This window comes from Nostoc sp. DedQUE05 (genome assembly GCF_034530955.1).
Taxonomy (GTDB): domain Bacteria; phylum Cyanobacteriota; class Cyanobacteriia; order Cyanobacteriales; family Nostocaceae; genus Nostoc.
Genome location: NZ_JAVRCB010000039.1, coordinates 1 through 84,137 on the forward strand (window position 1 = coordinate 1; position 84,137 = coordinate 84,137).

At 41.1% G+C, this 84,137-nt stretch carries 70 protein-coding genes, 1 tRNA gene and 4 pseudogenes; 38 read left to right on the forward strand and 37 right to left on the reverse strand.

The features are described from left to right. A pseudogene (locus RMZ42_RS25060) lies at nucleotides 1-250 on the forward strand (hypothetical protein); the annotation flags it as partial. A gap of 263 nt (nucleotides 251-513) precedes the next feature. On the opposite strand, the gene RMZ42_RS25065 reads toward RMZ42_RS25060, so the two are convergent. Next, nucleotides 514-2,064, reverse strand: coding sequence for an ATP-dependent DNA helicase (locus RMZ42_RS25065; RefSeq protein ID WP_322673962.1), 1,551 nt, complete (start codon nucleotides 2,062-2,064; stop codon nucleotides 514-516). Between the two features lie 167 nt (nucleotides 2,065-2,231). Here RMZ42_RS25065 and RMZ42_RS25070 point away from each other — a divergent pair, with 167 nt between their 5' ends. Further along, nucleotides 2,232-3,194: a M48 family metallopeptidase gene (locus RMZ42_RS25070; protein WP_322673963.1), complete on the forward strand. Its 963-nt coding sequence runs from the start codon at nucleotides 2,232-2,234 to the stop codon at nucleotides 3,192-3,194. A 129-nt stretch (nucleotides 3,195-3,323) separates the two neighbouring features. On the opposite strand, the gene RMZ42_RS25075 is transcribed toward RMZ42_RS25070, so the two are convergent. Continuing rightward, entirely contained in the window at nucleotides 3,324-4,199 is an 876-nt protein-coding gene (locus RMZ42_RS25075; protein ID WP_322673964.1) for a type II CAAX endopeptidase family protein, read from the reverse strand. A 148-nt stretch (nucleotides 4,200-4,347) separates the two neighbouring features. Next, nucleotides 4,348-4,785: an AbrB family transcriptional regulator gene (locus RMZ42_RS25080; protein ID WP_094350106.1), complete on the reverse strand. Its 438-nt coding sequence runs from the start codon at nucleotides 4,783-4,785 to the stop codon at nucleotides 4,348-4,350. 1,473 nt (nucleotides 4,786-6,258) lie between these two features. Here RMZ42_RS25080 and RMZ42_RS25085 point away from each other — a divergent pair. Then, nucleotides 6,259-7,263 (forward strand): succinate dehydrogenase/fumarate reductase iron-sulfur subunit, encoded by a 1,005-nt coding sequence (locus tag RMZ42_RS25085; protein WP_322674023.1) that lies wholly within the window; start codon nucleotides 6,259-6,261, stop codon nucleotides 7,261-7,263. A gap of 198 nt (nucleotides 7,264-7,461) precedes the next feature. Here RMZ42_RS25085 and RMZ42_RS25090 read toward each other — a convergent pair whose 3' ends face one another. The 4 genes from RMZ42_RS25090 to psbX form a co-directional block, all read right to left on the reverse strand. Then, nucleotides 7,462-7,986, reverse strand: a complete 525-nt coding sequence (locus tag RMZ42_RS25090; protein WP_322673965.1) for a Tol biopolymer transporter periplasmic protein — start codon at nucleotides 7,984-7,986, stop codon at nucleotides 7,462-7,464. Nucleotides 7,987-8,084: 98 nt separating this feature from the next. After that, entirely contained in the window at nucleotides 8,085-8,645 is a 561-nt protein-coding gene (locus RMZ42_RS25095; RefSeq protein WP_322673966.1) for a hypothetical protein, read from the reverse strand. A 47-nt stretch (nucleotides 8,646-8,692) separates the two neighbouring features. Continuing rightward, nucleotides 8,693-9,610, reverse strand: coding sequence for a Ycf66 family protein (locus RMZ42_RS25100; protein ID WP_322673967.1), 918 nt, complete (start codon nucleotides 9,608-9,610; stop codon nucleotides 8,693-8,695). A 248-nt stretch (nucleotides 9,611-9,858) separates the two neighbouring features. Further along, nucleotides 9,859-9,978 (reverse strand): photosystem II reaction center X protein, encoded by a 120-nt coding sequence (gene psbX, locus RMZ42_RS25105; RefSeq protein ID WP_174709687.1) that lies wholly within the window; start codon nucleotides 9,976-9,978, stop codon nucleotides 9,859-9,861. Between the two features lie 288 nt (nucleotides 9,979-10,266). Here psbX and RMZ42_RS25110 point away from each other — a divergent pair, with 288 nt between their 5' ends. After that, nucleotides 10,267-10,560 (forward strand): YggT family protein, encoded by a 294-nt coding sequence (locus tag RMZ42_RS25110; protein ID WP_094350101.1) that lies wholly within the window; start codon nucleotides 10,267-10,269, stop codon nucleotides 10,558-10,560. A 64-nt stretch (nucleotides 10,561-10,624) separates the two neighbouring features. Here RMZ42_RS25110 and accC read toward each other — a convergent pair whose 3' ends face one another. Further along, nucleotides 10,625-11,968 (reverse strand): acetyl-CoA carboxylase biotin carboxylase subunit, encoded by a 1,344-nt coding sequence (accC, locus tag RMZ42_RS25115; RefSeq protein WP_322673968.1) that lies wholly within the window; start codon nucleotides 11,966-11,968, stop codon nucleotides 10,625-10,627. Between the two features lie 476 nt (nucleotides 11,969-12,444). Here accC and RMZ42_RS25120 point away from each other — a divergent pair. The 9 genes and pseudogenes from RMZ42_RS25120 to RMZ42_RS25160 all read left to right on the forward strand — a co-directional run bounded on the left by RMZ42_RS25120 (nucleotide 12,445) and on the right by RMZ42_RS25160 (nucleotide 19,301). Then, nucleotides 12,445-12,525 (forward strand) — tRNA-Leu (locus RMZ42_RS25120). A 182-nt stretch (nucleotides 12,526-12,707) separates the two neighbouring features. After that, nucleotides 12,708-13,331, forward strand: a complete 624-nt coding sequence (locus tag RMZ42_RS25125; protein WP_322673969.1) for a chorismate lyase — start codon at nucleotides 12,708-12,710, stop codon at nucleotides 13,329-13,331. Nucleotides 13,332-13,534: 203 nt separating this feature from the next. Further along, entirely contained in the window at nucleotides 13,535-13,687 is a 153-nt protein-coding gene (locus RMZ42_RS25130; protein ID WP_322673970.1) for a hypothetical protein, read from the forward strand. A 42-nt stretch (nucleotides 13,688-13,729) separates the two neighbouring features. Beyond that, nucleotides 13,730-14,293 (forward strand): Uma2 family endonuclease, encoded by a 564-nt coding sequence (locus tag RMZ42_RS25135; protein ID WP_322673971.1) that lies wholly within the window; start codon nucleotides 13,730-13,732, stop codon nucleotides 14,291-14,293. Nucleotides 14,294-14,386: 93 nt separating this feature from the next. After that, entirely contained in the window at nucleotides 14,387-14,950 is a 564-nt protein-coding gene (locus RMZ42_RS25140; RefSeq protein ID WP_322673972.1) for a Uma2 family endonuclease, read from the forward strand. A 59-nt stretch (nucleotides 14,951-15,009) separates the two neighbouring features. After that, nucleotides 15,010-15,117: pseudogene (locus tag RMZ42_RS25145) on the forward strand (IS5/IS1182 family transposase); the annotation flags it as partial. A 434-nt stretch (nucleotides 15,118-15,551) separates the two neighbouring features. Then, the gene (locus RMZ42_RS25150) at nucleotides 15,552-17,321 is read left to right on the forward strand and encodes a DUF3352 domain-containing protein (RefSeq protein ID WP_322673973.1); all 1,770 of its coding nucleotides are present in this window, start codon (nucleotides 15,552-15,554) and stop codon (nucleotides 17,319-17,321) included. A gap of 234 nt (nucleotides 17,322-17,555) precedes the next feature. Further along, complete coding sequence (gene ccsB, locus RMZ42_RS25155) at nucleotides 17,556-18,617, forward strand: c-type cytochrome biogenesis protein CcsB (protein ID WP_322673974.1); 1,062 nt, start codon at nucleotides 17,556-17,558, stop codon at nucleotides 18,615-18,617. Nucleotides 18,618-18,992: 375 nt separating this feature from the next. Continuing rightward, a complete protein-coding gene (locus RMZ42_RS25160; RefSeq protein ID WP_322673975.1) occupies nucleotides 18,993-19,301 on the forward strand; it encodes a KGK domain-containing protein in 309 nt (102 codons plus the stop codon). Between the two features lie 85 nt (nucleotides 19,302-19,386). On the opposite strand, the gene RMZ42_RS25165 is transcribed toward RMZ42_RS25160, so the two are convergent. The 5 genes from RMZ42_RS25165 to RMZ42_RS25185 form a co-directional block, all read right to left on the reverse strand. Beyond that, nucleotides 19,387-20,727: a TMEM143 family protein gene (locus RMZ42_RS25165; protein WP_322673976.1), complete on the reverse strand. Its 1,341-nt coding sequence runs from the start codon at nucleotides 20,725-20,727 to the stop codon at nucleotides 19,387-19,389. Nucleotides 20,728-20,769: 42 nt separating this feature from the next. Next, on the reverse strand, nucleotides 20,770-20,970 hold the full coding sequence (locus RMZ42_RS25170; RefSeq protein ID WP_322673977.1) for a hypothetical protein: 201 nt from the start codon (nucleotides 20,968-20,970) through the stop codon (nucleotides 20,770-20,772). 352 nt (nucleotides 20,971-21,322) lie between these two features. Then, complete coding sequence (locus RMZ42_RS25175) at nucleotides 21,323-22,822, reverse strand: tetratricopeptide repeat protein (RefSeq protein ID WP_322673978.1); 1,500 nt, start codon at nucleotides 22,820-22,822, stop codon at nucleotides 21,323-21,325. Then, nucleotides 22,779-23,159, reverse strand: a complete 381-nt coding sequence (locus tag RMZ42_RS25180; RefSeq protein WP_322673979.1) for a hypothetical protein — start codon at nucleotides 23,157-23,159, stop codon at nucleotides 22,779-22,781. Before RMZ42_RS25180 ends, RMZ42_RS25175 begins: the two co-directional genes overlap by 44 nt. 144 nt (nucleotides 23,160-23,303) lie before the next feature. Then, the gene (locus tag RMZ42_RS25185) at nucleotides 23,304-23,486 is read right to left on the reverse strand and encodes a hypothetical protein (RefSeq protein ID WP_322673980.1); all 183 of its coding nucleotides are present in this window, start codon (nucleotides 23,484-23,486) and stop codon (nucleotides 23,304-23,306) included. 234 nt (nucleotides 23,487-23,720) lie between these two features. On the opposite strand from RMZ42_RS25185, the gene RMZ42_RS25190 reads away from it, so the two are divergent. Next, a complete protein-coding gene (locus tag RMZ42_RS25190; protein ID WP_322673981.1) occupies nucleotides 23,721-24,305 on the forward strand; it encodes an Npun_F5749 family FMN-dependent PPOX-type flavoprotein in 585 nt (194 codons plus the stop codon). 163 nt (nucleotides 24,306-24,468) lie between these two features. Here the strand turns inward: RMZ42_RS25190 and cysE are convergent, their stop codons facing one another. The 3 genes from cysE to RMZ42_RS25205 form a co-directional block, all read right to left on the reverse strand. Further along, the gene (gene cysE / locus RMZ42_RS25195; protein ID WP_322673982.1) at nucleotides 24,469-25,233 is read right to left on the reverse strand and encodes a serine O-acetyltransferase; all 765 of its coding nucleotides are present in this window, start codon (nucleotides 25,231-25,233) and stop codon (nucleotides 24,469-24,471) included. Nucleotides 25,234-25,387: 154 nt separating this feature from the next. After that, entirely contained in the window at nucleotides 25,388-25,879 is a 492-nt protein-coding gene (locus tag RMZ42_RS25200; RefSeq protein ID WP_322673983.1) for a hypothetical protein, read from the reverse strand. A 317-nt stretch (nucleotides 25,880-26,196) separates the two neighbouring features. Next, nucleotides 26,197-27,858, reverse strand: coding sequence for a DUF3352 domain-containing protein (locus tag RMZ42_RS25205; RefSeq protein ID WP_322673984.1), 1,662 nt, complete (start codon nucleotides 27,856-27,858; stop codon nucleotides 26,197-26,199). A gap of 158 nt (nucleotides 27,859-28,016) precedes the next feature. On the opposite strand from RMZ42_RS25205, the gene RMZ42_RS25210 reads away from it, so the two are divergent. From RMZ42_RS25210 to RMZ42_RS25240, 7 genes are all read left to right on the forward strand, one after another. Next, nucleotides 28,017-28,349: a rhodanese-like domain-containing protein gene (locus tag RMZ42_RS25210; RefSeq protein WP_322673985.1), complete on the forward strand. Its 333-nt coding sequence runs from the start codon at nucleotides 28,017-28,019 to the stop codon at nucleotides 28,347-28,349. Between the two features lie 465 nt (nucleotides 28,350-28,814). After that, nucleotides 28,815-29,966, forward strand: coding sequence for a heat-inducible transcriptional repressor HrcA (locus RMZ42_RS25215; RefSeq protein ID WP_322673986.1), 1,152 nt, complete (start codon nucleotides 28,815-28,817; stop codon nucleotides 29,964-29,966). A 121-nt stretch (nucleotides 29,967-30,087) separates the two neighbouring features. Beyond that, nucleotides 30,088-30,765, forward strand: a complete 678-nt coding sequence (locus RMZ42_RS25220; protein ID WP_322673987.1) for a DUF2834 domain-containing protein — start codon at nucleotides 30,088-30,090, stop codon at nucleotides 30,763-30,765. Nucleotides 30,766-30,956: 191 nt separating this feature from the next. Beyond that, complete coding sequence (locus RMZ42_RS25225) at nucleotides 30,957-31,628, forward strand: hypothetical protein (RefSeq protein ID WP_322674024.1); 672 nt, start codon at nucleotides 30,957-30,959, stop codon at nucleotides 31,626-31,628. Between the two features lie 255 nt (nucleotides 31,629-31,883). Beyond that, complete coding sequence (gene psbA, locus RMZ42_RS25230; RefSeq protein ID WP_322674025.1) at nucleotides 31,884-32,966, forward strand: photosystem II q(b) protein; 1,083 nt, start codon at nucleotides 31,884-31,886, stop codon at nucleotides 32,964-32,966. Between the two features lie 283 nt (nucleotides 32,967-33,249). Next, nucleotides 33,250-33,759: a hypothetical protein gene (locus tag RMZ42_RS25235; RefSeq protein ID WP_322673988.1), complete on the forward strand. Its 510-nt coding sequence runs from the start codon at nucleotides 33,250-33,252 to the stop codon at nucleotides 33,757-33,759. Nucleotides 33,760-33,807: 48 nt separating this feature from the next. Beyond that, the gene (locus tag RMZ42_RS25240) at nucleotides 33,808-34,695 is read left to right on the forward strand and encodes a hypothetical protein (protein ID WP_322673989.1); all 888 of its coding nucleotides are present in this window, start codon (nucleotides 33,808-33,810) and stop codon (nucleotides 34,693-34,695) included. Nucleotides 34,696-34,765: 70 nt separating this feature from the next. Here the strand turns inward: RMZ42_RS25240 and RMZ42_RS25245 are convergent, their stop codons facing one another. The 5 genes from RMZ42_RS25245 to RMZ42_RS25265 form a co-directional block, all read right to left on the reverse strand. Continuing rightward, nucleotides 34,766-35,488 carry a hypothetical protein gene (locus RMZ42_RS25245; protein WP_322673990.1) on the reverse strand — a complete coding sequence of 241 codons (723 nt, stop codon included), beginning with the start codon at nucleotides 35,486-35,488 and terminating at the stop codon, nucleotides 34,766-34,768. 214 nt (nucleotides 35,489-35,702) lie between these two features. After that, nucleotides 35,703-36,041, reverse strand: a complete 339-nt coding sequence (locus RMZ42_RS25250; protein ID WP_094347761.1) for a hypothetical protein — start codon at nucleotides 36,039-36,041, stop codon at nucleotides 35,703-35,705. A gap of 449 nt (nucleotides 36,042-36,490) precedes the next feature. Next, complete coding sequence (locus RMZ42_RS25255) at nucleotides 36,491-37,849, reverse strand: Rieske 2Fe-2S domain-containing protein (RefSeq protein WP_322673991.1); 1,359 nt, start codon at nucleotides 37,847-37,849, stop codon at nucleotides 36,491-36,493. Nucleotides 37,850-38,421: 572 nt separating this feature from the next. Then, the gene (locus RMZ42_RS25260) at nucleotides 38,422-38,787 is read right to left on the reverse strand and encodes a Lin0512 family protein (RefSeq protein WP_099101269.1); all 366 of its coding nucleotides are present in this window, start codon (nucleotides 38,785-38,787) and stop codon (nucleotides 38,422-38,424) included. Nucleotides 38,788-38,891: 104 nt separating this feature from the next. Further along, complete coding sequence (locus RMZ42_RS25265) at nucleotides 38,892-39,260, reverse strand: cyclic nucleotide-binding domain-containing protein (RefSeq protein WP_322673992.1); 369 nt, start codon at nucleotides 39,258-39,260, stop codon at nucleotides 38,892-38,894. A 434-nt stretch (nucleotides 39,261-39,694) separates the two neighbouring features. On the opposite strand from RMZ42_RS25265, the gene ileS reads away from it, so the two are divergent. Together ileS and RMZ42_RS25275 are read left to right on the forward strand one after the other, a co-directional pair. Further along, nucleotides 39,695-42,625, forward strand: a complete 2,931-nt coding sequence (gene ileS / locus RMZ42_RS25270) for an isoleucine--tRNA ligase (protein ID WP_322673993.1) — start codon at nucleotides 39,695-39,697, stop codon at nucleotides 42,623-42,625. A gap of 784 nt (nucleotides 42,626-43,409) precedes the next feature. After that, nucleotides 43,410-44,561: a histidine decarboxylase gene (locus RMZ42_RS25275; protein WP_322673994.1), complete on the forward strand. Its 1,152-nt coding sequence runs from the start codon at nucleotides 43,410-43,412 to the stop codon at nucleotides 44,559-44,561. A 74-nt stretch (nucleotides 44,562-44,635) separates the two neighbouring features. On the opposite strand, the gene RMZ42_RS25280 is transcribed toward RMZ42_RS25275, so the two are convergent. Both RMZ42_RS25280 and RMZ42_RS25285 read right to left on the reverse strand, forming a co-directional pair. Then, complete coding sequence (locus tag RMZ42_RS25280; protein WP_322673995.1) at nucleotides 44,636-48,019, reverse strand: amino acid permease; 3,384 nt, start codon at nucleotides 48,017-48,019, stop codon at nucleotides 44,636-44,638. Nucleotides 48,020-48,440: 421 nt separating this feature from the next. Beyond that, on the reverse strand, nucleotides 48,441-49,325 hold the full coding sequence (locus tag RMZ42_RS25285; protein WP_322673996.1) for a ParA family protein: 885 nt from the start codon (nucleotides 49,323-49,325) through the stop codon (nucleotides 48,441-48,443). A gap of 538 nt (nucleotides 49,326-49,863) precedes the next feature. Between RMZ42_RS25285 and RMZ42_RS25290 the strand changes: the two genes are divergently transcribed. The 3 genes from RMZ42_RS25290 to RMZ42_RS25300 all read left to right on the forward strand — a co-directional run bounded on the left by RMZ42_RS25290 (nucleotide 49,864) and on the right by RMZ42_RS25300 (nucleotide 51,541). Then, nucleotides 49,864-50,274, forward strand: a complete 411-nt coding sequence (locus RMZ42_RS25290) for a 2TM domain-containing protein (RefSeq protein WP_322673997.1) — start codon at nucleotides 49,864-49,866, stop codon at nucleotides 50,272-50,274. Between the two features lie 340 nt (nucleotides 50,275-50,614). Continuing rightward, on the forward strand, nucleotides 50,615-50,941 hold the full coding sequence (locus tag RMZ42_RS25295; RefSeq protein WP_190941652.1) for a phasin family protein: 327 nt from the start codon (nucleotides 50,615-50,617) through the stop codon (nucleotides 50,939-50,941). Between the two features lie 78 nt (nucleotides 50,942-51,019). Next, nucleotides 51,020-51,541 (forward strand): FKBP-type peptidyl-prolyl cis-trans isomerase, encoded by a 522-nt coding sequence (locus RMZ42_RS25300; RefSeq protein WP_322673998.1) that lies wholly within the window; start codon nucleotides 51,020-51,022, stop codon nucleotides 51,539-51,541. Between the two features lie 156 nt (nucleotides 51,542-51,697). Here RMZ42_RS25300 and dnaB read toward each other — a convergent pair. From dnaB to gloB, 3 genes and pseudogenes are all read right to left on the reverse strand, one after another. Next, a pseudogene (dnaB, locus tag RMZ42_RS25305) lies at nucleotides 51,698-53,095 on the reverse strand (replicative DNA helicase); the annotation flags it as partial. A 144-nt stretch (nucleotides 53,096-53,239) separates the two neighbouring features. Next, nucleotides 53,240-53,698, reverse strand: a complete 459-nt coding sequence (rplI, locus tag RMZ42_RS25310) for a 50S ribosomal protein L9 (RefSeq protein WP_322674026.1) — start codon at nucleotides 53,696-53,698, stop codon at nucleotides 53,240-53,242. Between the two features lie 417 nt (nucleotides 53,699-54,115). Next, nucleotides 54,116-54,889 (reverse strand): hydroxyacylglutathione hydrolase, encoded by a 774-nt coding sequence (gene gloB / locus RMZ42_RS25315; RefSeq protein WP_322674000.1) that lies wholly within the window; start codon nucleotides 54,887-54,889, stop codon nucleotides 54,116-54,118. A 432-nt stretch (nucleotides 54,890-55,321) separates the two neighbouring features. On the opposite strand from gloB, the gene RMZ42_RS25320 reads away from it, so the two are divergent. The 8 genes from RMZ42_RS25320 (at nucleotide 55,322) to RMZ42_RS25355 (ending at nucleotide 65,460) form a co-directional block, all read left to right on the forward strand. Continuing rightward, nucleotides 55,322-56,686: a glycosyltransferase gene (locus RMZ42_RS25320; protein ID WP_322674001.1), complete on the forward strand. Its 1,365-nt coding sequence runs from the start codon at nucleotides 55,322-55,324 to the stop codon at nucleotides 56,684-56,686. 122 nt (nucleotides 56,687-56,808) lie between these two features. Continuing rightward, nucleotides 56,809-57,972 (forward strand): glycosyltransferase family 4 protein, encoded by a 1,164-nt coding sequence (locus RMZ42_RS25325; RefSeq protein ID WP_322674002.1) that lies wholly within the window; start codon nucleotides 56,809-56,811, stop codon nucleotides 57,970-57,972. Nucleotides 57,973-58,013: 41 nt separating this feature from the next. Further along, nucleotides 58,014-60,254, forward strand: a complete 2,241-nt coding sequence (locus RMZ42_RS25330) for an ATP-binding cassette domain-containing protein (protein ID WP_322674003.1) — start codon at nucleotides 58,014-58,016, stop codon at nucleotides 60,252-60,254. A 68-nt stretch (nucleotides 60,255-60,322) separates the two neighbouring features. Beyond that, nucleotides 60,323-61,540, forward strand: coding sequence for a glycosyltransferase (locus tag RMZ42_RS25335; protein WP_322674004.1), 1,218 nt, complete (start codon nucleotides 60,323-60,325; stop codon nucleotides 61,538-61,540). Nucleotides 61,541-61,571: 31 nt separating this feature from the next. Next, on the forward strand, nucleotides 61,572-62,531 hold the full coding sequence (locus tag RMZ42_RS25340; RefSeq protein ID WP_322674005.1) for a glycosyltransferase family 10 domain-containing protein: 960 nt from the start codon (nucleotides 61,572-61,574) through the stop codon (nucleotides 62,529-62,531). 3 nt (nucleotides 62,532-62,534) lie between these two features. Then, a complete protein-coding gene (locus RMZ42_RS25345) occupies nucleotides 62,535-63,515 on the forward strand; it encodes an Npun_R2821/Npun_R2822 family protein (protein ID WP_322674006.1) in 981 nt (326 codons plus the stop codon). Nucleotides 63,516-63,518: 3 nt separating this feature from the next. After that, nucleotides 63,519-64,409, forward strand: coding sequence for an Npun_R2821/Npun_R2822 family protein (locus RMZ42_RS25350; RefSeq protein WP_322674007.1), 891 nt, complete (start codon nucleotides 63,519-63,521; stop codon nucleotides 64,407-64,409). Between the two features lie 16 nt (nucleotides 64,410-64,425). Next, on the forward strand, nucleotides 64,426-65,460 hold the full coding sequence (locus RMZ42_RS25355) for an Npun_R2821/Npun_R2822 family protein (protein ID WP_322674008.1): 1,035 nt from the start codon (nucleotides 64,426-64,428) through the stop codon (nucleotides 65,458-65,460). Between the two features lie 224 nt (nucleotides 65,461-65,684). On the opposite strand, the gene RMZ42_RS25360 is transcribed toward RMZ42_RS25355, so the two are convergent. From RMZ42_RS25360 to RMZ42_RS25370, 3 genes are all read right to left on the reverse strand, one after another. Next, nucleotides 65,685-66,059, reverse strand: a complete 375-nt coding sequence (locus RMZ42_RS25360) for a hypothetical protein (protein WP_322674009.1) — start codon at nucleotides 66,057-66,059, stop codon at nucleotides 65,685-65,687. Between the two features lie 29 nt (nucleotides 66,060-66,088). Continuing rightward, a complete protein-coding gene (locus RMZ42_RS25365; RefSeq protein WP_322674010.1) occupies nucleotides 66,089-67,813 on the reverse strand; it encodes an AarF/ABC1/UbiB kinase family protein in 1,725 nt (574 codons plus the stop codon). A gap of 476 nt (nucleotides 67,814-68,289) precedes the next feature. Then, nucleotides 68,290-70,932 (reverse strand): M1 family metallopeptidase, encoded by a 2,643-nt coding sequence (locus tag RMZ42_RS25370; protein ID WP_322674011.1) that lies wholly within the window; start codon nucleotides 70,930-70,932, stop codon nucleotides 68,290-68,292. 1,084 nt (nucleotides 70,933-72,016) lie between these two features. Between RMZ42_RS25370 and RMZ42_RS25375 the strand changes: the two genes are divergently transcribed. Next, nucleotides 72,017-73,693, forward strand: coding sequence for a DUF3352 domain-containing protein (locus RMZ42_RS25375; RefSeq protein WP_322674012.1), 1,677 nt, complete (start codon nucleotides 72,017-72,019; stop codon nucleotides 73,691-73,693). 107 nt (nucleotides 73,694-73,800) lie between these two features. Here RMZ42_RS25375 and mscL read toward each other — a convergent pair whose 3' ends face one another. Beyond that, on the reverse strand, nucleotides 73,801-74,232 hold the full coding sequence (gene mscL / locus RMZ42_RS25380) for a large conductance mechanosensitive channel protein MscL (protein ID WP_322674013.1): 432 nt from the start codon (nucleotides 74,230-74,232) through the stop codon (nucleotides 73,801-73,803). A 327-nt stretch (nucleotides 74,233-74,559) separates the two neighbouring features. Between mscL and RMZ42_RS25385 the strand changes: the two genes are divergently transcribed. The 3 genes from RMZ42_RS25385 to RMZ42_RS25395 are packed head-to-tail and all read left to right on the forward strand — an operon-like array spanning nucleotide 74,560 to nucleotide 77,034. Continuing rightward, nucleotides 74,560-75,483, forward strand: coding sequence for a class I SAM-dependent methyltransferase (locus tag RMZ42_RS25385; RefSeq protein WP_322674014.1), 924 nt, complete (start codon nucleotides 74,560-74,562; stop codon nucleotides 75,481-75,483). After that, nucleotides 75,476-76,444 carry a PrsW family intramembrane metalloprotease gene (locus tag RMZ42_RS25390; RefSeq protein WP_322674015.1) on the forward strand — a complete coding sequence of 323 codons (969 nt, stop codon included), beginning with the start codon at nucleotides 75,476-75,478 and terminating at the stop codon, nucleotides 76,442-76,444. Before RMZ42_RS25385 ends, RMZ42_RS25390 begins: the two co-directional genes overlap by 8 nt. A gap of 32 nt (nucleotides 76,445-76,476) precedes the next feature. After that, nucleotides 76,477-77,034 carry a Uma2 family endonuclease gene (locus tag RMZ42_RS25395; RefSeq protein ID WP_322674016.1) on the forward strand — a complete coding sequence of 186 codons (558 nt, stop codon included), beginning with the start codon at nucleotides 76,477-76,479 and terminating at the stop codon, nucleotides 77,032-77,034. Nucleotides 77,035-77,138: 104 nt separating this feature from the next. Here the strand turns inward: RMZ42_RS25395 and RMZ42_RS25400 are convergent, their stop codons facing one another. The 7 genes and pseudogenes from RMZ42_RS25400 to RMZ42_RS25430 all read right to left on the reverse strand — a co-directional run. Continuing rightward, nucleotides 77,139-78,011, reverse strand: a complete 873-nt coding sequence (locus tag RMZ42_RS25400) for a 6-carboxytetrahydropterin synthase (protein ID WP_322674017.1) — start codon at nucleotides 78,009-78,011, stop codon at nucleotides 77,139-77,141. A 163-nt stretch (nucleotides 78,012-78,174) separates the two neighbouring features. Beyond that, entirely contained in the window at nucleotides 78,175-78,876 is a 702-nt protein-coding gene (locus tag RMZ42_RS25405) for a J domain-containing protein (protein ID WP_322674018.1), read from the reverse strand. Nucleotides 78,877-78,891: 15 nt separating this feature from the next. Further along, entirely contained in the window at nucleotides 78,892-79,854 is a 963-nt protein-coding gene (cysK, locus tag RMZ42_RS25410; RefSeq protein ID WP_322674019.1) for a cysteine synthase A, read from the reverse strand. A gap of 84 nt (nucleotides 79,855-79,938) precedes the next feature. Next, nucleotides 79,939-80,376, reverse strand: a complete 438-nt coding sequence (locus tag RMZ42_RS25415; protein ID WP_322674020.1) for an Rrf2 family transcriptional regulator — start codon at nucleotides 80,374-80,376, stop codon at nucleotides 79,939-79,941. 397 nt (nucleotides 80,377-80,773) lie between these two features. Then, nucleotides 80,774-82,504 carry an iron uptake porin gene (locus tag RMZ42_RS25420; RefSeq protein ID WP_322674021.1) on the reverse strand — a complete coding sequence of 577 codons (1,731 nt, stop codon included), beginning with the start codon at nucleotides 82,502-82,504 and terminating at the stop codon, nucleotides 80,774-80,776. 488 nt (nucleotides 82,505-82,992) lie between these two features. Further along, a complete protein-coding gene (locus RMZ42_RS25425; protein WP_322674022.1) occupies nucleotides 82,993-83,274 on the reverse strand; it encodes a 4a-hydroxytetrahydrobiopterin dehydratase in 282 nt (93 codons plus the stop codon). Between the two features lie 777 nt (nucleotides 83,275-84,051). Further along, a pseudogene (locus RMZ42_RS25430) lies at nucleotides 84,052-84,137 on the reverse strand (photosystem II protein D2); the annotation flags it as partial.

The following is an 84,137-nucleotide window of genomic DNA, read 5'->3' on the forward strand; positions in this document are numbered from 1 at the left end:
CTGGTTTAGTTATGTACGGACTGATTACCGTGATTCACTAAACAACGAATCGCACACGACGTTTTGCTTCACCCATAATCAGCAACTCAAATTCTACTTAGGTTCTAAATTTATTTTGCCAGGAATTATGCTTACTCGAAAGGCGATGAATTGCATCACCTTGTATAAGCTGATAATAATGCTTGCTTTTAGGCGATCGCGCTTTGCTTCGTCAAAATTTAAATTGGGCATTGGGGAGCCACTGCGGTAGGCAGCCCTGTCTTCTCCCAAGGGGAGACGCGAAGCGCGATGGCGGTTTCCGTCGTTAGTGCTAGCGGTAGCGGTAGCGAGGAACGAGCGTCTGGGAGACTGCCGAACCCGAAGGGTCTTGGGGTCTCCCCAAGTGGAGAAGGCAGTGCGGTCTTGGGGTCTCCCCCTTCGGGTTCGCGAGTTCCTCTTTGTTGAAACAACAAGACCGGACTCGCTCACCAAGTGGAGCAACTGCCGTCAAGTGGCGTCACTGGTAACTGAATTTTAAGCAGAATTTTCCTCATCGGTATTGGAAAACAGGCTGGGATCGAGATAGTTAATGCGTGCCAGAGGACTTAAAGCTGTGAGAATTTGAGCGCCGTAGCTGCGGTTAACTACACGACTATCAAGCAAAGCCACAATCCCTTGACTTTCTCGTACTGGAGCGATCGCCCGTTGTAATTCATTTAAAGCTGCTGGCAACAAGTATAAACGGAACCAATCTTGATGCGATCGCTTATAAAGAGCTACCCTACCAGCTACCAAGGGATTTTCCAAAGATGGTAGGGGCAACGTAGCAATGATTAACAGATGGGGTGCTGGCAAAACTCGTTGATGTTCTCGCCAAAATTCCCAACCGCTAATCAAAATACCATTTTCATCTAAACAAGTTTTTTCTACTTGCACCCGCGAACCAAACTCTGAAGCCAGAATTGCCGCTACTTGAGCCTTTAGTGGTACATCCCCCACCAAGACAACAGTTAATCCTGGCGCTGTCGCACTTAGACAAACCAGTGTGCGGACTTTGTGAATAAATGCCGCTTGAAATTCTGGCGTGTTGGGTAAGGGCAACTTATAGGGTACATACAGTTGAATTGCTTCTGCTTGACTCTCCGAAGAGAACTTCAAGCAAGTTAAATCTTCCAAACCCAGGCGCTGGCGAAAAAGGGGAGCCTCAGTTTCCGGTTCGATAGCGCTGCCAATTAAAACTACTGGTTGTCGCTGCCAAATCGGCGAGAGTATTTCCCCTAATTCCATTGGGGCGTAGTGCAAAGAAAATAAACCTTGCCGATGGGCAATAGTCGCCCAGAAGAGAGCAGGGGAGGAAAGATTTTCGTTGAGGGTTTGAAATTGTTGCCAGAATTGTTTCCAAGGTTCTGGCAGTGCTTGTACTGACTCTAAAGCAGAATAGAGACGGCTTAAAATTTCTATTTCTGGCTGGGAAATTAGATAGCACTGATATGGATTAGCAGGATGCTGAAAAAGTTCGTGTGTTAGTTGTATCCGTGCTTCACGAATTGCCTCAGCTTGGTTGGGACAAGCTAGCATGAGTTGATCCCAATCATCGGGTTGAATATCTTGGGTAAGTTGATGACGCACCCAATCTTCAAGATCGTCTACCCCATCAATAATTGTGGGAATGCCTTGGGGAAAGCGTGAGCCACCAGTTAACTGTCCTTTTAACCAAGCTTCTGGGGAGGTCAGCAGTAGCCCTTGGAACTGGGCATCAGGCCAAGCATCACCTGTCCTAATCGATTTATTGGTTGGTAGCCACTGCTGTAGACGGGGAATTTCAACCCGTAGCAGAAGTTGCTGCACTGTTTCTTGAGCAACAATAATTACAGGGCCATGCCACATCAGGGCTGATGCTACAAAACTAGTACGATACCGCCCTTGATAGCCACAAACCGCCCCGACTTGAATTAGGGCGCTACGTCCCAGGCGCAAGGCGCGTGCTACCAACCGTGCCATCGTCAAATGATGGGGCCAGGAAGGGAACCCCGCTTGCGATCGCAAAAAGTTATGTAGTGACAAATGAACTTCTGCCTCAATCACACGCTTTCAATTCCATACAAAGTGATTTTTACTTCCAATTGCCCCATTTCTATTATCTTGTCATTTGTCATTTGTCATTTGTCCTTTGTCCTTTGTCCTTTGCTAATGACCAATGACCAATGACCAATGACTAATGACCAATGACCAATCATCCAATACCCTAAATTATGCCAACTTACACAGGAATTTCCAGCGAAGCCTTCAGGCATCCACTAGATCGCCAAGCGGAGCAAGCTTTACGAAATTTGCCAGGATTTGATTTAATCGCTCGTAAATTTGTGGAATTTATCTACGAACGCCCTCAATTAGTCTATCTAATGGGTAACAGCATCCAAGTTGGGCCGCGTCAATATTCCACTATTTACCAGATGTTTCGGGAATGCGTCCGAGATTTGGACATTTACCCAGAACCAACACTGTTTGTCTCGCAAAATCCCCAAGTAAATAGCTATGCCTTGGGGCAAGAAAATCCTTACATAGTCATAAATACAGGGATACTAGACTTACTAGACGAAGCCGAGATTCGGACGGTGCTAGCCCATGAACTGGGGCATATTAAATGTGGTCATACTATTTTAATTCAAATGGCGATGTGGGCGATGAGTGCTGCTTCGGCATTGGGAGAATTGACCTTCGGCATCGGTAATATTGTTACCCAAGGCTTGATTTACGCCTTTTTTGAATGGCGGCGCAAAGCCGAGTTATCGTCAGATCGCGCTGCACTACTAGTAATGGATGACTTGAATCCTGTGATGTCAACGATGATGAAACTTTCTGGCGGTAGTAACAAATATGCCAATGAATGTAGTTTACAAGAGTTTATCAAGCAGTCAGAAAATTATCAGGCATTGGACGAGGATGGACTGAATCAGATATATAAGTTTTTAATCTACAATGGCGCTCAGGGTATGATGTTGAGTCATCCTTTCCCTGTTGAACGCTTGCATTACTTACGGTCGTGGGCTGTATCCGAAGAATATCAGCAAATTCGCCGAGGAAATTATCAGCGATCGCCTGCTTCCGGAACGGTAAATGTTTCAGCAGAATCTTCCGAAAATCAAACAGAAATTTTACGCCGCCAAATTGAAGAATTACAACGAGAAATTGACAGAATCCGAAGGTCTGAGTAGTTTTGAGCACTAAATAAAGATTAGTAGGGTGGAATAGTGCCTACTAAATCGTTGGATTTAGATCCCCGATTTTTTGGAGAAGTCGGGGATCTGCGTTAACGTACATCTCTCTATGGGAAATTACAATACTTAAGAGTTGAACCAAATAATTACTCCAGTTCCCAATACACAAATAATTCCCGCCAAGCCAGCTAGGGGTTTTTTATTTTTACCTGTGAACCAGTCAGAGGCTTTACCAGTGTAAGTAATTAGTTGTGCTGTATCTATGGTAGCGATCGCCCATACCCATCCTGCGTGCAATCCCCAAGCTAAACCCAAATTACCTCTAGAGGCAAAGCGTGCTAACACCAGCACCATTCCCATCAGCCATAATCCAGGAAGTTGGGGTGCAGTTTCGCATTGCTCCCAAACCAAGTGTAACAAGGCAAAAATCAAGCTAGAAATTGCTGCTGCTAACCAAACTGGGTAATCCTGTGCTAATTCTGTGAACAGGAAACCGCGAAAAACTAATTCTTCTATCCCACCGACTAATAACGCTATCAAGAAAATCGGTAGCAATATGGGTAGTAGTAATTTGAAATTAGACTTTTCAAAAGAACACCAACCTAACCCGAATTGCCCACTAAATACAATAGCTAGACTCAGCACTCCCAAACCAAAACCTAGCGCTAAAAAACTAAGAGTTGAAAAATTGGCAACAAAGCCGTAATCTGAAAAAGATTTATTACTCAACCAAACAACTCCCCAGAGGATCGGGGGAGCTAACAGGTAAAGTGACACCAATAAAGGCATTTTTTGCTCTGGCTGTAAAGGTTTAGAAGGTTGCCAATTAAGCAATATTGCTGATACTGTTGCTACTGGCAACCAGCAAACTATCCAGCAAACAAAAAATGCCGTCACTATAACTAGTGGCGGTGCATTTTCTCTAAACGCCAGTAAGGCGTTGACCGAAGACTCAAAGAAATTTATCAAAATAAACAAAAAAACACGATAGACTTCTTGCATTATAGATTTCTTGCTGATTAATCAAGACTCTACTAAATTTGGTGAATTCTGCAAGGGGTCTAATCGTATTTTTTACCTGGCTACCAATTTGCTGTCGAGGTAAGGACAAGTTATCATCACCTGAAACTTATCCTTACCATCAGCAAATTTACTCTTCGTCTTCTAAATCTTCGTCTGATTCGTCAGAATCTATATCTTGTGAGGTTAGTTTTTTATCGCTTTCACCTAGTTGAATCAGGTGAATATGTTTGTATCCCAGCCTAATTTCAAACTCATCTCCAGCCTTCAAGCCCATTGCTTTGGTATATGTAGCACCAATTACAATCTGACCATTTTGATGGACACTAACCCGATATGTCGGTTCGCGACCACGACCATCTTTAGGTGCTTCTGGACTTAGAGGAATTCCCCTAGCAGATAGCAAAGCGTCATAAAAATCGGTGAGATTAACACGAACTTGGTTATTCTTAGTAACAGTGTAATAGCCGCACTGTTTAGCTCTTTCTCGGCGTGGTAATGTGGAAAGTTCTTTTACTTTAGCAAGTAGTGCTTTTCCAGTTAATGGCGCGGTTGCAGTTTCAGTCATTATGCTCAAATTTTCCTTACTCTCTCCAAACTGATAAACTATGTAGTCTCATGCCAGCATTTAATTTTTTAGCATTTGCATAGAGCTACTGAAGACCCTAGTGTAACGGGTGAATTCCTGCCGATAGGAGCCAAAAGCACTTCTATATATGGTTGTCTACAACCAACTAGAGGCCATAGTTGCCACAGACATTAATTTTGGTGATGTTACGGCACTTTTAACCATTATTCGCCATCAGAAAGAAAACTATTTTCTTCTTTAGCGCTACTGTAGCGGTGTAACTTTCAGCCACCATTACAAATGGGGTTAGGTTCTACTGCAAATAAGTCGTAGACCCAAAAAATTGCAGGTTTTTCACTTTCAGTGCTTGCCTTTCTTGCCAATGAGCAAGTAGAGTTTTCTCCACTCGTCCTCTCAAGGTTAGGACAGCATAGTATTTCAATAGAGTCCTACGGGCATACACCCTTTTGTCCTACCAATAGAGACGCGAATTTTCTTGTCTCTACATTACGAATCAACAAAGCAGTAGTAACCGCGCTGATACGGCTATTGATTCTGGTTTTGCTACTTCGTAATTTTATATTAAATACTAGCATGGACTAATAATAGCAAAATAGTTGTTTAATTTTGAATTAAAGTTGCTGGTAAATTTTTATTTAAATTCCTGGACTTGAAAGTTGAAAAAAGCAGTGACGATTTTCTTAACCCTTTATTATTGCAAGCGCGAGCATTGCTATCTGGCTTTTATAAAAATTTATATATTGAGACGAGCAATTTTGACCAATGAGTTCAATCGCATATTTTGTTGATTGAGAGCAAGCCAAAAAGTGAAAAGTCATGCACCTCCGGGTTTCGCGCTACTCTAACTTTTATTTGAAAGTGGTGAGGATTTTTCCTCGGTTTATTATCTTCAGGTCAAAAGCGGCCAGAGGATTTTGCACGTCTGTCTATGGGATGAACAAATCTCTTAACATCTGCTTAGTGCTTGATTGCCACTACTATATATTAAACATGGGCTTTCAGACTTCTATATAATCAAAAAATTCTGTCAAGTGGTGGCGAAGGTGGAATTTTACTGTCAGGACTGCTTGACTAAAGTTGACATCAAGACATGTTGCTAACTTCAGATGCATTTCATTTGGATAGGATCGCTAGATCAAAGATCAACTGAAGTTACTTTTGAAGCAAACTCTCTTTCCTTTACATTGCCAAACAGATAAATTCAATGCAAAGCTGCGATGACATTTTTGGCGTTTTAACTTAGAATTTGACAAAAATCTTGCCTACAGCGCTAGTACAAGTAAAATTTTAATGGTTATCCTTAAACTAGAATCAGTCGCGCTTTAATCGTCAGCCTATTAACACCAGGGTTTGAATTAGGGGCAAAAAGTATAACTCACTTTTCGCAACTAGCTGCTTTGACTCATGATTGTTGAGGCTGGTGAAGTAATTTTAAAATTTTGGTTAGTATTTATGGAAGTTATTTTTAAGGTCATTCGACAGCAACAAAATTCCTCCCCTGTTGTGCAAACCTACATTGTAGAGGCCGAACCAGGTAATACAATCTTGGATTGCCTCAATCATATTAAGTGGGAGCAAGATGGAACTTTGGCATTTCGCAAAAATTGCCGCAATACTATTTGTGGTAGCTGTGCTATGCGAATTAATGGGCGTTCGGCTTTAGCTTGTAAAGAAAATGTTGGGAGCGAACTTGCCAGATTACAACAAATACCATCATCTCAAAGTAAAGTAAATGCTATTGCTGAAATCACGATCGCGCCTCTTGGCAATATGCCCGTGATTAAAGATTTGGTTGTAGATATGAGCAGCTTTTGGAATAATCTAGAGGCAGTTGCCCCTTATGTGAGTACGGCAGCACGACAAGTACCAGAAAGAGAGTTTTTGCAAACACCACAAGAGCGATCGCGCCTCGATCAAACTGGTAACTGTATTATGTGCGGTGCTTGTTACTCTGAATGCAACGCTCGTGAAGTTAATCCAGACTTTGTAGGTCCCCATGCCCTTGCCAAAGCTTACCGAATGGTAGCAGACTCCCGCGATAGCGATACCGAAAATCGTTTAGCAAGCTATAACGAAGGTACTAAAGGCGTATGGGGTTGCACCCGTTGTTTGTACTGTGATTCTGTTTGTCCAATGGAAGTTGCACCATTAGAACAAATCACCAAAGTTAAACAAGAAATTCTCACCCAAAAACAAGTCAGCGATAGTCGTTCAATTCGTCACCGGAAAGTATTGATAGATTTAGTTAAAGAAGGTGGTTGGATTGATGAACGCCAATTTGGTTTACAAGTAGTTGGTAATTATTTTCAGGATTTAAAAGGATTACTCAGTCTTGCACCCCTCGGTTTGCGGATGATCCTCCGGGGTAAGTTTCCTTTATCATTTGAATCTTCTGAGGGTACGGAACAAGTGCGATCGCTCATTGAATCTGTTCAACAAGTAGAAAACAAAAGTTAAAGGTGAGGAAGGAGGAGTAAGGGACTTCCAGAAAATAAATTATCCCATTTCACCCCTATCAACACGACTTTCTTTCCCCCTGCCCCCTGCCCCCTGCTCCCCTGCCTTCTAAGCAATGGAATATTTTTTTAATTGGAAGTCCCTAAGGAGTTAGGAGTGAGGAATTTTAACTCCTAACTCCTAACCCCTAACTATAGTTCAACGCGGTTCTTGAGGTATATTCAACGGCTGTCCATAACGGTCATATACTAAAACATCCCACTGACCATTGTTACTAGACTCAAAAGCAATCCTGCTACCATCAGCACTAATTGTAGGGTTGCGGACTTCGGCTTGCAGGTTGTTGGTCAAATTCCGTGATTGGCGTGTTTCTCGGTCGTAGAGAAAAATAGCCGATCGCCCCTGGCGGCTAGCAGCAAATACAATATAACGACCATCTTGTGAAACGCTAGGATGATTTGCGATCGCATCAAAGGAATTTAAACCTGGCAAATCAACCAAATCACGAGTTACCGTATCAAACATATAAACATCTTGGCTACCGCGTCGGTCAGTAATAAAAACAATGTATCTCCCAGAAATTTGGGGGTTTAATTCCGACGCTAAACTATTAAGACTTCGACCCCCTGGATCAAAGGGATAACTCAAAATCCGAGGGTAGCCAAAACACCCAGTCAATAAACTTAAACAGAAAAATATAGGTATAAAAAAAACACGTTTCATATAATTTAGTCATTAGTCATTAGTCAATAGTCTCACAACTCCTAACTCCTAACTTTTAACTCCTGTACAGACGCGATTAATCGCGTCTCTCCTAACTCCTACGGAGGTGAACCTACGGTTGCACCATTGGGAATATCTAACTCAATATTTGGCCCCCGGTCTAGGACTTCAATATCCCACTGACCACGAGTAGCAGTTTCAAAGACAACATAACGTCCATCTGGACTAATATTTGGTTTTCTGACCCAGCCGCGATAAATTGGTGTGACAATTTGCGACTGTTGCGTAGCGCGATCGTAAAGCGCTACCACTGGTCTTCCCTGGTCACTAGTAAGATAAGAAATATAACGCCCGGTGTAGCTCAAACTAGGACTTTCGGCAATTGTCTCCTGTCGGTTTATTCCCGGTGTACTAATAAACAGTTGCCTCTCCAAATCGTACATTAGTAGCTGCTGATTACCATTCCGATTAGATACAAACGCTAAAAAGCGTCCATTTCCACTCAAAGCAGGTTGCTCCTCGGTGTAGCGACTGTTAAGAGAAGTAGGCCCTATGGGAATATCGTTAGAACCACAAGATACAAGCAAACTTGTTAAACCAAAAACCAGGCTCCAATGAATTGGTCTTTGGAGCCAAAATGCAGGCGTAAATTTTTCCACCTCAACTGTTTTCCGTCGCCTTTAAACCTACTTGCACGCCAACTGTTTTAAACATCGTCATCAAAGTCACTTAGATTATCTGGCCCCTCATTTGGTTTTTCAATTGGGTTGTATGGCACATAATCGGTTGGGATCGCATCATCATCTTCGCGCGGTCTTCGAGAAGTTGAGTCAGTGGGCGGACGACGCCTTCTCGGTCTAGGAGAAACATCATCTTCACGACTTTCGGGACGCTGTGACCCGTTATTACTACGGCGAGAAGGTTTTCTAACTTCCCCACCCGAATTTTCCCAATCATCAACTTGCCTAGATGAAGAACCCCAGTTCTCTTCTTCAAAGCTTTCAGAAGGGCGATTTACAGGACGCCCAGAAGTCCGCCGGCGCGTTCTATCAGATGGAGCCTGTCTTTCACTAGTGCTGCTGTTGCGGCGTTCTGTACGACGGGGAGGTTGTTCCTGATAGTAGTCATCACGAGTTGAAATCTCATCCCTGCTACCGCGAATCCGGGGACGCACTGGGCGTTCTTCCTCGTCTTCATAAGGCAATGGATCTAAGTCTGCCTCCATTTCAGCTTGATAGTTTCTGCGATTATTGTACGAATAGCGATCGCTAACCGGTCGGTCTTCGTCCACAATCGGAGTGTTGCGCTTTGCTTGCTGAGTAGCTATACTTCGCAGACGAATACTTTCAACTGCAAAAAACACAGTTGTGCCAACTAAAAGCAGTTGACCAAATTGTAGAATCGGGTCTAGTCGCCATCCTTGAAAGACGAGAATGAAGCCGCAAAGTAAGCCGACTGCAGCAAAAAAGATATCTTGATCCCGTGACAATTCCGGACGCACAGTGCGGAGAAAATACAGTGCTGCCCCAGCCACAGCCAGGAAAATTCCTAGAATACTGGCTGAGTTTGCCCCAAAATTTACCTGAGCCAGAAAACTGGCTGAGTTCAGCCCAAAATTTATCATTGCTGTTTTCCCAATATCAAATCTATGTTAGCGAGTCACAATTAAAATCACTACTGTAATTAGGCACGATATATTGAAGCTTCAAAGCCTCTGGCAAAGAAGCTCTGAAGCTATTCACCGAAAAGTAAAAACGTCTATGTCTGTCAGCTACAACTGCCACCAGTCGCAGTTTATGCTGCTTTTAGTGCAATTTAAGTAAATAGCTGACAGACAATCGATTACGAGAGCTAATTTAACTCTCATAAGCATTATGAACGCTGTATTTTATCTTTTTGGCTAATGAAAATTAGACCAACAGTAGCGGGTATTACAACAATTGCTGTACCCCATAGCAGGCTCCAAAGAAAATTTGCTAAAGAAGGCGTCATACTTCTCAACCTTTTTTTACACACTTCATCCTAATTTTAATAGTGAATTACTTTCTTGAGAAGCCTCTAACTCTGAACTGCCAAACTTGGTAACTTCTTTCACCAGTTATTGAGTTAACCACATGGGCGAGTTCGCTTTTCTATTTCAGAAAGAAGTGACAGCATTTAGTTAAAATAACGATCGGAGTGCTTTACAAAGCTTAAAATTTTGTAGCTATGTCTATGCAAAGCGCAACTTGCCTGTGCCTAAGTTTTTCTTTTTTTACAGATAGATAGTACCTAAAACCGATGACTGGTGTTAACCTGACTGCTTGGATTCTTGGCCCTGTGTTAGGGGTTATGACATTCTTATTTATATTTCGTATCATTCTCACTTGGTATCCGCAAGTGGATTTGAATCGTTTGCCCTTTAATTTAATAGCTTGGCCAACTGAGCCATTTTTAATACCTTTGCGAAAGCTGGTGCAACCTATAGGTGGGGTAGATATTACACCTATTATTTGGGTTGGTATCTTCAGCCTGCTGCGAGAAATCCTGTTAGGTCAACAAGGATTGTTGACTATGCTATCTCGTGTTAATTAGGGTACAGGTTACAGGTTATAACCTTGTCGCCTGTAACCTATAACCTTTTTCCTTCCCTACTTTCCTACCCGTTCATTTCCTGCACAAAATTTGTATAGACATTACCCTGTAAAAACTGCGGAGTTTCCATAATTTTTTGATGAAACCCAATGGTGGTAGGTAATCCAGTAATGGCACATTCCCGCAGCGCGCGTTTCATCCGGTTAATAGCAGTGGGTCGGTCTGGCGCCCAAACGATTAACTTGCCGATTAAAGAATCGTAGTAAGGTGGGATTTGGTAATCTGTGTAAACGTGGGAATCAATCCGCACACCAGGGCCTCCGGGAGGCAGATAGCTACTAATCCGTCCAGGAGAAGGGCGAAAGTCACGATCGGGATCTTCGGCGTTGATTCGGCATTCGATCGCATGACCTCGTAATACTACTTGGTCTTGGGTAAGCTTGAGTCTTTCACCTTGAGCAACGCGGATTTGTTCGGCAACTAAGTCTATCCCAGTAATCATTTCTGTTACAGGATGTTCTACCTGAATCCGGGTGTTCATTTCCATAAAGTAGAATTTACCGGATCTATCCAAGAGAAACTCAATAGTACCCGCCCCACTGTAGTTAATGAATTGGGCAGCTTTGATCGCAGCTTGTCCCATTTTTTCACGTAGGTCTTGGTCGAGAGCCGGACTAGGAGCTTCTTCTAACAGCTTTTGATTCCGGCGCTGAATTGAGCAATCCCGTTCGCCTAAGTGGATGACATTACCATAGTTATCCGCCAAAATTTGAAATTCGATGTGGCGGGGACGTTCAATAAATTTTTCTATGTAAACGCCAGAATTCCCAAAAGCTGCTCCTGCTTCGCCTTGGGCTGCGAGAAAAAGTTTGACAAATTCGTCTTCAGAACGAACTAGGCGCATACCCCGTCCACCGCCACCTGCTGTAGCTTTGATCATCACTGGATAGCCGATATCCTTGGCGAATCCTAATCCTTCTTGCTCGGATTCTACCAATCCCTCACTACCTGGTACCGTCGGTACTCCAGCTTTTTGCATGGTTTCTTTGGCAGTGGATTTATCGCCCATCCGTCTCATAGCATCTGGAGTTGGGCCGATAAAAGCAATATGATGGTCGGCACAGATTTCCGCAAACCGAGCATTTTCTGCCAAAAAACCATAACCTGGATGAATAGCAGTAGCATTGCGCGTCAGTGCAGCAGCAATAATATTGGGAATATTCAAATAACTTTTACCACTAGCAGGTTCGCCAATGCAAACTGCTTCATCAGCAAGTTGGACGTGGAGAGCATTACGGTCAACGGTGGAGTGAACCGCAACTGTGGCAATTCCCATTTCTTCACAGGCGCGGAGAATGCGAAGGGCGATTTCTCCCCGATTGGCAATTAATATTTTGTCAAACTTCATTTTTTAGTTTCGATATCATTACCAGTAGATTGACATTTTCTCCGATCCAACTTGAAACAATGCTTCCACATTATTTCAAATTATTGCAGGAGATTCGCCACCCTGATTCTAAGTAAGCTTGCACATTGCAGGCTTGCTGCCTCTACAGGTCTTACTACACTAACAACATTGCTGCTGTAAGTCTTGGCTAGACTACCAAGCTGGGCTTTTGCGAAGCCGATAGCGAGTCAGATGCTCTTACGTCGCTATCGAGCGTCATAGCCTGTCGTCGACACCACCTACCGCAGACGGATACGCGATCGCACCCTGCCGAACACAGTAGCTCTACCCTTTTCAATCAATATCACTTGTACAGCTGCTAAATTTCTGTCAGTCTGATACCGCCTTGAGAAAATTTATTTTTTGAGCAACTGAATTTAGATATCACCTTACTATAATTATTTTCTTATGCTATAGTCTATTTTTAGAGAAACCATGCGGATGTGGCGGAATTGGTATACGCGCACGCTTGAGGTGCGTGTGGCTTTGCCTTGGGAGTTCGAGTCTCCCCATCCGCATTTTTGCTTGTTTAAGCATAGGGTCAATAGTCACAGGTCAAAAAACCTTAGACTGTTGACCCTTAAATATTAAGTTTGCTTCCGAAGCACTTCAGTGCTTACTAGATATTAAGTAAAGTTGCCTTGTCAAAGTACTAGTCCTTTATGCTTTTATAGAAATAGGTGAAGTTTTGTAAAAAGCATTGACTATTTCTTTTCCGCCAACAAACAACTTAACACTGCCACCAGCTTGGCATCGCCTCACTCCGATTTGGCAAGGAGGGGAGGAAATAATTCAACAAAGTTTACCTCACACTCAGCTAGCACCTGCATGGCAGCTAATGCTTTTGGGTGACGGCTCTCCAACACGTCACTTAGAATTGCTCACAGGTGAGCCTGTAGAAGTAGATGTTATTGATATGTCATTGATTGGCATGGACTTGGATGCTGCTCCTGAGTTAATCCAAGCTGTCCCAGAACCGCGATTACGACGACAAGTATGGCTGCGTACTGCTTCTGGTCAAAGATTAGCCTATGCTACTTCGTGGTGGGAAGCCAGTCATGTCGATGAGTATTTACAAAACCGTTCATTACCAATTTGGGCAAGTTTAGCTCGTCTTCGCACAGAATTGTATCGAGATGTTCGAGGAATTTACTACGGAGACTCATTGGCACTAGAATCAGGTTTTGGTGTAACTGGGCCTTTTTGGGGTCGCCACTACTTGTTTTGGCATCATGGGCAGCCACTGACATTAATTTATGAAGTTTTTTCGCCTTATTTAACCAAATATTTGGGGCCTATGCAATTAAATTCCAAAAATCAGTAAGAAGCCATGATGTAGGCCGCTCGCTATCGAGTAAAACTAAGTAGCTGAAATCATCCAATGAAATTATCAAAGGAACGTTGAATTATTGTTGCAGCGATCGCTTCTGCTAATAGTACCGTTAAACTAATGAGTTTTCGGTGATAGTTTGCCGTTGTTTAGCGATCGCATCCTCTTTAAAATAGAGTCATTCCTCAAGATCAACTATGATTCAACTCAAAACCCAACTCACCCTCAAAGAATTTATCGCACTTCCCGAAGGTGATATCACCAAACCAAACGCGGTACTGATAGTTGAGAAGATTCATTATTTCAAGGGCTGCAAATTACACCTCAACAAATCTTCCAACAAGCAATAATTTCCTACTGATGTTAGCAAGAAAGATGCGAGGAAAGGTTTAATGAATACTGTTGTGCTAAATCTAGAACCGATTGTTCATTTAACAGATGAGCAATTTTATCAATTGTGTATTGCCAATCGTGATGTCAGCCTGGAAATGAACGCATCTGGAGAATTAATAATTGTGCCACCAGTCGGAGGAGAAAGCGGAAATCAAGAAGCAGATTTAATTACAGACTTAAATAATTGGAATCGTCAAGCTAAATTAGGGAAAGTTTTTAGTTCTTCAACTATCTTTATACTTCCCAACGGTGCAAAACGTTCTCCTGATGCTGCTTGGGTAAAATTAGAGCGGTGGGAAGCTTTAACACCAGAACAACGAAAAAAATTTCCGCCACTTGTACCCGACTTTGTGATTGAACTGCGTTCGGAGACAGATCGCCTTGCACCGATTCAAGAGAAAATGCAGGAATACATTAAAAATGGTCTGCGTTTGGGTTGGCTGATTAATCCTCAAGATCGCCAGGTTGAAATTTACAGACTTTTAAAACCTGTAGAAGTTGTGCAAATGCCAGCGATTGTTTCTGGAGAAGATATACTACCTGGATTTGAGTTGCAAGTATAAGTATAGGAGGGTTTCAAATTACACTTCAATAAATCTTCCAACAAGCAATAATTTCCTACTGATGTTAGCAATAAAGACGCGAGGAAAGGTTTAATGAATACTGTTGTGCTAAATCTAGAACCGATTGCTCATTTAACCGATGAGCAATTTTATCAATTATGTATTGCCAATCGTGATCTAAGCCTGGAAATGAACGCATCTGGAAAATTAATAATTGTGCCACCAGTAGGAGGAGAAAGCGGAAATCAGGAAGCTGGACTGATTGCTGATTTAGAAATTTGGAATCGTCAAGCTAAATTAGGGAAAGTTTTTAGTTCTTCAACTATCTTTATACTTCCCAACGGTGCAAAACGTTCTCCTGATGCTGCTTGGGTAAAATTAGAGCGGTGGGAAGCTTTAACACCAGAACAACGAAAAAAATTTCCGCCACTTGTACCCGACTTTGTGATTGAACTGCGTTCGGAGACAGATCGCCTTGCACCGATTCAAGAGAAAATGCAGGAATACATTAAAAATGGTCTGCGTTTGGGTTGGCTGATTAATCCTCAAGATCGCCAGGTTGAAATTTACAGACTTTTAAAACCTGTAGAAGTTGTGCAAATGCCAGCGATTGTTTCTGGAGAAGATATACTACCTGGATTTGAGTTGCAAGTATAAGTAGGCGATCGCTACCATGCCAAAACGTTGAGTAGTAGAGAGAACATGATTGCTGGTAAAACCTGTACCGTCGTCTCAGTAAGGATTATGAACGTCTCCCTGAAATGAGTGAAGCTGCCATCTATGCTGTTATGACTCGTCTCATGCTGCGTCGTCTTGTCGTCTAAAGATTTACTTTATAAATGGTCTCTAAAAATAGAGTTCTTAGGGCGGGGTAATACTTTAAGGAGAATTGAGAGAAATCCCTAAAACCATTACAATACCTAGAGTTTTCTGATTATATATAATTTCTGTAACTCCGAAAAAAATGTTATATTCTCGCTTATTGCTTGGAATAACAGATTTACTTGTGGAAACTTTCCGACTGAGGATTAATCTCAGGGAAACGTCCTACGAAATTCAACAAAGCATGTTAAAAATGGTAACTGAGCCAAAAACATAGCTTTTAAAAGACTACGGAAAGTTGATTATCGAAGTACCATCAACCATCTAGGGTAGAAAAATTGAATATAATTAACTGCCCTAAAGAATGGGTAATACTGTTGGTGTACTTGACTAATCAAGCAAGTAATAAGTTTGCAAGTATAAGGTACAGGTTTCAATGGCACCGCCTCTTGTGTCTGTTCAGATGAAGAAAAATAAGAAACCGTCTCTGGTGCTGACGCTCTCGGCTGCTGGGTTATTGATTGGTGCGGGGAGTGTGGGCTACTGGTTGTTAGCCCAGAGACAAATATCTTCTAGCGATTTGCTAGTAGGTGCAAATATTATTCCTGGTGATGCCCTGTTTGCGGTTTCCTTAACAACAGATCCCCAGCAGTGGCAGAAATTGCGGCAGTTTGGGACAAAAGAAACCCAAACAGAACTGGACAAAAATTTAGTCCAGTTACGCGATCGCTTTCTGACGAATAATGGTTACGACTTCCAGAAAGATATCGCTCCTTGGGTAGGCGATGACGTGGCGATCGCAATTCTTGCCCCAACTACAGGAAATAAACCTGCACCCAAACCAGTTACCACTAATGAAAATGCCGCTAGCGATCAGCAGTCGATGGTAATGGTATTGCCAGTAAAAAATTCAGAAATCGCCAAAACTATTTTGGCACAACCCAAAATTCTTAAACAAGGCAAATGGAGCGATCGCACTTATCAAGGGATCGCCATTAAACAAAGTGAGGGACAAGCAGGGCAAAACTTCTCGGTTGCATTATTAGATGGGCGTTTTTTAGTCATAACTGATAGTCCTAAAGCCACAGAACGAGCGATCGATGCTTACAAAAATAAAACATCCCTAGCTACAACAGGCGGCTTTGCTGAGAATTTCCCAAAAATTGCCAATTACCAACCCTTTGGACAGTTTTATATCAATGTGCCAACAGCAGCGAAAATAGCCGCGGCTTCTCCAAACCGCCCTTTACCTGCTCAAGTTTTGGCTCAACTGCAAAATAACCAAGGTTTAGCAGGGACAATAACTTTAGAGTCAGAAGGAATCCGCTTTAAGGGTGTTTCTTGGTTAAACCCTAATAGTCAACGCGTGCTGACAGTGGAAAACAAAGCTGGGAAAATGCAAAGCCGCATACCAGCCGAAACCTTAATGATGCTTACTGGCGGTAACTTACAGAGGTTGTGGAGAGACTATGTTTTAACATCTCAGGGAAATCCTTTATCACCGATCGCACCAGAACAGATTAGAGGTGGGATAAAATCTCTTACCGATCTCGATTTAGAGAAGGATTTGCTTAGTTGGATGAAAGGGGAGTTTTCCTTATCAGTAATTCCTGCTACTCCAAAAGAAGGTTCACCAAATGATTTTCGTGCGGGTTTGCTGTTCATGGTACAGACAAGCGATGACTACGGCGGGCAAAGCCTACGCAAATCAGCTGAAGCATCCATCAGTAAGCTGGATGAAGTGATGAAAAATCAATACCAGTTCCAAGTGCAACCGGGGAAAGTTGCAGGTCAACCCGTTGTTAACTGGGTATCACCTTATGGTACGTTAACTGCTACCCACGGTTGGTTAGATGGAGATGTCGCTTTCTTGGTAGTGGGCGCTCCCATCACCGATAAAATTGTTCCCAAACCTAACTACACACTAGCTGGCACTCTTCCCTTCCAACAAACAGTTCCTACAGAACCCAATCCGACAAACGGTCAATTTTTTCTGGATGTGGAACGAACTGTGAAAAATTTCCCTTTACCAACTCTAATTCCCAATCAAGAAACTTTGCTAGATGCAACGCGCACAATTGGGATGACATCTGCTGTCAGCGACAATCGCAGTAACCGTTACGATATTTTTATCGAACTGAAAAAAGTTACTAACACTACTACATTGCCTAGTCCAGAAAATAGTAAGAGTAACTCTGTTAGATAGAGGAGAGAGGAAAGCAGGGGAGCAGGGAGCAGGGGGGCAGAGGAGCGGGGAAATGAGGGAGTGAGGGGACAAGGAGATAAACAAAACTCCTAACTCCTAACTCCTAACTCCTAACTCCCAATGCCCAATGCCCAATCCCCAATCCCCAATCCCCCATTCCCGATTCCTCTCTTAACATATAGGATCAAAACAGTCAGAATCGATATTTTAAATTATTCACGGAGAGAAGACTTTATGAATTTGGTTGTACTCCAGAACTGGCTGGACAATGCGTCCTTTGCCATATTATTCCTGACAATGCTGGTGTATTGGGGAGGAGCGGCTTTTCCAAATCTGCCTTATCTAGCCGCTTTGGGGACAGCTGGGATGGCGATCGCAAATTTGTGTATAGCTACTCTACTAGGGGCACGATGGATCGAAGCTGGTTACTTTCCCTTAAGTAATCTCTATGAATCTCTGTTTTTCTTAGCTTGGGGAATTACCGCCGTCCATCTGATTGCCGAAAATAGTAGCCGTAGCCGCTTAGTAGGAGTTGCGACATCTCCGGTAGCAATGGCTATTACTGCTTTTGCTACTATGACACTACCATCCCAGATGCAAGCGTCAGAACCCTTAGTACCTGCCTTGAAGTCAAATTGGCTGATGATGCATGTCAGCGTTATGATGCTGAGTTATTCTGCTTTGATGGTGGGTTCGTTATTAGCGATCGCTTTCTTAATTGTCACTCGCGGTCAAAATATTCAACTACAAGGTAGTTCTGTTGGTACTGGTGGCTATCGCAGCAACGGCTACCGCTTGCACAAAACCACTGAACTAATTTCTCAACCACCAACCCCTGCTGTCGAAAATAACGGCTTTGCTCGTTTTGAAACTAGTAGCAATGGCAACGGTAACAGTAATACGGCTGTTTTGAATTTAGTAACTACTCCTGAATCTCCAGCCGTTGCATCTGCTGAACCTCTTTCACCCCAGCGCCTTAGCCTTGCCGAAACCCTCGACAACATTAGTTATCGCATCATCGGACTAGGATTTCCCCTGCTGACAATTGGCATTATTGCCGGTGGCGTTTGGGCTAACGAAGCCTGGGGTTCCTACTGGAGTTGGGACCCGAAAGAAACTTGGGCATTAATCACCTGGTTAGTGTTTGCTGCCTACCTTCACGCCAGAATTACTCGCGGTTGGCAAGGGCGCCGTCCGGCAATTTTAGCCTCTGCTGGCTTGCTTGTTGTTTGGGTTTGCTATCTCGGTGTGAATCTTTTGGGTAAAGGTTTGCATTCTTACGGTTGGTTTTTCTAAGAACCGTTTAAATAAAACTACCTCACCCGCGCTACCGCGCACCCTCCCCTTGGTAAAGCTACGGTGTATACACAACAAGTCCTTTTCACCCCTTCTAACTCCCCCGATGCATTGGGGGAGAACCGGATATTTCCCCCCTTTGCAAGGGGGGATTAAGGGGGGTAAACCCAGGGTTTGCGCTTCATTAGCAAGATGTGTGTACACCGTAGCCGATGTTTTGGGGAGGGGTAAGGTGAGAATTATAGGCTAATTTACCAGACATCAAATTATTACTAAATTTTTATTTGACCAGCACTAAATCTATAAAATCATCATTTTATTTCGGATGAACTGTTATATCTCTGGAAAATATAAATTGATTGACAGGAGATTTTTATGGAAGATGGATTCGAGATCCTAAATCATGATGAAGTTGTGTCTATACAACCGGACACTTTTAATAAGTTAAATATTGCTAAAACTTTTAAAGTCCGCGATTTGATTACAGCAATTAAGGAATATGTTGGAGCAGAAGAAACAGATGAAGTAAATTTGTATACTCAAGGGTTAAATTGTGAAGTTTTACAATTTAGTACTTTGGGATGGAAAAAAGGAAAAGTGAGACTTGCTTTAGAATTTTGTCCTGATGAATCTGAGTCACCACTTGATGAAATTTTTCAAAAACTCAAACAAGTGGAAAATTAATACTCAATAAGCAAAATATCCCCAACTTCTTCAAGAATTCGGGGATATGAGCCTCTTGATGTTTACAAATAACCGAGAGACTAAACTACAAAATTATCCCGTTATATCGAAAAGCATTATCCCAAACATAATCAATCACTGCTTTCGCTTCATCTAAGGGTAAAACGTGACATGCTCCTTGGCGATCGTAGGCTAGTAAAGGGATTTCTGGTACTTTGTCTGTTGTTTTGCTATTTTGAATTACTTGGCCGCGAATATCTTCTAGATTGCTTAGAGGCCCTTGAATATCAAAGTTAATCTTTGTGCCTAATTTATTGTCCATCCAAGTTTCAATGCGAGAATCTAATTGTTGAGGAGTTAATGGTGTGGGGCTAGTCAGTAAGTGATAATATGCCAGAATAATTTCTTTACATTCTTCTTCTGCTAATTCCAGAAACATTTGAAAAACGCTATTATTGCTAGCTAAATTCTTGAAGAATAACGTATCAGTGACAATTTTTTGAAATTTAATTTTTTTATTTTTGTAATTAGTGTATTGCGTAAAGGCAAATCCACCCAAAGCGATCGCTAATGATAAAGCTGCCACCAAGACGGGCATAAAATTTCTCACCTTATCCAACTCTACATTTAATGATTCAACCCAAAAAGTAACGTTTAGTACTAGTAAAATTGCAGCAACTATTAATAATAAATTCGGCAATGTTCTTAATATTAAAGGAATTGCCGCGCCAATCGCCGGAATTCCAAATAGTAACCGATCTTTCCAGGTCATACTTGTTTTTACATTGGGAAAGATTAAGTCAACATCTAGTTTAGGAATATTTTTGTAGAAGTAAACATACATCTTACCGGGAATGAATTTTAATTCTTGGATCTTGTCTTTCTTCGCACGAAAGTAAGCTGCTTCTTTGAACTTGACTAATAAAACAATCCGTTCAAAAATATCAATCATCTTTTCTTCTTGCCAAAAGAAGAATTTTTTTACCGAAATTTTCTTAGAACTATCACCCCGGTAATAACAGATCAAGCGGTCAAAATCCTCAAAATTTACTTGAGTTTTCAATTCAATGAGAGATTTGGTTGCCAGCGCTCGTTTGAGAATCGATTCAGGCAAAAGAATATAATTAGCTCTTTCAACAATATGCCCAAAGGCTTCAACTACTTTCAACTCCATGTCATCATATTGCTCGAATGTTGGTGGAGTTATTGGTTGAATCTCTGCATTAGGGTTAAAAGGTACGTAGTTATCTTTGATAACTTCTAAGGTTTGGTGGAAGCGAAAGTGATAGTATGCAATGAGGATTTGGCAGAAATCTTGAAATTTTTTGACATCAGCTTTATCTAGCTGACCGTCTTGTAAGCAAAGTTTGATAATATCACTGCGAGTGTAGGGAATAAATGCTTCTCTATTTTCGGAAACAGCCATATTCAACAGATGAATCAGAATCTAACTAGGGTTTGCCACATCTCACGAAAACGGCGGCGATGAGACATTATGTTTTAATTGGTAATTAAATTCTAGTATCTTGGGTAGTAAATCTCGCAGTTTTTTCCTGAGCCAAGGGAAAAAGTGAGTAGAGATATTTGCTTTGCCTTGCACATCTCCAATGCGTTCTGTTATTTTCAAAGACTGATTGAAAAGTGCGTAGGCGTTGCCCGTCGTAGACATCGCTCGGCATAGATTCTGATTCTCTCATTTAAATTACTATCAAGATTCATTAACGAAATAAACCAGAACGATTGCGATCGCTCGGCGTAGATCCAGATTCTCTCACTTGAAAAAGGAAGTAGGGAAGAAATATTTTTCATGGTTCGTTGTGGATTTTTGCAGTACTGTATTGAATTGGTGTAAAAACTCATTAAAGGGGTTCAAAGACTCATTAATGAGTATCAAAGCCTCATTAATGGGGTTCAAAGCCTCATTACAGCAATTTTCATTCACTTAAATCACACTCTCGCATTCTTCTGTGCGCCTCTGCATGAGATAAAAAACCTTCGCTCCTGTAATTACGAATTACGAATTACGAATTACGCATTACCCTATCAAGACTTGCACTCACACTTTCAGAATCCGGTGACTTCAATCGCTGCAAAATCTCTAAAGCTGGTTGCAAATAGGATATCGCTTTAGTGTATTCACCCTGCTGTTCTGCCAAATCTCCTAACCTCCGCAGAGTCATTGCTTGAGTTCGGACATTACCAATGCGTTCATTTATTTCCAAAGACTGATTGAAAAGTGCGATCGCTTCATCTACTTCCCCTTTGTTAGCGTAAAGAATTCCCAGATTGCTCAACGTCACCGCTTTGCCTTGGACATTTCCAATGCGTTGTGTTATTTCCAAAGACTGATTGTAGAGTGCGATCGCTTTATCCACTTCCCCTTTGTTAGCGTAAAGAATTCCCAGATTGCTCAACATCGCGGCTTTGCTTTGGACATCACCAAGGCGTTCAGTTATTTCCAAAGTCCATTTGTAGAGTGCGATCGCTTCATCCACATCCCCTTTATTGGCGTAGATACCTGCTAATTCGTGCAATGTCACCGCTTTGGTTTGGACATCACCAATGCGTTCAGTTATTTCCAAAGACTGATTGTAGAGTGCGATCGCTTTATCCACATCCCCTTTGTTGGTGTAGATACCTGCTAGTTCGTGCAATGTCACCGCTTTATCCCATTCTCCTAAATCATGATAAGTGTCACCCAGTTCGTGGAGAACGCTGGCTTTGATTCCTGCTAAATTTTCATCTTCTTCAGTCAACTTCAAAGCTTTTAGCAAAAAATATTCTGCTTTTTCTACCTCAGCAATACTCTTATAAGCTGCCCCTAACTCCTGCAAAATAGTAATGCGGGTGCGTACATCAGTTGATTCTTCCATTAGCAAGCGCTCAAGTAAATCAATTCGCCCTTGCCTTTCTGCTAAATCTAAACTTCCTAATATTCTCTCCGACTGAATAGTTTTTTCAATAGCCAACTCTTGAGTAGACTGGACTGTTTGAAAATAAAATACTCCTTTTCTCCATGCCCAAAAATCTGGGGCATATTTTGCTAAACGTGTTAGAGCATGATCTGGCAGAAATATCAGTATAGGGTGAGGAACACTACTAGTAAAAGCGTCTCGCACAAAGTTCAAATCTTGCAGTACAGGGGGATATTCTCCAGATAAACCAATAGATTTTTCTGAACCGATAATAATTAAAACTAATTTTTTATCTGGTTCTAAATGAATTCCTTTTAAATCACGAATAATCTCATCCCTTAAAAAACGCAAATTAGGGTCGCCAAAATTGAGAAGTTCAAACTGAATATCATGACATTGAGGATGGTTATTGAGAATTTCAATTAAAGTATTTCTATCTTCTGCAAAATTAACAGCAACGAACCCAATCGTTAACTGAGTATCAGCAAAGTCAATAAAGGTTAATAATTCCGCTAATGACTGCTGATTTATTTGCACAAAAGTTTCTTTTTCTAAATTTAACTCAGGGGTTACTTGTGGTTGATTTGACTGCTTCTTGGAAAGCATGGATTTGCCTCACAACTGGATTAACATAATTCCAGCGATTTTTGCCGTTATATTCAAAAACCCAAAGATTGAACAGCATCAATCTGCCGATTTCATCTTTAGAAACATCTTTATTGACATATACCGCACCCAAAGCAGAATAGTATTCTGTTGATATACTGCGCTCAAAATTAAACTGCTCTTGCTTAATCGCATAAGTGATATCATCAGCTGTAACTTTGTCATGCTCACGAGTTGCTGCTGTAATAAATGCTTTTGATGCTATTTGCATCAATTGACGGATGTGACCGCCGCTTGCTTTTGCTAAATCTACTAATAGTTTACGCGATTCAAACACTGCGTCTACTTCAACTCTTTGTTCAATTAAACTCGTAATTGCTGTTATTCCCTCATCGTTATAATCTAACTCGTTTTTGTCTTGTTCAAACTCTATATCTAGTTCAGCGTCGGCTTCTATATAAATAACTTTATATTGAGATTCTCATTCTTGCTGAATCTTCCTTAATTCTGTACTTTTACCGCATCCCCGATGTCCAGTAAATAAAAGGCTGCAAAATTCGGCGGGTTCCAGAAAACTTAAGCGAGTTTTAATAGTATTAATTGCCTCTGTCTTGCGAACTTTCGATAAATTAACATAATAACGTTCAATGTCTTTATTACTCACTAGAGGAGCTACATCACAAACACGAAAAGCAGCTTTGAGCGTATTAGCACGATTAGCAGGTAAGGAACTTATTAGGTACTATTTATATTAAGAATTTATATATATTACAGCAGCAAAATCTTAAAGCTTCTAGGCGTTAGATAACTTTTAAAAATCACTAGCGCTCAACCAGAAGTATTGAAGTGGTAGTATGTTCAGGAATACCTGACGTTAGATTACCAACAGAATTGTATAATGTCTCTTGCTCCTTGGCGAGGTGCGATCGCTCATGCACTCCATCGCAACCGCAGCCTTGTTTATGCTCGTTACTTGCAACTAGCAACGCTACAAGCGAATGGTCGTCCCGCCAATCGTACCCTAGTCTTTCGCGGCTTTCTGGACAATACAAACCAGCTAAAATTTATCACGGATAACCGTAGCGCCAAAGCCGACCAAATACAGCAACAACCTTGGGCAGAAGTTTGCTGGTATTTCCCCAATACACGAGAACAATTCCGCATCGCTGGCTGTTTAACCCTAGTAAGCGGTGATGATTCTGACCAGGTTTTCCAGCCAGCGCGGATCGCAATGTGGCAAGAATTGAGTGATGCGGCGCGTTTACAGTTTGCTTGGCCGCATCCTGGTAAACTCAGAGTTGAAAACCCAGGAGCTTTTGCACCACCAGCACCCGAACCCGTGCAGCCAGTGCCTAATTTTTGTTTACTGCTACTCGATCCGGTGCAGGTAGATCACTTAGAATTACGCGGCGAACCACAAAATCGATGTCTTTATCACCGTGATGACCAGCAAGAGTGGTCTAGCCAAGCGATTAATCCTTAAATATTCGAGTAGAGACGCCATTAATGGCGTTTCTACAGTAGTTAGGAGTTGGAAACTGCAAACCTGACATTTATGATTTTTATTGAAAGCGATAGGAAACTTCATCCTGCAAGTGGCGTGGAGTTTTTTATTCCTCACTCCTCACTCTTAACTTCTCAATTTTTTAAATGCCAGCACCATCTAAAAATTCCTGGATGGTCTTATCCTTGAGGTTGCACCAGCGAGGATCGTGGGTTAGTTCATCCTCTTTCGTTGCTAAACTACCCACTAAAACAGGAGTTTTTTCTGAAGAATTGGTGCGCTGAAGGGTTTGTATTTGTTCTTCCAACGCTTCAATCCGGTCTACTAAAGCACGAATTACTTGAGCTTCTGAATCTGGTAAGTTATTGTGTTCAAGAGGTGAAACCCGAACTCCAGAACGATACATAATGCGCCCAGGCACACCTACCACAGTACAGTCTGAAGGCACATCTCTTAAAACAACAGAACCAGCCCCAATACGGACATTATTGCCAATTTGGATATTACCCAGTACCTTCGCTCCAGCTCCGACTACGACGTTTTCGCCCACAGTAGGATGGCGCTTGCCGCATTCTTTACCAGTACCCCCAAGGGTGACACCTTGATAAATTAGAGCATAGTCTCCGACGATCGCAGTTTCACCAATTACTACACCCATCCCGTGGTCAATAAACACACTTTGCCCAATTGTTGCACCAGGGTGGATTTCAATTCCAGTAAAAAACCGAGCCAAGTGAGAAATCAGGCGCGGAATAAAGGGAAGACCAACACTATACAGCCAGTGAGCCAGCCTATGGAATAACAAGGCTTGCAAACCAGGGTAACAAAATAAAACTTCCAACCAGTTACGGGCAGCTGGGTCACGTTCAAATATGATACGAAAGTCAGCACGCAGTATAGATAGCACGAGATAGCACCCTCGGAAAGCACAACAAGCTACTCTCCCATATTATCCTCTCAGGTGTTACACCTAAAAATTGGGCATTGGGCATTGGGCATTGGGCATTGGGCATTAGTTATTAATCACTTAACTCCTAACTCCTAACTCAGCACTCTCTACTTCACTGTTGCTCCACTTTCAAAGTATAATCACGCTTGACTCCAGGATTAAATGTACCTACCCAAATCCGATAGGTTCCCTTTTTCCAGTCGCGATCGCTAACGCTAGCATCTTTACTTTTGCCAGTATCATCGCCGCAACGAATTGTTGTTTTATCTGGGCCTTGGATGATTAAAGTGGTGTCGTTGTTGTTGCTATCAACTTGGATTGTTAGCTGAGGAAAGTCCTTTTCCAAAACCATAATGTGATCTGGTTTGGGATCGGCAAAGCCAATACAGGCTTTTTGATCGCGATCGCGGTTACTTATGGCAGACAATGAGTAAGAACCACCTGTAAACCCCTGTACTGTTCCTTGTGCTGAATCAAAGTTTGTTGATAAATTCAAAGTGGCAAAGTTTGCTGTCTGTGCGATTGCAGGGGTAGCTGTAATGGCGGTAAGTATAGCCAACAGCCAACCGCCGCGAAACTGAAGTCGAGGGCGACAGTATTTCATAGCAGCCCTCCAACAGGCTTTTAAATAAGTAGTGATATATACATATTCTAATAAAAAAATTCCAGTGAAATTTCAGTTGGTTGTGCCACAATCAAATGTGCCACAGTTGATGTTTTTGAAAGTGGACTGTTAATTGCTTGGTTATTTCTGGATCTAGACAGCAACATTAAATCGCGCCCGTTGATAGTGGAAAATTTTTGCTATCAAGACATTAATTACCAAATGCTACAGAATATCTACATAAATATTATGATGCAAGAAAGTAGAGAAGAGAAAAGAATTTTTTCCCTTCTCTACTTTGAGCTTTTATGAAAATCTCACGAATTATGGAGTTTGAAGAAAACGCCACCTTTGAGCGATCGCGTGTCAGTTCCATAACTACTGACTGTGAGCGATCGCAGGTTGTTAAAAAATGGTTTACCTAAAACTTCCACTAGTTTGAGAATCGGTACTTGACGCTCTAACAAATTCTGGCTCTTTGTCCAATCGAGATATACATAACCTTGGTTTGGTAGGGGAATTGCCGCGATACTATCTTTGAAATTAGGATTGTCAATTATGGAATTATCCTTGGTTGTGAGAATTTCATCGATCGTCTCCAAGTCAGACGCGAAAATTTCGTAATTTCCTAAAGTTGTGTGCAATCCCCGCACTTTTGTTTCAATGCTGAAAGATTCTCCTTCTTTGACATCACTTTTTTTTGTTGCTGTGGTTAACTCTGTCCAAGCAGATATTTTTTGCTTGTCTATAGTTAAGAAATTAATACTGAGTCCATTGGATGAGGCGATCGCATCTAATCGAGCAACACCTTTTTCCACACTCTCGGATTTTTCTACTACAAAAATCCAATGAGGAGTTGTTTGCTCTTTCGCCGGTAACAATGCTATGGCATATTCTCCTTGTACCCAACTGAAAATATCTTTTGGTAAATTTATACCCCAGCGTTTTTGGACATCTGCCAAAGGTTTTGCTAATCGAGAAACCACATCTTCCTCAGAACCATATATAGTTGCTGTTGCTTGTCTCCAGAGTTTGGCTAAATCACTGTCAGCCAAATTACTCAAATTCGAGCCGGAAATTGCTAAACCTGCGGATGCTGGAACATACTGCAATGCTCCCACAGGTTTAGATAGTGGTGCAGATGGAGGGACAATTTCCGATGAAGTCAAAATGCTGGTTTCTGCTAGCAATCCTTTTGGATTCAACACTAAAGATATGATTTGGCTGTTATAAAGTTGTTCTGGTAACTCTAACCCTTGCCATTTTGCGACGATGGGAAGATTCAAGAACGCTACAGCTAAACCTCCTTTGATCTGTTCTTTGGTAGCTTTTTGGTATTCGGGTGAGCTAGTCAAATTCAGATCGGGCGCTTGGACGTTATTGATAGCATCTCTTAGTACTTTGAGATCGTTGGCAAATAAGACAAAGTTTTCACCGACAACAGCACCAGCAAGCAAGTCTTGTTCTGGTTGAGAATTGTCAGAAATCAGTTTTACACCTTTATATTGTTCAACAGCTAAGGTTGCACCAGCTAAGGCTCGTTTGGAAAACAACAACTCGACAAACTCGCGGCTTTTCTCCGATTGCTTGGTTGCTAGTGCTAATAGATACCCTGGCTGCTGTCCGTTTTCTGGATCGCGATCGATATCTAAGGTAGTAATAGCTAATGTAATTTCGTCCCCTAACCAGGGTTGAATGTCTTGTTTGTAATCTATGCCACTCTTGGCGAATAAACTGGTTTTGAGTTTAGATAGTTCTTCTTCGCGCTCCAACGCCTGCAAATGGTCAGGATTGGTCAATAATGAAACCATTGCAGGAGAAAGTTTCGACACGAATATGGCTGCACCAGGCCCAGAGCTAGAAGCAATGAGGTTAGCCGGACTTTTAGCGAAAAACCAGTAAAAGCCTGCGATCGCAATTACTAGCAGGGCGATCGCCCCAGCGACGATAAAACCGATAAATGAACGTTGCCTATTCACATTAAACCTATTAAAAAAGACGGTTTACAGCCATTTAAGCAGAAAGCCTAGCAGAATTAATCAACCTTCTTGAGAATGGATACTCATGCAAAGGCAGAGATTTTCTGTCACCATAAATAGGATTAAGACTGTTTATCGGGAATTCTTTTAGTCAACCCATGAACCAAATTAGTGTAGAAGAACTGGCGCAACGTCTTTCTTCTAGTGATGTAAGTATTCAGCTAGTAGATGTGCGTGAACCAGAAGAATTGGCGATCGCTAGCATTGAGGGCTTTGTTAACCTACCTTTAAGTCAATTTGCCGAATGGGGAGATCGAGTACCTACCCTCTTCAATCCCGAAGCCGAAACCTTGGTGTTATGCCACCACGGCATCCGCTCTGCCCAAATGTGCCAGTGGTTGATTGCTCAAGGTTTTACAAATGTGCAAAATATTTCGGGTGGTATTGATGCCTATTCCCAATTAGTAGACTCTTCAATTCCCCAGTATTAGCTTATGCTCGGATAGATCATTCAGATGGAACTTACTCTTCCATCTGAATTTTGCTATGCTAAACATAGAAGTACATCTATTTAAAGGCTTGCCGGAAAGTTTGAAATTTGGGCATCACCTACATCTGCATAAAAATGTTGGATTGCTCTAAATTACAGTTCGGCAGTAACCCCTGAAGAAAATACGTATCTAATAATACTGTTGCAAGCATAAATTTATGCAAAAGTACGGTTAGAAAAAAGCATCGGAGGGGTACATTATAACTAGCAGCTTTTGCAAAAAAATTGAGCTACTAGTTCAACCCTAATCTTAAAAAATGCTTTGTATATAAACTTTAAAAATACTTATCATAATATAGTTAGATAATTTGATATCTTAATAAATTATTAATATTTTCTGTTTCGATTAAATCCACAAATTTCTTGAGAGTTTGATTAAAATCTGCCTTCAGCAAAACATACCATAATGGAAGTTCAGTTAACAAATCGACAACAGCATATACTTTGGGCAACGGTACGTCACTACATAGCTACGGCAGAGCCAGTTGGTTCAAAGGCTTTGGTTGAGGAGTACGATCTGGGTGTAAGCTCGGCGACAATTCGCAATGTCATGGGTGTTTTAGAAAAGTCTGGATTGCTCTACCAACCACACGCTTCTGCTGGACGTGTACCTTCAGATTCAGGGTATCGCATTTATGTTGACCAGCTAATTACACCTTCTCTGCGGTCGCGCAGCGTGTCGCAGACAGACGCTACGCGGAGCTTGCTTCCACAAAGTGCTACGGAAATTTTAGGGCGAGAAGTAGAGGTGGCATTGCAAAAGCAGCTACAGTGGCAAGATCGGAGTTTAGAAACCCTACTGCAAGGAGCCGCGCAGATTTTAGCAACCTTGAGTGGTTGTATTAGCTTGATTACTATACCGCAAACGACCACAGCGCTATTGCGACATCTGCAATTAATGCAAATTGAAGCCGGACGGATCATGCTGATTGTGGTGACAGATGGTTATGAGACACATTCTAAATTGATGGATTTGTCGCTAACACCAGAAGAAAGCCAACGGGATTCAGAGGTAATAGATCGCGAGTTGCAGATTGTTTCTAACTTTTTGAATAGTCACCTGCGGGGGCGAAGTCTGTTGGAGTTAGGCCACCTCAACTGGAGCGAACTAGATCAAGAATTCCAACGCTACGGGGAATTTTTGAAAAACTCAGTTGCCGAATTGACTCGTCGCACTCTTGCACCGACTGCAACCCAAATTATGGTTCGGGGTGTGTCAGAAGTTTTGCGCCAGCCAGAATTTTCCCAGTTACAGCAAGTACAAACAATTATCCACCTGCTGGAAGAAGAACAAGACCAACTGTGGCGATTAATATTTGAAGAACCAGAACTAGAGGATGGTGGAAAACCAAAAGTAACGGTTCGCATTGGCGCAGAAAATCCATTAGAACCGATACGCACCTGCACCTTGATTTCTTCTAACTATCGCCGAGGTTCGATACCCGTAGGAAGTGTAGGAGTTTTGGGGCCAACGCGTCTAGATTATGAAAGTGCGATCGCAGTAGTAGCATCTGCTGCTGATTATCTCTCAGAAGCTTTGAGTTATTTCAATCCTTAATTAGCGGTTAATCTTTAGGAACAAGCCGCTACGCCTCTAGGGGAGGAAACAATACCACATAGCAAGCACATAGCCGTATTTGTAACGGCAAAATCAATAATTAATACTACTTAAATCTTTCATGCTTAGAAAAATTGCCTTTAGTCTACTGTGGCTGGGATTTGTTGTCTATGGTTTTTTTCTCGCACCTCCTGAGCAACCTGGTACATTCGAGTTAATTAAAAACCTTTCTATTGGGCAGTGGCAAGGCATAAACCCGTTAGTCATAGCATTATTCAACCTCATGGGCATCTGGCCTCTTATTTACAGCGCAGTAGTCTTTATTGATGGTAGAGGACAAAAAATACCTGCTTGGCTGTTTGCTACTGTCTCTTTCGGAGTTGGTGCTTTTGCATTGTTGCCGTACTTAGCCTTTAGAGAACCAAATAATAAATTTGTCGGTAAAAAGAATACCTTGCTCAAGCTGTTAGATTCTCGTGTGACTGGGGTTGTCTTGATGGTAGCCACCGTTATTCTAGCTGTCTATGGTTTAAGAGGAGGAGATTGGAGTAATTTTGTGCAACAGTGGCAAACCAACCGCTTCATCAATGTGATGAGTTTAGATTTCTGTCTACTTTGCCTATTATTTCCAGCTGTCCTAGGGGATGATATGGCGCGTCGTGATTGGAAAAATCCACAGATATTCTGGCTAATAGCGTTGATACCGCTATTAGGCCCATTGATTTATTTGTGTGTACGTCCACCTCTACCAGACGTAGGTGTTGAGGCAATACGCAGTCAGCAAACAGCTGCAAATTAAAGCACTTTTTAATTCCTAATTAAAGACAGTTTCAGTTGGAGATTTAGTCCCCAACTGAAACAAAAATCACGTATATATTTACTCCTATTTTTCAACAAGCTAAGGGCAGCGTTCTACAAAAAGGTGGATTTAGACGCAAAAAATACGAACTATAAATTAGTAATTATGTTAAATGCACCCATCTAAAAATGATGAATAGAAAAGTTGCATTGTGGTTACTATGGCTTGGATTTGTCGCCTATATCTTACTGTTAGCACCGCCCTTGCATTTACAGGAAACCCTAATTCTGCTGAAAAATATATTTACTCTTCAGTGGCTTGACATAAATCCAATTATCCTTTCCTTGTTTTCTTTAGTCGGGATCTGGTTACTAATTTACAGTGGTTTGTTGTTCATTGATGGCAGAATGCAACGAATTCCTTTTTGGCCTTTTGCCTTGGCATCAGTAGGATCGGGAGTGCTTGGTTTATTACCATATTTGGCTTTTCGCGAACAAAATCAAGAATTTTCTGGACAAAAGGATACTTTTTTACAGCTGCTAGATTCTCGTTTTTTTGGGATTGTTTTGAGTTTAAGTACTGTTGGCTTGCTCACCTATGGGTTTGTCTTAGGTGACTGGGGAGATTTTGTGCAGCAGTTTCAAGGCGATCGCTTTATTAATGGCATGAGCTTGGCATTTTGCCTTTTTTGTCTTTTATTCCCCACAATCCTTGGCGATGATATGGCTCGTCATCACTGGAATAATCCCCAGGTGTTTTGGGCAGTAGCGTTTGTCCTGCTACTCGGCCCACTTGTTTATCTTTGCTTGCGCCCGCCCTTACCATCAACTATTCGTGAAGAATCGTTGATAGCTAATCGGTAGTAAATTTCTTCTATTGATCGCCAAGGTTCACTGCCAGAAAGAAGTGTGGGAGTTTTGGGGGCAACGCACCTAGATGATAAAAGTGCAGAGCCTCCCTTTTTTCAGTAAATTGGGGACTTCCTGTTGTGGGTGCGTAAATCCCAAGAGAAAATTTTTTCTGAAAGTACTTTACAAAACGCAATAAATTCTTTAATATGTGTAACAGGTAGTCAAACCTACCTAAATTCATCTGCAAATAATCGCATTTATAAAACAATGACAACAACCTTACAACAGCGCCAAAGCGCCAATGTATGGGATCGATTCTGCGAATGGATCACCAGCACCAATAACCGGATCTACATCGGTTGGTTCGGCGTAGTCATGATCCCCACCTTGCTAGCCGCCACCGCTTGCTTCGTAATCGCCTTCATCGCTGCTCCTCCAGTAGACATCGATGGAATCCGCGAACCAGTAGCAGGTTCCTTGATTTACGGAAACAACATCATCTCCGGTGCAGTTGTTCCTTCCTCCAACGCCATCGGTTTGCACTTCTACCCAATTTGGGAAGCAGCTTCTCTTGATGAGTGGTTGTACAACGGCGGTCCTTACCAGTTGGTAATCTTCCACTTCCTGATTGGCGTATTCTGCTACATGGGTCGTGAATGGGAACTATCCTACCGCTTAGGAATGCGTCCTTGGATTGCTATAGCATATTCAGCACCAGTTGCAGCAGCAAGTGCAGTATTCTTGGTATACCCCATCGGACAAGGTTCATTCTCTGACGGTATGCCTTTGGGTATCTCAGGAACCTTCAACTTCATGATCGTGTTCCAAGCAGAACACAACATCTTGATGCACCCCTTCCACCAGTTAGGTGTAGCAGGTGTATTCGGCGGAAGCTTGTTCAGTGCAATGCACGGTTCTTTGGTAACTTCTTCCTTGGTTCGTGAAACAACTGAAACCGAGTCTCAAAACTACGGTTACAAATTCGGTCAAGAAGAAGAAACCTACAACATCGTTGCAGCCCACGGCTACTTCGGTCGTCTAATCTTCCAATACGCTTCCTTCAACAACAGCCGTTCGCTGCACTTCTTCCTCGCAGCATGGCCTGTAATCGGAATCTGGTTCACCGCCTTGGGTGTAAGCACAATGGCGTTCAACTTGAACGGTTTCAACTTCAACCAATCAATCATTGATTCTGAAGGTCGTGTGATTTCAACTTGGGCGGATGTAATCAACCGCGCTAACCTGGGTATGGAAGTAATGCACGAGCGTAACGCTCACAACTTCCCTCTGGATTTGGCTGCTGGTGATTCTGCTCCTGTAGCTCTTACCGCTCCTGCTATCAACGGTTAATCATAATCTGAGATACGCTCTTCACGATTTTCTATAAATAAAAGACGCTCTCCCGAAAGGGGGGGCGTTTTTGCATTGGGTTAATTGCTACGTTACAGCTATTTTCAGATAAATAGACAACGCGGTAGGGGCGCAAGGCTTGCGCCCCTACTTTTTTGAAGTGCAAAATCGCCTTTATCGGTGAGAACTTAGGAAATAATTATCAAAAAGTAAATTTTACGGGTAATAATTGCTAGCAGCGCAGATAATTGCCTGAAAGCTAAAGTATAAGGAGAAGCCAAAAATGATTTTACACCGTGGGCATAGGGTAGTAGCCGCTTTGTTGCTGTCGGTGGTACTACTGACAACAGCCTGTAGTCCAAAAACACCGGGACGTTTTGACCAGGCACAAAAAGAAAGCACTCAACAAAAAAGCGGTCAATCGGTAGCTAAAACCGCAACTCAGGGTAGCGAATTTAATCAACTTTTTCCAAAAGCTGGTGATGGCTACCAACGCGTCTATACCCAAGAGAAAAAAGGCTTTGCGGAAGCGAAGTTGAAAAAAGGCGGTAAAGATATAGCGTTGCTGTCTATTTCTGATACCACTAGCACACCCAATGCAGCAGCAAAGTTCTCGAAAAGCACTAAAAAAATTGGCGGTTATCCTGCAATAGAAGTTGGTAAAACGCAAACTGCAATTTTGGTAGGCAAGTACCAAGTAAAAGCACTTTCTCGCGATCCGTCATTTACAGCTAGCGATCGCGAAGATTGGCTAGAGAAGTTTAATCTTAATGGTTTGGCTAGACTGAAATGATTTGCACTCCTAACATTCAGATAATAAAACCTAAATAAGGAGATTTTTGTGAGTAAATCGATTGTTGAGTTAGTCGATCAATTGCCAACTGGCGGCTTGACTGTTTCTATGTTGAAGTCTCTCGATTTTGTTGCTCCTGGAGAGTGGCAAAATACCGTTGGCTTTGTTAATACTATCAAGAAAGTCACTGGCGAAGACGACGAAGATTTAATTCAGCAAATTGGCGAACGAGCGATTTATCTATTCAATGATAAATCCCAAGGATACCAAACAGCCTTGTGGTTATATCAAACTGTTGATAATACAGATAAAGCGCTTGGTGCAGCAGCTTTAGCTAACAAAGTCGGCGAAAAAATTCCTTTGTTGGGTTTTTTAAACTCTGTCACTCCCAAACCTGATAAAGCCCAAACTATCGATCTGACATTAAAATTAGTGGCTGAGTTAGTAGCCTTCTGTCAGATTAACGGCATTCCGGGAGACAGTATTGGGGATTTTGTCGCCTCTTTAGGAGAGTACAGTGGTGAGTCGCTGATCCGCATGGTGGCATTAGTTTGCGTTGATGGTTTGATACCTTTGGGCCCAGATTTTATCAGCAAAGCGATATCTGGGCTGAATCAAACAAATCCACAGGAGTTAGAACAAAACTCAACTTTCCAAAATATCAAAGATGTGATTCCAGGGAGCAATGCTGGCAGTAAACTTAACTTTATCGGTGAAAGCTTTGACTCTGTGAAAGGTTGGATGAGTGGGTTAGTTAGCGCCAATAATTTAACGCCGCAAAAGGTTGTCCACAACTTGCAAAGTTTTACTGATATTGCTGATGACAAGTTGGACTACCTTGCAGCATTCCTGGATGTAGCAACAAATTATTATGAGCACACTGGCACGCAAACTTTAGCACATCGCTTGATTGAACGCGCAGTAGCTGAGATTTAGGTTAATGGGGACTGGGGACTGGGGACTAAAGATTAGGAAGCAAGATTTCCTAATACCCAATACCCAGTCCCTATTGGGGTAAATGCAAATCTGCGGCGATCGCATACAAGTAAGGTTGAAAAATAGCCAAGTTTTCTAGTTTATCAAATTTACCTGTTTGCGTACCTGTGTCAAATGCAGTAGTAATTACGTAAAGTTGAGTGCCATCAAAGGCAACATGACCGATATGTTGCTCTTGTACTTCACCTTGCTGCTTAAGTCCGACGAACCCATAGCGAATTCCCTGAAGCTTACCAATGGTTACTGGTTGCGGTGGGTAGGCTGAGAAAATAATTTGTTTTCCATATTTACCCTGTCGATCTTTGGCAAACGCAGTGTAGCGATCTGCAACCCAAGTCTTAAGTACTGGTAATAACTGGGTTTGGTACTTAGGACTTTGGTAGTCTACTAGAGAAGCAGTTGGAATACGAGCTGCCAAGAGTTTCTTTCGGAAATCCTCATTGTTTGCTAATGGGTAAATATTAATCTCAACTGTACCCAAACGTTTTCCTTTGGAGGAGACACACAACAGGGGTGCATTTCCTTCACAGGGATAAATTTGCCAGTTAGTTGGAGCAGCAGTACTTCCCAGGATTTTCTGCCAGATATTTTCCTGATTAGAGTTGAGAAGTTTGGCAACGGTAGGAGGTTTTACTACTTTGGGTGGAGAAAATTGGGGTAAAAAAAATTTGGCTACCACCGGTATTGACACCAGCAAAATAGAACCTAGTAATAAATGATAAAGTCGTAACATTTTTTCAAAATCCAGAGCCAGGGATTGCAGACTAACGATATCTACAATACTTTATGGATCTCTACTTCGGGAGAGTTTCTGGCTATGATGTATATCTAAGAACATCAATCAAGTTGTTCTTAGATTACATCTTATGGTTTATTGCCTAAGTTGACACATTAAGCAATACTGTACTCCTACAAATAATTTGTATTGCTTTCAATGGTTCAGCCGTTTAATCTTCGTCAAGGGCTGGGAAAGCTTCTTCAAGCTGCCACAACCGATCTTTATTTTCAACGAACCAAATACGAGTTTCTGGAGTTAATTTACTCCAAATGTCTTCAACCGGGATGTGAGGAGATGCATACTGATAATGCTGACCAAGTGATTTAAGATTGTCCGCTACATCACGGGGAATTCCAAATTGTTCCCAGTCAACTGTGATATGTCTTCCCGAAACTCCGGCTGTGGGGTCGAAAACCAATTGTGCCGATCTGACTAAATCAGCAAAGTGTTTCGGTTTGAGTTTGGTGATTTCTTGAATTTGGAGTGATTCGTTATGCTCTTGAGACATGATCGCCGCAGTGGTAAAGATTAGTGATTCAGTTGAATTTACTGCCAGAGATTTTTATCCCAATATTTTTACTTTAGCGCAGAGCCACTAACTCGATCGCGACTTAACCACACAAGGGGTTTAAGTAAATCGTTTAAGGTGATAAAATTTACCACACATATAGCAGTACAATGTCTAAGCTAGTAATGAAAAGTTTGTAGTAAGCACTAAAGTGCTTAGAAAATAAGGACTTTAGTCGAATGGCACTAAGTTAAGATACAGCCCTTGCCCCAACTGGTTCCCAGCCTGGAGGCTGGGAAACCATTCTCAGAGGCTCCGCCTCCTCTTTCTTGACAAGAGCCTCTCGGAACTCGTTCCCAGGCTGGGAACAAGGATACAATAAGTCTTTGGGCTTTACAAGCGTGCCATTCGACTAAAGTCCTTACTACGAACTGTTCCCAGTACCTATTTTAGTGACGAGTATAGGAATGCTCAAAGTGAGTTTTGAGTGTATGAGCCATAACAGAGATGACAATTGCTGCTATAGAAACCGATATTGCTGCGATTTTGATTCTAGAATCATCTGCAAGTATTGCTACAGCAGCTAGAGCGATCGCTATCCCAATACAACCTTGTTTGACCCGATTTGTCACCTGATAAGCTCGATTGCAAGAACTACAAATAAGTGTGTGTCGTGAAAATCTGTCTAGCAAAATCGGCTTTGAATTCAATTCGCTATTCTCAACATTTTTAAATGTAGAATAGCCTTGATAAAAAGGCAAAGATGAGCCAAACTTATCTAGCCACTTGCGGTATTCAATCACTAATGTGTCAGATGTTTTCAACGGCAAATATAATTCTTTGATACTTCTTCCTAAGCGCTCAATTTCTGCCTGTTGTCCCGCAATCAGAGGCAAATCCTGCTCCAATATTTTGTTCGTATTCAAGTGATCGAGCCAGCGCGGCCTCAGCTTGACTCCCCAAGTCATGAAATTACGATAACCTCTAGCTAAAAGACGACATCGCCCTTTACCTAAAGGAATTGAATACAAAGCTAGTCCAAATATCCAATCTTTTTTTTCAATATAAGCAGTATTTAACACAAGACTTGGAGCAACAAAATCAATATATTTCCAGGCTTCATTTGATTTGTTAGCTCCCCGCCACCTGCCTTTAACCCTCTGAACCGAATTCTCTAGCACTTCCATTTCTAGCGGTTGGGCATTTTTCCGATTACCACCACCCCTAGTGCCACTATGGCTAATAGCAACATGAGCAGGATCGATGACATTTTCGACTAGATATGTTTGGTCATAAGGCAGATCCAATATAAAGTCTGCACACACAAATCCTGGCTTATCTAAATCTGGCAAAATTGGAATAATTTCATCAACAGCAGTTTCTTTTTCGCCAGCCCATAGCCAAATCATGCCTTGGCGTTCCACAACTTTAAAAGATGGCACGCAAGCATTGACTGGAATTTTTACATCTGTTGGTAATTGGGGAATGTGCAGACATTCACCATTACTGCCAAACTGCCAACCGTGATATAAGCACTCAATTTTGCCGTCAATAATTTGTCCTTCAGAAAGTTTGGCTGTACGATGAGGACAACGATCTGCTAAACAAATCAATTGTCCATCTTTGTCTTTAAACAAAACCAAAGGTTCATCGTACAAGGAAAAGCTATGAGGGCGGTTGGCAGGCAAGTCTTTGACGAAGGTGACGGGATACCAGCATTGCCTCCAGTTAAATTCTTGCTTTTCCTCTAGTTTCTCAAAAGTAGAAGTTGGTGGTATCGCCTGTAGTGTTTCTGTTTCTAATGACATAGTTTTCTCCAGGTTTATATTATTTTATACTTTTGGATTAGTAAATTTTTAGTTCTATAGATAGAACATTTCTAGGGTAATTAAAAAATTAACCATGAGAAAGCATTCAAGCATTTTGAGCAAATCAAAGATCGTTTTGCTTGCGGAAAACACCCAAATGAGAAAGCAAACTGGGGTTTGAGTAAGTCAAAGGTCATTTTGCTTGCTGAAAATACCGAAATGAGAAAGCATTCAAGCATTTTGAGTAAGTCGAAGGTCATTTTGCTTGCTGAAAATACCGAAATGAGAAAGCATTTAAGCATTTTGAGTAAGTCAAAGGTCATTTTGCTTGCTGAAAATACCGAAATGAGAAAGCATTCAAGCATTTTGAGTAAGTCAAAGGTCATTTTGAGAAAGTATTTAAGTATTTTGAGCAAGTAAACGGGTATTTTTAGCAAGAAATAAAACTTTTTGATAAAGTAATCAGCAAATATACTTGACAATGAAAAATAGCGCCAGCACAAATAAAGTAGGCGCTCAAATCACTTAATAACTTTTTTATAAGTTTCTGATTTATAGAAGGATTGCCTCAGCTACTCATCTTCGATTAGAACTGTAACAGCAGCGATCGCAATCAACATTTCGTCATTTTTATCGTTGAGTTCGGGAATCGCCCGCCCTTGAACGATCATCCCCCCAGATTCTACGGTGAGGGTTTTTCGCCCAAATGGTAATACAGCGAGTACTTCTTCTTCTCTAACTTGTTCTGGATATGGCACTGCCACCTGAACTTCTATAATCATTTGATTGGGGTGACTTAAACCTGCAACCTCCCAAACACCAGGTAAGGCATTGTGAGCGATCGCATTACGTACTGCCCTAGATGCTGCTACTGTTGGTTCTTGTCCGTGTTGATCGATTCCCATCCCCATTTCGATAATCAAGCGTTTACGCGCCATTGCTAACTCCGGTAAATCTTGCATCTTGACACTAAAAAAGGCAGAAGTTAAAGAAGCTACTTGGAAAAACACTTTGCTACTTACTGCATCCTCCTGCCTCTGCCTCACACCATACGTTGCAAGCGATTCAGACGCTCCGAGTAACTTTTCATCACCTGTAGAGCAAACACAGGTGTTTCCTGAACGGCAAAGAGAAAGCCTTGCTCATCAAGAAAACCCAGCTTGGTATCCACCTTGGCAATAGCTGCGTAAGTTCTACTTTTTACTCCTACAAGTACCCCTGCACCAAAAATTTCGCCTGTTCCAACGGTTTCTACAATCTTGCCATTGACTAATATATCGACCTCTCCTTCGATAATTCCATACATTTCATCACCAGACTGTCCTTCTTCAAAGATGACTTGACCTGCTGAAAATACTTTAGGGTCGGGTTGTTTTTGAAAGATACTGACTGTGACTACAGGACTTAGCATTAGAGCAACCCCAAAATTATTTATTTTTAAACGAAACTTTTTGATAGCTTTAGGCGAACCCAGAAAAGTATACTACTTTCTGTTGGTTAACTCTCAATCTCCGCAAAATTCCTGATTAGTCTGCTTATCGCCTAGAAACTTCTCTCTGGTTTTACTACGCAAAACCGTCTTTTTCTTCGTCAAAGAGACAGTTTTACCCCACCCTAACCCTCCCCTTATAAAGGGGAGGGAACTAAATTTTCTATTTCCCCCCAAAACATCGGGGGGATTAAGGGGGGTAATTCGACTTGTGTATGCACGGTAGCCGAAGCTGAGAGGGGCTGGGGGAAGGTCAAATAATACTTATCAAACTCAGGTTAAAATAGCGAATTTTGGTTTTCATACCATCTTCTATAATTAATAAAACCTGCACACCTAATTTTAGGCATGAGACTGTGACCGAATCAGGAAGTTACAAAGATACTGTAAACCTACCCAAGACTAATTTTGATATGCGGGCAAACGCGATCAAGCGTGAGCCTGAAATCCAAAAATTTTGGGAAGAAAATAAAATTTACGATCGCCTTTTTGAAAATAACCCCGGCGAATTATTTATACTCCACGATGGGCCTCCCTACGCTAATGGCTCGCTCCATATCGGTCATGCCTTAAATAAAATTCTCAAAGATATTATTAACCGCTACCAAATGTTACAAGGGCGTAAAGTTCGCTACGTTCCTGGTTGGGATTGTCACGGATTGCCGATTGAGTTGAAAGTTTTGCAGAATATGAAGTCAGCAGAACGGCAAAACTTAACGTCTTTACAACTGCGGCAAAAAGCGAAAGAATTTGGTCTAGCGACGGTAAACGATCAGCGCCAAAATTTTAAACGTTACGGTATTTGGGGTGATTGGGATAACCCTTATCTAACTCTGAAGCCGGAATATGAAGCGGCTCAAATTGGCGTGTTTGGTCAGATGTTCTTAAAAGGTTACATCTATCGCGGTTTAAAGCCGGTTCACTGGAGTCCGAGTTCTCATACCGCTTTGGCGGAAGCTGAGTTGGAATATCCTGAAGGTCACGTTTCCCGCAGTATCTATGCAGCTTTTGCAATCACAAGTTTGGCGGAAACTGTAAAACCACTGTTGGCGGAATATCAGTCAGATTTGGGTGTGGCTATCTGGACGACTACACCTTGGACAATTCCAGGGAATTTGGCTGTGGCGGTGAATGCAGATTTGAATTATGCAGTGGTGGAAGTGGAACCCCACCCCCTAACCCCCTCCCCGCAAGCAGGGAGGGGGAGTGAGGAAGTTTCTTCCCCCTCTCCGTTAACGGTGAGGTTCCGCTATCTCATCGTTGCTGCTGATTTAGTGGAACGTTTATCTTCAACCTTAGGAGTTGAGTTAACTGTAAAAGCCACCTTCAAGGGGAATGATTTAGAACATACTACTTATCGTCATCCTCTATATGACCGCGAAAGTCCGATTGTTGTCGGCGGCGATTACATCACAACTGAATCAGGTACGGGGTTGGTACATACTGCTCCCGGTCATGGTCAAGAAGACTACATTGTTGGTCAGCGTTACGGTTTGCCCATCCTTGCACCAGTGGATGACAATGGCAATTTTACCGAAGAAGCGGGAGAATTTGCAGGGTTGAATGTTCTGGGTGATGGAAATCAAGCGGTAATTGATGCACTGGCTGCGGCTGGTTCTTTGTTGAAGGAAGAACCATATCCCCACAAATATCCTTATGATTGGCGGACGAAGAAGCCAACGATTTTCCGCGCCACGGAACAATGGTTTGCCTCTGTGGAAGGATTTCGGGAAGAAGCATTAAAGGCGATCGCCACGGTAAAATGGATTCCAGCCCAAGGTGAAAATCGGATTACGCCAATGGTGGCAGAACGTTCCGATTGGTGTATCTCTCGTCAACGCGTTTGGGGTGTACCCATTCCCGTTTTCTACGACGAAGCCACGGGAGAACCACTGCTGAACGAAGAAACAATCAACCACGTCCAAGGAATCATCGCAGAAAAAGGTTCCGATGCTTGGTGGGAACTTTCAGTTGAGGAATTATTACCAGAATCTTATCGTAATAATGGCAAGTCGTACCGCCGGGGTACAGACACAATGGATGTATGGTTTGATTCTGGGTCATCTTGGGCAGCCGTCGTCCAACAGCGTCCATTACGCTACCCTGCTGATATATATTTGGAAGGTTCTGACCAACATCGCGGTTGGTTTCAATCCAGCTTGCTCACTAGTGTAGCGGTAAATGACATTGCGCCTTATAAAACTGTACTAACTCACGGCTTCGCTTTGGATGAACAAGGGCGAAAGATGAGTAAGTCAGAAGGAAATGTGGTTGACCCAAATACAATCATTGAAGGCGGAAAAAATCAAAAAGTAGAACCGCCTTACGGTGCAGATGTATTGCGATTGTGGGTATCATCGGTTGACTACTCCGGCGATGTTCGCATTGGCAAAAACATCATTAAGCAGATGAATGATGTTAGAGGCAAAATTCGCAATACAGCGCGGTTTTTGTTGGGTAGCTTGGATGATTTTGACCCAGAAAAAGATGCAGTTCCCTTTGAAGAATTGCCAGAACTTGACCGTTATATGCTGCACCGCATCACCGAAGTATTTGAGGAAGTAACCGTTGCCTTTGAGAGTTTCCAATTCTTCCGCTTCTTCCAAACAGTGCAGAATTTCTGCGTAGTGGATTTATCCAACTTTTATTTAGATGTGGCCAAAGATAGGCTGTACATCAGTGCTAAGAATGCTTTCCGCCGTCGCAGTTGTCAAACGGTGCTGAAGATAGCAATAGATAATTTAGCACGAGCGATCGCACCAGTGTTATCTCACACTGCCGAAGATATCTGGCAATATCTCCCATACAAAACACCTTACAAATCGGTATTTGAAGCCGGTTGGGTGCAGGTTGAGGAAAAATGGCGTAATCCAGAGTTAGCAGAATTTTGGGAAACGCTGCGACAACTCCGCACCGATGTGAATAAAGTGTTGGAACAAGCCAGGATAGAAAAACTCATTGGTTCTTCTCTGGAGGCGAAAGCTTTGATTCATATACCTAACAAACAATTAGGCGATGCTATCAAAGCCTTTAACCCGGTTAAGGGTAACGGGATTGACGAATTGCGGTATTTATTGCTGACTTCCCAGGTGGAATTATTAGATTCTGCTGAAGGATTGCAAGGATTGAAATATACAGCGCAGACGGAAGACTGGGGAATTGGAGTAACGAATGCAGACGGGCAAAAATGCGATCGCTGTTGGAACTACTCTATTCATGTGGGAGAATCAGCACAACATCCCTTAATTTGCGAACGGTGTGTTGCAGCCTTAGCTGGAGAGTTTTAAAAGCAAAAATTCCCCGGCACTAGCAAACTACAAATGGCTAAATGCACTGACAGCAATTTTCTTTTACATGAAGTACAAAACTACAGGATTTGAGGCAAAAGACAGAAACAAGGAAGTAGAAACTCTTGATTTTTGATGCGTGAATCCTGCATTTTGTACCTCATCTACTGGAAACTGCAAGAATATAGAGACGAGCAGTGCTAAGTCTCTATTAGAGGATGTTTGAAAAGTCCTCTTGTTGGTAGCAAAACGTTTCAAATCCCCCTAAATCCCCCAATTTATTGGGGGACTTTAATTCCGGTTCCCCCCAATTTATCGAGGGGTTAGGGGGGATCAACAAGTGCCTAAAATCATAGGTAACTACTTTTCAAACAACCTTTTAGCGTTCTATATAACCGATATTTAATTTATAGAAATCTCTTTTTAACACGATGAAGTCCGCATAAGCGGACTTCGCTGTATAGCCTAGTCATTCCCAGAAATTACGCAACTGGGACAAAGTTAAATATGTAATTAAATCAGGTTGCAGTCAGCGAGTGAAAGAATATTTTACGTAATACGTATTATAGTTATTTCGTATTATGCAGAAGTTTCAAGTGTAATATACTATAGCAAAAAAAAATTGGGTATTATTACTGAATATTTATCAGTATTTTCACTGTATTATCTTCTCTTAAATCGATAAATTAGGTTATTATTAAAAAAAAATAAAGGTATGGATTAATACGTGTAATCTGGTTTAAAACATCCATTAACTCAATCAAAATTTAAGAGATAGAGAGATATGTCAAACAAAATTGCTAAGGAATTGGCTGATTTTCTGGTGCAAATAGAACAGCGATCGCAGTTTCATACAGGCTATCCATATAATTTAAGTTGTGATTACAGTGCGATCGGTAAATTTTTCAATTTTCTGTTAAATAATGCTGGAGATCCATATATTGAACCAGATTTTGGTCTCCATTCTCGTAAGTTTGAGCAAGAAGTATTATCTTTTTTTGCCCAACTTTATAAAATACCAGAAAATCAGTTTTGGGGTTATGTTACTGCTGGCGGAACTGAAGGTAATTTATATGGAATGTTCTTAGCAAGAGAAATCTACCCTGATGGTATTCTTTACTCATCACAAGACTCTCATTACTCCATACCAAAAGCAGCAAAATTATTCCGCATTCAACACAATGTTGTTAACTCACAAATTAATGGAGAAATGAATTATGAACATTTTGAAAAACTGATTAGCGAAAATCGCAATTATCCTGCGATCGTAAATTTGAATATTGGGACTACTGTCAAAGGCGCAATTGATAACTTAGACAAAGTTCTCGAAATTTTAGAGCGCAATCAAATTAAAGATTACTACATTCATTGTGATGCCGCCCTTTCAGGATTAATATTACCCTTTCTAGATGGCGCTCCACAAGTTAACTTTCAAAAACCGATAGATAGTATAGCTATTTCTGCTAAATTCATTGGTTCGCCCTTGCCTTGCGGTGTAGTTTTAACCAAGAAAAAATGGGTAGAAAAAGTTGAAACAGCAATTGAATATATTGGTTCATCAGATACAACCATTCTGGGTTCTAGAAACGGTCATACCCCTCTGATTCTTTGGTATGCAATGAAAACAAGAGGTTATGATGGATTAGCCAAAGAAGCAAAGACTTGTATAGATAATGCTCAATATCTTTTCCAACAACTTAAAATCAGAGAATATCCATGTATGCTCAATAAATTTTCCAATACCGTAGTGTTTCAAAAACCTTCTCAAAGATTAATTAAAAAGTGGCAGCTAGCGATTTATGAAAATTGGGTACACATTATAGTCATGCAAAATATCGATCGGCACAAAATAGATACTTTTGTTAACGAACTTTTGTTAGAAGAAGGATTAGTTGATAACGTAGATAATTTCCACCTACAATCAACACTACACTAAGAATAGATTCCCAAGTGAAATTAATCACCCAGTTTAACAAAGTGTTTCTTTAAAAAGAATTTGCTCCCAAGATTTTATCTTTTTAAAAAGTTTTTTCCGCACAAGTTAGCAGCAAGGAGTATTTCTACTTCAGACCGTTCCATAGGTGGTAAGAAAAAATACCCTTGCCCATAATCACATTCTAAAGCCTTCAATTGTGTTAATTGGTTTACAGTTTCTATGCCTTCTGCTGTTACAGACATATTTAAATTATGGGCTAATGTCACAATCGCTCGAATAATTTCTAAATTTTCTCCTCGACTACCTATACTGCTAACAAAAGAGCGGTCAATCTTAATGGTTTTGATTGGTAGGCGATGTAGATAACTCAAGGATGAATAGCCAGTCCCAAAATCATCCATGTGCATTTCAACATTCAGTGCTGTTAATTGGGAAAGCACAGTGGTAGCTAATTCAAAATTATCCATCAACAAGCTTTCAGTAATCTCCAATTTCAAACAGCATGGCTCCAGTCCAGTTTGCTGCAAAATATGTTTAACTTGTTTAAACACATCGGGTTGTGTGATTTGTTTACCAGAAAAATTTACGCTCATCGTCAAAGGTTGTGAGGTAGGAAATTGTTTATGCCATTTCTGCATTTGGTGACAGGCTTCATAAAGCACCCATTGCCCGATACTAACAATCATTCCAGTTTCCTCAGCTAGGGGAATAAAATCTTGAGGGGAAATAAGTCCTCGTTCTGGATGATACCAACGTATCAGTGCTTCAAATCCAATAATTTTGCCAGTTGTCAGAGAAACAATTGGCTGGTAATTAAGGCGAAATTCTTCTTGCTTGATCAGCGCATTTCGCAGAGCAGTTTCTAACTCTAAAAGCAAAGCTGCACCCTCGTGCATCTTTGGATCAAAAACCTCATAACGTGCCTTACCAAGTGATTTGGCACAATACATTGCCACATCAGCATCGCGTACAATCTGTGCTGCTTGCTCATAATCTGCTCTACTCAAAGCGATGCCAATACTAACATTGGTAAACACCCGATGCTCATTTAATTGAAATGGCAAAGCTAGCACCTTTTTAATTCGCTCGGCGACCTGTATCGCTGTGTTAATATCCTCAATTTCCTCAATTAAGATTGTGAACTCATCTCCGCCAAAACGAGCTACTATGTCTTCGCCTCGCAGAACTGACTTAAGCCGATGAGAAATTGCAATCAGAAGTTGATTTCCTAGTAGATGTCCAAGGCTGTCATTAACAACTTTAAAGCGATCTAGGTCTAAGAATAGTACGGCAAATAAATAATTATTTTGCTCTTTAGACTGTTCTATTGCCTGCTGCACCCGCTCCATAAATAACCGTTGATTAGGTAATCCAGTTAGCCCATCATGAAGACTATTGTGCAGTAATTGTTCTTGTGCTTCTTGACGTTTAACAATATCTTGTTGAAGTTGTTTATTAACCCTAATAAGTTCAATAGTGCGTTCTAGCACCAACTGCTCAAGTTGATAACGATACTGGATTAATTCTTTCTCTGCTAGCTTCCGCTTAGTGATATCACGGACAATAACAATATACTCCCGCAGCAAAGAATTAAATGGCTGGGAAATCGTTGATTCAACAATTCGCAAACCTTGGTTAATTTTCAAGCTTTGCTCGCTTCTAGTAGACCATTGCTCCGGTTTGCCGCGATAGCATATTAGAAGTTGATTTAAGTTTCGCCCAAGTAGCTGCTGAACACTTGTTTGAAATAATTCTTCAGCAGCGGCATTTGTCTGAGAAATTGTCCCATCTTCATCTAATACTAAAACAGTATCTGGAACAGTATCGAGAGTAGTGATAAATAGGTTTCTTGCTTGTTTGCGTGCTTCATCAATAGCAATGATTTGTGGTAAGGTTGTCCAACAAGCGATCGCAACCCCTGTAAAAGAAAGCGTCACTAATAAAATCGCTAGAAAGGAATTTTGAGGATGATTAGAAAATCTATCTAAAAAATCGCGAATAACCCAACTGATTGTGGCAGTAATACAAATTAATGATACTAAAACAATCACTTGTAATACTACAAAATCTGGATTATTTCTACTAGGCTTAGTATCGTAACGCTGTGTCCACCAATTTGGATGTAATGGCGCAAATCTTAACTGTCTTAGAACTAAATCTCCAATTGTCAAAATAATGGGTAATAATAATCCCACTAAGAAATCTCTCCAGTTCCAAGCTAAACCTCCCACTATTAGAACTACCGCTTCGACCATGAAAAAACCAAGCGACCACCAAGGCCATAATACGTGTGGTTTACCACGACACATCCATAATCCCAGATGTAAACCCATAATAGACATGAGATAACAAGTGCCTGCTACTGTGACAAGTTGAGATATATTTCCCAAATTTAGACAAAGCAAACTGAGTAGAAAGGTAACTAAAATAGCAGGAACAAGAACACCTTGACGGGAAACTAATGCAAATATAGGAGAAAGCTGTCTGTCTAGGGCAAGCTGGTATAATATCCGAGGAGAGTTAGAAACTGCTGTAGCAGAACTTAGAAGGCAAGATATAGTAATCAGAAGTGTTACTAGAAAAGGGGCAGATTCACCCCAAAAAGGCTTAGAAGCTTCTACTAGATTTAAAAACGCATCCTCACCTATTGTTGAATTTGGAGCCGAACGCATTAATACCCAAGAACCACCTAGAAACACCGGAGGAATTAACCAAGCAGCTACGGTTAAAAACTTTAAAGTTTTATATGGGTGGCGGCTATCAGCAACAAAAGAAGAAGTGGTTTCACAAGCATAAATTGAATAGCTAGCTAGAAAAAACCATTTTGTCCATTCTTGAAAGCTCAGGCTATGGGTGCTAGTTGGGAGAAAATTTAAATTAGCAGATGAGAAGGCTAACCATAATACGCCTTGAACACAAAACAATAACAGTAATAAAATCGCTGGAAATACAAAAAATAAATGTAGAAGCGCCAAAGCACGGGTGCCACTGAACGCTAAAACAAATGGAATCGCTGTAAATAAAACTTTTAAGAAAGTTTCTGGACAAGAAATACCTAATGTTTCAAAATTGACTTTAATTAAGTTGGTGAGAATAATTGCATACAGTGCAGGTGCTGCTGCCCAGCTAAAAAAGTATCCTAATGCTACGTAACGGCCTAAGCCAGGAAACTTCTTTAATAGCCTTGTGGTATAGTTTGGTGTTCCTCCGGCAACATCTGACCAATGCCTACCTAGACTTTGTACCTGCAAGTTAAGCAAAAAGGAGATAATCGTGCCAAAAAACCAAACTAAGATAGCTTTCGGCCCTAACGCTGCATGAATGATAGGGGCAGTACCAATCCATCCAACATGACCAGTTAACCCAAAGCCCCAGGTTTCGAGATAACTTAGAGTCCGTGGTAGGCGCATTAGCAAGTGCTCATTGTTCTGTGCCCGTGCAGAATCGTTACTAACCATTGTTTCTTAGTGAGATTTACTGACCTTTTCACTCAATAGCTGAATCTCACCAATTATAGCTTCCGTATAACTGCTGAACTTTAAAAAAGGATAACTTATTTGTTACTGAATTGGGGATTTTAGATTTTAGATTGACCTTATGCCTAAAGAGCTTTCTGGAATAGAGAATTTTCAATTGGTTATTTGAGATTTATTCCATATAGCTTGTTTCTCACTGAGTAAGTATAAATTTTCTTTCTTTAGACCGTTAAAAAAATGAAAGGTTCAGATTTGTGACCTACTTAATAGACATAGACATCTCCAACAATCAATTATTCATTGCCTGAAACCCTTGTAAAGACGTAGTAATGTTACGTCTTTACATTGATATCTCTAATTTAATAAATCGGAAATCGTGTTGTTCATCAATAATTAACTAGAGCTATAGCTTTTGCAACAACTCCTGAGTTAATTGCAAGAAAGCTTTTGAACCTGCTGATTGGGGAGCAATTAAAACAGCTGGCATAAAACTATCAACAGCCTTAGCAACATTGACATCAACTGGTATTTGTACCTTACAGATTTTTTCGACACCAAAATCTTCGACAACGCGGTGCATTACTTGTTTATAGTATCTGCCAGTAAGCAGGTTAGCACTGGACATACTAAATACAATTCCCAACATTTTTATATCTATCTTGGTTTCATGTCCGTGACTATCTTTTAATTGGGCAATCCGTCTTTCTAGCAGTTGAATACCCACTACAGATAATGGTTCTGGTTTTGCAGGAAGTATGTAGAAATCACTGGCAGCTAAAGCGCTACGAGTCAAGAGATTATAGCCCGGTGCGCAATCGAGAAGGATAAAATCATATTCTTGATGTACTGGTTTTAAGATATTATTAATTAAGACCCTTTCAAAGCGATTCCAAATCGTTTCAAAGTCTTGTTCGCCCAAAGCAGTTGCTTGCTGATGCAGCATTTCTGAAACAACAAATTCATCATATAAATCGATATCTCCCGGCAATAAATCTAGTCCGGGAAGATTACAAACCTGGGATTGAATGATATCCTGAATTGTAAACTTTGCTTGGGGATCTGGATTGATAACTTCGTCTATCAGATACCTAAATGTCTTACTTTGTTTACGAAGCTTGGCAAAATCTAAAGGCGACATCAAACTGAGTGTGGCACTAATTTGGCTGTCTAAATCAAGGACAAGCACCCGCTTGCCATGATTTTTAGCTAAACAAGTAGCTAAGTTGACAGTGAGGGTGGTTTTACCAACACCACCTTTCATATTGGCAGTAGCAATTACATATCCCATTGATTGAGTCCTCTATTGACGCATTCCCATTAGTGGTCTGTCCCATTAAATATTATGGGTTTGTAGTAAGCACAAAGCGTGCTTAAAAATCCAGGACTAAAGTCCTTATTACGAACTTATTCACCCCTCGTAACTAATGGGACAGACTACTAGGTAGCGTACACCTCTGCTGATATTTTAAATCTTCCATTAAATTTAATATTTTCAGAAATTCAAAAGAGTGATTTCAGCGATTTCTACTCATTGAGGCAGTAACATGTAGTTGGCTCTTTATCTGGAATCGAGCTATCAGCCTCCTTTACTCCATAATGACAATAGTTTGGCTTAATCCTGTAACAGCTCGCTCTCCAAAGCAATTATAGAGGTATTGACAAATACAGTAGCCCTAAATCAATTGTGAGAAAATAATAGTGTTGTGAATATCACTAAGTATTGGGTGCCAAATGTGGATACATTTGCTAATTGAATTGAACGAAGCCGATCGATAATTTCGTGAAATCAAAGGCGCATTTACACACAAACTTATAAGGTAATTAAAATGACTTACGATTCAGAAGATGTAGAACAAATCCTGCAAAAAGCACTCACTCGTAAAGACAAAGGTGAATTTTCACGAGAACAGCTTTTAGAAATGGCATCTGAGTTAGGTATTTCTTCTAATATTTTGGAAGCAACTGAAAAAAAGTGGCTGGTTCAACAAGAAGAGGAACGTTCGCGACACACATTTAATACTTTCCGACGCAGAGCCTTTTGGACACACTTTGTTTCTTTCGTAGCGGTGAATTTATTCCTCATTCTTTTAAATTTAATCACTAGTCCTAGTTATTTTTGGGCTATTTTCCCAGTATTAGGATGGGGGTTAGGATTATTTTTTCATTGGTGGAGTGTTTATCAGAGTAAATCAGAGGATGACGAGATCGCTTTTCAGAAATGGCGTACACAAATTTAACTTCTCCTTTAACGATCAATCTCAGATATTTAGCGATCGCTGTTATCCAAATTTGTGCGTCCTTCTAAATAAAATCTTCTCATGAACTACTCACATTCACCGCCAGGGGTGAGTGTGAGCTTTGTAATTTATAGGGAATTGCCTGTGACATTGCAAAATATATAAATCTGGGCAACCTTAAACTTGAGGAGTTGTATAATCACGACCTTTGATCCTTATCTTTGTGCTTGCCAATTTGCCAAAATAGAGCTGTAGGCTAGAATAACTACGCTTTAAGAAGCTTGATTGCCTAAACTCAGGAGCAAGGGTCGGCTGGTTAATAAGATAAGAGGAAGGGAGTATGGACAACAACAACAACTGGTTGCAACAGCTAATGATGGTGGGTCTTGGCACAACGTCTATAGTCGCAGAAAAACTGCGGCAAGTCAGCGATGATTTAGTCAAAGACGGTAAGCTCAATCCTGAGCAAGCCAAGGCGGTAATAGATGATATTGCCCAGCAGTTAAAGTCGGAACAGGGAAACTTCGATGTGCAAATGCAACGGCAAATGCGAAACATGATGCAGGATTTGGGGGTGGCTCGTCAGTCAGAAGTGGACGAACTGAGGGGTAGAATTGACCGTTTAGAGCGTCAATTACGCGATTTAGAAAATAAGCTTTGGCGTTAGAATGCCCTTTCTGATTTAAACTAAATGTGTCCTGTTGGTAATCTTTTTGCCAGGATACCTAAGTAAGGAGAACTGATTTTGAAACCAATTTTCCTCAGCGTGGCCTTCATGCTGGTATGTGTTGCGCTTTTGATTGTGGGGCAAGTAAGTAGTAAACAGAATACTGCAATTGCTGCCGAGTTAACCCAAACGCCGCCAGCCTCCACAACTGTAACTGAAAACAATATCTTAATAGCGAGTAATCCTATGTCTGATGCTAATGCCGTAACCACTCCCTCTGGATTAAAGTATGTGGAGTTAAAAGAGGGGACTGGGGCGACTCCTAAACCGGGACAAACGGTTGAAGTTCACTATGTCGGCACTTTAGAAAATGGTACTAAGTTTGATAGTTCACGCGATCGCGGTCAACCGTTCAGCTTTAAAATTGGTGCTGGACAGGTAATCAAAGGTTGGGATGAAGGACTTAGCACTATGAAAGTAGGCGGTCTTCGTCAGTTAATCATCCCCTCTGAGTTAGGCTATGGTGCTCGTGGTGCTGGTGGCGTGATTCCACCCAATGCCACTCTAATTTTTGAAGTGGAATTGCTGGGAGTTAAATAGGGATTGGGGCATGGAGATAATTAACAATATTCCATGCTCCATGCTCTACCAAACTATTTTCTTAATAATTACTTGGTCAACTTAACTTCTTGAACCTGGTAAATAATTGTTATTTGAACCTGGCAAATAGTTATTACTAGAACCTGCTAAATAATTATTTTGTCCAGCATAATTCTTAAACTTTGTAAACAGTGGATCGAATAAAACTTTAATAGTACCTGTTGGCCCATTGCGGTGTTTAGCTACAATTACTTCTGCAATCCCGCGATCGGGAGTATCTGGAGAGTAATATTCATCGCGGTACAACATTATTACTAAATCCGCGTCCTGTTCGATCGAACCCGATTCTCTCAAATCTGACAACATCGGGCGTTTGTTAGTGCGTGCTTCTACCCCTCGACTCAACTGAGATAAAGCAATAACTGGTACAGATAATTCACGCGCTAAACCTTTGAGTTGACGTGTAATTTTTGATAATTCTTGAACTCGATTATCACCTGCTCCTTCCATCAATTGCAAGTAATCTATTACAATCAAACCCAGTGTTCCTTGCTCTGCTTGCAGTCTTCTTGCCTGACTACGCATTTGTGTAACTGTAATATTCGGTGTGTCATCAATATAAATCGGCATCTCGGAAAGGATACCAATAGCACGGCTTAAAGGTTCCCACTGTGTTTGGCTCAGACGTCCAGTCCGCAGATAACTACTTTCAATTTGTGCTTCGCTAGCTAATAACCGTTGCGTCAGTTGCTCTTTTGACATTTCCAAACTGAAAATACAAACTGGTAGTTTCTTCCGCTCGTCAATGTTATCACGCTTGATAATAATTTCGTAATTGGCAATATATTGTGCAATATTCATCGAAAAGCTTGTCTTTCCCATTGCAGGTCTAGCAGCGACAATAATTAAATCAGAACGTTGAAAGCCGCTAGTCATGGCATCTAAATCGTAAAATCCGGAGGGAATCCCAGGTAAGGAAATGCCTTGATTTCGCTCCTCAATATCCTGAAAATTATTAATTAGAGTATCAGAAATGTGAACTAAACCCGATTGGGGACGTTCTTGAGTAACGCCAAAGATTTTCTGTTCTGCCCGATCTAAAACTTGTGGTAACTCGGTTTCTGTTTCGTAACCAAGATGTACAATTTCATTGCCAGCTTTAATTAATTGTCGCCGCAGGTATTTTTCCATGACTAACCCTGCTAAGGCGTCGATGTTAACTGCTGACACTGTACGGTCTACCAGAGTTGCTAATTTATTTCTACCACCTATCCGGGCTAGCATTTCATGGTCGGTCAGCCAACTTGTCACAGAGAGTAAGTCTGTGGGTTTACCTTGAGTGTGGAGCCTCACAGCTGCTTGATAAATATCTTTGTGAGCGCTAATGTAAAAAGCTTCGGGAAGGAGGCGATCGCTAACTCGACTAATCGCTTCTGGATCTAGCAAAATACCCCCCAAAATCGCTTCTTCCGCCTCAATATTTTGTGGTGGAAGGCGTAGTTGACCGCCGTTGGCATCGCTACCTAGCCCTTGAAAACTCAATTCTTCAGCCATAAACGATTTTATTTTGAGATTTTGCTAGAGACGCGATTAATCGCGTCTGTGTAGGATTAGAGACGCGATTAATCGCGTCTGTACAAGAGTTAGGAGTTTCTCTTGCTCCCTCATCCCCCTTATCCCTTTGTCCCTCTTTTGAGATTAACTAGCTACTACTTGAATATCGACTTGCGCCGCTACTTCCGAATGCAGCTTAATTTCGGCTTGATAAGTACCAAGGTGGTTAATATCGGGGATGGTAATTCCACGCCGATCGATTTCTTGACCGGTGGCTGCCTTAATTGCATCTACAACATCTTGGGTGGTGATAGTACCGAAAATTGCTTCGTTTTCACCAACTTGTTTAGCAATTGTCAAGCTGCCAACTTTTTCTAAAGATTCTTTTTGCTCAAGAGCTTGTTGTCTGAGTTCTAATTGCCGTTGACGCTCTTGCTCGCGACGGCGTTCTACTTGCTTGAGAATACCAGGAGTGGCATTGGTTGCCAATTTCTGGGGAATCAGATAGTTACGAGCGTAGCCAGGAGCTACTTCCACTAAGTCGCCAGATTTTCCCAGCTTGCTGATATCCTGATTTAAAACTAACTGCACGCGTTTCGCCATCGTTTTTCGTTTTTCCGGTAAAATATGATTAATTTGGGTGGGTTTGAGCAGCATAGCTCACTAAAACAGTGGCTGTTAGCTGTAGCAGGGCGTTGAGCCAGTGCTGAGTAAACAGTCCTAAATAACGAGTGTTTTTTCAGAACTTAGAACTCCTGAAATGAGTATATTGTCCCAAGTAGCTTTGCCCATACCCTAAAGCTTACAGATCCTAGCGAAAGGAAGGGGGCGATCGCAACTATTAGCGCTAGAAAGTTGGAGGAATGGGAGCAGGGGAGCAGGGGAGACAAGGGAGACAAGGGAGACAAGGGAGGCAAGGGAGACAAGGAGATAAACAAAACTCTTAACTCTTAACTCTTAACTTTTAACTCCTAACTCAGCACTCAGCACTCAGCACTCCTAACGTCCAATGCCCAATACCTAAAAGTTATTTTTCATTTCCCGTATCCGCGCAAAGGTTTCCACTCCATCGCTACCTTTAACGGTTGATTGTAATGATGGCTGATCCCAACGTAAAAAGGGATTAGTTCGCTTCTCCATTCCCAGCAGCGAGGGTATGGTAGCTTCTCCTCGACTACGGTAAGTTTTCACTTCGTTGAAACGTCTTTGTAAGTCGGCATTGTCGCCATCCACAGTGAGGGCAAATTGCAGATTTCCTAAAGTGTATTCGTGGGCGCACCAAATACGCGTATCATCTGGTAAAGAGCGCAGTTTAGTTAAAGAATCTACCATTTGGGTTGGTGTTCCTTCAAACAAGCGACCGCAACCGCCAGAAAATAAGGTATCGCCGCAAAATAAATCGCCTGTCTCACCAGATTTTTCGGGGGGAAAGTAGTAAGCGATGTGAGCGCGGGTATGTCCGGGAACAAAAATAACTTCAGCTGTGCGATCTGCAAACTGGACGCGATCGCCTTGTTGCAAAAACACCTGCTGTCCCGGAATTCGCCCGCGATCTTCGACGCCACCGTAGACTGTTAGTTGCGGAAAGTGTTCTATTAATTTCTGATTGCCACCTACATGGTCATTGTGGTGGTGTGTGTTGAAAATCGCTACCAATTCAGCTTTTAACTGTGCAAGTTGCTTTAGTACTGGTTCAGCCTCTGCTGGATCGACAACCGCAGCAATTTGTTTCTGGCGATCTACCAGCAAAAATATGTAATTATCTGAGAGTGCCTCAAGCCTGATTACTTGCATTACTTAATATCTCCCTTTCAAGTAAATACTTTGGAACTTTTCAACAATCTTAAATATCTCAGTCAGAAAAGGTTGAGAAAGTCCATAAATACTATGATAATACACAACCGTAATAATACTTAAAAATATGATAAGTAACTATAAATTATGATTTGGGTATATCAGTAAAATTTCTCTGGGAGGAAGTGTAAAAGCTAAGTTAGATTTATTCTGTTCTTTTTGTCCTAAATTGTCTTTTTTACTCAAAAACACCAAATCAGTTATCGAAAAATTTTTATTTATACATATTAACTATTAATACGGATAATACGGAATTTTATAGATTCACCTTGGATTATTTATAAAAGATAGATGTTAATAACAACTAAATAGAGCAATCAATCGTGGTGAAAAAAAGATGAGCTTTCCAATTTTTCATTTGCAGGTTCATAAATGAAGCTAATCCATACAACTAGCTGGTATTTTCCAGATTCATCAGCCGGTGCTGAAGTATACTTAGATTCACTACTGCATGGCTTACAAGTACATGGACTCGAAAGTATTGTCGCTGCTCCTAAACAAGGTACAGAGGAAGATACTTACGAATACAATGGCATCTGTGTTTATCGTTATCCTGTTTTTCCTAACCCCAGCAAGATACAGGTACACAAACAGCTACCCCACGGCGGCTTTAAAACTTTTGCTAATTGGCTAGAAAACAATCGAGCCGATATATACCATCAACATTCATGGCGATTTGACTGCGGTTTACATCATCTTGCTCTCGCCCGCCAGTTAGGGATGGCTACTGTAGTCACCGTCCACATACCTGAACCTATATGTCTGCGTGGTACGATGATGCGCTGGGGTGAAGAACCTTGCAATGGGCTGATTGACTCTGTTAATTGTAGTCAATGTTTGGGAGTAGCAAAACAAGTATCGCCTTGGATGCTTAAGGCTTTAGGTGAAGTTCCCTTGGATGTTGGCATCGCAGCAGAAACAAAATTACTTACTTCTAAAAATTTCAAGCTACGCCTGCTTGGTAAAACTCTTGGTATTCCTACCCTAGTGTCTCAACATAGACGCAATTTGATGCAATTAGCAAAACTAGCCGATCGCATTGTTGTAACAAGTAATTGGCAATACAATGCTTTTGTTGCAAACAATGTTCCTCCCGAAAAACTTACTGTCTCTCGGCAAGGTGTTGCTAACACTTTCAAACGTGAAGTAACATCAAATAAACTACAAAACTCTACATTAAAAATCGGCTTTTTGGGCCGTTGGCAAGAAACTAAAGGGGTACAAGTTTTAGTAGAAGCGGTACATAGTCTACCAAATGATATACCTGTAGAGTTAATTCTTCATGCTACTCATCCGGGAAAATACGGTGCTGCCAATCGGGAAAAAGTTATCGCGATCGCTGCTCGTGACAGCCGGATTCGGATTGCTGAACCACTTTCACGCGAAGCAGTACCAGATGCATTAGCAGGTTTCGATATACTAGCAATACCGTCGCAGTGGTTAGAAACTGGCCCCATAGTTGCTTTAGAAGCACAAGCTATGGGCATTCCCGTACTAGGTTCAAATTTAGGAGGGATTGCTGAGTTAGTCAATCACGGCATTGATGGTTGGTTAGTTCCAGCCAAAGATGTCCAAGCATGGGCACAAGCGATCGCAACTTTAGCCAAAGACGCCGATTTACTAGCTAAGTTACGTCAAGGTATCCAGCCAGTACGTACAATGGATACTGTTGCTTCAGAGATGTTGGCACTTTACCATGAAATCTTAAAAATTCCTCAGAAAAACTTTATATCTTGATGGATTGACACCGAATTTCTTTAGTTGCTTCAACTCCGACAAAACAAATTAAATTAATATTTGCAGATTTAGCAACATCTGACAAATATTGGGAAAATTAAATAAAAATAAGTATAAAAATAGTGAAAAAATTTTCTAAAATATCCTTGTTGGTTTCCGATTTATCAAGTGCAGCAATTCTGCGTGCATACTTGATAGCAAAAGCTCTTAATCAGTTAGGATATGAAGTTGAAATTATGGGTTTTTTATTTGGAAATAACTTCTATTTAAATTTACCATCAAAATTCAACGTTTATAACTTACCAGGCAAAGACTTTCCAGAGTTTTTTGGAGAAATTCAAAAATTATTACCAAAAATAAATGGCGATATAATTTATGCTATCAAACCACAAATAGCAAGTTTTGGAGTTGGACTATTAAGGAAAATATTTACTAGAAAGCCATTAATTTTAGATATAGATGATTGGGAACTCAGCTGGCATGGCGGTGATAACTGGCATTATCATCCTACACCCAAAGAATTAGCTAGGGATTTGTTGAAACCACAGGGCGCACTCAAAAATCCTCATCATACTTTATATGTGAAATGGATGGAAGGTTTGGTAAGTCACGCTGATGCTGTGACAGTGCATACTAAATTTTTGCAGCAGCGTTTTGGTGGTACATTTGTTCCGAATGGCAAAGATGTTTCCTTATTCGATCCCGCTCAATATGATGCTGAGTCTAGTAGAAATCGTTATGGTTTATCTGAATATCGGATTTTAATGTTTCCTGGTGCGCCAAGACCTTATAAAGGTTTAGAAGATGTTCTGATCGCGCTCGATAAACTTAATCAACCAGACTTGAGACTAGTAATTGTAGGTGGTAGTCCTTATGATGATTATGATAAACAACTTCAACAAAAGTGGGGACGTTGGATTATCAAATTACCTAAGTATCCAGCCGACGTTATGCCTGACTTGGTAGCAGCTGCTCACATTGTAGTTGTTCCCCAGCGAGATACTCCAGAAACTCGCGCTCAATTTCCCTTGAAGTTGACAGATGGGATGGCAATGGCTAAACCTGTATTATCAACACGCGTTGGAGATATTCCCCAACTTTTAGGTGATACTGGTTATTTAGTCGAGCCTGGTTGTCCTGAGCAAATTGCTGAACAAATTCAATTGATTTTTCAGAATTTAGAGTCAGCAAACCAGAAAGGTATCAAGGCAAGAGAAAGATGTGTGGAACACTATAGCATCGAGGCTATGGCTTCTGTGCTCAAATCAGTAATTGCTCAGTTGTGAATAATATTATTAATTAAGTTAAATTGGCATAAAAATACCCAATGTCTACCAGAAAACTAATACTAAGATTCGCCAAACCCTATCCAGGTTTAATTATCCTAACAATGCTGTTGGGATTTTCTGGTGCTTTATTTAATGGTGTCGGTGTAACTTTGATTGTGCCAGTAATTTTGAGAATTGTCGGACAACCAGTAGATTTAACTGGTTTTCCTCCGATTCTCAAAGCTGTAATGTTTCCATTTGACAATCTTCCCGAAAATTCTCGGAATTTGGGAATGGCTGGAATAATTATATTTATAATTTTCTTAAAAAACTTATCTAGTTATTTTAGTATTTTAACATCGAGTGTTTTCACTCGGAGATTAAATGCGGATATTCGCGAAGCTAGCTTAGAGCTATTGCTAGATATTGATATAGACTATTATTCAAAAACGAAAGTAGGCGATATTATTAATCGCCTTGGTTCGGAAACTGCCCGCACTTCTAGCGCTATCGGGAGTATTATCAATTTAATTATTTTAATAATTACAATTTTAGTTTTCGTTGGTTTATTATTAGCGATTTCTTGGCAGCTAACCATCGCAGCAACAATTTTATTGGGTTTTATAACATTAATCAATCAATACACAATTAGTAGAGCGAAAAAATTTGGTCAACAACTATCAGAAATGTCTACATCTTATTCCATCAGTGTTTTAGAAACATTGAATGGAATTCGTTTAGTAAAGTCAACTGCCAATGAAGACAGAGAATATCAAAAAATTACTAAATTAATCCGCGATCGCGAGAAAGCAGATTTTCAATCTCAGATAAACTCACAAGCGATCGGGCCGATAAGTGAGGTGATGGGAGTTATAGCCTTACTTTTGATTGTATTCTTGAGTAAAACTTTCTTTGCCAACCAGGTTTCTTTCCTTTCAACGGTACTACTGACATATTTATTAGTATTACTGCGACTGCTGCCTTTGGTCTCTCAGTTAAATAGTCTTCGTAGTAGCTTTGCCAATAGTGCTACTAGCGTAGAAATAGTGAGTGAGTTTTTAAGTCGCGATCGCAAGCCGTTTATGAAAAACGGTAATCTAATCTACACAGAATTAAAAGAAGGAATAGGTTTTAATTCACTTTCCTTTGCCTACCCCAGTCACGAAAAGTTAGTACTCAAAGATGTAAATTTATTTTTACCCCGTGCGACAACTCTTGCTTTGGTAGGTGGTTCTGGTGCAGGTAAGTCCACCTTGGCTGACCTCTTACCCAGATTTTACGATCCGACATCTGGCAGTATCTCTATCGATGGCACAGACCTGCGTGATTTTGATATTAAATCTCTCAGATCGCACATGGGAATTGTCAGTCAAGATACATTTCTCTTTAATGACTCGGTGCGAAATAACATTGCTTATGGAAGACCGGAAGCTACTGAAGATGAAATTATCTCAGCAGCCAAACGAGCAAATGCTTATGAATTTATTGATAAATTACCTCAAGGATTTGACAGTCAAATTGGCGATCGCGGTGTGATGTTGTCTGGTGGACAAAGGCAAAGATTAGCGATCGCTCGCGCCCTCCTGCAAAATCCAGAAATTTTGATTTTAGATGAAGCCACCAGCGCTTTAGATACTGTTTCCGAACGTTTAGTACAAGCTGCACTCGACGACTTAAGTCGCGATCGGACAACCCTTGTCATTGCTCACCGCCTTTCCACAGTCCAAAAAGCCGATCAAATTGCCGTATTAGACCAAGGACAGGTGGTAGAAGTAGGAACCCATGAAGCACTTTTACAAAAAGGGGGTTACTACTCACGCCTCTACTCAATGCAATTTGCCGCTCAAACTGAAGTTTCCACCAAAACTAATCCCAGCTTTAATCGCATTTCTCACGAACTGCGTACAAGGCTTAATTCAATGATTGGTTTCCTGGGACTATTAGTTGACGATCTAGTAGACAATTCTCAAGAACGCCAGGAATTAATTGACCACTCATACAACTCAGCCTTAAGAGTTCTCAACGCCATCGATCTCTTCAGCGATGTAGTTAACCTGAAAATTAACTGGCAGTTATCGTCAGATATAGACCAAAATCAAGATGAACATAACCAGTATCAAAACTTTAGTCATATCTCAGATGAGTTTCGCACGCGTCTCTATCCTCTGATTAGCTCTCTACACTTGCTAGCCGATAAATTAGAATCCGAACCCCAAAAACAAAATATATTAATTGCAGAATCTTATCAATCTGCTATTTACCTATTAGATGTCTTAAAGCTTTTTGAAAATAAAGTTTAATTTTAATTAATGTCAGGAACAAAAGTACTTATACCCCAATCTTAAAAAACTTATCATCCCCAAAAAAAATGGTAAATTCTTCCAAGAAAAATCAATATATTTTCTACACCGGAGAGCTATCATTCAAGCCGGACACAGCACACGAAATTCATGATGTTCTTTGTGCTAACGCCGCAGCTAACTTAGGCTACTCGTCAGTTTTAATTTATCCAGATAAAAAAAATTATTCTGTTAATCTACTATCGTTAATTTATCCTTATCAACCTAAAAGACCCGGAAAAGAATTTATCGAATTTTACGATGTGCAAGAAAAACTCAAAATTGCCGCATTGCCAATGCCTTGGCCTATCGATCGAATCGGTGGTAAATTTACTAACTCTAGTACAGTTGTAACTAAATATTATTTACCAGTTCATATCCTACCTCATACTAAAGTTGTCCACACGCGAGATTGGAACTTTGTCAAAGCCGCAGTCAAAAATAAAGTTCCGACAATTTATGAACGTCACTACTTTCAAGACCGAAAATTTGAGCAAGAAATTGTCCACAGTCCCTATTTTAAAATAGCCATAACTCAGTCAGAACCCATCCGGCAAAGCCTAATAGAAAATGGAATGCCACCAGAAAAAGTAGTTTGGCTACATAACGGATTCAATCAATCATTTTTAATCAGACAGCCCGAATCAGCCGAAAGGTGGCGGCAAGAATTGCTTATAAATGGACGTAAGCAGTTAGTTGTCTATTCAGGCGCTTTGTATCCTTTCAAAGGAGTCGATCTCTTAATTGATTCCGCCAAAGAATTACCAGAAATTCAGTTTGTCATCACAGGAGGAACAGAAGCACAAGTACAAGCATATCAACAAATAGCCAGAGATAAAAATGTCGAAAACGTTAAATTCTTAGGCTGGATACTTCCACGAGAACGATTAGTCAGCTTGTTTCAAGCAGCTGATATTTTGGTTCATCCTCACTGCGCTGGAAAATCAGCAGATTTCACGAATCCAGTTAAGTTTTTTCAGTACATGGCTGCTGGCACTCCTATAGTTGCAACTGAGATTCCACCTTTAATGGAATTCAAAACATCACCTTTGATTGCCAGTTGGTGTACACCAGATAACCCGCATAAACTTGCCGAGTCTATTCAACATACTTTAGAAACTTATCCCAGAAAATTAGAGGGTTATGCAGCTAGTATAGATTTTGCCCAGCAATTTTCTTGGGAAAATAGAATTACCAAAATATTAAGCTACGTAGAAGAGGATCAACGTCCACCAATTTTAGGGTAACGGTACAAAAATAACCGAATAAATACGATTTATGACTATTAAAACTGTTGGCATGATTAGCAGCTATTCAGGCCTTGCTAAAAATAAAGATTGGTTATGGCAACAAACTCCGCACTACTTTGGTGTTTGGAACAATATTCAAATGTTGAAAATGGCAGAAAAGCCAGACTTTATGTTGCTATATCAATTTGATTTTCCTCAAGCACCGCCACAAAAATCTTGGTTAGATAGTTTTCGCAAACAGCAGCAAAAACCAGTAGTAAATGTTGAATCTTTACTGCGTGGCGTTAACAAAGAGCGGATTATTTATTTGCTCAGAGAACCGCCTTTAGATGAAGTTCTAAAAATAACTAATCATAATTATCAAGAAGCCCAGAAGTATTGTGGCTACGTTTCTGGCCCCGATGATTTTGCTCCCATTCCTGACTATATGCCTGCTATTTGGTATCACTCAAATTCATTTCAAGATTTAAATGAAATGCCGCCGCCCCCAAAAGTTGCCCCATGTAGTTGGATTACTTCGGGAATTAGCCGCACAGCCAATCATCGCCAGCGTTTAGATTTTTTACAATCTTTGCAATCTAGTGGCATGAAATTTGATTTGTATGGGCGTAACTTACCAGAATGGGCGAACAGTTCGGGAGAACTAGGTAACAAATGGTATGGCATGGCACCATACTATTACAATCTGGCAATTGAAAATTATGCTGATAATAATTGGTATGTGAGTGAGAAACTTTGGGATAGTTTACTTGCTTGGTGTTTACCAATTTACTATGGCGGCCCGGCTGCTGATAAGTTATTGCCGCCTGGTAGTTTTTTGCGGTTGCCCAGTTTAGATGAAAAAGGCATTGCCTACATCCAAGAAGTGACAGCTACACCTGATGCTTGGTATGCTGCCAAGGATGCGATCGCAGAAGCGCGTCAAATCATTTTACACAAATTAAACCTGCTTAACTGGTTATCAAACTTTGTCGATCAACACTCATAAATTATGAATGGTATTTGTACCCTTGGCAATGATTATGTTTTCGATCAACTGGTGGCTTTGCTCAATAGTATTGATGTTATCTTAGGCCCAGAAACTCCTGTTTGTATCTATCCTTTTGACGATCGGACACAACGAATTGCTGATGAAATAGCTAAACGCCCGAATGTATTTCTTTACGACGATCGAGAATCGATCAATCGCTGGGATCAATTTATGCTTGCAGCAGCCCCAGAACGATTGAATCGGAGTAAATCCCGTCTTTATGGCGCTCATCGTCGTTTTTGCGCTTTTGATGGGCCATTTGAGAAGTTTATCTATTTAGATGCAGACACATTGGTAATGAAGTCACTTGCAGCAGTGTTTGAAAAGCTAGATAGTTATGATTTTGTCGTCTACGATTTCCAATTTACAGACGTTAGTAAAATATATAATGTTAATTCTCCCAAATTACTAAAAGTTTTTGAGCAAAAACGCATTGATTACGAAATATTTTGCTCAGGCTTTTATGGTGCAAAACAAGGGCTATTTGACTCAGAAAAAAGAGATTGGCTAATATCACATTTACAAAATGGCGAGTCAGAAATTTTGTATGGTGGTGCTGGCGAACAACCATTAATCAACTACATGGTAATGAGGTCTAATTTTTCTATTTATAACTTTGCTCGCCAATTGCCAGATAATGAAAAAACAGGATGCTCTGCTAGCTCCAAACACTTCGAGGAACGAGAACATATTCTTTACGATCGCGGTAATCAACTAACTTATCTCCATTACATTGGGATTCCTCCTAATATTAATCAAGCAGTCTGTGCGGGAGAAAATATTGAGTTTCCCTATCGAGAGTTATTTCTCTATTATCGTTACTTACACGAACCAGAAAAGCGTCCAGTATTTACCAGTCCTCCTAAAAATTATAATGACGCTCCAGTACCAAATTTACTTACCAGAGCTTTGCAAAAATTTAAGTTAATTAAACAAGGATAATTTATGAGTAGGGGCATTTATATAGTTGCCAATGACCGCGTTATCGATAATGCTATTGCTTTACTCAATAGCATTCGTTACTATGACCCAGAAGTTACCATTTATCTCATACCTTTTAATGAAAATTATCACAAGGTAGCAGAACAGCTTGCTACCTTACACAACGTCCAAATTTTCCCAGATTTAGAACTTATTGATACATTTACCAAACGCATCGGCGAAATTTTTGACCGAGATTTCCTTGCCTTACCCAACAAAATGCGTAAATTGGTGGCGTGGTTTGGGCCTTTAGATGAATTTATTTATATTGATACGGATATTGTCGTTTTTGAAAAAATTGCCGACAATTTAGACAAACTTTCAGAAGTCGATTTCTTCTGCTGTGATTACCATCATGCTAATGAAAAGCTGCGAAATATTTTTTCCCCATTTGTGAAAGAGCAGCAAATTTTTTCCGATGCCCAACTTCAAGATGTTTTCAATAGCGGTTTTTGGGCTTCGAGAAAAGGAGCTATTACCGAACAACAAATGGATGAAGCTTTGCGCGAGTGTGCCGCACATCGTGAATATTTCGATTTTTCTGAAGGAGTTACAGACCAACCAATTTTAAATTATCTTGTTCTTAAATTAATTTCCAAACGTGGAAATCTCGTAAAAATTCCTGGGGGAGGGCCTGGTAGTTGGGCTGGTTCGCGAAATTTCCAACAGCAAGATTACGCCTTGTATGACCGAGGACAACGACTCAAATATCTTCACTGGGCTGGTACGCGGATGAAAACTGGTAGTCCCTATTGGCAATTGTGGGAACACTATCGTTATCTGCATGAGGGTAAATTTGCCTTCATTCCCAAACTGACTCGCCGTTTATTTCCCTTTGTTTCTGCGCGTACTTAATATTAGGAGTATCCCAATGATTGATGGTATTTATATTCTAGCCAATGATGTTGTCTATGACCAATTAGTGGCGTTACTCAATAGTATGGAAGCTAATGCTGGTAGGAAAATTCCTATTTGTATAATTCCATATAATGAGCAGTTAGACAAAGTAAAGGCAGAGATTGCATCTAGAGATAATGTTACTTTATTTGAAGATTCTGATTCTATAGCTTATTGGGATAACTTTGCAACCCAGGTCTGGCAAAATCACTCAAGGGCACAAAAAACTTGGCGAAAATGGGGGCTTCCAGAACTTTATCGTCTACCAATGCATCGTAAGCTTTGTGGTTTAGATGGTCCCTTTGATAAATTTATTTATTTTGATGCAGATACGCTCCTTATGGGGCCTATAGACTATATATATGAAAAATTAGATAAATATGATTGGGTAACAAATGATTTTCAATATAAATCTGAATTGAAATATATTTTTGATGGTTCACCAGAACTTATACAGCAAATTTTTGACCAAGAAAAATTGCATTCTCATATATTTTGTGCAGGTTGGTTTGCTACTAAAAAACATATTTTTTCTCAAGCTACATTAGCAAACCTACTCGACAAATTACAGGTTAGTGAAGCTGATGTCATGGCTCTTGGAGGCCCTGACCAATCTTTATTTAACTACATGGTATTGAGAAGTGGAATTTCCTATTATAACTTTGCTTTTCATGACTGCGAACAGGCAACTGGCAACCATTGGAGTTCTCAATTTGATGTGGTAGATAACATCCTTTACGACCAAGGACGGCGGCTGACATATCTACACTATATGAGTATAAGTTCACCACACTTTACTCAACTTTGCGCTGGTGAAGATATCGATATTCCATATCGAGATATATTTTTGCATTATAGATATTTAAACTCACCAGAACAAAGACCCAAAAGCTTTAGGCGTGAGAGTCCGCTGATGCGTTTGCAAAAGACTACTACAAGTTTTTTCAATCGAAAAGTCAACAATATTAAGCTTAATTATCGTAATTTAAAGGATAAAATGACTAACTAATTAAGCAAAAGTGGACAAAATGTTTTTTATTTTCTAGCTTATCTATTGCTCACTAATTAGGAAGGTAATTTTAACGCAATTAAATATTGGAATGATGAAATTTCAGTAAAAAATAATTATTCACCACTAGTTAACGATCTCATTTTTAGTAGAGCATCATTGCTGGCGGTGAGTATTTACGGTAATTTAGATATTTGTGAGGCTTCCTACTATTTAACCCTCTTCTAAGAAAAAGAATCTAAATCTAAAGATTGCATCCCTTCGCGTTGTATGAAGGTCATCATACTTCCCAACTGCAACCAAACTAGCAAACAAGTAAATAGACTAATTGGTAGACCGACTCCTAAAGCCAAGGATGAGGGAAAGCCAAATATCTCTAAGCCTGAAGACATAAATAAACAAGTACCGCCTGTTATGCCGATAAATGGTACAAGTAATTGTTTCAGTGAGGAACGTGGCTGAGTATTTTCTGCTCGCTCGCTTGGCCAGTTCTGCACAATTACTTTCAAAGTGCCAGATAATGCCAAACCAGATGTTAATGCTATCAAAAAGCCAACAACTAAGAGAAAGTAAGGCGGTTGCTCAGGAAAATAATACATGAAAACTCCTAATTTATATTAAAGATTTTTTACTTTTTATTTGTTGACTGGTTCTCAGCAAAAGACCCAAGTAATGTTGCTTTTGGCAGAATAGCGGCTGCACCTTCTCTGGATAATTCTGTTAAAATCTCGATCGCTACATTTAATAAACGATCCGGTTTTAAGTCATCTTTAACCAGATTCCACAGGCGTTGAACATCTTCGGTGTGGAGGCGGTCATCTTCGGTGAGAGCAAGCACCAACTGTCGCCTTAGAAACTTGCCTTCTGCCGACATTAAGTATTGGAACCCCATCTGCGCTGTGGGCAATACATCAAAGTTGTTATCGGTACGAGCGATCGCAATTAAATTCTCTAACCGCTGCCACTGAAATTTACCATCTTTGAACAACACATTCAATAATCGTCGTCTTAATTCCGGCGATTCCCCTGTCAGCAACCGCCGCGCTATATAGGGATAACCCACTTCCACAATTTTGAAATCGGGGTTAAGGCTAAGGGCAATACCTTCTTGGGTAACTAGAGAACGAATAATCAAGGCAAACTTTGCCGGAACTCGGAAAGGATATTCGTACATCAGTTCCGAAAATTCATCGGTAATAGTTTTGAAGTTAAAATCCTTGACATTTTTACCAATAGCGTTTCCTAGCACCGCTTCTAATGCTGGCACTATCGGGCAAATATTCGTGTCTGGAGTCAGAAACCCTAATTTTACAAAGTCTTCGGCTAAGTCGGTATAGTCTTTATTCACCAAATGCACTAGTGCATCGACCAGCGTTTCTTTAGTGCTTTCTTCCAACTGATCCATCATGCCGAAGTCAATATAAGCCATGCGACCATCGGGTACAGCAAACAAATTGCCAGGATGAGGGTCAGCATGAAAGAAGCCATATTCTAAAAGCTGTTGCAATCCTGATGTAACGCCAATTTGGATGATTGCTTCTGGATCTAAACCTGCTTCGCGGATGCTTTGAGTATCCGTCAGCTTGAAGCCGTCAATCCACTCCAGGGTTAAAACGTGGGTGTTGGTATAACGCCAGTAAATTCCTGGAACTTTAACTTGTGGGTCGTTGCGGAAGTTGGTAGCAAATTTCTCGGCGTTGCGGCCTTCATTAATATAGTCAATTTCTTCAAATAACTTCGTGCCAAACTCGTCCACAATTAAAGTTAGGTCATGACCGAGATTTAAAGGCAACCAAGGAGCTAGCCAACCTGCTGCCCAACGCATTAGATATAGGTCGCGTGTAATTACCGGATGTAAGTTGGGGCGTTGCACCTTTACGGCGACTTCTTCACCACTAACCAGACGACCCCGGTACACCTGACCCAAGCTAGCAGCAGCGACTGGGTGAGGTGAGAGTTCGCTAAAACTTTCGTGAATTGGACGACCTAGTTCTGTTTCGATAATCTGGTAAGCGATCGCATTATCGAAAGGTGGTAACTGGTCTTGTAACTTGATCAGTTCTTCTAAGAAGTCTTTGCGTATCAGGTCAGGTCTGGTAGAGAGGGCTTGACCAACTTTAATAAAAGTCGGGCCGAGGCGGGTGAGCAGTTCTCGCAACTGGATAGCTCGTTTACCCTTGTTTTGCTCAACTTTATCTTGCCACTCGTCCCACTTCAGATTGAATATAAATCCTGCAAAAGAGGAGATAATTCTCAGCAGTCGTCCCCAAGCTAACCAAGGACGGGAGCTATAGTAGCGAGCGATCGCATCTGGATTATAGAGTTTTAGTTGAGCAGGTTGATACTGACCCACGCCTTTTTTTGCCTCTTCAACTGAAAAATTTACAATTATTGTTTTTTTCCTGACCTACAAGTTAGTTGCAAGTTCAGGATAGCGGTAATCTTCTGTCTAAAATAACTAGAACTCTACCCTTTGGGGTAGCGATCGAGGCGATTTTAGCATCTGTTACTGCCTAGATTTGTTTATCTTTTTCTTAATTATACTTTATAAAACTACAACTACTTATCCAAGTTTTAGATGATTTTATCTTTTCTTAACTTTAATTTATATAAATATAAATATGTACCTATATATGCAAATTGAAACTCAGTAACCGCTTACAATATAAAGATCCCCGACTTTTAACATAAGTCGGGGATCTTAGTACTATGTTTATTTATACCTATGATTTAAGTGGAAAATAAAATTACAGCATCAACTAAAACATTGGTAATTGGTAGTAGTTTTGTCACAATTACCAATTACCGACTTTTAATTATCATGTAATGCTATTTAGATTTGGCCTCCAAGTTTTCTAAACGGCTTCTCAATTCCTGATTTTGTTGTTTGAGTTGGTCGAAATCTTCACGCAGTTGACGTAGGGTTTTTTCCGAACCAATGTTCTTTTGCACCTTGGAAATTTCTTCCTCAGCAGAGCGACGTACACGCCCATCAGCTGTTTGTTCAGCTAGCGATCGCAAAATCCCCGCTGCTTTAGGTGTTTCCATTTGTCCTAATGCTGCTGCTACCGACACTTGCGTTAAGAAGAAGCTTTCTTTGGCTAGTTCTGTTAATTTTTCTAAAATCCGTTCCAAATTAACCGGACTTTGACCTACAGAAATCTTTCCTAAAGCGCGAATTGCAGCTAAACGTAGGGGTTGTGGCACACCGAGTTTGGTGTATTCTAGCAGCAGATTTAAAGCTGCTTCCGAAGTTTTGAATTCAGCTAAACCAGCAACAGCCCCACTCCGCACAACTTCATTCCAACCCGCCTTTTCTTCTAAAACGCCTTTCAGCAGCTTTAATACCTTGTCTTCCTTGGGTTTTTCTTCCAAGTTTGATGAGGCGATCGCCCCGATAACACGAGAAGCTGCTGCTTCCACGTAATAACTGGGATCGCCCTTTTGCACTAACCCTCTAACAACTTTATAGCTTTCAGCAGTTTTGAATTGAGTAAGTGCTTCCACTACAGCTCGTCGCACGTAAGCATTTTTATCTTTTAACCCAGGAATTAAACCATCAAAGGCTTGATCTAAATTGATTTGGGCTAGTTGTTTCGCCACTTCCACGCGCACACCCCACAATGGGTCATTTTTTAGCGATGCAGACAGTGCAACGATCGCTTCTAACCCACCTTTTTTTGCCAAAGCTGCTGCTGCATAACTACGCGAAATTGGGTCGGGATCGAATTCTAACTGTGCTTTTAACTCCGCGATTGGATATTCCAAAGCTACTGTTTTTAGGTAATTATTTCCAACATCAAAGCTGATAAATTGGGGCTTATTTTCTAGAGGAAAGTAGAAGCTTTGTTCGCGTTCATTCACCCGGACAGTAAAAATTTTGAGTTGTGAGTTAGGAGTTATGAGTTTGGAATTATTTTTAACTCCTAACTCCTCACTCCTCACTTTTTCTTGTTGGGTATAGCCAAAACCAATAGGTATTTTTAAATCAAATAAATCCTTACTGCCATTTTTACCTTCATCAGCTTGGGTTTGAGTGACTGTAATTTTTGCTAAATGAGCATCTCCATCCCAAGAGTAAGCTACTTTAAAATCGGGATGACCACCACGATAAACGTATTGGTCAAACAGAAACAAAAGATTACGTCCGGTTGCCTTTTCAATCGCTCTGAGTAAGTCTACTGTTTCTACGGTTTTGTGGGCATTATCTCGGACAAATGTTTGAATTGCTTGCCAAAATAACTCATCTCCCAATTGGGCCCGAATCATGTGATAGACACAAGATCCTTTTTCGTAGATGTGGCGATCGTAAAGTTCAATAGCTTCTCGGTAAACGTGCGTTACCATTGGACGGCGATAACGACTGCTATCTTCGCTTAAGTAACGACGAGCTTCCAATAAACGATAGTAAGCTGCTTCTTCTAAACTATATTCCTGTTCTGTCCACATCACCTCAGAGTAAGAAGCCATCCCTTCTTTAATCCAAGCATGAGACCAATGCTTAATCACCACCAGATCGCCAAACCACTGGTGCGCGAGTTCGTGGACGACTAAACTTTCAGTGTTGCGGTTATCTAAGGCGGCGCGTTCATCTAGCAAACATCTGTCTGTTAACAGTGTTGTGGAAGTGTTTTCCATGCCACCAAAGATGAAGTCGTCAACGCAAACTTGGGCGTATTTCGGAAAAGGATATGGATAACCATACTTTTGGCTCAAAAATTCGATCATTCGGGGAGTTTTTTCCATGCTGCGTTTAGCATCTTCCTCCCGTCCCTTTTCTACATAGTAGGTGACAGCTTTACCGTTCCACTCATCTCGAATTTCAGCAAAATCACCTACTGCTAAAGTCATCAAGTAGGTAGGATGAACTTGTTGCTGTAACCAATGGTAGATTTTATGATCGCCATCTTCTGTGGTGTTAATCAATTCGCCGTTGGAAATCGCCACGAGAGGGTTGGGAACGCGGACACGAATTTCCGAAGTAGACAGTTGTCCTGGATAGTCAAAGCAGGGGAACCAAAAGCGAGAGTCTTCGTCTTCCCCTTGAGTCCAGACTTGAGTAGGCTTGTTTGGGTAGTGCTTATCTGGTTGAATAAAATAAATACCGCGTTGCGGTTTTGTCACCGAGTAAGCGATCGCAATCAGCAAGCCTTGACCAATCTGGGTTGCCTGAGAAAGTTGAATAGAAAGCTGTTCCCCGTCATGGTCAAAATTTTGTGGCACTTCGTCCACCTGCACAGACTCGATATTTAGATTGACAGCATCCAATGTCAAACGATCAATACCATTACGGATTGGCAAGAGGCGAATGCTACAACTGCCCTGATAGCTTTGCTTGGGGATATCCAGGCTGAGATCGAGAAAAATATGCTCTACCTGTCCGGGGCGATCGGGGTTGTAGTGTGGTCTTGCTCCCGGTAACTCAAAAGGTTTGTGTCCGTTATTATCTGTATCAAAATAAGACTGCGACATTGATGCTTACTGACCTTGTAATCCTGAAAAGTCTGGCTTGGTTGGATGTAGTTAAGTAAAATAGCGGTATCTGATGTATTTCCCTCAACAGGGCATTATGGAGGTGACTTCTCACCTTGGGATTGGAAGATTGAAATTAATCTCACCCGAATTTCCAAAGATCGGCAACCGATCGTGGAATTTTTTCCATATCCCTGCCGCATTTACTTTTGCTGATATTCTGCATTTGGTATTGAGTCAAGAGTCTCTTGCACCTCGATAGATTCTCATTAAGTACAAATACTCCTAATTATTTTTATAACTTTAGGATAGCTTGCTGCTAAACACGCTATTTTGTTTAAAATGAACAGCATATCATTTGCAGATTCGCTCCTCATCTGGTTGAAGTATTTTTGAGAGTAATTTTAGACCACTAATTTGTAGGATTACTAATTTTATCAGTAAATACCATAAATGCAGGATACCAGTTGTGCGAGAGTACAATAACCGATTTCTGTCTCCGTAAAAACTCTTGTATTGGCGAGTGCCCGTAAAAGTCGCTCAGAGAGAACGCTTGTAGATTGACGTTGCGCTTCCCAAATCCTGTTAACCTCTTTAACAAATTGGCGACGCCGAATAGCCCGTCGTAGACATCGCTAGCTTGTTTGCTGCATAGATGAACTGTGAGATCCAAGTGCGATAGCAATCTGAAATCATTCGTAAACAATTGAGATTCTCAACTTCATAAGAGTTGTCGGGAATCTTACCCTTGCAATTTTTACAAATCAGATAGGATTGCTATGTATTTAATTTGCAAAAACCCATTTGTAGTGAAAAATCACTTTTAAGTTGGATGTTTGCTGATTGAGACGTCACGTTTAACTGAGAATCTTTATAATTAATATCCGATTAATAATGGATGTCAAAAGCAATAATTGTCTGCAAGTAGGAGATAGATGTGCAGCTTGTCAATCAGCGTGCTGCTGAATCCTTTTGTCATGGGTTAGTCTAGCGATGGATTAGCGGAAATTATTATAAATCCGAAAACTCTACAGTGACACTTGTATAAATCTCGGTGACAATCTGAGCAAAAGAGGATAACAAAATGCCTGAAAGTAAATCAAAATTTCTCATTCCTGCTGTTGGTGCTGCCGTCGTTGTCGTAGGAAGTATAGCGGCTTATACGTACTTTAAAGGCTCACCAGTAGGTACATCAGACGCTCTAGGTAGTGCTAAAGTAGTACCTTCAACAGCACTGATGGCAACTTATATTACTACTGACTCTCAAGCCTGGGCAAAATTACAGCAGTTTGGCACTCCAGAAGCACAAAAGTTAGTGGCAAAAGGTCTGGAAGATTTCAATAAGCAAATGTTCAGTGACAGTAACGTTTCTTATGAACAAGACATAAAGCCTTGGGCTGGTGGTGTGATGATTGCTGTATTGCCACCAAATCCCGTCAAACCAGCACAGTTAAAGGTACCCTCTGGGGCACCTAATGTACCAACAAATTTACAGCAGGAATCAAATATCCTGATAGTGGTGGGAATCAAGGACAAACTCAGCGCCTTGAATTTTGCTAACAAATTGAAGTCACAAAAAGGGGTGAAATTACAGGAATCTGACTATCAAGGTCAAAAAATTGTCGAAACTACACAAAATGGCAAGCCAACGTATAGCGTAGTTTTAAATGATAGTCAGTTGGTATTAGCCCCTGAAAAGCAAGCTGTAGAAAAAGCAATTGACACCTTTAAGGGACAGTCTTCTTTTGCCAGTAAAGAAGGTGCTAGCAGCATTCTTAAAGGAGTGGATGTTAAAAACAGCCTCGCCCAAATTTATGTACCAGACTATGCTGAGATGATACAGCAATTAACTGCTGGAAATCCGCAGGCAAAGCAGTTACCGCCACAAACCCTGACACAACTGAAGCAGATAAAATCTGTGGTAGCGGGTGTTGGAGTTGATGATGCGGGAGTGCGGGTAAAAGCGATCGCTAATTTAGATCCACAATTAAATAAATTTCAGTATCAATCAAGTCCTGGGAATATAGTCGGGCAATTTCCTGCCGATACCTTTGCTCTGATTAGCGGAAATGGCATCAGCCGTGGTTGGGAAGTGCTAGTAGAGCAGTCAAAAGATTATCCAGAAATGAAGCAAGCTCTGGAACAAGCGCGAGGACAGTTGAAAACTGTCAATATAGACCTGGATAAGGATGTTTTTGGTTGGATGAATGGGGAATTCGCCTTTGGTGCGATTCCATCAAATCAAGGAGTATTAGCGAGTGTTGGTTTTGGAGGTGCTTTAGTATTTGATACTAGCGATCGCAAAACTGCCGAAGCCACTTTAACAAAATTGGATACCCTTGCCAAAACCCAACAAATCAACGTCGCCAATAGAAATATCGGTGGTAAAGATGTAACTGAATGGCAAATTCCCCGACAAGGAGCTTTATTGGCACATGGTTGGCTAGATCAAGATACTGTATTTGTAGCTCTTGGTGGCCCCATTGCTGACGCAGTTAGCGATCGCAAAAATCCATCTCTTGACACTAGCGACGCTTTCAAAGCCGTGACTGGTTCTTTGCAAAAGCCCAACGGTGGCTATTTCTACCTAGATATGGACAAAACTAAAACTGTGCCCCTGATCAATAGTTTGGTATCATCTAACGCCGATACCCTCACCATTTTGAATTCTATTCGCGGTGTTGGTTTTACCGCTATTAGCCCTGATAAATCTACTAGTGAATTAGAAATGTTATTAGCTCTTAAGCCTGCTGCAAAGTAGGGCATTGGGTATGGGGCATTGGGCATGGGGCATTGGGCATGGGGCATTGGGCATTGGGTATTGCGTATTGATTATTCTTTCCTGCTCCCCTGCTCTCCCACTCCCCACTACAAAACTTGATTATTCCGAGTTTCCAAGGTTTGGTTGAGTCTATCCAACGCGCCAGTCAATCTTTCTTGGGCTACAAGGTTAGGGTCTGCTAGGGGTTCATCGGCGACTTCTTCTTGTCTCTTGAATTTTTGTAAGGCTCGAATTGCTACAAATAAGACTAAGGCAATGATTACAAAGTCAACTATTGCGCCAAGAAAGTGACCAATTTTGATTCCCGGGCCAATGGCGATTGTTCTCCAGTCTGTGCCAGCAAAACTAACCAAGGGATTAATCAATGGCATGATTACATCTTCAACAAAGGAAGTGACAATCTTGCCAAAAGCACCACCAACGATCACAGCGATCGCCAAGTCAACTACATTGCCTTTAAGGATAAATTCTTGAAAATCTTTTAAAAAGCCACTTGCTCTTCTTCTTGCTCTGGCCATACTTGACTCTCAATAAGCTGAAATTTTTGTAATTTTCTTCATAAATGCCACTCAGCTTTTTGCCATCTCTGTTGAGACAGATGTTGCTAAGAATCAAAATTTTACCAGTCTTAAATAAAATTCTCTGAATAAAATATAAATTCTAAACTGGCGTAATTCACAGTTTCTCGGAACTTTGCTGTTCTCCAAATGTAAACTTTCTATAATATTTGTTGCTTGGGGCAAGCCAAAGGAGGAAGACTACCGTTATACAATTCAATTCATTTCTAGACTGCTGTCTAGCAAGTATGTCATAAGTAGAAAAGGCTGTTAAATCCAAACTAATTTATGACTGCTGCTGTAAACACTAATCCTGGTTTAGCTTCCCGCTTGGTGAATGGCATACTGGCAATTCAGCCTTTAGCTAACTTAGCCAAGCATCAAGCTAGACAAATGATGATTAAACGTGCCGAGAGAATTGGTGTGCCTTGGACGCAAGAAGTCGAAACATTACAAGCGCGCGATTGGAAGGACGATCTCGCTCAAGTACAAAATCCTCAGCTTTCCTACCCCGATTACTACGTCACCTCATTCCATGCCTACGAAACCGGAAATCTCAGTTGGCAAGCGGCTTTTGAGGTAGAACCTGCTGCTTACGCTGTCCACGCTAAGATTTGGCAGAGCGCTGAAGAAGCGCAAGGCGATCCAATGCTGCGCCAAAGTTACCACAATATCCTGAAAAGTCAAATCCCCAATGAGCCGCAAGACATCTTAGATGTAGGATGTAGTGTGGGCTTGAGTAGTTTTGCCCTACAAGAAATTTATCCCCATACCAAAATTACAGGCTTAGACTTATCTCCCTACTTTTTAGCCGTTGCCAATTACCGCGCTGGGCAACGTCAAGCTAAAATTAACTGGCTTCATGCCCAAGCTGAATCTACTGGGCTACCTGATGCCTCGTTTGATTTAGTTTCCATTTTCCTGATGTGCCACGAATTACCCCAATCAGCAACCCGACAGATTTTAACTGAAATGCGGCGTGTGTTGCGTCCGGGTGGCTACTTGGCAATTATGGATATGAATCCCAAATCTGAAGTTTACAAGAAAATGCCAGCCTACATTTTGACTTTGCTCAAAAGTACTGAACCGTATTTAGATGAATATTTTGCTTTGGACATTGAGCAAGCTATTGTTGAGGCGGGTTTCCAAGCTCCCACTATTACCAACAATACCCACCGTCACCGTACAGTAATTGCTCAGGTGAGTGGTTGATTTATCTCTATTGTTGTGGGCAGTAATACCACCCTTGCTGCTGCTTGGCTACTACTACTGTCGAGTGCCATTTGCCCCACCTCTGTTAAAGTTACTCATGTTCTTTATCATTGGGGCAATATCTGGTTTTTTAGCCCTTAGCCTCGAATGGGTTTTTGAAATTATAGCCAACTGGTTTGTAGACTGGCAGCAGATGAAACGTTGGCTTCCTGGTACAGCCTTGCGGCAGCTTGTGGAAATAGGCCCAATTGAAGAAGGCTGCAAGTTGGCTGCGGTTGTTATCCCAATCTCCTATCTGCAACGCAAGTATCGATTATTTAACTCTACAGTTTTCCTCTTCGCGATCGCCGTTTCCTTGGGATTCACTGCTGAAGAGAACTGGATTTACTTTTTCCACGGTACAGCATCAGTTTTTGAACGTACTATCGGCACGCCAGTCCATGCTATGTTCTCTGCACCTTGGGGATATGCATTAGGAACCTATATTTCCTCTAAAAATCGGTTAAATCACGACAAAAAGTTTATTTTTAGGGCTTGGCTAAATTCTGTCAACTGTCATGCCCTAGTGAATGTTCTATCTAGTGCTTGGGGTTACTCATTACCTCTACGTTTCCTGAGTTATGGTTTATTTCCTTTTCTGTTATGGATGTTTTGGCGCCTGGAACAATTACTGCGAAAAGTACAAGGTAAACCTGTAATTACCCTGATTTGTGACCGTACAATCCAGCGCCGTTACTGGCAGAGGAGTTTAGTGCTGTTTGCCCTCGTGCTGGGTGGAAATGCTATTTTTGGGCTGTTTCTCTTAGTCAGGAAAATTAGTCCTTTGAGTCCGTCAAAGCTTTTTGACACTTATATTTTATGGTTTATATTTAGCCGCTTTTTACTAAATCTCTTTTTTGGAGTTTTAGCGTGGGGCATTTATCGCTATTTGCGACATTCCGCCCGCCGTCGGTATTTTTAAAATATGATTTAGGAAAAGGCTAGGGGGTTTCTATGCAAACAACTCCAGTGCGTTGGACGACTGCTGACCTAGAGCTATTTGCTAGCGATCGCAGAAATCGCTATGAGATTATAGATGGAGAACTCTTTGTGACCAAATCACCTAGTTGGGATCATCAATCAAGTTGTGGCAATATTGTTACAGCTCTTAACAATTGGTCAGATGAAACTGGTTTAGGTAAAGCTGCGATCGCACCTGGAATTATTTTCTCAGATTCGGACAATGTGATCCCTGATGTGGTATGGGCAAGTCATGAACGCTTAAAAAACTTACTAGATGAAGCTGGACATCTCACGGGCGCACCAGAGTTAGTAGTAGAAGTTTTATCTCCCGGCGAAAAAAACGAGAAACGCGACAAGGAAACAAAGCTAAAGCTGTACTCGGTACAAGGAGTTCAGGAATATTGGATTTGCGATTCTATACAGAAAAAAGTTGAGGTTTATCGACGCGAACAGGCTGTATTAAAGTTAGCAGCTACTTTATTTAATCAAGATGAATTGACAAGTCCTTTGCTACCTGGTTTTAACTGCTTAGTAAGTAAACTTTTTTAAGTGGGCATTGGGCACTTGTACTGAGCGTAGTCGAAGTATTGGGCATTGGGCATTGGGATGATATCAGTTCCCTATGTCCTATGCCTAACTAAATTTTCAATTACCTAAACGTTTGCTAATACTGGCTGACTCGCGGCTGCGCTGACTGAATTTGATTCAGATTCAGTACAGTAGATTTCGCAGGAGTTATTGGGACTTTCAATCAGTTTCACTTTGTAAAGTTTAGCTCCCAATTCTTGAATAGGCGATCGCAGTAAATTACTAATGTAAAGTGCGATATTTTCAGCAGTCGGCACAACTTCGGCAAAGTAGGGAATATCTTTGTTTAAAAAGGTGTGATCGAATGGCTCCACCACATAATCTTCTACCACTTTATTCAGGGCACCTAAATCAACAATCATCCCAGTACGTGGATCAATTTCCCCTTTCACGGTAACTTCTAGATGATAATTGTGTCCGTGACCGTTGGGACGAGCGCACTTACCATAAACAAGCGTGTTTTCTTCGTTACTGAGTTTAGGATGAGCTAGCCGATGGGCGGCGCTAAAGTGAGTACTGATGGTGAGGTAGGCTTCCATTGCGTTTCCCATATAATCTGCCCAAAGTTCAGGATGTTCAAATAACTGCACGCGGACTAAAGGCAAGTGCGGTGCTAGTCGCTGCCAGATAATCCGTGCAATATTCTCAGTGGTAGGCAGAGTTTGTTGAAATTCTGCCCACACATCATTGAGATAAGAGAAGTCCAATTGACTGGTAACTTCTCGTTGAATTACGTGTTTCACATCAGACAAGTTCAGCACCATACCATAGTCATCTAATTCCCCAGCTAGGGAGATGAATAAGACATAGTTATGCCCGTGTCCCGGAAATCTAGTACCAGCACCAAATTTCTCAATATTCTCGGCTTCACTCAGTTCTGGCAACCAATAACGATGACTTGCTGCAAACTGGGCGCGGCGATTAACAATGCATTGCATGAGTACACTATCAGCAGAATTTAAAATTTCTTAATCTTTTTCTGCTTCCAGCATAAACTAATTCCTAAGTTATGTGTCATTAATCATTAGTCATTTGTCATCTGTCCTTTGACATCTAGCGATATTGACTTATACCTAATGCCCAATGCCCAGTGCCCAATAATTATGTAACAGAAGCTTGTGCTTCACAGTGTAATCTCGAAGCTATGCGGAATAGTTCATGACCTGTGTGTAAATAACGCTCATCGTAGTTCAAAGGAAAATAACCTAATTCATCAAGTCCATCTGCTACTTGATCCAGACTGTAGTAGAGGTGAGCCGCTGTTCTTGCTAAACTAGGGGGATTTGGCAGGGAACGAAAAGTAGTTTGTGCCTGCTTGAGGTCATCTCGACAGGTTTTTAAGTATTCCTGAAATTCATCTAACAACTCATCATCAAAAGGATCGGCAGCTAATTGATCCATTTGTTCTTCTAACGAATAAAGAATCGTACAAAGCAAGCGATTTACTGGTTGATAAACTTGGCGCAGCCATTCTTCAACTTGCTCGTCAACATCGCGTCCAGTTTTTCGTGTTGTCTGGTAATGCTTTTGCGCTGATGCTGTACGCTGTTGGCGATCGCTATTTAATTTTTGGGAGTCATCTTGCAGTTCTTGGTCATAATTGCGGCGATTTTGATTGTCGCCTAAGACTTCATAAGCTGCATTGATGCGGATAATTTGCTCGCGATCGGCACTTTCCTGATTACTGTCAGGATGAAACAATTTAACCAAGCGGCGATAAGCTTGTTTAATCTCCGCAAGGCTTGCACTTGGACTAACTTTGAGAGTTTCGTAATGGTTAGAAACGTGCTTAGAATTGACCATTAATTCAATGTATCGTTAACTGACGCTAGCCGCCAATCTTGCCTCTAGGTCTTGGAACAACGGTGTACTCAAATACCTCTCACCAAAACTGGGCTGAATCATTACAATTAAACGTCCCTGATTTTCTTGACGTTGAGCAACGCGAATTGCTGCACATAAAGCTGCTCCACTGGAAATACCAGATAGTAGCCCTTCTTCTTTTGCCAAACGCCGACTGTAGGCGATCGCATCTTCATCGGTGACGGTAATCACTTCATCAATTAATTTTATCTTGAGTACTTGGGGAATAAACCCAGCACCAATTCCCTGAATTTTGTGGGGGCCTGGTCGTCCCCCAGATAAAACTGGGCTATTGGCTGGTTCAACTGCGATCGCCTTAGAATTAGGCTTACGTGCTTTAATCACTTCTGCTACACCAGTGATCGTACCACCTGTACCCACTCCTGCCACAATGATATCGACTTGTCCATCGGTATCTTCCCAGATTTCAAGCGCTGTAGTTTCCCGATGCACTTTTGCATTAGCTGGATTGCGGAACTGCTGTAACATGTAGGTATTTGGTGTAGTATTAACTATTTGCTGCGCTCGTTGAATTGCCCCACTCATACCTTCCATTCCTGGTGTTAGTTCCAGTTCTGCTCCATAAGCTCGCAACATTGCCCGACGCTCTCCACTCATGGTCTCTGGCATTGTCAAAATTAATCGATAACCCTTTGCTGCTGCTGCCATTGCTAGGGCAATACCAGTGTTTCCAGAAGTGGGTTCTACCAATACTGTCTTCCCAGGAGTAATTAGCCCCTCCTCTTGGGCAGCGTTAATCATACTTACCCCAATCCGGTCTTTAACTGATGCCGATGGGTTCATACTTTCCAGTTTCACCACAATTTCTGCAACACATCCTTCTGTTTGAGGAATCCGGTTCAACTGCACTAGGGGTGTACGACCGACAAGTTCTGTAATGTTACGAGCTATTCGCATAAATTAGTCCTTGATTATTAATTATTTGTTATTGGTCATTAGTCATCAACAAATGACCAATGACTAATGACAAATGACTCTTGACTAAATGTAGTACATGATATCTAATTGCTGCCGCGAATCTCGTTTTTCACAAAGATCCTGGAGCGTATATTTTTGCAAGACTGAATTTGCCGCGCGACTTGCTTCTTGCCAAATTTCTTCTATAACTGAACTGTCTATGCTTTTGGAATTAACGTTTTCTTCGCCAGCCCGCGCCTCTAAGCCTTCTAAACATTCCAAAATCTCAAAAAGGATGATTTTTCGGGGTTCTCGCGTTAACAGATAGCCACCTTTTGATCCACGTTGACTCTTTACTATACCGCCACGCCTCAAGGTTGCTAGTAGCTGTTCCAGATAGCGATCGGGTATATTTTGTTGTGCTGCAATTTGTCGAATTTGCAGAGGTTCGCCGCTTTCGTAATGAGCGGTCATCTCTAATAAGGCGAGAATTGCGTATTCCGATTTACAGGATAGTTCCACAAGCAGCAATAAGTTAGGGGTAAAAATTAGTTAGGAATTAGGAGTTAGGAGTTAGAACTCATTCAATTTGAATTTGAGATTTTTTCTTCAATCTCAAATCCAAAGTTCAAAATCTCAAATTGGTAGAGTTAAGATACTACGCAATATGTAGCTTTATACCGCCAACTTCTACTCAAAAAGCTCGCTCAGAAAAAGTTACTCACGGCGTAAGTCACTTGTAGAGTAGGCATTACTCTAGTCTATTCATATCAAACCCGCCATAACTCATAACTTCTAACTTTTCTATTATACTCCGGTTAACTACTGGGGTTTATCCATTATTATTACCGAAAACAAAAAACCCCGCCTAATGGCGGGGATAAATAGAGTTCAAATTTGTCAGCAGATAATCAACACTCTAGAAGGTGAAAGTTGTTCTGAGCGTACCGATAATAGCATCATCGTTATCGCTATTTTGACCAGGAGAGGTCAACCAGATTACACCAGGGGTTACAGAGATGTTATCCGACACACGATACTTGTAGAAGCCTTCAAAGTGGTAGGGTATATCATTGTTGCCACCAAAACCTGGGCGGTTAAAGGAATAGGGTTCTGCACCAGCAAAAACACCTAAAACGTTACCTTTTTTACCGAAATCAGGTAAGGCTACCCCTAAACCGTAGCTCCAAGCTTGATAATCATCACCTGCACCTGCACCTGTAACATCATGGTAAGAGACGAATCCACTAACGGAGAGTTTGTCGCTAGGTCTAAACGCAGCCGACACACCGTAGGAGTTGCTGTTAGATCGGGTTACACCTGCTGCATTACCTAAAAAGTTAGCTTGTCCAGTACCTACATCAAAAGCTCCAGTTGTTCCGTCTGTACCAGAGTCAAATAAAGCACCACTGGCACTATATGCGTGGACATAGGTAGCAGCTAAAGCCAAGCGATCGCCAACACTAAAGTTCAACTGTCCGAGAGCTGCATAGTCACCGTTGGTCAGGCCTGTACTAAGACCAGGATTATTAGCTTGTGATGCCAAGTAACCCGCAGTGATTGAGCTATTTCCCAGGATACCGCCACCTTTACCAAGGGGTACATTGAGTGCTATACCAGCACCGCCACCAATCCGATAGATGGGACTTTCAGAAGCAAAGGTAGATAAAGCGCCGTTACCACCGTCGTCAGTGTTGTCAAAAAAGTAAGGATTGTTGACAGCAGCATACTGGCTATGACGACCGCCACTAGCTGCGAGGTAAACTTGGGCTGGGCCTATGGGAGCTTCATAAGTCAAGCGGTCAATTCTGACACTGTTGTTACCATTGCCTATACCAACTTGATATGTTTGTGTGCCTTCAGCAGTACCGATCGGATTATTAACGTCATCCCTTATTGAAAAGGCTTGTGCATTACCTGCTGCCAGACGTGTATGCAAAACATCTCTACCAGTGAAGCTGGTTTGCAAGTCTAAACGTACCCGATCTTGGAAGACAGTATTGTTAGCGTCACCAGTGTTACCTCCAAATACATCACTAACGGCGAAAACGGCTTCACCGACTAGTTTTGTGGTAGTGGAAAACTGATTAGCTTCCAATTCAGCAGTCCGCGCTTCTAGAGAATCTACGCGACCGCGTAGGGTTGCCAATTCTGCGGAAAATTCTTCTTGTAACCGTTGTAAGGTAGCTAAATCTTGTTTTGTCACCAAGTCAGCTGTTGCTGTGGCAATCAATTCGTTAACCCGATCCAAACAGGCATTCAAACCAGCAGCAAATTCATAACGGGTCAAAGCACGATTACCGCGATATGTGGAATTCGGATAACCTGCAATACAACCATAGCGCTCAACCAAGGACTGCAATGCTTGGAATGCCCAGTCAGTAGGTTGTACATCGGAAAATTGAGAAACCGATGTTACTTGAGACTGAGAATTGCCTTGATTACCTTCGTTGCTGTAGCGATTAACTTGATCTATGGTTGTTTGAGCTAGTATTTCTGGCTGTTGGGCAACTTCAGTTACACCTAGTTGCTTGGCTGGTGATACTTCTGTGGTTTTGCTTGGGGCCGCCATTGCTGTTGCCGAAACTAACAATGTTGCTCCCAAAACTGCTGGGCTAACCACTAAGGATTTCCATAATAGATTAGACATTTTTCCTTTACTCCTCACACCTTGTTTAGATAATTGGTTTCGTTACACCTAATTCTCGAAAATGCGACATCTCATTGAAACCTATGGATGAGGCATAATTGTCTCTACTACAATTCTAGTTTTTGCAAAGCTAATAAACGATTAACTTTGGGTTAAAAACTGATGTGATTAACTTATGCAAAAACATATCTTTATATCATAACATTATAAAACATCCGATCTAGATGGCAATATTGGAGCGATCGCCTTAATAACTGTCACACATACTTATCTAAATATCTAAGCAGGGAGTAGAGTTTGGGTCATTCGCTCTCTACACAAGCTAAATTACTGAAGCTTTAGACACTTAGAGTTTGCGAGCGAAAATCGCTTCTTCCACTCGCTCCTAGTATAAATCTCACCTCAGTTAAAACATACTGGCTCGGCTATATAAACCGTATATTGTAGTGACTTCTTATAGTTTGGTACAAGATATTAAAAGAAATCACTTAGTTAATCTGGGAAATCACCCGTGCTACATCAAAGTCTGGCTGCGTCAATCCGCCTACATCATGTGTTGTAAGTGTAATCTTTACTTTATTGTAGGAAATCTCTATATCTGGATGATGTCGGGCTGACTCAGCCGGTTCAACTAGTTTATTGACAAACTCCATTGCTTCAATAAAATCTTTAAATGTACGGGTAATCTGCAACTTGGAATCTTGAATAGTCCAATCTGACAGAATCTTTGCCTGTTCTTGAATTTGGGCTTCGGTGAGTAGTTGTGCCATATCAAGAAATTCCTACTTTTATATTTGTTACAACATTTTGGATCTGACAAAGACAAACTCCTTTATTCTCCACACAGAAAATATGGGAGAATAAATTCAGTCAGAATTCGTGTGTCTAGATTTCAATCAGACTTGGCAGATAAACGCTATTTCTCATATTTGGTCAAACTCCAAGGTTTAACCAAGATATTTATGCTTTTTAAGAAAACTTAAATAGGTTGGCTTTGTTCGTGGCAGCCATCCCTATCTCTCTTTTAAAAGTAAGCATTGATAAAACAAAAATCACTTATAAAAAACTATCCGCCCTGATTTAGATCGGATGATCTAAGTCAGAGCGGTCTAGCGGGTCTTCAGGTTGCAACCAGACTGCCGGAAGGAACTCCGAGCTTGCCTAGCTACTTGAGCTAACTTAGTATCTCAAAGATAACTAAGGCTAACTTTTAGAGAACAGCCCCGGCGCGCAGCCGGCTAACTGCAACCTGATGACCCATGTGTATACTACTTTCTATCATGGGCATCACCTCCTTGTTGCCTAAGCGGTCTTAGTCTCAAAAGGGCAGAGAATTTACTCTGGGTTTATAACCTTCATCCAACATAACACATAAATTTAGAGATATTAACCAATATATAAAAAATCTCCCACCTTTTTGATGGGAGATTACTAGAGATAGTGAAAATTGACACTTTATTGGTTGATTACAAGGAGATTATTTTATCTGGGTGTGCCAATTTTCGCCAACCACAACCCTAACTGAGGTCATGGTCAAATTTGAATTCTTAGAGAGCGTTACCGCGAGGTAGAACTTCTTCAGGGAATACAAATTGTTCGTGGGGTTGATCTTGAGGAGCCATCCAAGCGCGGA

Excerpts from the sequence above, each read along its gene's own strand:
- RMZ42_RS25210 (WP_322673985.1), top strand. The coding sequence starts at position 28,017 with ATGAACCAAATTAGTGTAGAAGAACTGGCGCAACGTCTTTCTTCTAGT.
- RMZ42_RS25320 (WP_322674001.1), top strand. The coding sequence starts at position 55,322 with ATGAAGCTAATCCATACAACTAGCTGGTATTTTCCAGATTCATCAGCC.
- RMZ42_RS25215 (WP_322673986.1), top strand. The coding sequence starts at position 28,815 with ATGGAAGTTCAGTTAACAAATCGACAACAGCATATACTTTGGGCAACG.
- RMZ42_RS25075 (WP_322673964.1), bottom strand. The coding sequence starts at position 4,199 with ATGCAAGAAGTCTATCGTGTTTTTTTGTTTATTTTGATAAATTTCTTT.
- psbX (WP_174709687.1), bottom strand. The coding sequence starts at position 9,978 with ATGACGCCTTCTTTAGCAAATTTTCTTTGGAGCCTGCTATGGGGTACA.
- RMZ42_RS25070 (WP_322673963.1), top strand. The coding sequence starts at position 2,232 with ATGCCAACTTACACAGGAATTTCCAGCGAAGCCTTCAGGCATCCACTA.
- RMZ42_RS25175 (WP_322673978.1), bottom strand. The coding sequence starts at position 22,822 with ATGCTTTCCAAGAAGCAGTCAAATCAACCACAAGTAACCCCTGAGTTA.
- RMZ42_RS25330 (WP_322674003.1), top strand. The coding sequence starts at position 58,014 with ATGTCTACCAGAAAACTAATACTAAGATTCGCCAAACCCTATCCAGGT.
- RMZ42_RS25280 (WP_322673995.1), bottom strand. The coding sequence starts at position 48,019 with ATGGTTAGTAACGATTCTGCACGGGCACAGAACAATGAGCACTTGCTA.
- RMZ42_RS25360 (WP_322674009.1), bottom strand. The coding sequence starts at position 66,059 with ATGTATTATTTTCCTGAGCAACCGCCTTACTTTCTCTTAGTTGTTGGC.
- RMZ42_RS25090 (WP_322673965.1), bottom strand. The coding sequence starts at position 7,986 with ATGAAACGTGTTTTTTTTATACCTATATTTTTCTGTTTAAGTTTATTG.
- RMZ42_RS25245 (WP_322673990.1), bottom strand. The coding sequence starts at position 35,488 with ATGTTACGACTTTATCATTTATTACTAGGTTCTATTTTGCTGGTGTCA.
- RMZ42_RS25085 (WP_322674023.1), top strand. The coding sequence starts at position 6,259 with ATGGAAGTTATTTTTAAGGTCATTCGACAGCAACAAAATTCCTCCCCT.
- RMZ42_RS25335 (WP_322674004.1), top strand. The coding sequence starts at position 60,323 with ATGGTAAATTCTTCCAAGAAAAATCAATATATTTTCTACACCGGAGAG.
- RMZ42_RS25340 (WP_322674005.1), top strand. The coding sequence starts at position 61,572 with ATGACTATTAAAACTGTTGGCATGATTAGCAGCTATTCAGGCCTTGCT.
- RMZ42_RS25220 (WP_322673987.1), top strand. The coding sequence starts at position 30,088 with ATGCTTAGAAAAATTGCCTTTAGTCTACTGTGGCTGGGATTTGTTGTC.
- RMZ42_RS25260 (WP_099101269.1), bottom strand. The coding sequence starts at position 38,787 with ATGGCGCGTAAACGCTTGATTATCGAAATGGGGATGGGAATCGATCAA.
- gloB (WP_322674000.1), bottom strand. The coding sequence starts at position 54,889 with ATGCAAGTAATCAGGCTTGAGGCACTCTCAGATAATTACATATTTTTG.
- RMZ42_RS25275 (WP_322673994.1), top strand. The coding sequence starts at position 43,410 with ATGTCAAACAAAATTGCTAAGGAATTGGCTGATTTTCTGGTGCAAATA.
- RMZ42_RS25130 (WP_322673970.1), top strand. The coding sequence starts at position 13,535 with ATGATTCAACTCAAAACCCAACTCACCCTCAAAGAATTTATCGCACTT.
- RMZ42_RS25400 (WP_322674017.1), bottom strand. The coding sequence starts at position 78,011 with ATGCAATGCATTGTTAATCGCCGCGCCCAGTTTGCAGCAAGTCATCGT.
- RMZ42_RS25290 (WP_322673997.1), top strand. The coding sequence starts at position 49,864 with ATGACTTACGATTCAGAAGATGTAGAACAAATCCTGCAAAAAGCACTC.
- RMZ42_RS25285 (WP_322673996.1), bottom strand. The coding sequence starts at position 49,325 with ATGGGATATGTAATTGCTACTGCCAATATGAAAGGTGGTGTTGGTAAA.
- RMZ42_RS25425 (WP_322674022.1), bottom strand. The coding sequence starts at position 83,274 with ATGGCACAACTACTCACCGAAGCCCAAATTCAAGAACAGGCAAAGATT.
- RMZ42_RS25140 (WP_322673972.1), top strand. The coding sequence starts at position 14,387 with ATGAATACTGTTGTGCTAAATCTAGAACCGATTGCTCATTTAACCGAT.
- RMZ42_RS25295 (WP_190941652.1), top strand. The coding sequence starts at position 50,615 with ATGGACAACAACAACAACTGGTTGCAACAGCTAATGATGGTGGGTCTT.
- cysK (WP_322674019.1), bottom strand. The coding sequence starts at position 79,854 with ATGCGAATAGCTCGTAACATTACAGAACTTGTCGGTCGTACACCCCTA.
- RMZ42_RS25350 (WP_322674007.1), top strand. The coding sequence starts at position 63,519 with ATGAGTAGGGGCATTTATATAGTTGCCAATGACCGCGTTATCGATAAT.
- RMZ42_RS25110 (WP_094350101.1), top strand. The coding sequence starts at position 10,267 with ATGACTGGTGTTAACCTGACTGCTTGGATTCTTGGCCCTGTGTTAGGG.
- RMZ42_RS25135 (WP_322673971.1), top strand. The coding sequence starts at position 13,730 with ATGAATACTGTTGTGCTAAATCTAGAACCGATTGTTCATTTAACAGAT.
- RMZ42_RS25345 (WP_322674006.1), top strand. The coding sequence starts at position 62,535 with ATGAATGGTATTTGTACCCTTGGCAATGATTATGTTTTCGATCAACTG.
- RMZ42_RS25100 (WP_322673967.1), bottom strand. The coding sequence starts at position 9,610 with ATGATAAATTTTGGGCTGAACTCAGCCAGTTTTCTGGCTCAGGTAAAT.
- RMZ42_RS25265 (WP_322673992.1), bottom strand. The coding sequence starts at position 39,260 with ATGCTAAGTCCTGTAGTCACAGTCAGTATCTTTCAAAAACAACCCGAC.
- RMZ42_RS25190 (WP_322673981.1), top strand. The coding sequence starts at position 23,721 with ATGTCTCTTGCTCCTTGGCGAGGTGCGATCGCTCATGCACTCCATCGC.
- RMZ42_RS25255 (WP_322673991.1), bottom strand. The coding sequence starts at position 37,849 with ATGTCATTAGAAACAGAAACACTACAGGCGATACCACCAACTTCTACT.
- RMZ42_RS25165 (WP_322673976.1), bottom strand. The coding sequence starts at position 20,727 with ATGGCTGTTTCCGAAAATAGAGAAGCATTTATTCCCTACACTCGCAGT.
- RMZ42_RS25375 (WP_322674012.1), top strand. The coding sequence starts at position 72,017 with ATGCCTGAAAGTAAATCAAAATTTCTCATTCCTGCTGTTGGTGCTGCC.
- rplI (WP_322674026.1), bottom strand. The coding sequence starts at position 53,698 with ATGGCGAAACGCGTGCAGTTAGTTTTAAATCAGGATATCAGCAAGCTG.
- RMZ42_RS25225 (WP_322674024.1), top strand. The coding sequence starts at position 30,957 with ATGAATAGAAAAGTTGCATTGTGGTTACTATGGCTTGGATTTGTCGCC.
- RMZ42_RS25150 (WP_322673973.1), top strand. The coding sequence starts at position 15,552 with ATGGCACCGCCTCTTGTGTCTGTTCAGATGAAGAAAAATAAGAAACCG.
- RMZ42_RS25370 (WP_322674011.1), bottom strand. The coding sequence starts at position 70,932 with ATGTCGCAGTCTTATTTTGATACAGATAATAACGGACACAAACCTTTT.
- ccsB (WP_322673974.1), top strand. The coding sequence starts at position 17,556 with ATGAATTTGGTTGTACTCCAGAACTGGCTGGACAATGCGTCCTTTGCC.
- RMZ42_RS25385 (WP_322674014.1), top strand. The coding sequence starts at position 74,560 with ATGACTGCTGCTGTAAACACTAATCCTGGTTTAGCTTCCCGCTTGGTG.
- RMZ42_RS25420 (WP_322674021.1), bottom strand. The coding sequence starts at position 82,504 with ATGTCTAATCTATTATGGAAATCCTTAGTGGTTAGCCCAGCAGTTTTG.
- RMZ42_RS25200 (WP_322673983.1), bottom strand. The coding sequence starts at position 25,879 with ATGAAATACTGTCGCCCTCGACTTCAGTTTCGCGGCGGTTGGCTGTTG.
- RMZ42_RS25080 (WP_094350106.1), bottom strand. The coding sequence starts at position 4,785 with ATGACTGAAACTGCAACCGCGCCATTAACTGGAAAAGCACTACTTGCT.
- RMZ42_RS25395 (WP_322674016.1), top strand. The coding sequence starts at position 76,477 with ATGCAAACAACTCCAGTGCGTTGGACGACTGCTGACCTAGAGCTATTT.
- RMZ42_RS25170 (WP_322673977.1), bottom strand. The coding sequence starts at position 20,970 with ATGTCTACGACGGGCAACGCCTACGCACTTTTCAATCAGTCTTTGAAA.
- RMZ42_RS25235 (WP_322673988.1), top strand. The coding sequence starts at position 33,250 with ATGATTTTACACCGTGGGCATAGGGTAGTAGCCGCTTTGTTGCTGTCG.
- psbA (WP_322674025.1), top strand. The coding sequence starts at position 31,884 with ATGACAACAACCTTACAACAGCGCCAAAGCGCCAATGTATGGGATCGA.
- RMZ42_RS25160 (WP_322673975.1), top strand. The coding sequence starts at position 18,993 with ATGGAAGATGGATTCGAGATCCTAAATCATGATGAAGTTGTGTCTATA.
- mscL (WP_322674013.1), bottom strand. The coding sequence starts at position 74,232 with ATGGCCAGAGCAAGAAGAAGAGCAAGTGGCTTTTTAAAAGATTTTCAA.
- RMZ42_RS25355 (WP_322674008.1), top strand. The coding sequence starts at position 64,426 with ATGATTGATGGTATTTATATTCTAGCCAATGATGTTGTCTATGACCAA.
- RMZ42_RS25405 (WP_322674018.1), bottom strand. The coding sequence starts at position 78,876 with ATGGTCAATTCTAAGCACGTTTCTAACCATTACGAAACTCTCAAAGTT.
- accC (WP_322673968.1), bottom strand. The coding sequence starts at position 11,968 with ATGAAGTTTGACAAAATATTAATTGCCAATCGGGGAGAAATCGCCCTT.
- RMZ42_RS25250 (WP_094347761.1), bottom strand. The coding sequence starts at position 36,041 with ATGTCTCAAGAGCATAACGAATCACTCCAAATTCAAGAAATCACCAAA.